We start from the raw sequence: 109,717 nt of genomic DNA, 5'->3' as shown, positions 1-109,717 counted from the left end.
CCAAGCATGTAAGTCAGGACGTATTCAGCCATGACCTGGCCGAAAATCCCCACCGCCCGGGTCAGGCGATAGTGGCGTGGCAAGCCGTCGGCCAGCAGCGGCGTGATGCCGGCCCAGGTCGATTGCAGCCATTGTGGCTGGTGGCCCTGACGCAGCAGGGTCGCCAGCAAGTCCGGCTGGCCAAGCCAGATCGGACAATCGGCCGCTTGACGTGCCAGTTCGGCGGAGTCGCCGCTGGTCAGCACTTCCAGCTCAGGCACAGCCTGACGCAACAGTTGGGCGTACACAGGGTGATCGTGTTCAGCAATCAGAACGCGCATGGTTCAAACCTTTCAAAAACAGGGCAGACAGCCGCGGACGGAGTATCGCTCCATCGGTCGCGGCCATCGTCAAAATTATTCCAGTTTTTCACACAGGCTCTGAACAGAGCCTGTCTGCCAATCACATCGGGTCGTTGCGGCGCAGCAATTCTTCGGGCAAGTGTTCGATGTACTCGTCCTCGGCCGGTGGCATTTGCAGGTGGTAGCCCTGCTTTTCGAGGTTTTCCAGGACCACGGTGATGTCCTCGCGCGACAGTTTGCGCTCGGGGGTCAGCACCAGGTCGAAGGCGTGATGTGGCTTGCCGAACGCCGCCATCAGCGATTCCGGGACGCGCTCCAGTGCATCGCTTTTGAGCACGTAGAGGTACATCTCGTTTTTCTTCAGGCTTCGATAGATGGAGCAAATACGTTTCAAGGCTGTTCTCCGGCGGTGGCCAGGCTGTCGAGCAGCGCCTGGCCCATCAATTCGCGGCGCCAGCCACGCAGCGAATCAGGCAATTGGTAAGGACCGTTGGGGTAGCCGCTCTTGAGCAAGGCTTCCAGGGTTTTCTTGCGTAGCATCAACTCTGGTGCAATGTTCAAGCGCTCGGCTTCGGCCTGGCCGATGGCGCGCAGTTGCTTGACCAGCACGGCGGCGTCTACCGGCAATGGCTCCGGCACGGCGGGCGGCCATTGATCTGGCGACACACTGCCAGAGCGCTTGATCAGATCAAGCAGAAATTCGCCGTCCTGACGCACGGTACGCGGGTGCATGTCTTCGATTTTCGCCAACGCGCCGAGGTTGTCCGGTTGAGTCCGCGCCAGCGGCCACAAAGAGTGCTCACGGACGATGCGGTTACGCGGCAGATCGCGAGCGCGGGCTTCGTGCTCACGCCAGGCGCAGAGTTCACGCAACACCACGAGTTGGGCGCGGGACAGCTTCCAGGCCAGCTTGGCTTCGCGGTAAACCTCGTACGGATCGACCTCACGGCGCAGGTTAGCCACCAGTTCGGCGCCATCCTCCAAGACCCAGTTGTATTTGTCTTCAGACAACTTCGGTTGCAGGCGTACGAAAACTTCCGCCAGGTGCAGGGCATCTTCGGCGGCGTAGCTGATCTGGGTGTCGGACAGCGGACGTTGCAGCCAGTCGGAACGGGTCTCGCCCTTCGGCAGGTCGATGCCGAGCACTTCCTGTACCAGCCGCGAGTAACCCATGGAGAAACCCAGGTTCAGATAGGCGGCGGCCAATTGAGTGTCGAACAGCGGCGCCGGCAGGCTGCCGGTCAGGCGCAACAGAACTTCGAGGTCTTCGCTGCACGCGTGAACGACTTTCACCACGGCCGGGTTTTCCAGCAACGCGGCCAAGGGTTGCCAGTTGTCGATGGTCAGCGGGTCAATCAGGTAAGCGCGTACGCCATCGCCGATCTGCAGCAGGCCGGCAATCGGATAAAAGGTGTCGACCCGCATGAATTCGGTGTCGAGGGCAACGAATGGCAACTGCTGCCACTCGGCGCAAAACTGACCGAGGCTATCGTTGTCGCGAATCCAGTGAATATCGATGGCCACACGGCTCTCCCTTGAAGAATGGCGCGCAGTATATATCGCCCCTGACGATTTCCGCGCATGCACTGAACAAGAGCTTTAGCGAAAATGCCTGCCCAAGAGAAAGAATAGTCTGACAGAGGAAACAGACACCCCTTCCCCCGGCAGCTCCTACAGGGGGAGTGGCTCAGTCTTTGGCCAGGACGCCGTCGATCACCGCGCCGCGGCAGCCGGCGAACATGTCCAGACTCGGGTCGTAGACCTTGCTGTCGACTTCCAGCAGACCGAGCATCGAATGGAACAGGTTGTCCTGGCTCAAGGGTTTGTCGCGACTTTGTTGCAGGCAATGGGCGTCTACCGAGAACGACTTTTGATAACTGTCGGAAAACCACGCCAGCATTGCCACATGCTTTTGTTGTTCCGGCGCCATCATGTAAGGCGTGCCATGGAGGAACAGGTTGTACTCGCCCAGGGACTCTCCGTGGTCGGACAGGTAGAGCATCGCGGTATCCACTTTGTCCTGGTTGCTGCGCAACAGATCGATCAGGGTCGACAGCACGTGGTCGGTATACACCAGGGTGTTGTCGTAACCATTGACGATACTGTCGCGGCTGCAATTGTTCAGCGCATTGCTTTCACACACGGGTGTGAAGTGTTCGTATTCTTTGGGATAACGCTTGAAGTATTCCGGGCCGTGGCTGCCCATCTGGTGCAGGACCAGCACGGTGTCTTTGTCGAGGGTGTCGATGAAGTGCTGCAAACCTTGCAGGAGAATTTCATCGCGGCACTCGCTGCTGGAGCACAACACCGGGTCTTTCAGATTGCTGACATCCTCGATGGTGACCCGATCGCACGTGCCTTTGCAGCCCGATTGATTGTCGCGCCAGATCACGTCCAGACCGGCCCGCTTGAGCACGTCCAGCAAACCTTCTTCGTTCTTTGCCTTGCTGGCGTTGTAATCCTTGCGGCCCATGTTGGAGAACATGCAAGGCACCGATACCGCAGTTTCCGTGCCGCAGGAATGCACGTCGGTGAAAGCGATCAGCCCGGTTTCTTTACTCAGTTTGGGTGTGGTGTCGCGGTTGTAGCCGAGGATGCCGAAGTTCTCGGCCCGGGCACTTTCGCCGACCACCAGCACCGTCAGGGATTTGCGCTCATGGGACTGCCAGGCCTGGTCTTTACGGGCGTCTTCGCCAATTTTGACAAAGGGTTGTTGCGAGGACACCACCTGCTCACGCAGATAACCGACCGAGGCGCCGATGTAGTTGCTCGGCACCACCATCAAATGCAATTCATGGTGATTGCGAAACAGGGACGACAGGCCTTGATAATTCATCAGCGCCACGCCACCGATCACCGCGACAGAGACGACACTCACCAGGGCTTTACTTAATAGCTCACGGTGCCAGGCGCGATAATTGACCGGGGTTTTCCACAATAACCACGAAGGCAAAACACCGAGCAGGACAATATAGACAAACAACTTTATCGACAGTAAGTCGCGAACTTCCGTGGCATTGGTTTCGGCAAAGTTACGAAACATGCCGGCATCGATTAGCACGCCATATTGACTCATAAAGTAAGCCACGCCGGCACTGACCATGAAGACCAACGTCAGCAGCGGTTTTAATACGGGGCGGAACGCCAGCACGGTCAGGACGATGTTGAACGCCGCTAGGATCATGCTCCCGAACGCCACGCGCATGGCGATGCCCTTGGCATCCGATGCAGTGATATCGAACAGGTGCTGCCAGAGCACAAAGTTGCAGGCGATCAAAAGAAAGGCGCTGGCGATCAACGTCACCCATTCCGGGCGCACGGCTCTTAACTTCAACATAAAGGTGGGCTATTCCTGAAAAGACCAACCTTGGTTAATTGTGAAAATTCCATTAACCAGGGCGTGACAAACTTTAAGCAGGCAACCATCAATTTTTTGTGAAAAAGACGCCAACGAATAGTTGGGCTGCACGCAAAGTCTGGAACTGGCGGAGTATTTGAGAATGGTTCAGCTGTTATTCAGTGTTTTGCTTCTGCACTGCTCCTTGTAGGAGCCGGGCTGGCCCGCGAAGAGGCCGTGTCAGGCAAAGCATCTTTGACTGACACATCGCTTTCGCGAGCAAGCTCGGCTCCTACAAGGGATTTGGGGGCAATTGGATTTTTAGATCTCCCGCTGGGTTTTCTGATTTGCCGGACCGGCCCGCTCCGTGCCTAATCGTCAGCCTCTGATTCAAGGGTCTGAAGATGGAAAATGTCCGCGCTAAAACCCGCCCCGCTGTCTGGTTGATGCTCGCCATCATGCTGGTAGCCCTCAACCTGCGGCCGTCGATGGCGGCTGTCGGGCCATTGCTGTCGGCCATTCGAGGCGAGATTTCGCTGAGCTTCAGCCTCGCCTCGCTACTGACCATGCTGCCGGTGATGGCGATGGGGCTGGCGATGTTTTTCGGTATCGGCATCAGTCAGCGACTCGGCGAGCGGCGCACGGTGTTGTTGTCGCTGCTGATCATTGGCCTGGCGACGCTGTCGCGGCTGTTTGTCGACTCTGCCGTCGAACTGATTATCAGCGCCGTGCTGGCGGGGATTGGCATTGCGCTGATTCAGGCGTTGATGCCGGCGCTGATCAAATCGCGCTTCGCCGACAACGTGTCGATGTGCATGGGCTTATATGTCACGTCGATCATGGGCGGCGCGGCGATTGCGGCCTCGTTCGCTCCGCAGGTGATGGTGCAGACCGCTAGCTGGCGCCTGGGCCTGGCCATTTGGGCCGTGTTGGCGCTTATGGCGTTGCTGTTCTGGTGGACGCAACGCGCTAGCCTGCCGCACGCAATGACGACGGTAGTGAAGAAAGAATCCTTCTTCGCCAATTCCCGCGCCTGGTTACTCGCGCTCTTCTTCGGCCTGGGGACGGCGTCTTACACCTGCGTTCTCGCCTGGCTGGCGCCGTACTACGTGGAAAAAGGCTGGAGCGAACAAAACGCCGGTCTGTTGTTGGGTTTTCTGACGGCCATGGAGGTGATCTCCGGCCTGGTGGTTCCGGCAATCGCCAATCGCAGCCGTGATCGTCGCGTGGTGCTGATGGCGTTGCTCGGGCTGATTATCGCCGGTTTCTGTGGGCTGATCCTCAGTCCACAACACTTCAGCCTGCTGTGGCCGTGTCTGTTGGGTCTGGGCATTGGCGGCTTATTCCCGATGAGTCTGATCGTCTCGCTCGATCACCTCGACAACCCGCAACGCGCCGGTGGCCTGACGGCGTTCGTGCAAGGTATCGGCTATCTGATTGCCGGTCTTTCGCCGCTGCTGGCCGGGATGATCCGCGATCAACTGGGCAGCTTCGATTGGGCGTGGTGGTCGCTGACCGCGGTGATGGTGGTTATGTTGCTGATGGTACTGCGCTTCGATCCCCGGCATTACACGCGACACTTTCCCTGATCGGCTAAAGGCTTCTGGCCATCTTTCAGCGCTTTGATCAGCGACGTCGTGTTGCTAAAACTTTCTGTCCCACAATTGTCCGTGAAACGTCCTACGAGGCATTCTCTTGGCACCATCGTTCCGTTAGGATCGTTCGCACACGTTTGCGCACAGTCAGCGCAAGGAGCACAGCGAGACAGTACGGATGCTGAACAGTAACTTGCTTAGAAAGCTCGATATGCAGGACCTCATGGTGTTTATCGCCGTGTATGAGCAAAGCAGCGTCACCGGTGTGTCGGAGGCACTCTTCGTCAGTCAGTCCACCGTGAGTTACTGCCTGAAAAAACTGCGCACCAGTTTCGAGGACGAGTTGTTCATCAATACTCGCACCGGAATGCGCCCCACCCACAAGGCCAGCATCATGTATACCCATGTGCTGAAGATCCTTGAATGCATCAACCTGTGTCATGCCAGCGCCCAGGCGTTCGACCCGACCGCACAGCCAGTCACCTTCAACATCTGCGCACCGGAATACTTCGAGCAATTGATCTTGCCGCGCCTGTTGAAGCGCTTCGACTTCGACGATTTGCCGGTGATGGTCAACATGCACAAGTTTGAAACCGACGTGCCCGCGGACGAACTGCGCGACGGCAGTCTCGACCTGGTGATCAGTTTCGGCCCCAACTTCCACCGCCATCACACCGATCTGAAGTCTCGGATGCTGCTCGAAGACGATCTGGTCTGCGTCTTCGACAAACGCGCCACACCACTGGAACCGCGTTTAAGTTTGCAAGCCTTCACCGCACGCTGGCATGTGTTCCCGACACCGTGGTCCTCCACCACCGACATCGTCGATGGCTGGCTGGAGCGTCAGGCGCAAAAGCGCCAAATCGTCACGCGATCCAATAGCTACAGCGCAGCACTGAAAATGATCACCGGCACTGATTTCATCCTGACCGTGCCCCGGCGCATCCAGCGTTTGCTGGCCAGCGGGGCGGTGTTCAATCATTGCGAAGCCCCCAACGGTTTGCCGGGGTTCAGCCTCGATATGCAATGGAGCCAAAACGTCGATCAGGACAGCGCCAACACGTGGCTGCGTGAGCAAGTGGTCAAGGCCTGCGCCGAGCAGCAGGCCGCCTGATACTTAATGGCTGATGGCTGTCTTGGTGTAGGACTCGCGATCAATGTCGAGGATTTCCACGCACAACTGGACTTCGACATCCTTCGGCCATTCACACAACTCCTGCACCACGGCCAACAAGCTCTCGGACAGTTGCTTCTTGATCTGCGGCGAGCGTCCGCTCAGCAACGCCAGCTTCACATGCACGAACGCACGAACGCCCAGGCTGGTGCCGACTTTAAAGGTCTCGACCTTGATGGCGCGGCTCTTGATATCGAACTCCGCCGCAAACTGACCGGAAGCCACCAACGTATTGTTGAGCCGTATGAGCGCCACGTCGGCGTTCAGCTCGGGCAGGTTGGCGGTGTATTCCATGTGCAGATGAGGCATCGGGAGGCTCCAGTCAGTCAGCGTAAAGACCGTACTTATAGCCAGCACATGTAGGCGCTGTCGAGTGAAACGAGGCTGCGATCTTTTGATTGTGCTTTTTAAATCTCAAGATCAAAAAATCGCAGCGTACCGCAGCGCCTACAGGGGAATGTCGGTAACCGGCCGTTCGCTCATGAACGCCTCAAGCCGCGAACGCAACCAGCGTTCGGCCGGGTCGCTGTCGACGTGGCTGAGCCAGACCATCGACAGGTCGAGTGTCGGCGTCTTGAACGGAAATGGCTCCTTGAACAGCAATCCCGAGGTGGCCATGGCGGCCGCGGTGTAATCCGGCAAGCTGGCGATCAGATCAGTACCGGCCAACAGGGCCGGCAAGGCACTGTATTGCGGCACGGACAGAACCACTTGGCGGGTGCGCCCGAGTTCCGCCAGCCACTCATCGGCGAAACCGGCCACGTTGGCGGTGTGCGACACCAACACGTGCGGCCGTGAGCAATATTCATCGAGGGTCAATGGCGTGTCGGACGCATCGGCGCGCAAGACACTGGGCTGGATGTGCCGCAGCAATTTGCGCTTGGCGTTGGCCGGCAGCCCACGCGTCTGGCTGATGCCGACGGTGATATCGCCGGAGGCCAACAGGTCGGGAATCCGCCAGTAATCGACATGCTGAACCACGAACACCACTTTCGGCGCTTCCTGGCGCAAGGCGCGCAGCAGCGGCGGTAACAAGCCGAACTCGACATCGTCCGACAGCCCGATACGAAAGGTCATGGTGCTGCTGGCAGGGTCGAAATTGTGGGTCAGGCTCAAGGCCACCGACAGCGAATCCAACGCCGGCGACAAGTGCTGAATGATTTCCTCAGCCCGGGCCGTCGGCTCCATGCGGTGACCGACGCGAATGAACAGTGGATCGTTGTGCATCGTGCGCAGACGATTGAGCGCCGAACTGATGGTCGGCTGGCCGAGAAACAGCTTCTCCGCCACCCGCGTCACGTTGCGTTCGAGCATCAATGTCTCGAACACCACCATCAGGTTGATGTCGGCCTTGCGTAGTTCGTTGCGATTCATCCACTGCCCCCGGTCCCCAAGACTTGGGCCAGTTTAGAAAGGCCCGGGGGTGGCGTCTATCGTCACGATGCGTCAGTTCACCAGCAGCCGCTGCAAACCCAGGCCCATAACCCGCGCATCATCGTTGAGGCCCAACTGCTGGGGACTGATTGCATCGGGCAGTTGCAGCTCGATCGTCACTTGATCATCGACGGCCAGGCGCTGACGAATTGCCGCGCTGATCGGGATCTGCAGATGATTGCCCTGCGCCTGCGTCAGGCGTGCGGACAGCACCTGCTCGCCGTTCAAGCTCACGACCACCCGCTGAGCAGGGTGCTGCGGCAGGATGAACGCCATGGCATCGATCACCACCGAACGCGCCTCTGGCGTTATGCGCAGGACGATCTGCGCCTGTCGGCCCTCAGACCATGTTCCCCAGCTTTCCGGGGTCGACCAGCCGTGGGTCATTTGTCGAGAGGAATGATTGAACGTCTGTACCTGGCCTGGATGAGTCAGGGGAGTCAGCGCCATCTGCCGTCCCTCATCGTGCATCGGCAAGCACTGCGCGCAACGTTTCCAGCCCGGCGCCAGCACCACCAGACCATCCACCCGCGTCAGCAGATCGGTGTCACTGTTGATGGTTTTTGCCGCGGCCGCCAACACGTCATCGTCGAGGATGTACAACGAGTCTGCATCATAGTGACCGGATTCAAGCATGCGCCGGGTTTTCTCCTGGGCGAGTTCAAGCGGCCCGGAACTCATGCGCCCGAGATAGACCGCATCCGTTTTCATGCCGTGGGTGGCGGCGAAATCAGCCAGCACCTGCCAACGCTCGGGCTGATTCTGCGGCATCAGGCTGCGAAGGTTCGCGTATTGCGTCGCCGCACTCGCCCAGAATGGATCCTGCATCGGGCTGGCCCAGGTCGACGACGGTGGAAGCATCTTCCCTTGCCGCATCCCCATCCAGCCATTGCGCATGTCAATGACCTGCACCGATAACGCCAGCGCCAGCAGGGCAATGACCGTACGCGGCCGGTATCCGCGCACCAGCAGAAAAATTACCATCAGGATCAGCGCATAGGCGACTGGCCAGAACATCCTTCCGGAAGCACGGAAGATGTTCGCAAGATTGAGAATGAATTTCGGCAATGGATAGCTGAATGTGTGCGCGCCGATGCCGATCTGGTTGGATAAGGCGAACACCCATAGACCGAGCAACGCCAACAGCAACCATGGCCGGCTACTCAATGCGTGCTTCAGCGGCTGGCTGTTTCTCAGCCAGGCGATCAGCGCCATGGGTATCAGCAGCAGTACGCCCAGCCCCAGATAATTGAAACCTTCATAATCACCGCTGGCTTGCGGCAGATTTGGCAGGATCAAAGACCAACCTGCCGGATCGACAGGAGACAGCAGATTCATTCGGTACAAACCGAAACCGCCGGACTTCGCACCATCGACAATCGCGAAGTAACCGGCCTGCCAACAACACAGGCTTACGACCACGAAGAGCAGCACGCCTTCGATCAGACTCTGCCGCCGCGTCAGTTGCTGGCTCGACCACTTGCCGAGCAGATCAGCGACCCATATCAGCGCAACCATCGCCAACAGGTAGGCATGTACCATCGCCGTCACCGCCAACAGCGCCCCCCACGCCAACCGGCGCCGATGCAGGCCGGGCACCAGAGCCAGATACAACGCCGCCAGAATCAGAAAATGCCCTGCCAGAGAAAGGTGTGCCCCCATGCGCAAAAACATCGCAGGCGAGAACATCAGCAACCCCGCTCCCAGTAATCGAATCGCCGGATGGTCAGTCATCAATCCGAGCAGCTTCCAGCCAAACCAGGCCTGTAGAACAAAACAAGCCAGCAGCCACATCCCGAAATACTGGAAAGTGTCGGGCAGCCACGCATTGAACGGCTTGAATAGCAGCGCCAGTAACGGATTGGAGTCGGAGAAGATGACCGAATTGCCCAGCTCAAGCCCGTAAAACGGATTGAGTCCCAGCGGAAACGTCCATGGCGAATGGCGAAAGAAATCCCATCCCAGATAATGCGTCGCGGTGTCGCCGAGCTCCAGCCAGGCAATGTTTTCAGGATCCAGAACTTGCGGCCCGATCAAGCAAAAGAAAGCCAAGACCCCGAGCAGCAACGGCAATAAGGACAGTGCGGCATGCTTTTGCCTGGCGCTCATCGATACGTCCAGAAGTTATGCAATACAAAGGTGAAGGCCGGAAGGGTCAACGCCACCGCGCCGATCCCCAGCAAATAATTGAGCCCGGCCATTTGCGCCGCCCAAGCCACGAACATCGCCAGTAGAAAGCCTGCGCCGGAGACCATCATGAAGCGCAGTAATGTGCGGCCATGCAGCCGTGCGGAAAAGCTCCAGGTGGTGTTGATCACGTAAGACACCACGGTGGCCACGGCAAATGCCACGCCATTGGCCAGGGGCGGCATCGGCATCACGAAGTTGATGAACAGCACCGCGACGACTGCGTGAAGCGCGGTGACAAATAATCCGGTCACGGCAAACCTCAGCGCCCTTTTGATCACCGCTGATTTTTCGGCTGACGTCACGGCTTCTGCGCCAGTACAAACACCGTCAGACCGGCCAGACGATTCAAGCCCATGAGCGGTAATTCGATGCTGCACAAGGTCTTCAGGATTGAGTTCACCACGCGATGATGCTGTTTGAGTTGCGAACGCGGCGGCGACGGTTGCGCGCCTTTGGGCAATAGCCGCAACGTCGCCGCAATCGGGAACACCGCACCAAAATAGTAGGCGCCCTGCTTCACCGTCAAACCAGCGTCCCGGGCTACTTTTTCAAATTGCGCCAGGGTGTAGCGACGTTTGTGTTCGAGGAAGTCATCGTGCCCGCTCCAGAGGAACTGGAACGCCGGCACCGTCATCAAGAAACGGCTGCCGGACGGCACTTTATCGACATAAGCCTTGAGCAGCCCGACGTCGTCGTCGACATGCTCCAGCACATCCATCAGCAGCACCAGATCGGCATCCACGGCCTCAATGCCGCGACGGTAATGCACCGGTTTCCCGCAGGTGCTGGCGTCGGAATCCGCGTCGTAACTGATGTCCACGCACCAGGCTTCGTTCGCGGCGGTGTGGGTCAGCAGGTGATGGGTAAAAAACCCGGAGCCGGCGCCCACATCGAGAATCTTTTTGATCGGTGTATCGCCCAGTAGACGCTTGGTGGCCGCTGCTTTTGAGGCGTAATACCAATGCTGGTCAATGCTTGAACCGAGGATGTCGGTTTCCTTGAGATCCATGGTTCAGTCCTTGGGGTTATAGACACGACGCACCAGATAAACCGGCCGGCGCTTTGATTCGATGTAGGTGCGGCCCAGGTATTCGCCGAGCACCCCGATGCCGATCAGTTGCAGGCCACCGAGAAAGGTCACCGCCACCATCAGCGAGGCGTAACCCGGCACGTCAATCCCGGTAAACAACGTGCGCACCACAATGAAAATGGCGAAGGCAAAAGACACCACCGACACCAATGCTCCTACGTAGGTCCAGACCCGCAACGGTTCGGTGCTGAAACTGGTAATGCCTTCGAGGGCGAAATTCCACAACCGCCAGCCGTTGAACTTGCTCTGCCCAGCTACCCGTTCAGGGCGCTCATAATCAACGTGGGTCGTGCGAAAACCGACCCAGGCGAACAAGCCTTTCATGAATCGCCGGGACTCGGGCAACGTCAGCAAGGCATCCACCACGCAACGATCCATCAGGCGAAAATCACCGACGTTCTCGGGGAGTGGTTGTTCGGCAATCTTGTTGTGCAGACGATAGAACCAGTGCGCCGAGGTCTGCTTGGCCCAGGTATCGCTGCGGCGGCTGATGCGGTGACCGAGGACGACTTCAAAACCCTCACGCCAGCGCTCGATCATTTGCAGAATAATTTCGGGGGATCCTGCAGGTCCGCGTCGATCGGCACCACGATCTGCCCGGTGGCAATCTGCAAACCGGCGGACAACGCCGCCTCTTTGCCGAAGTTGCGACTGAGGTCGACGATACGCAGGCGGGCATCTTGCTGCTGACGATCCAGCAGCCGCTCAAGCGTGGCATCGGTACTGCCGTCGTTGACGAATACCATTTCGAGATCGATCAGCGTCTGGGCCTGAAAGACTTCATTGATGCGCAGCAGAAACGTGTCGAGGCTGTCCTCCTCGTTAAAAACGGGGACCACCAGCGATAACGTCACCTGCCCGGCCTGTTGCGTTCCGTGCTGAGTCAAAAGGAGTGCTCTTTCTTATAGTGTTTGTCGGTCATCGAACAAGGTTCGACGCCATGAGCCGACCCGTATTAAGCAGCAGCGTGGTTGCTGTTGCAAGGGTCAGACGGCGTCATATTGGCCAATCCAGAGGCCTATTCCAGCGCTCTGGCCCGCGCCCTTCAGAAACATCCGCCAACGATTGGAAACAAATGTCCGATAGCCAAAAAAACCGCCTGCGCTAGGCTTGCGTCGTTGCGACACACTGGCTGTCGCAGGAATAAATCGCATGGAGCGAACTGAATGTATTTCGAGATTTACAGGCAATCCAGAGGCACTTCGAGCACCGGCAAAGGGCAATGGCGCTGGAGGCTGCGCGCAGGCAATCACGAGACCGTCGCCAGCGGCGAGTCTTATGTGAACAAAGCGGATTGTTTGCATGTGATCGGGTTGATCAAAGCGGTACATGGCGAAACACCGGTCAAGGAAATTTAACCGCGTGAGCCAAAGCAGGGCTGAGTCCTACAGCCACTTCCTTTTTGACTGAAGCACTGGCGAGCCATTTCTGCCCCCTAGGCTGATTGAGGCACGGGGCCATCCGGCCCTCTCTCGCGACACAGTCGAACTCAACAGGAGCCGCAGAAATGGCCAGAGACAAAGCGAAAGACGACAAGTACTTCAACTGCTCGCAAGAACACGAAGCTGACTATGTCGCCGGCCTCTATCCGCATGCCAAGGACGAAGTGAAAACCTTCCTGACGACCGCGTGCATGGACAAGACGCTGCACAACTCGACGCATAAGGATGTGTATGACTTGATCAAACGGAAGTTGGGGCACTCGCAGCCGTGAATTGGCTGGGGCGCGGGGTGATGTAGCCTTGCGTAAATGAAAAAGCCCCACGGGTTCAGGCCTGTGGGGCTTTTGCACGTCAGAGGGGCACTCAACCTGAGTAGATAGCGCGCAGCTTTATTGAAAGCAGCCGAGTCGCTCTGAAAAAATGACCAATGACATTCATAGAATCCAAAAACGAAAAAGCCCCGTAGATTTTCATCTACGGGGCTTTTTCTATGTAATGGCGGAGAGATAGGGATTCGAACCCTAGGTACCGGTGAAGGTACAACGGATTTCGAATCCGTCCCATTCGGCCACTCTGGCATCTCTCCAACGGCGCGCATCATAACAACACTTTTGCCGGAAGCGAACCCCCTAAGCGAAATTTTTTCCGTGCTATCAGATGCTTGCGTCGATTAAAGCGGTACGCCCAGACGATTGGCGACTTCTTCGTAGGCTTCGATGACGTCACCGAGGCCCTGGCGGAAGCGGTCTTTGTCCATTTTCTTGCCAGTAGCCTTGTCCCACAGACGGCAGCCGTCCGGGCTGAATTCGTCGCCCAGGACGATGGAGCCGTCGGAGAACACGCCGAACTCGAGTTTGAAGTCGACCAGCAGCAGGCCGGCGTCGTCGAACAGTTTGCTCAGGACTTCGTTGACCTTGAGCGACAGTTCTTTCATGCGAACCAGTTGCTCGGCGGTACCCCAACCGAACGCCACGACGTGGGATTCGTTGATGAACGGGTCGCCCTTGGCGTCGTCCTTCAGGAACAGTTCGAAGGTGTAAGGGTTGAGCTTCAGGCCTTCTTCGACGCCCAGACGCTTGACCAGGCTGCCGGCGGCGTAGTTACGCACGACGCACTCGACCGGGATCATGTCGAGCTTCTTCACCAGGCACTCGTTGTCGCCCAGCAGTTTGTCGAATTGGGTCGGCACGCCGGCCGCTTCGAGTTTCTGCATGATGAAGGCGTTGAACTTGTTGTTCACCATGCCTTTGCGGTCGAGCTGCTCGATACGCTTGCCGTCGAACGCCGAGGTGTCGTTGCGAAACAGCAGGATCAAGCGGTCAGCGTCATCGGTCTTGAAAACCGATTTGGCTTTGCCGCGGTAGAGTTCTTCACGTTTTTCCATGATGGGCTCCGCTTGCTAAGTAGGTGGGCTAGGCGATGTGTCGCCAGTCGAGCCCTGAATCTTGATCGGCCAGTTGCAGCCAGTCCGGGTCGCACCCGAGGGTGTCGACAAAACATTGCCGGGCCAGCTGCGGCAGGTTGTTCTTGCTGCTCAGATGGGCCAGGACCAGGTGTTGCAGGCCTTGCCAGCCCAACTCGGACACCAGGAATGCCGCCTGGTGGTTGTTCAAATGTCCCAGTTCACCGCCCACCCGTTGCTTCAGGAAGTACGGGTAGTGACCGCGAGCCAGCATGTCACGGCAATGGTTGGACTCGATCATCAACGCATCGAGGTCTCGATAGCCGTCCAGCACCTTGCTGCAATACGAGCCCAGGTCGGTCAACAGGCCGAAGCGCCGCTCACCGTCATTGAAGACGTATTGCGTCGGTTCCTGTGCATCGTGGGCCACGGCAATGACTTCGATGTTCAGGGCGCCGATTTGCAATTGCTCGCCGCCGGCCAGGAAGCCCGCGGGTTCAATCGGTTTGCGCATCCCGCGCAGGGTGCCGCGACTGAGGTAGACAGGCAGATTGTAGCGCCGAGACAGCAAACCCACGCCATGCACGTGGTCGGCATGTTCGTGGGTCACGAGTATCGCGCTCAACTGCGCCGGGTTTACACCCAGGCGCAGCAGGCGTTTTTCGGTTTCCCGCAGGGAGAAACCACAATCCACCAGCACATACGTGTCAGCGCTGGCTATCAGCGTGCCGTTCCCTTGGCTACCGCTGCCGAGAACGGCAAAACGCATGTGATCAGCCCAGGTTGTCCTGAATCACGCTCAACACTTTGCGAGCCACTTCTGCCGGCGCCACGGTGTTGATGTTTTTCTCGACGGTGACCTGGACGTTCTCGCCCACCTTGCTCAGACGAACCTGATAACGGTCGGCACGGGCTTCAACTTCTTCCTTGGTCGGCGCACTGCCGAACAGGCTGCTGAAGAAACCAGGCTTCTCGTCTTTCTTCTCGGCTTTTTCCGACAAGTTGATGTAGTACAGGCCCAGGCTGCGGTTGATGTCTTCAACACGCCATTCGCCCTGTTCCAGCGCACGACCGACACTCGACCAGGCGCGGTCCAGGTCCGGACCGACGTTCAGGATCGGGTTGCCGCTGCCGTCTTCGCTCAGGCTGACGCGGTTTGGCTTGTCGGAGTCCTGGGAAGCCAGCATGGAGACCGAACCGCCCTTCTCGGAGATGCGGCTCATGCTCGCAAGCATGTCGTCCACCAGTGCCGCGTCCAGGCCAGTGTTGACCGAACGGTTGGTGAAATCGACGTCGGAGGTGCTGCCAGCAGGACGCTGGGCGCTGACCACGTAGATTTCACTGGTGTTGCGCTGCACGCCTGGCTCGATGCGGACCCGCACGCGGGTTTCGCTGTCGGCGGCGATGCCAGCCGCGCTCAGGCGCTTGGCCATGGCAGCGGAGAGCTCGTCGGAATGCTGCCAGGTGGTCGTGAACTCACCGGTTTGCGGGCGTTGTTCGTCCAGACGGAAACCGTTGTCCTGGAAGAACTGGACAGCCACTGGCCAGACTTCGGCCGGTGGGTGCTGACCCATGACCCAGCTCGAACCAGCGCTTTTTTGCAGCGTGTAGTCGCTGGCATCAGCAATCGCCGACAGCGGCTGCGGACGCGGCACGATGTATTCGCCCTTGGTGGTGTCATCGGCCACGTTACGCGGGATCGGCAACAGCGGATCCAGACGTTTGGAGGTGCTGACATTCGGGGGCAGTTGCATCGGTGCAGTCTGTTGCGCTTCCAGGTAATCGCTACCACGGTCACGGAAGTAACCTTCCGGGCCCCAGATCCATCCGCAGCCACTGGTGCTGGAGATAATCAAGGCAAGTGCGGAAAGTCCGGCCATTCGCTTCATGCGTTGTACTTCCTCAATTAAACCAGGACGCCGGACTGGCGCATGGCCTGCCGCAGCGGTTCGTGACAGGCAGCACTGAGCCAGGTGAGCGGCAGACGGATACCGTCCGGCATCAAGCCCATTTCATGCAGCGCCCATTTCACGGGGATAGGGTTGGATTCGATAAACAGGGTTTTATTGAGCGGCATCAGCTTTTCGTGGATGGCACGAGCAGTCACGGCGTCGCCCTTGAGCGCGGCGTTGCACAGGTCGGCCATGTCACGCGGGGCGACGTTGGCGGTCACCGAGATGTTGCCTTTGCCGCCCAGCAGGATCAGCTCGACAGCGGTGGCATCGTCACCGGAGATCACCAGGAAGTCTTTGCTGACACCGTCGATGATCGCCTTGGCACGGTCCAGGTCGCCAGTGGCTTCCTTGATACCGATGATATTTTTCACGGTCGACAGGCGGATCACAGTCTCGGCCTGCATGTCGCACGCGGTGCGGCCAGGCACGTTGTAAAGGATCTGCGGGATATCGACCGCTTCGGCGATGGCCTTGAAGTGCTGGTACAAGCCTTCCTGGGTCGGCTTGTTGTAGTAAGGCGTGACCAGCAGGCAGGCATCGGCGCCAGCGACCTTGGCATTAGTGGTCAGCTCGATGGCTTCGCGCGTCGAGTTGGCACCGGTACCGGCGATGACCGGGATGCGCCCTGCAACCTGCTTGACCACGTAACGAATCACTTCGATGTGTTCGTTCACGTCTAGCGTGGCCGATTCACCTGTAGTGCCGACCGCCACGATGGCGTGGGTGCCGTTTTGCAGGTGAAAGTCCACCAGTTTGCTCAGGCTGTCCCAGTCGAGACGACCTTGTGCATCCATGGGTGTGACCAGTGCCACCATACTGCCCGCAATCATGCAACCGCTCCTGCCGGAAAAAGAGAGCCGTAATGGTACTGGCGCCAAGATGCTTGTACAAGCGAAGTACTGCGCTGCTGCCATTCCCCTTGGCGCTGCTTTTCGCTACCCTTCAGACTTTGATCGGTACTGATAAGCTCGTACGCCGGGTTCCAGCCTCCATTTTCGGCATCACAAGCCCCGATCCAGCGTTGCCACCCCTCGCTCCGGTCACTCTGGAGCACGTTGCAACCTTCGGCCCGGGTTTTCTGAATTCGTCTGCGCAGGGTCGCCCCCGGCTAAAAAAGCCCGTAGAAGTATCGACCGCTCATCGCTTTAGGAATGCTGCATGTCCACCCCCACAGTTCGCGAACAATTCCTTGTCATCAGTGCCCTCGGCGCCAACCCCATGGAGCTGACTAACGTCCTGTGCCGCGCCAGCCATGAAAACCGCTGCGCCGTGGTCACCTCTCGCCTGACCCGTCATGGCGAGTGCAGTGCCCTGATCCTCGAGATCTCCGGCAGCTGGGACGCTCTGGCCCGCCTGGAAGGCAGCCTGCCAACCCTCGCCAAGAAGCACGCCTTCACGGTCAACGTGGTGCGCAGTGCGGCACTGGAGAACCGTCCTCAAGCCCTGCCTTACGTTGCCTATGTCAGTTCCGCTTACCGCTCGGACATCATCAACGAGTTGTGCCAGTTCTTCATGGACCACAACGTCGAGCTGGAAAACCTGACCTGCGACACGTATCAGGCGCCGCAAACCGGCGGCACCATGCTCAACGCCACGTTTACCGTGACGCTGCCGGCCGGCGTGCAAATCAGCTGGCTGCGCGATCAGTTCCTGGATTTCGCCGATGCGCTGAACCTGGACGCCCTGATCGAACCGTGGCGCCCACAAAACCCAATGTAAGGAAGCTTTCATGGCCGTTGCTATCGACCAACCGGTTACCGACTTCGAAGCACCCGCCACCAGCGGGCAGACCGTCAGCCTCGCGAGCCTCAAAGGCAAGCAAGTGGTGATTTACTTCTATCCGAAGGACAGCACCCCGGGCTGCACGACCCAAGGCCAGGGCTTTCGCGATCAGCTTGAGGCCTTTAAGGCTGCCAACACCGAAGTCTTCGGTGTGTCCCGTGACAGCCTGAAATCCCACGAAAATTTCAAAGCCAAGCAGGCATTCACCTTCGAGCTGATCAGCGACAAGGAAGAAGCGCTCTGCCAGCTGTTCGACGTGATCAAGCTGAAAAAGCTCTACGGCAAGGAATATATGGGCGTTGATCGCAGCACTTTCCTGATCGACAAGGACGGTGTGTTGCGTCAGGAATGGCGCGGCGTGAAGGTGCCGGGGCATGTGGATGCGGTATTGGCTGCGGCTCAGACCTTGAACAAGGCTTGATACCGAAAAAGATCGCAGCCTTCGGCAGCTACGCCGATCGCGGAGCTTCTGTAGGAGCTGCCGCAGGCTGCGATCTTTTTGATCACCATCGTTCTAGAGCAACGGAGCCACCACCGGCTCCTTGCGCGGCCAGGCATCCAGCACGGCCTTGAACAGTGTCGCCAGGGGAATCGCAAAGAATACCCCCCAGAAGCCCCACAACCCGCCAAACAACAGCACCGCGCAGATGATCGCCACCGGGTGCAGGTTGACCGCCTCCGAGAACAGCAGCGGTACCAGCACGTTGCCATCCAGCGTCTGAATGATTCCGTAGACCGCCATCAGGTAGATGAACTGATCACTCCAGCCCCACTGGAACAACGCGATCAGCAGCACCGGCACCGTCACCACCACCGCCCCGACGTAAGGCACCACCACCGAAACGCCCACCAGCAACGCCAGCAGCGCCGCGTAATTGAGCCCCAAAGCGACGAACGCGATGTAGGTCACGCCACCGCAAATGATGATTTCAATGACCTTGCCGCGAATGTAGTTGGCGATCTGCCGATTCATCTCTTGCGCAACCCGAGTGATCAGCGCCCGCTCACGCGGCAGGTAGCCGCGCACCCACTGCCCGATCATTTCCCGGTCTTTCAGGAAGAAAAACACCAGGATTGGCACCAACACCAAATAGATCATGATGTTGACCAGCAGCGGCAGGCTCGACAGCGAGAATGTCAGCGCCCACTGACCGAACTTGCCGATTTCGCCCCGGGCCACTTCAATGGCTTGCAGCACCTGCTCGTCGGACACCAGATGCGGATAGCGCTCGGGTAACAGCAACAATAGCGACTGCCACTTGGCGAGCATGCCGGGCAGTTCGTTGAACAAGGTGATCAACTGATGCCAGAGCAACGGCACCACCACTACGATGAACACCAGCAACAACCCCATGAACAACGCGAAGACCAGCCCCACGGCCACACCACCGGGAACGCGCAGGCGCTCAAGGGTGACGACCAGCCCCTGCATCAGATACGCCAGCACCATCCCGGCCAGCACTGGCGCGAGCATGCCGCCCAACGTGAGCACCGCGGTAAACCCCAGAATCAACAGCACCGCCAGCACCACGGCCTCTTCGTCGGAGAAGTAGCGCTGAATCCAGTCCCGTAACACTTTGAACATCAATAATCCTTAAGAACGAACGCAGCCGGTTTCAGGCTTTTTTCAACCAATAGCGGTAAACACCCGCCTCGTCTTCTTCGAGCAGCAGCGTATGACCGGCCAATCGGGCAAAGGTGCGGAAGTCGCGCTGAGAACCCGCGTCCGTGGCGATGACCTTGAGTACCGCACCGCTGGCCATGCGATTAAGCTCAAGTTTGGCCTTGAGCAACGGCAACGGACAATTCAGGCCACTGGCGTCCAGTTCCACGTCATGGGCTACAGCGTCGGTCATTGCATCACTCCGGATCAGGTGGTTGAGCGGCCTAGAATATCTGGTCCGAAGGCCAGTGTCCGGCTACAGTAAGGTCTTTGTCGACTAAGGCTTTGTGCATGACTTTTTTGCGCCCTACCCTGCTGACGCTCGCTTGCCTGCTTGCCTCACCAGGCTTCGCCGACGACCTGCCATCACTCGGTGACGCCAGTTCTGCCATTGTCTCGCCGCAACAGGAATACCAATTGGGCCGCGCGTGGCTGGCAATGTTGCGCAGCCAGGTATTGCAGCTCAATGATCCGCAGCTCAAGGATTATGTCGAATCCAGCGTCTACAAACTGGTGGAAACCAGTCAGGTCACTGACCGACGCCTGGAGTTCATCCTGATCAACAGCCCGCAGCTCAACGCCTTTGCCGCGCCGGGCGGGATCATCGGGGTCAACGGCGGCTTGTTCCTCAATGCCCAGACCGAAGGTGAATATGCTTCGGTGCTGGCTCACGAATTGGCTCACTTGTCGCAACGCCACTTCGCCCGAGGCGTCGAAGCCTCGCAACGCATGCAAGTGCCGATGATGGCCGCTCTGTTGGCCGGGATCGTGATTGCCGCCGCTGGCGCCGGTGATGCCGGGATCGCCACCATTGCCGGTACCCAGGCAGCAGCGATCCAGGAACAACGACGCTTCTCGCGCCAGAACGAACAGGAAGCCGACCGGATCGGCATCCTCAATCTGGAAAAGGCCGGTTACGATCCGCGCTCGATGCCGAACATGTTCGAGCGCTTGATGCGTCAGTACCGCTTCGATGCCAAGCCACCGGAATTCCTGCTGACTCACCCGGTGACCGAATCGCGGATCGCCGACACCCGTAACCGTGCCGAACAGTCCAAACCGGGCGGCATCGAAGACAGCATGCGTTACCAGCTGATTCGCGCACGGGTGCAACTGATCTACGAAGAAACTCCTGGCCTGGGGGCCAAACGCTTCCGCGCCCAATTGGATGAGAACCCGAAAAACGACGTCGCGCGCTACGGCTTGGCCATTGCCCAGATCAAGGGTGGCCAATTGAACGAGGCACGGGAGAATCTCAAGCTACTGCTGGCCACGGCGCCGAACGAGATTATCTACAACCTGGCTCAGGTCGATCTGGACATCACCAACAATCGCCTGCCGGAGGCCCAAACGCGGGTTGATCGACTGTTGACTCAGTATCCGGGCAACTACCCGCTGAACCAGGTCCGTGTCGACTTGCTACTCAAACAAAACCGTACTGCGGACGCGGAAAAAGCCCTGGAAAGTTTGCTCAAATCTCGTCCGGACGATCCGGATGTCTGGTACATGGTGGCGGAGACTCGCGGCCTGTCGGGCAACATCATTGGCTTACACCAGGCTCGCGCCGAATACTTCGCTCTGGTCGGCGATTACCGCCAGGCCATTCAGCAACTGGACTTTGCCAAGCGCAAGGCCGGAAGCAACTTCCCATTGTCGTCACGGATCGATGCACGGCAACGAGAGCTGATGGAGCAAGAGCGCATGGTCAAGGACATGATGGGCTGATCTGCTCCTGGAACAAAAACTTCAGACACAAAAAAACCGCCTCTTTCGAGGCGGTTTTTTATTCAGCCAACAACCGGTTTATTCAGCCAGTTTGAAGGTGATGAAGCTGGCACGACCTTGACGCAGAACCCGCATCGACACCGAGCGGTTCTTCGGCAGTGCCTTGGCGATCTCGGTGAACTCCTTGGTGGAGCCGATCGCCTGGTTGTTCAGGTGAGTAATCACATCACCTGGCTGCAAGCCGATCAGCGAAGCAGGACCGTCCTGGATGTCCTTGATCACCACGCCGCCCTTGAGGTCGTTGGCTTTCTTCTGCTCATCGGTCAGCTCGGCAACGGAAACACCCAAGCGGTTGCTGCTGCCCTCAACCCCGGATTTCGCCTGCGCACCCAGCTCTTTTCCTTCCTCCGGGATTGCGCCGACGGTCAGCTCGACGTTCTTGCGCTTACCCTCGCGGATCACTTCAAGATTAGCCTTGGCGCCTGCCTTGAGCGCGCCAACCAGGTGTGGCAGATCAGCAGACATGACGATCGGTTGACCGTTCATGCTCAAGATCACGTCGCCCACCTGCAGGCCACCCTTGGCCGCCGGGCCGTCATCCTGGATCTGAGCCACCAGCGCACCGGCCGGCTTCTCCAGACCGAACGACTCAGCCAGGTCCTTGTTCACCTCCTGAATCACGACACCCAACCAGCCTCGGCTGACTTTGCCGCCGCTTTTCAGTTGATTGGATACGTCCATCGCGACATCGATCGGGATCGCGAACGACACACCCATGAAGCCGCCCGAACGGGTGTAGATTTGTGAGTTGATCCCGACCACTTCACCGTTCAGATTAAACAGCGGGCCACCGGAGTTACCCGGGTTGATCGGCACGTCGGTCTGGATGAACGGGACATAGTTTTCGTTCGGCAGGCTGCGACCGATGGCGCTGACAATGCCTTGGGTCACGGTGTGGTCAAAGCCGAACGGCGAACCGATGGCGACAACCCATTGGCCAGCCTTCAGGTCCTGGGATTTGCCGAGTTTGAGAACCGGCAGGTCCTTGCCCTCGATTTTCAGCAACGCCACGTCGGAACGCGGGTCGGTGCCGATCAGTTTGGCTTTCAACTCACTGCGGTCGGCCAGGCGGACAAGAATTTCGTCGGCATCGGCGATCACGTGGTTGTTGGTCAGGATGTAGCCATCAGGCGAGATGATAAAACCCGACCCCAGGGACTGCGCTTCGCGCTGACGATCGCCGCGAGGCGAACGTTGTTGCGGCATGCCGCGCTCAAAGAACTCGCGCAGCGCTGGCGGCAGGCCTTCAAGATCCGGCATCTGGCTGGACACTTTGCGATCAGGCAGTTTCTGCGTGGTACTGATGTTCACCACCGCAGGCGAGGCCTGTTCAACCAGTTGCGTGAAGTCAGGCAATTCGGCCGCTTGAGCAGAGACCGCCTGACCGAGCACCAGCACGGTGGCAAAAATGGAGAGGTAAGACTTCAAGCGTGGTATCGACATACGGCTCCCGTTACGACGAGCATGGTTAAGCGATATGGAGCAAGGAACACCGGGAACGATACGCCGGTATTTTTGTTCCGGGAACAACAAACAAGGCCAGAGCCGTGAGGCTCTGACCTATAGAAAAATTCAGGGAGATTTGCAAATTGAAATGTTCACCAAACATTTCGACATCTCAATGGTGGAATGGGCATCGCTGGCCTCTCGCACAATCAAATTGCCGATCCATGAGCATCACAATTCAGCTCACTGTTTGGCCGCAGTAGCATCGGAGCGCATGGACAGCGCAATGCGTTCGGCGGTACCGATAGGGATCTCACCGACCACGGTCACCATGATCTCGCCCTGAGGCGTAGTCAAGCGTCGGGAAACCGCTACGGTTGGACCCAACTGGGTACGCGTATCGGTGACAGTAGCGCCGTTCAACGGCTCAAGAAACACCGAGAAGCGGGCCAAGCCATCGTCATACATCAAGCTACTGACCTGAGTTTTGGTCTCAGGGTCTTTGCGCGAAGAACTGCTACTGAGTTCGAAACCAGGCGGTAACCAGTCCGAATGCCAGACCTCGGCGGTTTTAAGCGCCTCTGCCTTGTCAGGTTCCAGGGAGACTGTCTTGCAATCAGGACCTGCCTGCAAATCTTTGTCTGATGGGACATCGGCGGTATCCAGTTGCGTGAACTGGAATCGCTCGAGCAACTGACCCTTGTCATTTAGCAGCAATGACTTGAGGGGCAAGCCGGTCTCCTTGTCCAGATGTAACTCGAAACCGTAACGATGCTGGTCACGCGGCGTCAGTGAAACGATCACCGCCGCACGCCCAGCCACACGCGACTTACCGATGACGGCAAGGTCGTACCAATTCTTGAGCTTTTGTGGATCGAGTGCACGAGCAGCAGATTTGGGAGACTCCCCCAGCCCCGCTATCAGGGTGCCGCTGACGCATTGAGTATGCCCATCAATGCGCACGACTTCCTGTGCCGAGCCGTCGAGCTGGAGTAAACGCTCGCGGACCTTGCCATCCTGGACGCGGTGCCAGATGTTATGGGTAGAAAAACTACCGTTACGCTCGTAAACAAAAGTACCGTGGAAGCTTTGCGTTTGCTCGGCCTGGCCCAGACGGGTCAACCAGTCTTGGGCTTCATCAGCGTGGGCTGGAACAACAAACCAGCCACCAAGCAGAAGCGTAAGTAGAGGTATGGCGCGCATGATCCTCCTTAACGGTTTTCCAGGCTTGCTGCACGAGCATAAGGCAGAGCACTTTCAGTGCCTTTCAAGGCAGCCTGTTGAGCATGTTGGCGCAAGTAACTTGGCAGACGCTGATCGTGCCAGCCCGGCTGACCTTGCAATACGCCGTTGGCCATAGGGCCAGTGGCTTCCGAGCTCTCACTGTAGCCTGCCAATACAGCTGGGCCCTTGACCTGAGGAACGGCCAGAGCAGGCTGATTGGATTGCTGAGCCAGTTCGACGCCAGCAATTTCGTCCTGGTTGTACAGACGAACACCTGCCAGTACGGCGATGGTCACCGAAGCAGCAACGGCCAGACGACCCAGGCTGCGCCATGGACCGCGAGATGCCTTGGCCGGGACGGCTTCGTCTTCCAGCGTAGCAGAAACTGCCGCAGCGATGTCCAGACGTGGAAGCAGCAGATCCTTATGCATGACTGCCCGAGCGATCTGGTAACGAGCCCAGGTATCGCGGGTTTCAACATCGTCAAAGGCATTCAGTACCCGACGCAACTCCAGCTCATCCGCTTCGTTATCCATCACTGCGGACAGCGATTCCTGCAGGGCTTCACGACTCATGGCGTTCCTCTCTTGGCTGTCGCCGCTGTCTCAGTTTTCCTGCAACAACGGCTGCAGGGCTTTATCAATGGCTTCCCGAGCCCGGAAAATCCGGGAACGCACGGTACCCACCGGACACTGCATAACCGCCGCAATGTCCTCGTAACTCAGACCATCGAATTCACGTAAAGTTAAAGCCGTACGCAAATCTTCTGGCAGTTGCTGGATGGTTCGATGGACGGTGCCTTCGATCTCATCCCGCAGCAATGCGCGTTCTGGCGACTCGAGATCCTTGAGGCCATGATCGCCATCGTAGAACTCTGCGTCTTCAGAACTGACATCGCTATCCGGCGGCCGGCGGCCGCGTGAAACCAAATAGTTTTTCGCCGTGTTGATGGCGATGCGGTAAAGCCACGTATAAAACGCGCTGTCTCCGCGGAAATTACCAAGTGCACGGTACGCCTTGATAAAGGCTTCCTGTGCGACATCCTGGGCTTCATGGGTGTCGTGCACGAAACGCACGATCAACCCGAGAATTTTGTGCTGGTATTTCAGCACTAGCAGATCGAAAGCTCGCTTGTCGCCGCGTTGGACGCGCTCGACCAGCTGCTGATCCTCTTCCTGGGTTAGCATGAACACTCCTCGATAAGCTCGAAGGAGGCTTGCATAACTAAACGACCAGACTTGCAAACATAGACTCGGGCTTTTCGCAAAAGTTCTCCCCCTTCAAGCAAGTTTCCTGCGGGCTCTGATTTGGCACGCACGAAAAGCGCAGCTCGGGATAACCCGGCTGCGCGAATAATCTTGTCATCGGATTCGCCGGCAAGGACCAAACAGCAGGTCCCGCTCTGAAGCCGACACTGTCCCTTGATTCAGGCAACCAGCTATTGATCTTGGGCCTTTGGCAAAAGTTCCAAATATTTATAGCTGCGTGCAACCGACATTGTGCGACTGCGAAGCGAAAAAGACTGTTAAATCCTCGATACAGTCGCCTTGTCGCCGAACCGGTGAAAAAAACTTCCGACGAAGCGTCCGGTCTTTTCCGTCACAGTAGTTTCACAATGCCATGTAGGCCCGGCTATTGTGCCGCTCCCCCCCTCTATATACTAGTGGGCTGTGTGGCTGCCTGACTCGCCGATCCAGGTGTCTTGCGCCAACCCCGACCCGGGTCGCTTTGAGCGGAATCCTGAAATGAGCCAACAGTTTCAACACGATGTTCTGGTCATTGGCAGCGGCGCTGCCGGTTTGAGCCTTGCGCTGACCTTGCCCGGTCATCTGCGCATCGCCGTACTGAGCAAAGGCGACCTCGCCAATGGCTCGACTTTCTGGGCCCAGGGCGGTGTCGCTGCCGTGCTGGATGATACCGACACCGTCGAGTCCCACGTCGATGACACGCTCAATGCCGGCGGCGGCCTGTGCCATGAAGACGCCGTGCGGTTTACCGTCGAGCACAGTAAAGAAGCCATCCAGTGGCTGATCGACCAGGGCGTTCCGTTTACCCGCGATGAAGAGTCTGGCACGGAGGACGGCGGTTTCGAGTTTCACCTGACCCGCGAAGGCGGCCACAGCCATCGGCGCATCATCCACGCAGCCGATGCCACCGGTGCGGCGATCTTCAGAACCTTACTGTTCCAGGCCCGACAACGGCCGAACATCGAACTGCTGGAACAACGGGTCGCAGTCGATCTGATCACCGAAAAACGCCTGGGCCTGGAAGGCGACCGTTGCCTCGGTGCCTACGTACTCAACCGCACCACCGGTGAAGTCGACACCTACGCCGCCCGCTTCGTGATCCTCGCTTCCGGTGGCGCCGCAAAGGTCTATCTCTATACCAGCAATCCCGACGGCGCTTGCGGGGATGGCATTGCCATGGCCTGGCGTTCGGGCTGCCGGGTGGCGAACCTGGAGTTCAACCAGTTCCACCCCACGTGCCTGTATCACCCACAGGCCAAGAGTTTCCTGATCACCGAAGCCCTGCGCGGCGAAGGTGCGCACCTGAAGCTGCCCAACGGCGAACGCTTCATGCAGCGCTTCGACCCGCGCGCCGAACTGGCGCCACGTGACATCGTCGCCAGGGCCATCGACCACGAGATGAAGCGCCTGGGCATCGATTGCGTCTATCTGGACATCAGCCACAAGCCCGAAGCGTTCATCAAGACCCACTTCCCGACGATGTACGAACGCTGCCTCGAGTTTTCCATCGACATCACCAAGCAACCGATCCCGGTGGTTCCGGCGGCGCACTACACCTGCGGCGGCGTGATGGTCGATCAACAAGGCCGCACCGATGTGCCCGGCCTGTATGCCATTGGCGAGACCAGCTTCACCGGGCTGCACGGTGCCAACCGCATGGCCAGCAACTCGTTGCTGGAGTGTTTCGTCTACGCGCGCTCGGCGGCGGCGGACATTCTCGAGCAGTTGCCTCAGGTGTCGATTCCGACCGCCCTTCCCGTCTGGGATGCGAGCCAGGTGACCGACTCCGACGAAGACGTGATCATTGCGCACAACTGGGACGAATTGCGGCGTTTCATGTGGGACTACGTGGGCATCGTGCGCACCAACAAGCGCTTGCAACGGGCACAGCACCGTGTGCGGCTGCTATTGGACGAAATCGACGAGTTCTACAGCAACTATAAAGTCAGCCGGGATTTGATCGAGTTGCGCAACTTGGCCCAAGTTGCGGAACTGATGATCCAGTCAGCGATGGAGCGCAAGGAAAGTCGCGGTCTGCATTACACCCTCGACTACCCGAACATGTTGCCTGAGGCACTGGACACTATTCTGGTGCCGCCCACCTACGCCGACTGAACCTGAGCCGAACCCGCAGGCGTCGGTGCAGATCCGCCGCCTGCGAATCATGAGGCACACAAATTGTCCTGACCCGACGCTTGCCGCGCAGACGAAACCGCAGTATTACGACCAACGGTAGCGCCAGACTGTCCGGCCTTAGCTGGACCGATTGCCAACCCTGAGCCTGATTCCACAACTGCCAACCATCAGCGTCCCGGCGCAAGCCACAATATGCCTGCGGGTGCGTCAGCAAAATCTGCCGTGGCAATACCCAAAAGCCGTGTGCCAGGCACAGCAAAACACCGAGCGAACTGGCCCAGAGCGGTATAGAGAGAAGAAACAACGCACCCAGCGCGAACAGCTGGGCCAGAAGATACGCCGCCAGCAACTGCCGTGAGGCATGCCAGCGGCATTCGAACGCATTACTTGGGCTGGACACGATCCAGGATCATGCGAACCATGCGCTGAAGCTCCGGATCTTCCGATTCGGCGCGCTCCATGAACCAACCGAACATGTCCTGATCTTCGCATTCGAGCAGCTTGCGGTAGCAATCGCGGTCGACATCATTGAGATGCGGATAGACCTCTTTCACGAACGGCACCAGCAATACGTCAAGCTCAAGCATGCCGCGGCGGCTGTGCCAGTAGAGGCGATTCAGTTCAACATCTTCGACCATGGAGCGCTCCTCAAATAGGCGGCAAGTATACAGCCCCGCGCCCGGTCGAACAGTCGGCTTTGGTCGGTCCCTCTCGAGCTTTTGTGAACTACCCATTTCATGGGCGTCCCCTTATGATGTCTCCCAGACTCTTTACCCTGCGATGACCCATGGCCGATTCTGCTTTTTTCTGCACCCTGTCACACGAAGGCGTTCTCGCGGTCCGCGGCGCGGATGCCGGCAAATTCCTGCAGGGCCAATTGACCTGCAACCTCAACTACCTGAGCGACACCCAGGCCAGCCTCGGCGCCCGTTGCACCCAGAAAGGCCGGATGCAGTCGAGTTTCCGCATTCTGCTGGAAGGCGACGGCGTTCTCCTGGCCATGGCCACCGAGCTGCTGGAGCCGCAACTGGCGGACCTGAAAAAGTACGCAGTGTTCTCAAAATCCAAACTGACCGATGAAAGCGCTGCCTGGGTGCGTTTCGGCCTCGATCATGGCGATGCGGCACTGAGCAGCCTGGGTCTTGAGCTGCCGGCCGACACCGACAGCGTTGCGCGCAACGACGGCCTGATCGCGATTCGTGTTTCACCTGGACGCGCCGAACTCTGGACCGCCGCCGATCAAGCCGATGCCATCAAGGGCAAGCTGTCCGCCCTGCTGGCCGAAGGCGATCTGAATCAATGGCTGCTGGGCCAGGTCCGCGCAGGGATCGGCCAGGTCATGCCGAGTACTCGCGAGCTGTTCATCCCACAGATGCTCAACCTGCAAGCCGTTGGCGGCGTGAGTTTCAAGAAAGGCTGCTACACCGGCCAGGAAATCGTCGCGCGTATGCAGTACCTGGGCAAACTCAAGCGCCGGCTGTACCGCTTGCAACTGGATGGCATTGAATTGCCGGAACCCGGCACACAACTATTTTCCCCGACCCACGGCAGCTCTATTGGTGAAGTGGTGATTGCCGCGCGCGGCGAACAAAATATTGAACTCCTGGCCGTGCTGCAAGCCGAAGCAGCAGAGGGCGGCGACATTCACTTGGCAGCGCTAGAAGGCCCTGCCCTGCACTTGCTCGACCTGCCCTACGCGCTGGATCGCGATAAAGAAATCCAGCGTTAACAGCAGTATTTTTTTGCAAGACCCTAGAGAACAGAAATGAGCGAGCTGGCGGATAAGGTCCAACAGGATTTGGTTGAGGCCATCGATAACGATGACCTGGTTCTGCCAACATTACCGGAAGTGGCCCTGCAAATTCGCAAGGCCGCTGAAGATCCGGAAATCAGCGTAAGCACCCTGAGTAAAGTAATCGGCCGCGATACCGCGCTGTCGGCGCGCCTGATCAAAGTGGTCAACAGCCCGTTGCTGCGTGCAACCCAGGAAGTCACCGACCTGCACACGGCCATCACCCGGCTGGGCGTGAACTACAGCAGCAACCTGGCCATCGGTCTGGTGATGGAACAGATTTTCCACGCCCGATCTGAAGTGGTGGAACAGAAGATGCGCGATGTCTGGCGCAAAAGCCTGGAAATCGCCGGGGTCAGTTATGCACTGTGCCGCAGTTACACCCAGCTCAAACCGGATCAGGCTGCGCTGGGCGGGTTGGTGCATCAAATTGGTGTACTGCCGATCCTGACGTACGCCGAAGACCACTATGAGCTGCTCTCGGACCCGGTCAGTCTCAACCATGTGATCGACCGCATTCATCCGTTGCTCGGCGACAAGCTGCTCAGCGTCTGGGAATTTCCGGAGATGTTGGTGAAGTTGCCGGGGCAGTACCTGGATTTCAAACGCGATTCCGGGCGGGTCGATTATGTCGACCTGGTACAGATCGCCAGCCTGTATTGCCACAAGGACAGCGACCACCCGCTGGCCCGCATCGACGTGCTCAGTGTTCCGTCGTTCAAGAAGCTGGGGATTGATCCCGAGAATGAGGCGATGTGCAGGGATCTGGAAGAATCGCGGTCGATGTTCTACTGATCCAAGACCGAGGCGCGCCCTTCGCGAGCAGGCTCGCTCCCACAGGAAAATGCATTCCAGAGTGGGAGCGAGCCTGCTCGCGAAGAGGCCTGCAAGAGCACCGCAGAATCATCCGGCAATAAAACTCACCCGAACCTTCAACCCCGCGGCCTCCCCGTCATGCAGGCTGATCTGCGCCAAGTGCGCGCGGCAGATCTCACCGACAATCGCCAAGCCCAACCCTGATCCCGCGACCTGCTGGTTTCGCCGATAAAAGCGCTCAAATACCCGATCGCGCTCTTCAAGGGGAATCCCGGGGCCATCGTCCTCGACCTCCAGCACCGCCGGCGCCGTCACGCGAAGGATCACATTGCCACCGGGCGGTGTGTGGGCCAATGCGTTATCCACCAGGTTGCTCAGCAATTCGTTCAACAACGTCGGCTCACCGCGCAGCCACACCGGCTCGTCCGCCTCCAGCGCCAGCGCCACGCCGCGTGCGTGGGCCAGCGGGGCCATCGCCATGCCCAGTTCCCGGGCCAATTGGCTCAGGTCCAGCAACTGGGCGCCGCCCTCGGCAATCGCCCGTGCGCCGTTTTCGACCCGAGCCAGGGAAAGCAACTGATTGGCCAAATGCGTCAGGCGATCCGTTCCTTGGGCCGCGGTTTCCAGGGTGCTGCGCCAGGTTTCCGGTTCGCTGGCGCGCAAGCCCAATTCCAGTCGTGCCTTGAGCGCCGCCAGCGGTGTACGCAGTTCATGGGCCGCATCGGCAATGAACTGCGCCTGACGCTCGAACTGCCCGCGCAAGCGTTCGGTAAAGTGATTGAGTGCGCGCACCAGCGGCCACAACTCACGCTGCACTTCCACCAGCGGCAACGGCCGCAGATCATCGGACTGGCGCTCTTCCACTGCGGTGCGCAAACGCTCTAATGGGCGCAACGCCGCGCTGACCGCAAACCAGACGATCATCAGTGCGCCAATCGCCAACATGCCGAGCCGCAGCAAGGTATCCGCCGCGAGGCTGCGGGCCATGCGCACCCGCGCTTCATCGGTCTCCGCCACGCGGATTTCCGCCATGCCGTTCATGTTCGGTTCGATCACCGCTTTAAGCAGGCTCACCACCCGCACGTTCTGCCCTTGGTAAGTGGCGTTGTAGAAACGCGCCAGCGCCGGGTAGTCGTCGGTGCGCGGCGTTCCCGGCGGCGGTCCGGGGAGGTTTTCGTAGCCGGAGATCAGCTTTTGATGGATGTCGTTGACCTGGTAATAAATTCGCCCGGCACTGTCGTAAGCGAAAGTATCGAGGGCGACGTAAGGCACGTTCGCGCTGAGGCTGCCATCACGCTGGGACAAGCCGGCGGCAATGGTCCGCGCCGAAGCCAGCAAGGTGCGGTCATAAGCGGTGTCGGCGGCTTCGCGACCGTTCCAATACGCGCTCAAACCACTGGCCAACATCAACACCACCAGCAACAGCGCCAGGTTCCACAGCAACCGCCAGCGCAGGCTGCTGGGCTTATGCATCGCGGCTTTCCAACAAGTAGCCGAGGCCGCGGAAGGTCACGATTGCCACCGGTTGGCCATCGAGTTTCTTGCGCAAACGGTGGACGTAGATTTCGATGGCGTCGGGGCTGGCCTCTTCGTCCAGGCCAAATACCTGGGAAGCCAGTTGTTCCTTGCTCATCACCCGGCCAGGACGGGCGATCAGCGCTTCGAGCACGGCTTGTTCGCGAGAAGTCAGGGTCAGCAATTCTTCGCCGAGGGTGAAGCGCCGGGTGTCCAGATCATAGGCCAGCACGCCGCAGCGCTGCTGCCGCTCACCGCCTAAAACGCTGCGCCGCAGCAAGGCTTTGACCCGAGCTTCGAGTTCGGTCAGTTCGAACGGTTTGGCGAGGTAATCGTCTGCACCAAGGTTCAGGCCATGGACCCGATCCTTGACGTCGCTGCGGGCGGTCAGCATCAGCACCGGCAGATTTTTACCCCGGGCCCGCAGACGCGCCAGCACTTCAAAACCATCCATGCGCGGCAGGCCGACATCGAGGATCGCCATGGCGTATTCCTCGCTGCTCAAGGCCAGGTCGGCCGCCACGCCATCGTGCAAAACATCCACGGTCAACCCGGTGCTCTTGAGCGCCTGGGCGACACTTTCGGCGAGCTGCAGATGGTCTTCGACGAGCAGGACACGCATGGATTTTTACCTCGTTCAGGGATGGTCGACGCCATTCTTTGGCGCGGAGTTTACAGCCGCAACCGCTGCTGTGAAGCCCGAAATCCGTGAAAGTCAGCTGAAAGGTTAGCGAAAGGTTGGCCCGTTAGAGTCCAGCCACGGACCGTTTCGACTGTCCGTCGCTGCTGCCACACAGCGATACGAAAAACGCCTCGAAGCGTTTTCGCCAATAAGAACAATAACGGAGTACTTCACGATGCTGTCCATGCAGCTTCAGGCTCGCCCGCCTGTTCGTTTTTCCCGCCTCAGCCAGACCGCCCTTGCCAGTGCCGCCGCCTTCGCCGGCTTTTCGCCGTTGAGTTTTGCCGACTTCATTGAAGACAGCAGCGCCACCTTCGAAACCCGCAACATGTACTTCAATCGCGACTTTCGCGATGGCACCAGCGCCCAGCAATCCAAGCGTGACGAATGGGCCCAGGGCTTCATGCTCAATTTGCAGTCGGGTTACACCGACGGCACCGTGGGGTTTGGTGTCGATGCGCTGGGCATGCTGGGGGTCAAGCTCGATTCGAGTCCCGACCGCACCGGCACCGGCCTGTTGCCGACCCACGATGACGGTCGCGCGGCCAATGAGTACTCCAAACTTGGCCTGACCGGCAAAGTGAAGATCTCCGCCACCGAACTGAAAATCGGCAGCCTGATCCCGGAGCTGCCGATCCTCAAGCCCAACGACGGGCGCATCCTGCCGCAGACCTTTGAAGGCGGAATGCTGACCTCCAAAGAGGTCAAGAACCTGACCTTCACCGGTGGTCGACTGGATAAAGCCAAAGACCGCGACAGCACCGATTTCGAGGACATTGCCCTCAACAACAAGAACAGCCGTTTTGCCGGCACAGCCGCTGGCAAGCACTTCGACTTTGGCGGCGTGGATTACAAGTTCACCGACAAAATCACCGGCAGCTACCACTTCGCGCAACTCGATGAAGTCTATAACCAGCACTTCCTCGGCGTGGTCGCCTCGCAACCGTTCGGCCCCGGCACGTTCGGCACCGACCTGCGACTGGCCATCAGTAACGACCAGGGCGCGGCCCGTGGCGGCAAGATCGACAACAAATCCCTCAACGGCCTGGTGAGCTATGCCTTGAGCGGGCATAAATTCAGCGCCGGTTATCAGCACATGTCCGGCGACAGTGCCTTCCCGTATGTCGATGGCAGCGACCCGTACCTGGTCAACTTCGTGCAGATCAACGACTTCGCCGGCGCCGAAGAGCATTCCTGGCAAGCGCGCTACGACTTTGACTTCGCCAAACTGGGCGTTCCCGGCCTGAGTTTCATGAGCCGTTACCTGAGCGGTGACAACATCAAGCTCAAGAACGGTGAAGAAGGCAAAGAGTGGGAGCGCAACACCGAGATCAAATATGTAGTACAAAGCGGCGCGCTAAAGGACGTCGCCGTGCGCCTGCGTAATGCCACCTACCGTTCCAACTACTCCGCTCGCGATGCCGATGAAGTGCGTCTGCTGGTGAGCTATAGCGTTGCACTTTGGTAATTGATTGAACCGCCGAAGGCTAAAAGATCGGAGCCTTCGGCAACTCCTACACACATCCATACAACAAAAAATCTGTGGAGAACCCAATGAATTTGTCACTGCGTAAAGTTGCTCTCACCGCCAGCGCCCTGCTGTTCGCCGGCCAACTGATGGCCGAGCCGAAGCGCCCGGAATGTATCGCCCCAGCCTCCCCCGGCGGTGGTTTCGACCTGACCTGCAAACTGGCGCAAAGCGCGCTGATCAACGAAAAAATCCTGACCAAACCGATGCGCGTGACCTACATGCCCGGCGGCGTCGGCGCGGTGGCCTACAACGCGGTGGTCGCTCAGCGTCCGGGCGATGCCGGCACGCTGGTGGCGTGGTCCAGCGGTTCGTTACTGAACCTGGCCCAAGGCAAGTTCGGGCGTTTCGATGAGACCAACGTTCGCTGGTTGGCCGCTGTCGGCACCAGCTACGGCGCCATCGCGGTGAAAAGCGACTCGCCTTACAAGAATCTGGACGATCTCGTTCAGGCGCTGAAGAAAGATCCGAGCAAAGTGGTGATCGGCTCCGGCGGCACCGTCGGCAGCCAGGACTGGATGCAAACCGCGCTGATCGCCAAGGCCGCCGGGATCAACCCACGTGACCTACGTTATGTGGCCCTCGAAGGCGGCGGTGAAATCGCCACTGCCCTGCTCGGCGGCCACATCCAAGTCGGCAGCACCGACATCTCCGACTCCATGCCGCACATCCAGAGCGGTGACATGCGTCTGCTAGCGGTATTCGCCGACAAACGTCTGGACGAGCCGGAAATGAAGGACATCCCGACCGCCAAAGAGCAAGGCTACGACATCGTCTGGCCGGTGGTTCGCGGTTTCTACCTCGGGCCAAAGGTCAGCGACGAAGACTACGCCTGGTGGAAAAACGCCTTCGACAAACTGCTGGCGTCCGAAGACTTCGCCAAGCTGCGAGATCAGCGTGAACTGTTCCCGTTCGCCATGACCGGCCCGGAGCTGGACACCTACGTGAAGAAACAGGTGGCTGACTACAAAGTGCTGGCCAAAGAGTTCGGCCTGATCCAGTGATCGCCTCTGTCTAGCGGCTGCGGCCCCGTTTGCGCGGGACTGCGGCACAGGAGTTTCCCATGCTCTTACAACGCATTTTTGCTTCGGTGCTGTTGCTGGCCTGTATTGGCCTGGCGCTGATGGCGTGGCCGTATCAAGCGGCTTTTTCCTACGAACCGGTGGGGCCTCGGGCCTTCCCGCTGTTGATGCTCGGGCTGATGGGCCTGGCGCTGTTGTATATGGTGTTTCGCCCCGCACCGATCAAGCACAACCCTGACGAACCGCCGATGGACCGCGAGACCCTGACCAAAATCGGTATCTGCGTGGTGCTGTTGCTGGTGTTCGCGGGCACCTTCGAACCGCTTGGTTTCATTGTCGCGAGCATCCTGATTGGGATCCCGATGGCGCGCTTATATGGCGGCCGCTGGTTGCCCAGCACGGTGATCATCAGCCTGATGGCGATCGGTCTTTATCTGCTGTTCGACAAGTTGATGGACGTGCCACTGCCCTTGGGCGTGCTCGACGTTCTGGAGAACTGATATGGATACTCTTGGCTATTTGGGTCAGGGATTTGGCGTTGCGCTGACCCCGTACAACCTGGTGACCGCGCTGTGCGGCACACTCATCGGCACCGTGGTTGGCCTGTTGCCGGGCCTGGGCCCGATCAACGGGGTGGCGCTGTTGATCCCGATCGCATTCGCCCTCGGTCTGCCACCGGAATCAGCACTGATCTTGCTGGCGGCGGTGTACCTGGGTTGCGAATACGGCGGCCGGATCAGCTCGATTTTGCTGAACATTCCTGGCGAAGCCTCCACCGTCATGACCACCCTCGACGGTTACCCGATGGCCCGCAAAGGCCTGGCCGGTGTAGCGCTGTCGCTGTCGGCGTGGAGTTCGTTCATCGGCGCATTTATCGCCACCTGCGGCATGGTGCTGTTCGCCCCGCTGCTGGCGAAATGGGCGATTGCCTTCGGACCCGCCGAATACTTTGTACTGATGGTATTCGCGATTGTCTGCCTGGGCGGCATGGCCGGTGATCGGCCGCTGAAAACTTTTATCGCAGCGTTGATCGGTCTGTTCCTGTCGAGCGTCGGGATCGATGCCAACAGCGGCGTGTACCGTTTCACCGGGGACAACATCCACCTGACCGACGGCATTCAATTCGTCGTGTTGGTGCTGGGCCTGTTCTCCATCAGTGAAATCCTCCTGCTGCTGGAAAAAACCCACCACGGTCAGGAAGCGGTGAAAGCCACCGGCCGCATGATGTTCAACTTCAAAGAAGCGTCAGCTGTATTCGTGGTGAACATTCGTTGCGGCGTGTTGGGTTTCATCATGGGCGTGTTGCCGGGTGCCGGTGCGACGCTCGCCAGCGCCGTGGCCTACATGACCGAGAAACGCATCGCCGGCGCCAAAGGCACCTTCGGCCAAGGCGACATGCGTGGCCTCGCGGCACCTGAAACGGCCATCGGCGGCGCAGCCTGCGGCGCACTGGTGCCGATGCTGACCCTCGGCGTTCCGGGTTCGGGCACCACGGCGGTGATGATTGGCGCGCTGTCGCTGTACAACATCACGCCGGGGCCGCTGCTGTTCCAGCAACAACCGGACATCGTCTGGGGCCTGATCGCTTCGTTGTTCGTCGCCAACATCATGCTGGTGATCCTCAACATCCCGATGATCCGCATCTTCACCCGCATCCTCGCCGTGCCGAACTGGGCGCTGGTGCCGGTGATCGCGATCATTACCGGGATCGGCGTCTACGCGGTGCACGCCACCACGTTCGACCTGTTCCTGATGATCGGCATCGGTATCTTCGGTTACATCCTGCGCAAGATGGACTTTCCGCTGTCGCCGGTCCTGCTGGGGTTCATCCTCGGCGGCTTGATGGAGCAGAACCTGCGTCGTGCGCTGTCGATTTCCAACGGCGCGCTGGAGATTCTCTGGTCCAGCCCGATCACCTTCGGCTGCTGGGTGCTGACCGCAATCATGTTGCTGATGCCGGTCATCCGGATCTGGCGCAAACGTTCGGTCGCCCGGCGCACCATTGCCGATGTCTGATCGTCCCTTCAAAACCTGGTGGGGAACACCGCTGGTCGGTCTGCTTGGCGGTTACCTCGCCAGCCAGATCGGCTGGCCGCTGCCGTGGATGGTCGGCTCGTTGCTGGCGATCATCCTGGTGCGCTGCCTGACACCCTGGCAATTGGCGGAAATCCCTGGCGGGCGCAAGTGCGGTCAGTGGATCGTCGGCATCGGTATCGGCCTGCACTTCACCCCGGTGGTGATGGAGCAGGTCCTGAGTCATTTCGGTTTGATCTTCTTTGGGGCGCTGGTCACCAGCCTGTCCGCCGTGGTCGGGGTCTGGTTGATGCGGCGCACCGGTGAGGATCGCGCCACCGCGTTCTTTTCCAGCATGCCGGGAGGCTCCGGCGAGATGGTCAACCTCGGCGCGCGCAATGGCGCGGTGCTCAGCCGGGTCGCGGCGGGGCAGAGTTTACGGGTACTGGTGGTGGTGCTGTGTGTGCCGGCGGCGTTCAAGTATTTGCTCGGGGACGGAGCGCCGATCGCCCATGCCACGGCCGTCGATTGGCGTTGGCTGGCGGTGTTGTTTCCGGCGGGCGCCCTGCTCGCTTGGGTCTGGCAGCGTTTACGACAACCCAATCCGTGGCTGTTCGGGCCGTTGCTGGTGAGTGCGGCGGTGAGTATCAGTTGGGATCTGCACATCGGTTTGCCTAACGGCGGTAGCCAGATCGGCCAATGGTTGATTGGCAGCGGCTTGGGATGTCACTTCAATCGGCAATTCTTCCGGCGCGCTCCGTCATTTATGGGACGGACGTTGATCGGCACGGTGTTGACCATGTTGATCGCCACGGCGGCGGCGCTGGGGTTGAGTGCGTTGACCCACCTGGATCTGCGTTCGCTGACGTTGGGCATGATGCCCGGCGGGATTGCAGAAATGAGTTTGACCGCGGAGACCCTGCAATTGTCGGTGCCCTTGGTAACCGCGATGCAGGTGATGCGGTTGTTGTTTGTGTTGTTTCTGGCGGAACCGTTGTTCAAGTATTGGAATCGGCAACCGGAGCAGCCCTGACACCGCCCCAGTGACAGGTGATGACTGTGGCGAGGGGGCTTGCCCCCGTTCGGCTGCGAAGCAGTCGTAAAACCTGTAAATGCGGTGTTTGGCAAAAAGCAGGGCCGCTGCTCGACCCAACGGGGGAAAGCCCCCTCGCCACAGCAAGCTCCCTCGCCACAAAAGCCCTCACGGTCATCCCATCAAACCGGCGGCAACCGCCACTCGATCGGCGTTTCGCCATTCTGCTCCAGAAACTTGTTGGTCCGGCTGAAGTGTCCGCAACCGAGGAAGCCGCGATAAGCGGACAGCGGCGAAGGATGCACCGACGTCAGCACCAGATGCTTCGTAGCATCAATCAGCTTCTGCTTGCCCTGGGCATGCGCGCCCCACAGCATGAACACCAGATGCGGCTGATGTTCGCTGACCACTTCAATGATCCGATCGGTGAAAAACTGCCAGCCCTTGTCCTTGTGCGCATTGGCGTTGGCGCGCTCGACGGTCATGGTGGTGTTGATCATCAACACGCCCTGATCGGCCCAGCTTTGCAGGCAGCCGTGGCTCGGGATGTCGATGTTCAGATCGCGTTTCAACTCTTTATAGATGTTCACCAGCGACGGCGGCGCCGGCACGCCCGGTTGCACCGAGAAGCACAAGCCATGGGCCTGGCCGGGGCCGTGATAGGGGTCCTGCCCGAGGATCACGACCTTGACCTTGTCCAGCGGCGTGGAGTTGAGCGCATTGAAGATCATCGGACCAGGCGGATAAATTTCCTTGCCGGCCGCGCGCTCCTGTTGCAGGAATGAGCGCAACTCTGCCATGTAGGGCTGGTCGAATTCAGCACGCAGTGCCTCCTTCCAGCTCGGTTCGAGTTTGATACGGTCGTCAGCAGTCATGGTCATACCCGGCAAAAACAATGGGGCGAACCCTAGGAAACCCCAACCTCCTTGTCAATTGATCTGACGCAGATCCGGCACTTTCCTACTTTGCGATCATACTGAACGCTCAAATTCCCGATCGAGGTCACGATGAATTTGCACTTCGAAGAACTTACCGGCACCGACGGCGCGCGCATCGGCATCGCCAGCCTGGACGCCGAAAAGTCGCTGAATGCCTTGTCCCTGCCGATGATCAATGCCCTGCGCGATCAACTGGACGCTTGGGCCAAGGAGCCACAAATCGTCTGCGTGCTGTTGCGGGGCAACGGCGCCAAAGCCTTCTGTGCCGGTGGCGAAGTACGCAGCCTGGTCGAAGCCTGCCGCAACCATCCCGGCGAAGTACCACCGCTGGCCGCGCAATTCTTCGCCGCGGAATATCGCCTGGACTTCATGCTGCACACCTATCCAAAACCGCTGATCTGCTGGGGTCACGGTTACGTGCTCGGCGGCGGCATGGGACTGCTGCAAGGGGCGAGCATCCGGATTGTCACGCCAACCAGCCGCCTGGCGATGCCGGAGATCAGCATCGGCTTGTACCCGGATGTCGGCGCCAGTTGGTTTCTGTCACGACTGCCCGGCAAGCTCGGGTTGTTCCTCGGCCTGACCGGCGCGCACATGAATGCCCGTGATGCGATCGATCTGGATCTGGCGGACCGGTTCCTGCTTGAAGAACAGCAGGAAGAACTGGTCGAAGGCTTGCTGCAATTGAACTGGCAGGAACAGACCTCGATGCAACTCAACAGCCTGCTCAAGGCATTGCAACAGGAAGCCGTCGCGCAGTCGCCTGAAGCGCAATGGCTGCCGCGTCGCCAGCAGATCGACGAACTGCTGGATGTCAGCGATGTGCGCTGTGCCTGGAAGGCAATCAGCCATTTGCGGGGTCACACCGATCCGCTGCTCAGCCGCGCGGCGAAGACCATGACTGAGGGCTCGCCCCTGACCGCTCATCTGGTCTGGGAACAAATCGCCCGGGCCCGGCATCTGTCATTGGCTGAAGTCTTTCAGATGGAATACACCCTGAGCCTCAACTGCTGCCGTCACCCGGAATTCAGTGAAGGGGTGCGGGCGCGGCTGATCGACAAGGATCAGAAGCCGCACTGGCACTGGCCGGATATCAACAATGTGCCGGATGCGGTGGTGGAGGCGCATTTTCATAAGGTTTGGGAAGGACGGCATCCGTTGGCGGATTTGTCGGAGTACTGACTTTCCAGGGTGAAATTCAGGCACAAAAAAGCGGCGCTCAATGCGCCGCTTTCTATTGCGGGTGATTACCAGCGGTTGCCCCGCCCATTGTGGTCGCCACGTCCGCTGTGTCGGTCGTAGTTGCCGCGACCCCGGTGATCGTTGTCCCAACCGCCGCGACGGTGGCCGTCCCAGTTGCCACGATCATTGCCGTGCCAGCGGCGGCTCTCGTAGTAGCGTGGAGCGGGCTGATAGTAGCGCGGCGCCGGTTGGTAATAGCGCGGTTGCTGGTAATAACGCGGTGCTGGCTGGTAGTAGCGCGGCGCCGAGTAGTACGTGCTGCCACCGCTGTAATAATTGCCGCCCGCGTTGTAGTAAGCCGGTGCGGGTGAGGTGTAGACCTCGGAGCTGTAATACGAGTCCGCGTAAGAGTAAGGGGCGCAACCGGCAACGGAAAACATCAACGCAGCAAGCAGTAGGATTCGTCTATACATGGCGGCCTCCTTGGACCGCGGGTGGGCCACACCAGCGACGCTGGCGGGCGTCAGTCGATTATTCGGTGACTGACGAAAAATCAGACAGCGTTTTCGGCATCTGGTGCGTTTCTGCAACAAGTTGAAACAAGTGATTTATGAAACCTTGTTCATCCGCAAAACGTCGTCATTCAGCAACTGATTAATGGTGGCCACCATGATATCCGCCGCCGTGATAACCCCGTCCGTAACCACCTCGATAACCGTAGCCGCCGTAGTAATAGCGGGCGCCGCCGTAGTAACGCGGACCGTAATAACCACCGTAGTAATAAGGCGAGTAATAGCCGGGATAGTAGTAAGTGGCAGGATAGGCGTCGTAGGGGCCGGCGTAGTAGTAACAACCGGACAAACCAAAAACCAGAACTGCACCGAGCAACATCTTCTGTACACGCATGGCGGCCTCCTGAAAGACCCACGGCCGCAACAGGACAGAGCAGCCGACACAGTTTTGACTGATACGGATCAATCAAGTGCCCAACAAGGACTGACATCAGATCAGCGGTGGCCATACCCAACGCAGCCCCCTGTGGTAGCGAGCCTGCTCGCGATAGCAGTGTGTCAGTCATCCAGTTATTTGCAGACACTGCCCTTAGAATGCACACCATCGGCCGCTGCTACGTTCGATGAAACCTTGCACACGCTGCTGTCCCGGGCCGATCATGCGATGTACCGGGCCAAACAAGCCGGCCGCAACCGCACCTGCGTGGAAATGCCTCACTCCGCTTATGAATAAGAAGCTGAATATGAAGCTGAATAAGAAACCTGACCTCTGCCCGGCCTGCGGCGCCCCCAACGACTGCAGCCTGGCCAACCCGCGAACCGCCGACCGCGCCTGCTGGTGCTACGGCGTGAGCATCGACCCGGCGGTACTCGAAGCGCTGCCGGCCGAGTTGCGCGATATTTCCTGCCTGTGCCCACGCTGCGCGCAGGTCGAGGTGCAGTTGCAAGCAGCGGCCCGGCCGATCACGTAAGATGCGCGGCCCTTTTCCCTCCGACGTCTAGCCATGCGTGTCGACCGTTTCCTCAGCAACCTGCCGCGCTTCAACCGTAAGCAGGTTCGTCTGTTGCTGGTGGAAAAACGCGTGCGGATCGACGCAAAAGTCGTCAGCGACCCGCATGCCGAGGTGCTGGAGTTCAGTCGCGTGGAAGTCGACGATGAAGTGCTGCAAGTCGGTAAACCGGCGCGCTACTTCATGCTGAACAAGCCGCCCGGCTGCGTCAGCGCCACCCGCGATCCGCAACACCCGACTGTGCTCGACCTGATCCATGAGCCGGACAAGGACGACCTGCACATCGCCGGTCGCCTGGACTTCAACACCACCGGCCTGATGATCATCACCAACGACGGCAGCTGGTCGCGCCGCCTGACCCAACCCCAGACCAAACTACCGAAGGTCTATTACGTCGAGACCGAACAGGACATTGGCCCGGAGTATGCGATCAAGTTCACCGAGGGTCTGTATTTCGCCTTCGAGGATCTCACCACCCAACCCGCTGAACTGGTCCTGCTGGGGCCAAAGTCCGCGCGGCTGGGCATCGTCGAAGGCCGGTATCACCAGGTGAAGCGCATGTTCGGCCACTTTGACAACAAGGTGCTGCACCTGCACCGCGAAAGCATGGGCCCGCTGCTGCTCGATAACGCGCTAAAACCGGGCGAGTACCGTGCGTTGCGCACCGAAGAGATCCAATTGATCTAAGCAGGCGACCGCTCAGCAGAAGTTGTCGAACAATTTACCAATGACACTTGCGCGATAGCGTGACCCCTGCTTGAATCAGGACGTCGGCCGAAATGTGACCGACGAGTCACAACATACCTCTAAGAAATCTTTTGCCGGCCAAGAACCCTCAGGTTCTGCATTCCACCGGCAGATTGCCCGCCAATAATAAAACCCGTCGACCGGCCTTCAATGGATCGACATGGGCTCCAAATTCCAGGCGTATGCCTACTGTCACAAATCTCGTGCAATCTCATTTGCGCGCATACCCGCTTGCCCAGGAGTCTTATGACATGAGGCCAGAAATCGCTGTGCTGGATATACAGGGTCAGTATCGGGTTTACACGGAGTTCTATCGCGCAGACGCCGCAGAGAAGACCATTATTCTCGTCAACGGCTCGATGGCCACGACTGCGTCGTTTGCTCAGACCGTGAAAAACCTACACCCGCAGTTCAACGTGGTTTGCTACGACCAGCCCTACGCGGGCAAGTCAAAAGCCCACAACCTGCATGAGAAATTGCTGACCAAGGAAGTCGAAGGGCAGATCTTGCTGGAGCTGATCGACCACTTCGCCGCTGAACACGTGCTGTCGTTTTCCTGGGGTGGCGCCGCGACCCTGGTCGCCCTCGCCCACCAGCCACGGCGCATTGAAAAAGCCGTGATCAGCTCGTTCTCCCCGGAGATCAACGAGCACATGCGCGACTACCTGGAACGCGGCGTCGATTACCTCGGCAGCCGGGACGGCGACCGGGTCGGCAACCTGGTGAACAGCACCATCGGCAAACACTTGCCGTCGCTGTTCAAGCGCTTCAACTATCGCCACGTGAGCAGCCTGGCTGAACACGAATACGGGCAGATGCACTTCCACATCAGCGACCTGCTGCACAGCGACCGCCAGTGCTTCCTCAAGGCTGCCGAAAAAATCAACGTGCCGGTGCTGTTCATGAACGGCGAATGGGACGAATACACCGCCGCCGAAGGCGCCCGGCTATTCGCCAACCACGTGCAACACGCCACCTTCAGCACCTTGCAAGCCACCGGGCACTTTCTCGACATGGAACACAAAGCCGCCTGCCGAGACAGCCAAAACGCACTGCTGGGCTTCCTGAAACCGGCGCAACACACCAGCCGACCGCGTTACCACTACGTCCAGGACCAACATGCACTGGCAATCTGAAACAACGTCATCGCGAGCTAGTCTGCGGGGTTGAGATTTTGCTTTACGCACCGCAGCGCTCGCCCGCGACTGACCGTTTTCAGTGATTTAAAGCGTTCATGAGTAAAAGAAAAACTTCAAATCCGCGCGCACATCTGGTACAAAGTCAGCCGCTCTGAGCGGGTGTCGTATAATGGCATTACTCCAGCTTCCCAAGCTGATAACGAGGGTTCGATTCCCTTCACCCGCTCCACTCAAATATCGGTCTAACGTTGCGCTTTTCGACGGGAGATCAGGAACAGAAAAAACCGGCCTAACAGGGCCGGTTTTTTTGTGGCCGGGATTTGATGTTTGCCATCTGGGCAGTACGGAACCTTTCAGAAACACTCCGTTGATTGCAGATTCGCCAGTCCCCTCTACGCTTCGGGTTCTCTAATGACAACAAGTGGAGTCTGTTCAAGGGAATGATCTGGCGCTCGGTACAGAAAATCCGGAGCACACGGCAAATCACTGCTCACTCTAAGAGGTTGCGCGCTCAGTGCAGGAAGATAAAAGGCAGGGAATGACGGAAGCGGAGCAGGCCATCTGGGATGGTGCAATCAAGTTTGCTCGATCAAACAAGAAAGCTATCGGTATGCGGCTAACCGATCAGGCCACCTATCCTCCCGAAAAAGAGCCTGTTTCGGTATTCATGGCAGGTTCGCCGGGCGCTGGTAAAACAGAGGCATCATTAGCCCTGCTGAACCTCTTCTCCGATACCCCCATCCTGCGAATCGATCCAGACGAGCTCAGAAACGAATTTGAAGCCTATCAAGGTGGCAATGCCTGGCTTTTCCAAGGAGCCGTTTCAATTCTCGTCGGAAAGCTGATTGACCTTGCCCTGGAGCGAAAACAGTCTTTCCTGCTGGACGGGACGCTTTCCAATATGGAGATCGCAAGGAAAAATGTGCAGCGCTGCCTAGACAAAGGGAGATTTGTGCAAATTCTCTACGTCTATCAAGATCCTAGACTTGCCTGGTCCTTTGTCAGAGCCCGTGAGGAAGCCGAAGGACGAAGGATTCGACCGGAGCATTTCGTCGACCAATACTTTGCAGCGCGTGACGTGGTAAACACCCTTAAGCTAGAGTTTGGCAAGGACATTCATGTCGATCTGCTCGTGAAGCACATTGATAATTCTGGACGCCTCTACAAGGCTGGCGTCGACAAGATCGACTACCATATCCCCGAGAAGCATACGAGACACGATCTGATGGCCATGCTTGGGATCAATGACGGAGTAACCCCATGAAATTCGGATCCACAAAAGAGTCCACGAGTCCATTCGCAGACTTCATTCGGAATGCGAAATCGGAAGAGAAGAAACGCGTTTACAGTGAAGTGCTCACCGAAGCTACCAAAAAACAGAATGAAGTGATGTCGGCGGCGCGTGAAAAGCAGGCGTGATTACTTTACTGAATTTTAAAAAAGCCCGGCAAAGTGCCGGGCTTTTTCTTTCTGGTATTTACCGTACCGCAATGTCTATTCCAGTTTTTAACCTTTGCCCCGTTGCAGAATGATTCAGAAACACACCGTTGATTGCAGAAACGCCATCCCCCTTTACGCTTTGATCTCTCTAACAAAAAGCGCTGCGTGCTCAAGGGGATGATCTAGATGCTCTATCCAATCGCAATGTCTGCCAGTGACGGTGAATGTGCCTGGGGGTTGAGGTGCCGGATCTGCCGGGGTGTTTTTCTGCCGGAGAGGATCAAGAGGATGCCATTGAGATGGCAAAAGCGGCCATAGAGGCCCACATCGAAATTCTGGCGGAAAGTGGTGCAGCCATTCCGGTCGCTGGGAAACTTGGAACTCACTTCTCCAATCAGAAATACGCGGGCTGCGTTTGGGCGTTGGTGGATGCGGATGTCGGTCGGTGCCTCGGGAGTCCGCAGGAACTGAGTATTACGCTACCGGGCTACCTGCTGGAGCGGATTGATCTTCACGTTCACCATCATCCGGAGGAGAAGAATCGTTCGGCGTTTTTGACTTCGGCGGCCTTGCGGATGTTGGCGCCTTGAATCGTGAATGTTCGTAGGCGCAACTATAAAAAACCGGCCCTTAAAGCCGGTTTTTTTGTGTCTGCTACAAATCGACGATTTTTTGATTACTCAGCCGGCACAACCTTATCCAGGGCCTGATTCACCGCCAATTCGCCCAACATCACAACCTGCGCGATACCGAGTGCGGTCTTGCGGTGTGAGGTGTCCAGCAGCGCGGCGAAGTTGCTGAGCATGGTGGTGGCCGAGCCGAGTGTTTCGCTGGCGTTGGCCAGCAGAGATTCGGTGTCGTAGGCAGGGTTGGCGAGGTACATCGGTTCGGTTTCGTGGGTGGAACCCATGATTCTGGCCGTAGGGCTGAGATAGTGGTCGAGGGCGTGTTCGGCGGCTTCGTGGAATTTCTTTGAGTTGGGTGATTCGTAGGGGGATGCCGGATCGGTTTCCGGTGGATTTGGCGTAATTTTGAACATAAGGGGGTACACCTCTAAGTAGAGCTGCAACCTGTCTCGCTACTAAACGGAAGGGTGGCAGCTGTGCGCAAGTTAGTAGACCGGATACCCACCTCAAATCCGGCGCATCCGAGGATGCCATGCGCACAGCTACCATCAAGTGCAGGCGAGAGCCTGACTGAACGACGCTTGTGCAACCGTATGAGAGGGATCGAGCCGGGCTACTAAACCCGATCACTGGAAATCAGTGATGCGAACAAAGTTACCGGCGACCCCCAAGGCGCACAAGCCGGCGGATTCTGGCTTACGTGTAGGCAACGACGCAAGGCGCTGTAGCCTTCGGGACGTAACACTGCACGACTTGAAACACGCCACTCGGAATACGTTTATACGGCGATAACACATAGCGATTTTTCCGATATTACAGATCCACAACACTCCATCGGTTTTCACCTCCCGCCCAACCAACTAGCATTTCCCCATCGACCACGCCCCTCCCCCTGCGCGGCCATCGACGAATACGCGCCTTCACTTTCGAGGGATTCCAATCGCGGCCACTGCGCCGCTGACGACCGAAATCAAAAGAGCATTTCACCATGACGCAAAACATCTACGACGATCCCGAATTTTTCCAGGGCTACAGCCAGATGAACCGCTCTATCGGCGGCCTTGATGCCGCGCCGGAATGGCCGGCGCTCAAGGCGCTGCTGCCGTCACTGCACGGTTTGCAAGTGGTCGATCTGGGCTGCGGTTATGGCTGGTTCAGCCGCTGGGCCAGCGAGAACGGCGCCGCCGACGTGCTGGGCCTGGATGTCTCGCAGAAGATGCTGGAACGGGCACGCAATACCACTTCCGCAGCGAACATCCGCTACGAGCGTGCCGACCTTGAACAACTCGATCTGCCCGCTTGCCATTTCGACCTGGCCTACAGCTCCCTGGCGCTGCACTACATAAAGGATCTGCCAGGGCTGTTTGCACATCTGTACGCGGCGTTGAAACCGGGCGCGCACTTTGTCTTTTCCATCGAACACCCGATCTTCATGGCGCCGCGCAACCCCGGTTGGCTGATCGACAGCGAAGGCCATAAACGCTGGCCGCTCGACAGCTATCAGAGGGAAGGCGAGCGGGTAACCAACTGGTTGGCCGAGGGCGTGATCAAACAGCACCGCACGCTCGGCACACTGCTGAACACGTTGATTGGCGCAGGTTTCACGATTCGTCACGTCAACGAATGGGGGCCGAGCGATGCCGACGTGGCGGCGCAACCGGCGCTGGCCGAGGAACGTGAACGGCCGATGATGTTGCTGGTTTCAGTGCAGCGCTGAGGGCAAACCTTTCAACCGATTTGTACAGATTTAGAGTGATAATGCGCGCGCGGCTCGGCGCCTGTTCTTTGGGCGCCGAGGCAACTGATCATCCATCAAGGAAGCACGATGCAGATTACTCAGGGACAACGACTGCCACTGTCAAACATTCTCCAGGGACAATCGCTCACACTCGCGATGCAAATTCAGTCCAGCGATGTCATCGACTTCGTCTGCTTCGGCGTCGACGCCCAAGGCAAGCTGTCTGACGACCGCTACATGGTGTTCTTCAATCAACCGACCACGCCGTGTGCCAGCGTCAGGATCGAAGACCAAGGCCGCTTTCAGATCAACCTCGCGCAATTGCCGGCTACCATTGATCGCCTGGTGTTCACCGCCTCGATTGATGGCGCCGGGGCGATGAGCGCCATTGGCGCCAGTCACTTCAGCGTGTCCAACCCGGCCGGCCAGACGGTTGCCCAGTGTGCGTTTTCCGGGGCAACCTTCAGCGCCGAGAAAGCCATCATGGTCGCCGAGTTGTATCGCAAAAACGGCGAGTGGCGCCTGCTCTCGAACCTGCAAGGTTACGCCCAAGGCCTCGATGCGCTGGTGAATCACTTCGGTGGTGAAGTGGCTGAAAGCCCTGCACCAGCACCCGCGTCAACTCCTGCAAAAGTCTCTCTCGAGAAAAAGATCGCAGCGGCCGCGCCGCACCTGGTCAGCCTGGCCAAGAAAGCGCAGATCAGCCTGGAAAAAGCCAATCTCACCCAAACCAAGGCCCGCGTGGTGCTGGTGCTCGACGCTTCCGGCTCGATGAACCATCAGTACGCCAAAGGCCGGGTTCAGGAAGTCGTCGACCGGTTGCTGCCGCTCGCGGTGTCGTTCGATGAGGATGGTGAACTTGATTGCTGGGCCTTCGGCGCCAAGCCATTGCAGCTCTCGCCAGTGACCCTGAGCAACCACAAGGGATTCATCGACAGCGACAGCCGTGGCTGGCGCAACTGGGAACTCGGCAGCCGGATCAACGATGAGCCCAAGGTCATCGAAAAGGTGCTTGAGCAGTTTCAACTGACCGCTGACGGTACGCCCATGTACGTCCTGTTCATCAGTGACGGCGGCGTCTCGGAAAGCCGCAAGATTACCCGGTTGATGGTCGAAGCCGCTCACCTGCCGATCTTCTGGCAATTCGTCGGGCTCGGCGGCAAGGGCTACGGGATTCTGGAGAAGCTCGACACCCTGCCCGGACGCGTGGTCGACAACTGCGGCTTCTTCGCGCTGGACGACTTGCACGACATCTCGGAAGAACAACTCTACGATCTGTTGATGGCCGAGTTCCCGATCTGGCTGAAGGACGCCAAGGCCAAGGGCATTATTCGCTGAAGCCCGGCCCGCGCAGCCCTTGAAGCCTGCGCGGGATCACCCTCAGTCCAGATCGGACATCTGCAGCGGCGTGATCTCGGCAAACCGCGCCGAACGATCCAGTTTGACCCGCGCCCCGCACGCGTTGAGTGCCGCGATCGGCGCGCCGGCCTATCGGACAGGTGTTCGCTCAAGCCCTGCGCCGAATCAAGCGCTTGGCATCGCGATAAACGTTGAGCCATTCCATTTGTACTGTTCGACGCTTTCGACGCTCGGGCAGCAGTTGGCGTCGTCAGGGCCGACAGACAGCACTTTCAGCGCCAGTCTTTTCGCATCGAGCACCTGAACGTTCTGCACCCCTGATCCCACGACGAGCGTGCTGCGATAGTTCCAGCCATTGGCATCGGCATAGAACGTGGCAAGGGACTGGAAGTAACCGTTACCGCCCCCTGCCCTTCGATGGTGTAAAGAACCACGGCGTCGTTGACGCCATCGTCATTGAGGTCGGCAAAAACCACCTGCCGGCCTTCCTTGTATTCGTCGCCACCGTCCTTGGCCAATTCAGCGGCGATCATGCGGTCAACCGCGCTATCGAGCGTTGCGGGCATCGCCGCTGTTGCCGTAACAACCGGCTCCGCGGTGGCGGGAGCGGCGGGAGCGACCTCTTTGCCGAGCAGAATGGCTGCTGTGGGCGACAGGGGTTCCTGTGCTTCAGCGCGCATCTCGCCGCGCACTTTTTCCAGCACAACGGACGTAAGTTGCTGCATGTCGGAGGCGAGGAAAAGTTGATTTCGCGTGTTGCCGAGCGGCTGGGCTTCACCCAGGAACCAACGCGCGAAGAAACCTGGACGTTTGCTTTCTTGCTGTTTGATCAAGCCTGTAATCAATTCATTGGCGGTCGGGACGAAGCGTTCATACACGTCCTGACCCAGCGCTTTTATGAGTGTGTCTTTCTCACGATCAATATTGCTGCGAGCCAACTCGAGCATGATGATGTTGGTATCAACCAGCTTGCTTTCGCATTCATTGGTGTAATTACCAAAACACGACTCACGGTATTCCTGCACGGCATTGTTGGCCTGGAAATCGTCGTAGGCACCACAGCCCGCCAACGTTGCCAGAACCCCGACCGCGCACATTCCACGAAACATTTGCATTTCCTTATCCCTTATCCCTTGTCCTTTCTGTACTGCCCGAATGACAGGCAAGAAAAAGCCCCCTTTGGAGGGGGCCTTCTCAACCCTTGCGGGTTAGCCGATGCTTACACCGTGGGCTTCAGCCAGAGGCTTGAGGCCGCCGGCGAAACCTTGGCCGATCGCCTTGAACTTGAACTCTTCACCGTTGCGGTAGAGCTCACCGAAGATCATCGCGGTTTCGGTGGAAGCATCTTCGCTCAGGTCGTAGCGAGCCAGTTCCTTGCCGTCAGCCTTGTTGACCACACGGATGTAGGCGTTCGATACCTGACCGAAGCTCTGCTTGCGTGCTTCGGCGTCGTGGATGGTTACCGAGAACACCAGTTTCTTCACAGCGGCCGCCAGGCCATTGAGCTTGACGGTGGCTTGCTCGTCATCACCTTCGCCAGCGCCCGAGCGGTTGTCGCCCATGTGCTCGACGGAACCGTCGGCGGAAGTTTTGTTGTTGTAGAAAATGAAGCCATTGTCGTCGAGCACTTTGCCGTTTTCACCAACGATGAAAATCGATGCGTCGAGGTCGAACTCGGTGCCGTCAGTGACACGAGGATCCCAACCCAGGCCGACGATCACTTCGGTCAGGCCAGGAGCTTCTTTGGACAGCGAGACGTTGCCACCTTTGGACAGACTTACAGCCATGTTCAGATTCCTTTTGCTGGGGTTGTTTAGAAGTTCATGCCGTAGTTGTTAGCCAGGGCGCGCAGGCCACCGGTGTAACCCTGACCAACGGCGCGGAATTTCCACTCGCCGTTGTTGCGATACAGCTCAGCGAAGACCATCGCCGTTTCAGTCGAAGCGTCTTCCGCCAGGTCGTAGCGAACCACTTCAGTGCTGGTCACGTCGTTGACGACACGGATGAACGAACCACCGACCTGACCGAAGCTCTGCTTGCGCGACTCGGCGTCGTGGATGGTCACGATGAACACAACCTTGTCCACGTCAGCCGGAATGCGGCTCAGGTCGACCTTGATCACTTCGTCGTCGCCGTCGCCAGCGCCTGTGCGGTTGTCGCCAGTGTGCTCGACCGAACCGTCCAGACTTTTCAGCTGGTTGTAGAAAATGAAGTCGGCTTCGCTGCGGACCTTGCCGTTCGCACCCAGCAGAAGAGCGCTCGCGTCCAGGTCAAACTCGGCGCCGTCAGTTGCTCGCGGATCCCAGCCCAGACCCACCAGAATCTTGCTCAGGCTCGGGTCGGTTTTGGTCAGGGACAGGTTTGCACCCTTTTGAAGAGTCAGTGCCATGGGTATTACTCCTTGTGGTGAAGACGATTACTCATTGGTTTTCGACCGGTGCTTCTTCTTCCTTTCCGGGGAAGATCAAGCTGGCGACAACACCGATCGCCAATACAACCATTACGATCAGCAAACTGGTGTTCGCATCGATGGTGTAGCCGTGGTGGAACATGTGATCCGTTGCGTTCAAGCCGAGCTTGACCGCAATGAAGAACAGCAGCGCGATGACCGATTTTTCCAGGTGCACCAGGTAGCGTTTCAGAGCTTCAAGCACGAAGTACATGGTACGCAGACCCAGAATGGCGAAGAGCATGGCCGAGTACACGATCAGCGGCTCACGGCTCACGGCGATAACTGCCGGCACGGAGTCGAAGGCGAACAGTACGTCGGAGACTTCCGCCACCACCAGGCACAGGAACAGCGGCGTGGCAAAAATGGTGCCCTTCGCTGCCAGCGACATGCCCTGGTTCTCAGGTTTCTTCAGCTCTACTTCGAGTTGCTTGCGCGACACAAAGAAGTTGTGGCCGTACAGCTTTGGCCATACCGGGAAGAGTTTTTGCGCGAAGCGGTAAGCCATGTGCTTGGAATAGTCTTCCTCTTCCTCGTCATCACCGCCACTGCGCAACATCATGATGGCCGTCCAGGCGACGATCACCGCGAAGACGATTTCGACCCACGGGCCGAACGCCAGCAGACCGGTACCGATCGCAACGAAGATCCCGCGGAAGACGATCGCGCCGATGATGCCCCAGTACAGAACACGGTGGCGCATGCCATCCGGCACTTTGAACCAGGCGAAAATCGCCATGAACACAAACAGGTTGTCGACGCTGAGGACTTTTTCCAGCGCATAACCGGTGACGAACAGACTGGCGACTTCCGGCCCGTGCTCGTAATACAGGAAACCTGCAAACGCCAGCGAGATTGCAATCCAGAAAATCGACCAGATCGAGGCTTTAGCCAGCGAAATGGGTTTGTCACCACGGTGGGTGACCATGTCGAGCAGCAGCGCGCCCACCGCGATCCCGACGAACACCGCCATCGTCAGCGGGGAAATCCAATGTGACTGTCCAAGGTCCAGCTCCTTAAAGTTCGAAATCAGCCGGGTTCAAACCCAGCTCAAGGCAAATCTGACGGCAAGCCGCTTTTTCTTTGTCATCGAAGTTGCCATCCGACGCGCCGATGGCGCAGGCGACACGTACCAGCAAACGACCTGCACCGGCATCACCCTTGATCTTGCCGATCGTTTTCAGCGCTTCGGCCTGACCGATCTGATAATCGAACTCGAACTTTTCGCAGTGACCATTGAAGGACTTGATGACCTCGGTCATGTTGAAAACCTTCAATTCCGGCGAGTTGCTGATGAACCCGGCCATCTTGGTTTTCTCGGCAGAGGAAATCTCACCGTCTGCCGACGCAACGACGGCGCAGGCCGCTGTCATGGCATCCATGAACTTCTGGTTTTTGAACTTGCTGACCTCAGTGGTCAGTTTGTCCCGTGCCATTGCAGCGTTTTCTTTAAGCCATGCAAACATTTTGAGGTCCTCTGAAAGGCGGGGCCCCAAGCCCCGCCTGGGTAACTATTTCGAGCCGGCACGCCAGCTCATGCCCCAACCGTAGGCTTTGTCCACCGCCGAATGCCCGCGGTGGAAATCCACCCGCCGGGAAACCTTGACGGCGCCGTTGACGTTTTCGAGCATGGCAATGGCACACATGCCATCGCGTCCGCCCTCTTCATTGAGGCGCACCTCGATTTCCGGCTGGTTCGGGATGTAGATGGTCACTACACCATCGGTCTCGCGCCAGTTCGGAGCCCCTTCGTAGATGAAGGCGAAGATCAGGATCCGTCGCACTTCAGCCCACTTGGTGCCGTTGATGTGCAGCCATTCGCCACCGGCCACGGAGCCGGTACGGTCGTCGCCCATCAGCTGGATGTAAGGGGCTTGGTTCAAGCTGCCGAAGCAGTTGCCAAGGGCTTGAACCACGCCCTTTTCACCGTCCTGCAACTCGTACAGGCAACCCACGTCCAGGTCGATCGAGGAGCTGCTTTTGAAGAAACCGCCGGAACTGCGCTTGTTCCAGTTCAGGTTGACCTTGATCTCGCCGAAACCGGCGGCGGTCTTCTCCAGGCTGATCGAGCTGCGCGTTTTGTCGAGAGTGACCTTGCTCAGGCTGATCGTCGACTTCGGCGCCGCCGGTGCAGGTGGCGGCACTGGCGCAGGGGTCGGAGCCGCTGCTGGAGCAGGAGCAGGAGCCGCCACGTCCACACCGAAATGCTTGGCCAGTGGCTCGAGCCCGCCGTTGAAACCCTGACCGACGCAGCGGAATTTCCACTCGCCCTGACGACGATAGAACTCGCCGAGGATCAACGCGGTTTCTTTCATGCCGCTGGTTGGGATCTGCGCTTCAACGCCACCCGAAACCACCATCGACAACTGCGAGACACGCTCAAAGCTGGCTTTGTTCTCGTAGATCGTGGCGGTCAGCGCGACCTTTTCCACGACCGGTTCGAGTCGGCTCAGATCAACGTTGAACACCGCGCGACCGGCCGAAGTATCCGACAACGTCACCGCACCGCCGAGCACACTCGGCTGACCGTAAAAGCACATGTCGCCATCGCCGCGAACCTTTGCCGTGGTTCCCAGAACGAAGGCCGAGACATCAATGTCGGCGCCGGCAATCGGCGAGTAATTGATGTCGACGCGAAGCGGGCCGCTGGCAACTGGCGCGTTGCCGCCCGGAGCGAGGGTCGCCATTAGCGCAGCGCCTGAGTGGCCAGGTTGATCAGGTCATCCGCGGTGCGGCCATGGGTGGTCTCGCCGATAGCGGTGAACTTCCAGCCATCGCTGTCACGCGACAGGCTGGCCATGACGATGCCGGTGTGAGCGCCACGTTCGGACAGATTGAAACGGGCCAGTTCGCTCTTGTTACTGGCGTTGACGATGCGGCAGTAGGCGTTTTCAACTTTTTCGAAATTCTGCCCGGTGAAGCTGTTCACAGTGAACACCAGGTGCTGAACCACCGCAGGCAGGCGCTGCAGGTCAACATGGATGGTTTCGTCGTCGCCATCACCTTCGCCCGTGCGGTTGTCGCCGGAGTGCTGGATCGAGCCGTCCTGGGATTTGAGCTGACGGAACCAGACCAGGTCCACAGGCTTCAGGCTGCCGTCGAGCAGGATGCACGAAGCATCAAGGTCGATCTCACCGCCATTGCCCATCAGTTTGCCGAGAAAACCGGCCTTTACCGGATCCCAACCCAGGCCGAGGCTGACGCTGGACAACGCAGTGCCGGCCGTTTTTTCCAGGGAAATGGACTGTTTTTTGCTCAGGGTAAGTGCCATCGTTACGCTCCTTGTTGGTCATCGGTGTTCATGGAGCGATCAGGTTTGCCCGCCCCATGCAGGTCGGTGTGCGCATCGCGCACGCCCGGATTACTTCCTTTGGTTGCCCGCAGACGTCCACGACGCCATGCCGGGTGAAAGTGCCGCCAGTGCGCATCTTCAGCAGCAGCCAGCAACTCGTGATCACCGCGGGTATCGCCCCAGGCCCGAATGCGGAATTGCTGCAAATCGCCGTAAACCGCTTCCAGCCTGAGCACCTTGTTTTCGCACCGGCAGTTGTTGCCGGTAATGTGCCCGGTCAATACACCGTCAATCACTTCCAGCTCGGTGCCGATCAGCTTCACACCAAGACGGTCGGCGAAAGGCTGCAACACCAATGCAGGCGAAGCGGAACAGAGAGTCACCACGGCACCGGACTTGATCTCGGCAGCAATCGCCAGCAAGCCTGACGGGCGCATCAAGCGTGGCCAGGCCCGAACGCAATAACTCGCGGCTTGCTGCTGCAGCCACTCAAGCTTCACACCCACCAGAAACGTACGGATCAACTGTGCCTTGAGTTCGTCACGGCTCATTCGCCGCGCCACGAATCGCAGGCTGGGCAACGCCAGCTTCAGCAGGCGCCGATTGAACTCGCGCGCGCCGAAGGCAAACTTCAGAAACGGCACAAAGCTGTCGTTACGGGTCAGCGTGCCGTCGAAATCGAACACCGAAAGGACGGGCCGCGGCGGTGCGCCGGGCTTATCGGTCTGCTCTATCATCCCGCTACCTCCGCCAGACGAATCGAACTCTCGCCGACACCGACTTCCGCATGACGGATGCCGTGCCACTGCGCGCGTTCAAGAATTTTTACGGCCCACTTGTAATGGGTCGCCGGCTCGCACATCGCGTCGTTGTGCCGGAACACCGCCGGCGCCACATCGCTGACAATCAGCTTGGCGCTGTTGAAGTCCTCAAGGCTGACACGCAGCGTGTCCTGAATGATCTCGATCTGGCTTGGGTGAATCGCGGTCTTGCCGACCAGGCCATGAGCGATATCAGATTCCAGTTCCTCCCTGAGCAGGTGCGGCGACGCCAACTGCTCGAACACCGGCGCAGTCAATGCGAAACCTTGCGAGCCCATGACCCCCGCCAGCATCGGAATCACGTAACCCATCGGCGTGCTGTAGAGCGTGGTGGTCGGATTGCGCCGAAGACCGAGGCTGCCCATCAAGTCATTGCCGCCAATGCGCAAGGCGATGATGCGCTGATTCAGACTCGCCTTGAGCGCCTGCCCCAATTCGACCATGGCAGTTGGGTTGAAGACGTCCGCGGTCTCCAGCGTCGGCATTAGGAACAACGCAGGATTGGTCACGGCCTGTTCCCAGGCGCCGAGGTTGGCCGAGGTCAGTTTCGGGATGACGAAGCCATCGACGTGCGCCATCAGCGGCCAATCGTTGAGTACCGCCGCCATCTCCGAGTCGCGGGGCCGAACGAACAGCAACGGGCCGTCCTCTGGACGACCGCCGCGCTGATCGATGACTGTCAGCAAGCCATGCAGGTTGGCCAGTGCGGTCGCGATATCGATGTCGGCGACCGCGTCTTCCAGGCACACCACCAGCGAGCGCAATTCCGGCAGTTTGTTGCGAAACACCACATCCAGCAGGTCCGCACGCGTGGCGGGCATGTACAGCGTGGCGCCGAGGGCATAGGGAGAAAGGGTTTTCATCAGCCCAGACTCCGAATGATGGTCACCGCACGATAAGGCCCCAACTGCGCGCCCACCTCTTCCACCGGTACGCCGGCGGCTTCGGTCAGGTGCATCAGCAACTGCACATCGCTGTCGTTGCGGTTGCGGATCAACACGTGGTGCGGAACCCGGCGCAATACCGCGCGCGTCGCTTCGGCGATGCCCGGCTTGACCCGGTTCAGGTTGGTGATCTCAAAACGTGTGGCCAACGACTCAACCACGTGGCTGGCCGCCCCCTGAAGTTCCACACGCTGAGCGTCGCTCCACGGCACGGCTTTGGCCACGACGCCCAAGGCTTTGCGCTGCACTTCGATCTGCTCGATGAACGCTTGCGTCACATCGTGCTCGCGCAGGTGGTCGTACACCACGCAGCCATGCAGTCCGCCGTTTTCCGGCCAGATCGAGCGCGAAACCAGACCGGAGACCGTGGCCCCCAGAATGCCGGACGGGATCACCCAGTCTTCGGCAGACGCTGCCATCCAGGCGCGACCGCACGGGTCTGCCAGCACGACCAGTCGCGGCAGCGCGGGGAAACGCGGGTCATCGCCCAGGCTGCGCTGGATTTCGCCACAGATTGCGCCCTTGCCGGTCCAGCCATCGACAAAGATGATGTTCTCGGCGCCATGGCACTGGATGATGGCTTCCAGGGCAACGGTATCGATGCCCCGATCGCGGACGATGCTGATGCCGTAATGGTAGGTTTCGCGGCCCATCTCGATCAGTGCGCGACGCAACAGCACACCCAGCGGCAGGCCGGCGCGCACGAACGACACCAGCACAATTGCAGGGCCCGCACAGGCTTCATGCAACCCCAGCGCCAGCGCTTGCACATCGGCGGCCATACGCTCGCCGTTCTGCGCCAGAACACGCTCGTAGAGTGCCTTGTGAATATCGCTGGGCGCGCTTTCCAGGCTGATCATTTCGGAATAGTGCTTCTGCTTCGTCTGAATCAGGCGCTCTTTTTCCTCGACGTCGGTCACGTCCATCTGCACGGCTTGCAGCAGAAAGTGGACGTCATCCGGCGCATAGCTCGCGCTGCCCACCGTCAGCAGTTGGGAGATGGCATTACTCATGAATCGACGCCTCTACTCGCTTGGCCAATTGGCTGCGCGTTGGCGTCACCCACCAATGGCACTCCTGCATGAAGGCCAGATCGGTGATGCTGTCGCCGAAGCCCAGCAGTGGGCGTTCGCCGTTGATTTCGCGGTCACGACGCAACCACTCCTGCACCGCCGCCTGTTTGGACAGGCCCTGAGGCAGGAAGGCCAGGTTGTTGCTGTTGCCATGAATGTGCATGCCTTCCAGCAACCCTTGCGCCTGAACTTCAGCCAGCACGGCGTTGAGTACCTCGTCGCTGGACTCGTTGTGTTTGGTCACTACGTAGTGACGCAGCCCTTCCTCTTCGACAACCCAGCCACGCAAGGAAATGCCCAGTTGCTTGCCAATGGCGAGCGTCGCTTCGCTCAATTCCGGCAGACGCTTTTGGTAGTCGGCAAGCAGGTCGCTCATGCGCGCCTGCCAGGCCTGATCAAGCTTGCCGTCGGCGCCAAGAATCACGCCGCCGTGGGAACAGATGGCGCCCTGGCGGAATGGCAGGCGGACGCGGCTGAAAGCTTCAACACTGCGCGCGGTCACCGGCACTACGTCCGTGGTGGCGAGCAACCATTCGGTCATCGACTTCTGCACCGGGCTCATGTAACCGTTGGGCTGACCGTCGACGTCGAGGGTCGCCGTGTGGCGTGGCGTATCCGGCGACATCTTGCGTGCGGTCTGAAACAACGTGTCGTCGAGATCGACCAGCGCCAGCGGGCGATTACTTGGCATCGACGATCACCTGTGCGTTCAAGGTCTTCAGCAAGTCGGCTGAAACCGCCTGCGCCGGTGTTTCCGAGCAGATCAACACGCGGTCGAACTGGCCCGGGCGCACGTTGTAGAGAAAGTTGGCGATGCCCAGACCGTAGTTGTCGGCAAACGACAAGGCATGCCCGATCGCATGCCCCAGAGCGATGGGCGAGCGGCTGGTCGAGCTGAAATGCACATCGGCGCCAGCACGCTCCAGACGTTCGGCCAGCAGAAACGGACGCCAGACAAACTCGCTGGTGCCGACGACCAGAACCTTTTCACCCGGTTCTACGTGAAGCTCGGGCGCCAGGCTATCGGCGACACTGCGCACGCCCAGACGGCCCCAGTCGTTGTCGGCATTCACCGGCCAGTCACCGGCGGCGATGGTGCCCACCGCGGGCATGTCGGGCAACGGCGCATCGGGGTCTTCGAAGAATTGGTACGAGCCCTGCAGCAGCGACACTTGATGCACGCGATCGCCCAGCGCGTCACGCACCGCGCCGCCCGACCAATCGGTCAGCACGCAGGTCACGACCTGTTCGACTTTATCCAGACCGGCATCGACCAGAGCGCGATGCAGATTGATGAACGTCTTGCCCGTCGAGGCCTCGTCATCGACCAGCACCAGCGAGCGCGCATTGAGCATCTGCTCACGCACCTGCGCGTCAACCGGCAAGTGAATCAAGTGAGCGCTGGCGTGGCTGTGCTCTTCTTCGAAGCGGGTGAACAGTTCGGTCCCCGTCGGGTGACGCGTGCTGACCATATAGACCGTGTCAGGCCGCGTGGCGCTATACGCCCGGTGTACACCGGCACCGAGGCCGACAGCGGTTTCGGCCATGCCGATGACCAGGACCGGGCCTGGCAAGTCAGCCGGAATTTCTGCCGCCAGGCTTTCAAAACTGGCCGCCATCACCGACGGACGGACCGGAATATGCCGTCCGAGCACTTTGGACACGAACAGGAATGCCCGCTTCGGATTACGACGTTCGGCGAAGCCAAACAGTGACTCAGGGGCAATGACAGCATCATCAACGTTGACGTCGAGACGCCCGCGCATCAGTTGTGCGCTCAGCGCTTGCGTTGCTGCATTTGATTCCATTAACAGTTCCTGCCTTGGCACTGGACCAAACATCCAGTGCCTCTTCCGTAAGTTTCAATTCAAAGATGAATCAGAGATTTGTGGCTTCCACCCGCCACATAGATGCCTGTGCTTCGCGCGCGAGTTGCGCTGCGGTAAACGTCTGGCCCGACGCATTCTTTTTGCCGTCAACACGACAGGCGTCGAGGAAAGAAATCAGCAGCGATGCTTTCACCGCAAAATTCATGTTCTGTGCATCAGGTATGGATGAAGTGACGAGACCGATCACGGCCCCGGAAAAATCAAACAGCGGACTGCCGCTGGAGCCCGGCTGGATGGCTGCGGTGAACTGCAACAGGCTGGCGTCGTTGTGCAAACCGAACAGCGCTGAAACGCCACCCTGAGTGACATGGACGCCGCCACCGGCAAAACCGGCCAGTGGAAACCCCAGCGCGACAATGTCTTCGCCGAGATCGCAACCGAACCCGGACTTGAAGGCCACCGGCTTCAGCGCCGGAGAGTCGATCACCCGTAACAGGGCGATGTCGTTACGCCGATCAACCACCACCGGATCGGCACGGTAGCGCCCGTCAAACGAGGCAATGTGGATCTCGCGCATGCCTTCAATGACGTGGGCGCAAGTCATTACATGGGTGGGGGACACGGCGAAAGCCGTACCGGTGGCGCTGCTCGCCGGACGACCGGATCCCGATGCATTGGGCCGGCCATTGGGGTGGGCTTCGTCGATCTCCAGACCGATACGACGGCCAAGCGCAGCGAGGCCGTAGGCAGAGCCTTCAGCCAGCGCGCGAAATTTCCATTGTTCATTTCGGCGGTAGAACTCGCCGATGATGATCGCGGATTCGCCATTTTCGCGAAGATCCAGCGCGTAATCGATCTGGCCATCGACCTGCAGGCGCAGGTTTTTCAGCTCGCTGACCGGGCCGGCAGCAGAAAAGGTGTAAACCACCAGAAGCACGCGATCGCTGCCCGCCGGAATGTCATCCAGGTTCAGCTTGCAGCCGACTTTCTGCTGATCCTCGACCCATTCCATCCAGGCGCGGGGCGTCTGGAACAGGGCTGCATCACCTTTCGGGCGGCGTTTTTCATCAACCGGCAATATGGCAACCGCGGCATACTCCCCGAAAGCTGAAGAGTTTCCACATTCCAGAGTCCATTCACTCCGGGCGCTTGATACTGCGGTGTTTGCGCCAGGCGCTAGCACCATCATTCCTTGAAAACTCCTTTCATTGCTTCCTGCATTGGTTTGGGCCGGTCGACGCAAACGCGCAAATGGTAGCAGACTTCATATGTCGAATTAATATCAGGGTGAAGCGACCGCCGCGACGGTAATGCCTTTGACCCGCACGTTTGGCCGCCAGACGCCCTGCGGCTCAGGCAAGCCCAGGCGACGAGTGGCAAAAATCCCCGGCAGGTTCAAACCGGTCGCCCGGGTGTAGCCGATACCGCCGGAATAGCGCGCGTTGATTTCCAGCAAATGCGGTTTACCGTCCGCATCGTCACGGGTCTGCACGTTGACAATGCCGTCGCACCTGAAGTGCTCGGCGGCCTTCAGAGCCAGTTCGATAGCAGCGCCTTCACGCTCACAGAGCTGATGCAGGCCCTTTTTACGACGACCAACGAACGCGATCGGGCGCCCGGCTTCACACACCATGTCCACCGAACACTCGCTGCCGGCCATGTAGGGCATTACCAACATCGGTGGCGGCGGCGTTACCGCCGAACGATAGCCGTGCATATAGATGTCGAAATTCACTTCACGTACATCAGGGTTGGCGAAGCAGCGGAAAGGATCGGCACTTTCCTTGAACCGCCAGAAACCCTGGCCGTAAATGCCCACGGCAGGTTTCACGCAGACTTCACCCGAGGCACTGAGCGTACGGTAGGCCGCCAGCAACTCTTCGGCATTCGATGCGGTGATGGCCGGCACGCAAGCCAGGCCGACGCGTTCTGCTTCAGCCGTGAAGCGGCTCTTGTCATCGACCAGGTCAAACGTGTCCAGTGAAAGTGCACCGGTGACCAACACCAGGCCCGCGCGCTCGAAACGCTCACGAGCATGCTCGAATTCCCGACCCACGCGGCCCGCCAGGACCACTTTGATTTGCTCAGCCTGAGCAGTGGCAATGACCCAATCGATGCGTTCCTGATTGTCCGCAGGCTCGACAAGGCCGACATCCGCGACCGAAGTGATTTCGGGACGATCCTGTCGATGCGAGGCAAAAATTTTCACGTCGGCAGGCAACGCCTCGCGCGCACCGAGAATGATGTCCCGCTGACTGGACTGCCCTTCGAGAAACCAGATCACTATTGTTACCCTTCCTTATAGATGCGCCGAAAGCCGCGGAACACATGAACAATTCGCCGACTTCCACTGATGGAGCGGACAGTACCTACTTGCGGTGCAAACTCAAAGGGAACGTTGCAAATGGTTCTGGATTGCCAGATGACCCGCTCTCCTGCCGAGGAAACTATCGAGTCGCAACAATGAACAACCGCGGAAACGGCAACAACACGGTCCCATCCTCCAACGCTGGATAAGCCTGTTCAATCGCCGCCAGATATTGCTTCAGATACTGCGCCCGCTCGCCCTCATCCAGCGGATCGAGAAACGGCCGCAACCCACTGCCCTTGAACCACTCCACCACGCCCGAAGCACCGCCCGCCAGCGGATGGTGGTAGGTCGTGCGCCACACATCGACGCGCTTGCAGTGCGGCCGCAGCATCGAGTAGTAAGCGCTGGCACTGGCCATTTCCGTGCGTTGCCCGGCGGCGTCCGCCAGTTTGCTGGCCCACGGGCCATTGGCGGCGACTTCGCGCATCAGGCGATGGGACGGTTCGTTGAGGTTGTCGGGCATCTGGATGGCCAGGCTGCCGCCCTTGGTCAATCGAGAGGCCAACGACGGCAGTAACGTTGCGTGATCGGGCAGCCACTGCAACACCGCGTTGGCGAAGATCACGTCGAACGGGCCGCTATCGTTCCAGGTTCCGATGTCTACGGTATCGAACTGCACTTCAGGCAGGCGCTTGCGGGCGGCTTCGATCATGTCGGCCGAACTGTCGAGCCCGCTGACGTTGGCCTGGGCAAAACGCTGCACCAGTAGCTCCGTGGAATTACCGGGCCCGCAACCGATATCCACGACTGATCGCACCTCCGCCGATGGAATGGCGGCCAGCAGATCGCGCGCGGGACGCGTGCGTTCATCTTCAAATGCAACGTATTGCCGGGCGGACCAACTCATTGCGCTCTCCTGTCAGGGAACCTTGCAGCGGTTGATCACAATACAGGCTGGATCACGATCTGCTCCAGAGCGACTCATTTCAAAGCATGTCTGCGTACGCTGTTTTTTATCGCCAATTGGCAGGATTGACGCCTTTTCTCGACCGTTCGTCGAGCGATTGGTAAAGCAATTTTGACAGCCTACATATCGCATCTATAGTCCTACTCGCGGCCAGTCGGAAGGAACCCGACCTGTCAATTTACACGCAGGGAGCAAGGCCAGTTCATGCCCCGAGATCGGTGGGTTCCGCCCGTAGTGTTTCAACAACGGCCGCAAGGCAAGCAAGCGTTGTCGCGCCTGGAAAGATGCCAGGCACTCACTATGAACAAGGAGCTTTACTATGTCTCGATTCACGGATGTGCTGGTCACTATCGACACTGAAACCATTCTGAAAAACTATCCGAACATCAGCAAAAACCCCGCTTCGCCAACGATGATCGACGTTAATCATGTGTACATGGTGACAAACCGGGACAACGTGATAAATGGCCAGGCCGGTGGCGAGCTCAACGTGAAAGCCAGCGTGGGCGATATGATTCGCTGGCGTGAAACCAGCCTGTCACAAAGCTTCGAGAAGGCTGTGATTTTCTACAAGTTCATTGGCAACGTCGGCAACGAGTTGATCACCCCGCCTTCGCCACGCAAGGCTACGGCCTGCGTCGCCGTCCCTAACACCAGCAACCCATCGGTGCCGAGCTGCCAGAAAGTCGATAACCATTACTGGTCTTCGGAAACACTTTCGTGCGGTAGCGTGACCTATCACTTCCATTTCCTGATCGTTGATCGCGACTGCAAAATCGTCGGCTGCTGCTCGTGGGATCCGTTCATCACCATCAGCAACTGACGAAGGCTGGCCCCTTGGCAACAAGGGGCCTTCCCAAATCGTTGCCGTTTCGTCGGGAACAGGATGTCTTGCATGAACCGAAGCGGCTGCCGTCTTGTGCCAACATCATGAAAGGAATCCATGATGACTTCCGAACCGATCAAATCGCCTTCATCCAGTGTCGCGACGGCCAACAATGTTCTGCTGGTCGTCGATGCCGAATCAGTGCTCTTGCGCTACCCACAGCCAAGCCAGGACGCGGCAGCACCCACCAGCATTAGCGATGGCCTGATCTTTTTCACCCTGGGAAATATCTCGAAAGAAATTGTTATAAATGACAGCAAACTGACATTACCTGTCGAGGTCGGTCGCAACATTCATTTACGTGGCAGGTCGATCAGCCTGATCGCCGAACACAGCGTCGTGATCTATCGCCTGACCGTGACGCAGAGTGGCGCCCTCTCAGACCCCCACCTGGAAGTCCACCCCGACCTCACCGTGCCCGCCCCCAACCCCGAAAACCCGACAGTGCCGGCCAGTCGCAAGGCTGATGACCACTTCTGGGTTTGCACGGTGAAGGCTGCCGGGGTCACACAGTGCGAGTTGAGTTTTATGTTGGTGAATCAACAGTGTGAGGCTGTGGGGTATTTCAGCTGGCAGACTAAAGTCGAGATCAAGCCCTAGGATACTCAGGATCGAACCGGTCAACAGGCCGGTTTTTCATGGACAAACACGATGCCAGTCGAATTTTCACAACGCCGTCAGTGTCTGAATTTCAGACGCCCCCAATAAGGAATACGGCTATGAAATTCGCGAAGATTTCCCAGAAGCTCGCTTTATGGGCCGGTAGCCCGAAGACGTTCATGGGGGCGTTGATCCTGATCGGGTTGTGGGGGTTGAGCGGGCCGATTTTTCATTTCAATGACACTTGGCAACTGATCATCAATACCTCAACGACCATCATCACTTTTCTGATGGTGTTCCTGATCCAGAACACGCAGAACCGCGACACCGACATCCTGCATCTGAAGATCGATGAACTGCTGCTGGTGACCAAAGAGGCACAGAACGCGATGCTGGGGCTGGAGGCGCTGGATCTCAAGCAACTAGAGGCGCTACGCAGGCATTACCGCTCGTTGGGCGAGGGAGAGGTTTTCAACCTTGAGGGGCTGGGTGAGAAGAGCAAGCCGAAACAGGATTTGAATGAGTGCTAGTCATAGGGTCATTGGTGGCGAGGGAGCTTGCTTGCGCTGGTGGGCGAAGCGGCCCTGTATTTAGGGGCTGCTTCGCAGCCGACGGGGATAAATCCCCTCGCCACAAAATCCCCTCGCCACAGGAGACATCAGGGCTACTGGAGTTTAGCGGCTGGCTTGCAACGCCTTGGCCATCTGCAGGTGGTTTTGCAGTTTTGGCAGGGTTTCTTCGGCAAACGCTTTGATTTCCGGCACGTCGGTGGTCTGCGCTTCTTGCTGGATCTGCGCGATGGCTTCTTGGGTGGTTTTCACCTGACTGGCGACATAAGCCTGATCGAAGGCCGCGTCTTCCTTAACTTGCGGAATCAGCGCTTTGGACTTGTCGATCACGTCCTCGCGAGGCGCCACCGGCAGGTCGAGCTTCTTGGCGATTTTCGCCAGGTGCTGGTTGGCGGTGGTCAGGTCGTTGATGACCACGATGGTGTAGTCCTTAACCTCTTTGGATTCAGTTTTCTGATGCGCCAGACGGCTGGCTTCGATGTCGGCCATGCCTTTGGCGGACGCATCGTTGATGAAGTCGGCAGGCGACTGCGCAAAGGCGCTGGTGGCACACAGGCCCAGTAGCGTGGCAAAACTGGCGTTGCGTAAATGGGTGGCCATCCGGCTCATGGTCGCGCCCTCCTTCTGAAAAATTCAAACGGGGGCTTTCGCCCCCGCCGCTCAATCAAAACATCCTTCACCACTACCGAGACTTCTGACCACCTTTGCGGCCCATATCGGTTTTCGCAGGGTCTTTCTCGACAGTCGTGGTGGTGGTTTTCCCACCTTTGCGACCGGCTTCAGATGCCTTCGTTCGATCGTTGGCGAAGTTTCCCGAGTTCGAGTTTCTTGAAGTAGGCATGATTCTCTTCCTCTTGGTGATGATTTCGGCGAGCAAACACTCGCAAAGAATCTGAATTCAGATCCGCCCAAAGGTTTAGAAAAGCTGGGGATGCTGCGACGAACGGCAGCGAACGTTCAGACCTCAAGCGGCGGGTGACGCAGGCGTTTGACTGCGTACATGGCCTCATCGGCGTAGCGGAACAACTGCTTTTCTTCTGTGCCGTGCTCGGGATAGAGCGCTGCACCGATGCTGGGTTCGATGTTCAGGCTGTGGCCGTCCAGGCGCAAAGGCTGCACCAGCACCTGACGGATTTTTGCGGCGACGCTGGCGGCGTCTTCGGCCGCATGAATGCTGTGCAGCAGCACCACGAACTCATCCCCGCCGATGCGTGCCACCGTGTCGCTATCGCGCACGCAACCCTTGAGCCGATTGGCCACCGCTTGCAGCAGCATGTCGCCGACCGCATGGCCGTGGGTGTCGTTGACCTGTTTGAAACGGTCGAGATCAACGTACAGCAACGCCATCCGTCCGCCCTCCAAACGGGCCCGCGCCAGCGACGCCTTGAGCCGGTCGCGGAGTAATTCGCGGTTCGGCAACTGGGTCAGTTGATCGTACTGGGCCATGCGCTGCAGCCGCGCGTGCAATTGCTTGCGTTCGATGGCAGTCGCCACTTGGGCGCAGACGTATTGCAGCAGTTCTTTGTCTTGCTCGGTGTAGCGCTCGCCACCGGCCACGCTTTTGACGATCAGCGCGCCGATGGTGCCGTTTTGCGAGTTCAGTGGCACGCCGAGCCAGCACGGTGAGTCCTGCCCCGCCACCAACACTTCGAAGCCCTCGGGTGGGTCATCCTGGTCCGGCGTCAACAGGATCGGCTGACCGCTGCGAATCACCTCGGCGCACAAGCGTCCGGTGACGGTGCCCGGCAGTTCGGGCTGATGTTCGCGGTCGTCGACGTGATAGGGAAAGTTCAGCTGCGCACAGTGTTCGTCGTACAGCGCGACGGAGAAATTCAGCGCCGGCAACCATTCGCCGATGATCGAGTGGATGCGTTTGAACAGCGCCAGCAAATCTTCCGCTGCATGGGCTGCTTCGGAAATCGCATACAACGCCGCTTGTCGTGACTCGGCCTGTTTGCGTTCGGTGATGTCCCGGGCCACGGCGATGCGCAGTTGATCGACTTCCGACCAACGTGCCGACCAGAGGATATGCGCCACGCGGCCGTCCTTGCGCAGGTAACGGTTTTCGAAGTTGAGCTTGGGCTCGCCGCCCATGATTTCCCGCGCGGCATCGAGGGTGCGCTGACGGTCGGCGGGGTGCACCAGGTCGATCATCGGCTGGCCGATCAGTTCGTCAGGGGTGTAACCGAAAATACGCTCGCAGGCTGCACTGACAAATACAAAGCGACCTTGTTTATCCACCGCACAAACGGCGTCCAGCAACAGGTCAATGTAACTCGCCAAAGGCGCGGAATTTCTGGTGGCCATGGTGCAGGGAGCGTGTCCGGAGAATGCAGCGATAAAAAAACCGTCCTTGACCGTTATGACTGTGTCACTGACGCCTCCCTGCAATCAGCCTCAAGCCTTGTTCGTCACCAACCCCGGCAATGCATGCGCGAGGGCATTGATGGCGAAACCGATAAACATCACCCCGCACAACCGGGTGATCAACAGTTCATGGCGTTGATACAAGGTGCGCACCCGCCGCGCACCGACAATGCCAATGAGGATAGCGTACGCCAGCAATCCGCCCACAAAGCTCAGGGCAATCAGCCACGGCAGCATCGACCAATGGAGCAATTCGGCGCGGCTGGACAACAGCGCGGTGAAGGTCGCCACCGCCACCGGATAGGCTTTCGGATTGGTCAGGCCAAACAAAATACCGTGCCAGAACGGCTGCCGCGCCGGCCCTTGCGGTGCTTCGGCGCTGCTGCGACGAGCGCGAACCGCGCGCAGGCCGAGCCAGAACAAATACAGGCCGCTGAGCACGCCCAACACATCGAACGCGGTACTGCCGATTTCCCGGGCGCCGACAATCGCGATCAACGCGGTGCTGCACCAAACCACATCCCCGAGCAAATGCCCGCACAAGAACCCCGCCCCCGCGCGCCGACCACGGGCCGCGCCAATCCCGAACACCGCCAGCACGCCCGGCCCGGGTGTGATGCCGTAGATAAAACCGGAAGCGAGCACGGCCATTAGCAGCGATGGAGTCATGGAAAACCTGCAAGCGCCGGAACACGTGGTGGCCAGTCTATATCAGCCGATTGCGCCTGATCACTGCTCGTCGTAAAAACGCATGCCGGCATACGGTTTTTGCCGACAGGCTGCCAGGCGTGAGGCCAGGTCACCGACATGGACTTCAAGCTTGTGGCCGTCCGGGTCGAGGAAGTAGAACGACGCACCTTCGCTGCGGTTGTCGCGCCATTCCTGAACGTTCGACGCTTTTAACTTCTGCACGAAATTCGGGAAGTCCTTGGCATTCAAGCTGAACGCATAATGGGTGTAGTCGGCGTTCGGCCCGGCCTTGCGCTGGGGATCAAGCGACAGACACAGCCACAAACCCGGCAGCGACAGATAGGCGCCGGCGTCCCACGTCGCTTCGACGCGCAGCTGCAGCACATCGCGATAAAACGCCAGGCTGCGCTGCAGATCACTGACCGCCAGGGTCAGGTGGTTGAGGCCTGTAAGCATCGTGTCAGTAACCTCTGAAGTCCTCGGGAACGATGTATTGCTGGCCATCGTAGGTCAGGGTGACCTGGGTTTTCTTCAGGTCGGTGGTTTTCGAAACGCACTGACTTCCCGACTTGGTGTTTTTCATTTTGCTGCCGCTGGTGGTGATGAGCAAATCGGCAAAACCGTGGTGACTCGACGTGCCGATGTCGACAGTCCTGCGCAGCGTCTTCGTGTATCCGTCGCAGTCGCTCATGAATTCACCGTGGTTTTTGAACACCACCAGGCCTTCCAGCACCGGCCGCAGCGCATCGCCCTCGCGGACATACAGCGTCAGATCGGTTTTCTCATAGGGAATGGCGCTGGAACTGTGGCCGAACATTGAACGCACGCCGAAAGCCCGTACGTTCGGCGCCAATCGATAGCGCGCGGTGTCGATGCGCAGGTCATCCAGGCGAATGGCGTCGGAGTTGAACGCGCCCGGCTTATGGTATGTGGCAATAGGTTTTGCGTTGCTGGCATTGACCACCGACAAGTCCAGATCGAACACCCCGGCATCGTCACCGCCGACATCGGCGAGGTAAGTCGATTTGACCGCGATCGCCTGATTCTGGAACGCCGGCCAGACTTTGCAGCGTGACAGGGATTTGCCGTCGAAGTCTTTGGTCTGGCAGGCGGCCTGGGCTTGAGGGATGAGCGCCAGGAAACTGAGGGTAATAAGGAGCCTGGTGGGCGTGAGCATTGTTCTTCCTTGATAAAAGTAGTGTTGAGCAGGCTGTCAGTCGCCTTTGAAACCCTTGGGCAGGACGTAAGACTTTCCGTCATAGCGCAGTGTCGTCAGCACCGGGTCGTAGACGGTGATTTTATCTTCACAGTCAGCGCCCTTAACAACATTCGACGTGCCTGTTTCCTGAGTTTTGACAATCAAGTCCGCATAACCATGAGAGCTGGTTTTGCCGATTTCCAGTGTTCTCGAAGTTTCATAGCGCTCGCCGGTACACTCACCGTCCCATTCACCGCCATAGCGATAAACCACCAACTGGCTGAGGACTGGTCGTAACTTTGCACCCTCCCTGACGTAGAGTGAAAGTTGATTTTCCCTCAGGGGGTTCAGGCGAGAACCGTTATTGAGAGTTGCCCGTACACCGAATGCTCTAAGCTCTGGGGTGAGTTTGTAGCGAGCGGTATCGAGTGTCAGTTCTTGCAAACTGACGCCATCCAAGGTGATGGCAGCCGCTTGGTGATACGTCGCAACAGGATCAGGTTGAACACCCTGCAAAACAGTCACGTCGACATCGTAGGTATCGAGCGCTTGCGCACCACCGTGCTTTAACCGAGCCTCGGCACTGAGGATCAGCCCCGGATAGGCCGGCCAATCCTTGCACACCGATAAATCCTGCTGCCCGGCTAAGGTGGCCGGCGTGCAATCGGCAAACGCCTGCCCCGCCATCAACCCGCCACACAGCACCACACACCTGATCCAGCCAGACTTCACTGTCACTCCCCACTCCTTGAAAACATTTCAGCCGCGCACTATCCCCTCCTCTATCTTCCGGTTCAACCAGTTCAACGCCTGATCCCCACCCCGCCGCTTATGCCACGCCAACACAAACGTAAACGATGGAATATGAAATGGCGGCGGAACAACAATCAGCGACTGCTCATCAACGCTGCGCAACCCACGCGACGCCACCGTCAGAATCAAATCCGTACCGCTAATAAACTCCGGCGCAACGCTCCAGTGCGGCAGGCTGATGGCCACGCGACGGCGTTCGCGCAGGGACGTCAGCGCCCGTTCGATTTCCGGGGTGCCGCTGCCGCGCATTTCCAGCAGGACATGGGGGCGGGCCAGGTAGGTTGGCAGGTCGAGTACGCCGTCGGCGGGCAGGCTGTTGCGGTCGAGCAGGCAGGCGTAGTGCTCGTCGAACAGCGGCGTGCTGCGCAGCTCGTTCGGCAGTTCCGGAAACACCCCTGCCGCGACGTCGATATCGCCGTTGAGCACGCCATCGAGCATGCCTTCGCGGCTGGCGTGGCTGATTTGCAGGTCGATGCCCGGCGCTTCCCGGCGCAAGGTGCGAATCAGCCCCGGCAGAACGATGGCGGCGCCGTAGTCGGACATCGCCAGGCGAAACGTGCGCTTGGCGGTCGCCGGATCGAAGGTGTTCGGAGCCAACAGTGATTGCACCTGGGCCAGGGCTTCGGTCAGTGGCGCGATCAATTCCATCGCACGCGGGGTCGGTACAAGGCTGGCGCCAGCGCGCACCAGCAATGGATCACTGAGCAAGTCGCGTAATCGCGCCAACGCATGACTGACCGCCGGCTGACTCAGGTGCAGGCGCTCGGCGGCGCGGGTCACGTGTTGCTCGCTGAGCAAGGCGTCGAGGATCACCAGCAGGTTGAGGTCGATGCGCCGAAGTTCATTCATCTGATGCATATCCAACATAGCTATTTGGAATTTAAATTTGCGCGGCGAATACCCTAGAGTCCAGCAAAACCTGTTGGAGAGAAGATCATGAGTACGTTGCATTGGGCCGGCCTGTTAGTGCTGGCGGTGATTGCCGGGGCGGTCGTGCCGTTTCAGAGCGCGATCAACGCCAACCTCGGGCGCGGGCTGGGGCATCCGTTGTGGGCGACGCTGGCGTCGTTGCTGGTGAGTGTGCTGGTTTTGTTGCCGGTGATTCTGGCGTTGCGATTGCCGTTGCCGTCAGGGGCTTTTATCAGCAAGGCGCCGTTGTGGATGTGGGCCGGTGGTGCGTTTGGCGTGTGTTTTGTGGCGCTGGCGGTGGTGTTGCTGCCCAAACTCGGAGCTTCTGGGTTTATCGCCTTGGCACTGGCCGGGCAGGTGCTGGCTTCTATGATGCTGGATCACTTCGGTTTGTTCGGGTTGGTAGAGAAACAGCTGACCTTGCCACGGGTGTTTGGGGCGCTGTTGTTGATTGCGGGGGTGGGGTTGATTCAGTTTGGCGATTCACCGGGAAGAGTTTTGGCACCGCAATAAGATCAAAAGATCGCAGCCTTCGGCAGCTTCTACCGGAGGCTGCGATCTTTTCAGCGGCTCAATACTTGTCGAGCGTGCGCAATTTCTGCGGCAAGCCCCACAGCAGCAGCGCTGCTGCAATCAGCGCCGCCACGCCGATCACATACAGCGCCGGAGTGGTGCTGCCGGTCAGGTCCTTGATCGAGCCGACCATCACCGGGCTGACAATCCCGCCGAATTGCCCAAGGGTGTTGATCACTGCAATCCCGCCCGCTGCCCCTGCGCCAGCACCGGCCAGCAACTTCGGTGGCAAGGTCCAGAAGCTCGGGATCGCGGCAATGATGCCGGCACCGAGCAGGCCGAGCGCGACGATCAGGAACGTGGTGTGATCGGCGAAAATCCCCGCGCTGAAGAAGCCGATCGCGCCAACGATCACCAACCCGGCGACAAACTTGCGGCGCTCGCCGGTCGCGTCCGACAACCGCCCGATCACCACCATGGTGATTGCACCGCAGATGTACGGAATGGCCGTCAGCAGACCAATCATCACCGGACTTTCGGTGCCGGCGCTGCGGATCAACTGCGGTGCCCAGAAGTTGAGGCCATAGGAGGCGATCTGAATCAGGAAGTAGATCAGCCCCAACGTCAGGAATCCCGGAATTTTCAGCGCCGCCAGCAACGAGCCGCCGCTTTTGTGCGGCTCATGATGAGCGATGCGGCTCGACAGCAGTTTCTTCTCCTGTGGGGTCAACCAGTGCGCGTCCTCGATACGGTCCTTGAGCAGCATCAGCACCAGAAACCCCAAGCCAACGCACGGCACACCACCGAGCAGGAACAACCAATGCCACCCGCGCATTTGCAGCACGCCATCGAGGTGTTCCAGCACCAGCCCGGAAAACGGCGCCCCAACCAGACCGGCAAACGCCGAGGCCAGAAACAGCATCGACGTAATGCGCCCACGGAAGTGCTGCGGGAACCACAGTGTCAGGTAATACAGCACGCCCGGCGCGAAACCCGCTTCCATCGCGCCAATCAAAAAGCGCAACGCGTAGAACTGCCACTCGCTGGTGACGAAGACCATCAGCGCGGTCGCCACGCCCCAGGACATCATGATTCGGGCGATCCAGCGTCGCGCGCCGACCTTGTACAGCATCATGTTGCTCGGCACTTCGAAGAGCACATAACCGACCACGAACAGCCCGGCACCGAGACCATAAGCGGTGTTGCTCAGGTTCAGGTCGGCTTGCAGCTGGAATTTCGCAAAGCTGATGTTGATGCGGTCGAAAAAGGCGAACAGGTAGCAAACCATGATCAACGGCATCAGCCGCCAGGCGACTTTGCTGACCAGGGCTTTCTCGGCATCTTGATCGACGGACGAGCTCGCGCCCGCCTCCATAACGTTGAGGCTCATAGCTTTTCTCCAGGCGGACTGCCAGTGGGCGTCCGATTGTTTTTGTTGTCTGGTTATGACGCTGTTCCTGCCGGAGCCGAGCTTGCTCGCGAAGGCGTCAGTGCAGGCGATATCGCTGCTGAATGACACAGCGCTTTCGCGAGCAAGCCTTGCTCCTGCAAAGAGGGATTTCGCTGGTCAGGTGGGGATTGGGTGCAGGTCGCAGTTACGTCCGGCCTTGGCCAATTGACCGGGAACTTCGTGGCCCAGAAGATCAGGCAGACCGCGCGACAGTTGCAGTAACAGCGGCAGGTCGATACCCGTGTGGATGCCGATTTCATCGCACAGGTTGACCAGATCTTCAGTGCAGATATTGCCCGAGGCACCCGGCGCAAACGGGCAACCGCCAAGCCCGCCAAGCGCCGCGTCGAAACGCCGGGCACCGGCTTCGTACGCTGCCAGCACATTGCACAGACCGAGACCACGTGTGTTGTGGAAGTGCAGGGTCAGATCGCTCGCTGAAACGCGCTGCAAGACTCGCCGCACCAGCCGATCCACCTGACGCGGATTGGCCATGCCGGTGGTGTCGGCAAGCGTGATGCCCTGAATGCCAAGCGCCTGATAAGCGTCGACGATTTGCAGCACACGGTCCTCGTCTATCCGGCCTTCGAACGGACAACCAAACGTGGTCGCGATACTGCCGTTCAGGCGCACACCCGAGCCGCTGGCAAACGCGACAATGTCGGCAAACGCCGCCAATGAATCCTCGCAACGCATACGCATATTGGCCAGGTTGTGGGTCTGGCTGGCGGACATCACCAGGTTCAGCTCATCGGCGCCCGCCTCCAACGCGCGCTGCGCGCCCTTGAGGTTGGGGATCAGTGCAACGTAGATCACGCCGGACTGCCGTTGTATGCCGTGGAAAACCTGTTCACCGTCACGCAGTGCCGGGATGGCTTTCGGCGAGACGAACGAACCGGCCTCGATGCGACTGAAACCGGCCTGCGACAGTTGATCGATCAGCGCGATCTTGTCGGCGGTTTCGACCCAGGTCGGCTCGATCTGCAAGCCGTCGCGCGGCGACACTTCCTGCACGATCAGGGTTTGCGAATAGTCCGTGATCATTGCACCACCCCTTGGCTTTTCAGGCGTTCGATGTCGCGTTCAGTCAGGCCGAGACCGGCAAGAATGCCGTCGGTGTGCTGACCGAGACTAGGCCCCGACCAGTTCACGCCGCCGGGGGTTTCCGAGAGTTTTGGCACGATGCCTGGCATCTTCACCGTGGTACCACCGGGCAGCTCGGCATTGAGCAACATGTCCCGCGCCTGATAGTGCGGATCGGCGACGATATCAGCCACCGAATAGATACGCCCGGCCGGGACTTCGGCGGCGTCGAGGGCGACGAGCACTTCGTTGATCGGCAGGCTGCTGGTCCAGTGGGTAATCGCGGCATCGAGGATGCCACTCTTGGCCGCGCGCCCGTCGTTGTGGGCAAGTTCCGCCGCTTCGGCGAGATCGCTGCGGCCGATGGTCTGCATCAGACGCTTGTAGATCGGATCGCTGTTGCCGGCGATCACCACGTAGGCACCATCGGCCGTCAGATAGGTATTGGACGGGGCAATGCCCGGCAACGCGCCGCCGCTGCGTTCGCGGACATGGCCCAGCAGGTCGTATTCCGGCACCAGACTTTCCATGACGTTGAACACGCTTTCCGCCAGCGACACATCGACCACCTGGCCGCCGCCCTGCCCGGTCTTGACCCGCAGCAGCGACATCAGCGCGCCGATCACCGCGTGCAACGAGGCCAGCGAATCGCCGAGGCTGACGCCGACCCGCGCCGGTGGCGAACCGGGGGTGCCGGTGGTGTAGCGGATACCGCCCATGGCCTCGCCGATCGCACCGAAACCCGGGCGGTCGCGGTACGGGCCGGTCTGGCCGTAACCGGAGATGCGCACGAGTGTCAGATTGGGGTTAAGGGCATGCAATACATCCCAGCCCAGACCGAGTTTTTCCAGCGCGCCGGGGCGCAGGTTTTCGATGATCACGTCGGCATCGCTGGCCAGTTGTTTGACCAGTTCGATGCCTTCGGCGGATTTCAGGTTGAGTGCCAGCGACTTCTTGTTACGCGATTGCAGGTACCACCAGAGTGACGTGCCTTCGTGCAGCTTGCGCCATTTGCGCAGCGGGTCGCCCTGACCCATGGCTTCGATCTTGATGACTTCGGCGCCAAACTCGGCAAGCATGCGCGCCGCAAAGGGCGCTGCGATCAGGGTGCCTATCTCGATCACTTTGATCGCACTCAAGGGGGCAGTCATCGTCGGGTACCTCTTGGTCTTGGAATATGCGGGCAAGACTAGAGGCGCGGTGGTGGAGGAATCCAACCTTCGTTCGGCAATGGGCGTTCGCGAACTGCGAACGCTGGCGAGATGGGATGAACCTGGGGCCGCCTCCGCGAGCAAGCTTTGCTCCTACGCGGGTTATGTTGGCCCCGGCACTCGGCTGCACGGCAAAACCTGTAGGAGCAAGGCTTGCCCGCGAAGAGGCCGCCAGCCGCAATCGAGATTTATCCCCGGCGCAAATGCTCGAACAACAAGCGACTGACCGGCGACAGCCCCTTCTTCTCATCCCGCACCACCACAATCAGCGCCCGATCCGACCATTCATCTGTCAGCGGCACCGCGTGCAACCCCAGCGCCTGACCGAACAACTCGAACGCCCGCTGCGGCAAAATCCCGATGCCCATGTTCGCCTGCACCATGCGGCATACCGCATCAAACCCCGGCACATGAATACGAATGCGCAGAACCTTGCCAGCCTGACGCGCAGCCGCGTGGGTACGCATGTTGATCGAACTGGCGGCGTGCAGACCGACGTAATCGCTGTCGAGGGTTTCGCTGAACGCCACGGATGGGCGTGCGGCCAGAGCATGCTCGGGCAACATCACCACGACCAGTTTGTCCTCGCGGTACAACACGCTGTGCAAGCCTTTGGTGTCGCTGTCGTTGGAGCAAATGCCAAGGTCTGCCACGCCGTCGAGCACGCCCTGAATCACTCCGGCGCTGGGCCGTTCTTCGAGATCGGTCTTGACCTGCGGATGCTGCGCCGAGAAGTCGCGCAGGTCTTCCGGGAGGAATTGAATGATCGCCGACAGATTCGCCAGCATGCGCACGTAACCGCGCACACCGTGGCTGTGCTCGCCCAGCTCCAGGCCCATTTTTTCGACGTTGAACAACATCTGTCGCGCGTGGTGCAGCAGCGTTTCGCCGGCCGGCGTCAGGGTCATGCCTTTGGCCTGCCGCACGAACAGGCTGATGCCCAGCGCCTCCTCCAACTCCATCAGACGCTTGCTTGCCGCCGACACCGCAATCGCTTCGCGCGAGGCGGCGCGGGTCAGCGTGCCCTCTTCGTGCACGGCGACAAACAGTTGCAGGGTGATCAGGTCGAGGCGGCGAATCAGGCTTTTTGCAGCATGGAAGGCTCGCTGGCGGAGTTCGTTCGAGTCGGCAGGATAGCCCGGTTTTTGTTGAAGTCGGACATGTGATTAATCCGCGGATTTTCGAGGCTCCGCCCTACAAACAAAACTCCGTTGCCTCTCAGGATTAGCGGAAACGGCCGATTTTTACCCGACTTTGCGCTCTGTAAAGTCTGGCAACACACACAAATTGCAACACCCAATGGATCGCTACGCTCAAGGAATGTCGCCTGTGAATCTGCCGTTGCCCAGCCTCAACCTGTATTCCAACTACCGCAAAGTCATTGCCCTGGCCGATTACGATTGGGACATCGCCGAACTCGGCAAAGTCGCCGGGCTCAATGTCGAAGTGCAAGGTGCCAACCACCTGTTGGATCAGTACGGTCGTGAATTGCATCACTTCTGCACCACCTCTTATCTGGGTCTGGATCACCATCCCGACCTGCTCAAAGGTGCCATGACCACGTTGTGGGAAACCGGCAGCCTGCGGATCGCCAACTCAAAAAACCGCTGCAAACTGGCGATTCTGGAACAGTACGAAAACGAACTGTCCGACTTGTTCGGCGCAAGTTGCCTGAGCACCTTGTCGTGCAGTGCGGCAAGCGCTGGAATCCTTCCGCTGCTGGCCAGCGGCGTATTCACCGAAAACCGTCCGCCGGTGATGGTGTTTGACCGCATGGCGCATTACTCGATGAATCACCTCAAAGCCGCGTGCTCGGACGAAACCCGGGTGATCACCGCGCCACACAACGACATGGATTTTCTTGAACGGACCTGCCAGCAGCACGCCCGTGTCGCCTATGTCGCCGACGGTACCTACAGCATGGGCGGCGTCGCCAACATGGAAGGTCTGCTGTACCTGAAGGAGCGCTATGGGCTGTTTCTGTACATGGATGATTCCCACGCCTTGTCTGCCGTGGGTCAGCAAGGCGCCGGCCTGGTTCGTCCGCGGATGGCGGCGCTGGAAGACGACTGCCTGATTGTCGCGTCACTGGCCAAGTCGTTTGGCGCCAGCGGTGGATTGATCATGCTTGGCAACGAGCGGCAGAAAAAACTCATCCAGCGTTACGGCGGGCCGAGCAACTGGTCGCAGAGTCTCAATTGCGCGGCGATCGGCGCCGGGCGGGCCTCGATCCGCCTGCATCACAGCGCAGAACTCACCACGTTGCAGGCGAGCCTTCAGGCTAATATCCGCCTGTTTGACAGCCTGATCAGTACCGAGCAATGCCACAGCAACATGGCCATCCGCCTGATCAAGTGCGGTGAGGCCGCGCTGGCCAACCGCATCGCGATTGAATTGTCCGACCTCGGTTTTTTCACCTCGGCAGTCTTTTTCCCGGTGGTCGCTCAAGGTCAGGCTGCCATCAGAATCACCTTGCGTGCCGACATGGAGCCGACGGTCATTCGTCAGTTTTGTGAGCTCATCATCGAGCTGTTGCGCACCCACGGCGGGGACGTCGGCCACTGAAACCACGGATGATTCCATGAAGAGCAGCACCACCCTCCTCGTAACCTGCAGCACTGTTTTTCTCGCGCAATTGGGCATGAGCATTTACCTGCCGGCGCTGCCGGAAATGGCCTGGCATTTGTCCGCCGAGGCATCGCAGGTTTCGTGGGGGTTAGCGGTGTATTTGATCGGCATGGCGTTGCCGATGTTGTTCTGGGGCAGCCTGGGCCAGCGCATCGGGCGCAAGCCTGTGCTGCTGGCGGCGCTCGGTATTTATGGCGTGGGCAACCTGGTATTGCCCTTGGGCCAGACGCTGGAATCATTCCTGTTTTTTCGATTGCTTCAGGGCATTGGGGCCAGCGGGATCTCGGTGATGGCCCGGGTGCTGATTCGCGACAGTTTTCGCGGTGATCTGCTGGCCAAGGCGTTGTCGTGGATTTCGATTTCCTTCGTGGTGGCGCTGGGGATTGGCCAGTACCTGGGGTCGATTATCCAGGTCGCGTTTGGCTGGCCTGCGATCTTTTATGTGCTGGGGGCCGTGAGTCTGGTCATGGCCGGGATCGTGGCGCGGGTCGCGTTCCCGGTGCTCAACGATGAAAGCAGTCCGGTCTCCAGTTGGTCGAGCTACGGGCGCATCCTGCGCCATCGCGCCTTCTTGCTGCCGGCCCTCGCCGGCGGCCTCGGTTACGGGGTGATCATCGCGTTCAACACCGCTGCGCCACTGATTCTGCAAGGACCGTTTGACTGGTCCGCTGTGGAATACGGGCTGCTGGGTTGGCCGATCAGCGCGGCGTATTTTCTCGGAGCATTGGGGGTGAATCGCTATGTGTTGCGCACTGGTCAGCATTGGCTGATGACGCTCGGCGTTGGGCTGGTGTTAGCTGGCAGTGCGGTGATGTTGCTGGGGAGTGTGGCGGGGACGTCGGTGGCGTTGCTGTTCTGGCTGCCCTACTGCGTTGCAGTGTTTGGCCAGTCGCTGAATTACCCGATCAGCCTGTCACTGGCCAACAACGGTTCGCCGGTCGGCGGTGCTTATGCGATGGCGTTGAGCGGTTTCATCCATCAGTTAATGGCCGCCGTGATTGGCGGCATCGCCAGCCTGATCGCCAGTCAGCAGGCCTGGCCATTATCGTTGTTGTGCACCTTGCTGGCCCTCGGCGCGATGCTCTGTGTGAGGCTCGCGCCGGGCCGCAAAATCGCCTAAAACGCGCTGCGGAAAATCTCCTCGATCTGGCGTTGATCCGCCGCTCGCGGGTTGGTCAAGCCACAGGCGTCTTTCAAGGCATTGGAGGCGAGCACCGGGATGTCGTTGAGCTTGGCGCCGAGGTCACGCAAACCGCCGGGGATTTCCACGTCTTTGGCCAGGCTCCGAATCGCCGCGATGGCCGCTTGCGCTCCCTCTTCCGGGCTGAAACCGCGAATGTCGGCGCCCATGGCGTGGGCCACATCGGTCAGGCGATCGGCGCAGACCAACGCGTTGAAGCTCTGCACGTGAGGCAGCAGCACGGCGTTGCACACACCATGTGGCAGGTCGTAGAAACCACCCAACTGGTGGGCCATCGCGTGGACAAAACCCAGCGACGCATTGTTGAACGCCATGCCGGCGAGAAACTGCGCATACGCCATGTTTTCCCGGGCGGCCATGTCGCTGCCATCGCGCACGGCCAGGCGCAGGTTGTTGCTGACCAGAGTGATGGCCTTCAACGCACAGGCGTCGGTGATCGGATTCGCAGCGGTGGAGACGTAGGCTTCGATGGCGTGGGTCAGCGCGTCCATGCCGGTGGCGGCGGTCAGACCCTTGGGCATGGCGACCATCAGCGCCGGGTCGTTGACCGATAGCAGCGGCGTGACGTTGCGGTCGACGATGGCCATTTTCACGTGGCGCGACTCGTCGGTGATGATGCAGAAGCGGGTCATCTCGCTGGCGGTGCCGGCGGTGGTATTGATGGCGATCAGCGGCAGTTGCGGCTTCTCCGATTGATCGACGCCTTCATAGTCACGAATCTGCCCGCCGTTGGTCGCGCATAGGGCAATGCCTTTGGCGCAGTCGTGGGGCGAGCCGCCGCCCAGGGATACCACGAAATCACAGCGACTTTCCTTGAGCAGGCCCAGGCCGCGCTCGACGTTAGCGATGCTCGGGTTCGGCTTGGCGCCGTCGAAGATCACCGAGTCGATGTCCTGCATCGCCAGTTTCTCGGCAATCATCGCCGCCACGCCGGCCCTGGCCAACCCGACATCGGTGACGATCAGCGCCTTGCGAAAACCGTACTTGCGAATCGCGTCCATCGCTTCGTCGAGGCAACCGTTGCCCATGATGTTGACGGCGGGGATGAAAAACGTGCTGCTCATGAGCGAATCTCCTGCAAGGGGGCCGAATCGACAGCTCCGATTCAGCGGATGCCCACAGGATCGACCGAACAGTCACGGCGCATGTTGATCTGGCTCAACCCCCGGTCGTGATAAAGTCGCCGCCCATCAGACCTTTTGCTTTTTGAGACGACCAACGCAATGACCGATTTCCTGGATGTCGACGCCCAACTTGAAGACTGGAACGCCTTGCGTACCAGCGCTTCGTTCAGCGGCCTGCTGCTGGGCAACGGCGCCAGCCGCGCGGTGTGGGACGACTTCGGTTACGACTCGCTGTTCGACAACGCGCGCACCGTCGAAGAAAAGCCCCTGAGCCAGTCCGAACTAAGCGTGTTCGAGGCCCTGCAAACCCGCAGCTTCGAACAGGTCCTCAGCGCGTTGAAAATCACCAGCCGCGTCAACAAGGCCCTGGCCGTCAGCTCCGCTGCGCCGCGCAATCGCTACTACGCGATCAAGGAAGCGCTGATCAATACCGTGCACGCGGTGCACATCCCGTGGCGGCTGGTGGTGCCTGCGACCCTGGCGACGATCAATCAGGAACTGGGCAACTATCGGACGGTGTTCACCACCAACTACGACTTGCTGAGCAACTGGGCGATCCAGCACACGCCTGATGTCGTCACTGACCTGTTCCACGGCTCTGAGCCGAGCTTCGATCTGAGCGCCAGCGCGACCGACAAGCCGTGTTTGCTGTACCTGCATGGTGGTCTGCATCTGGTGCGCAATCAGGACGGTACGGCTCGCAAACTGATGTCAACCGAAGGCACGTTGCTCGGCAGTTTTGCCATCAACAACACGATCAAGACGCTGGATGATGTGCCGCTGTTCGTCAACGAAGGCCCGGCCCAGGACAAGCTCAAGACCATTCGCAGCTCGGACTATTTGTCGTTTTGCTATGACCAGTTACTGGGGCATGGCGACGGGTTGTGCATTTTTGGTCATGCGCTGGGCGAGCAGGACAGCCACATCATCCACGCGTTGCGCCAGGCGAAACCGAAGGTGGTCGCGGTGTCGGTTTATCCGCGTAGCAAGGCGTTCATTCAGCATCAGAAGCGGCACTACGCGAAGGTGTTTGAGGGGACGGGGGTTGAGTTGCGGTTTTTTGATTCCAAGACGCATGCGTTAGGTAGCACGAAGCTTCGGGTTCCCGTCGAGGTTTAGCGGCGACTGGGCGGACGCCTTCGCGAGCAAGCCCGCTCCCACAGGGGATTTGTGAACGCTACAGGTCCAATGTGGGAGCGGGCTTGCTCGCGAAGCTTTTGCTGTTGATTCATTCTTCGGTGCTATGCACCACCACCAGCAACTGCGCCTGAACCTCCCCCACTGACCGTATCCGATGCGGCTTCTGCGCATTGAAATGCAGCGCATCCCCACGATTGAGCAGCACCCGCTCGTTCATGAAGTCGACCTCCACCTGCCCTTCGTGAACGAACAGAAACTCTTCCCCCAAATGCTCCTTGAAGGTCTTGTCGGTGAATTCGCTCGGCGGGTAAATGATGAACGGCAACAGGCTGCGTTCACTGACCTGATGGGCCAGCACCGCGTAGCCGGGGCTGTGGTCGTTAGCGGCCAGTGACTGGCGTTCGTCGCTGCGCACCAGGCTGTAGCTGTCGAGGCTGATGCTGTCTTCGGAGAACAACTCCTCGACCTTTACGTTCAGCGCCTTGGCCAGTTTCAGTGCAGCAGCAATCGACGGGGTGTTCAGCCCGCGCTCGACTTTCGACAGATAACTCTTGGTCATGCCGGACTTTTCGGCCAGGGCTTCCAGCGTCACGCCGAGTTTTTTTCTGAGTAGTTTCAAACGGATAGACATGTAGAGCGATTAATCCATCAAGGAGCCGACGATTTGTCCTTGCCAATGACACAATGTGTCATATAGCCTCTTTAGTGTCATTTGCATTCACCCATGACCTTGCAAGCAACGAGTGAACGGCAAACCCGACGTCCATTGAACCACCCAAAGGACACCGATATGGCCAAGACCTTAGCACTACCCAAAGACCAACTGGTCAAGCAAGCGCTGATCCAGATGCAAAACACCCTGGCGGATAATACGTGGACCGACCGGCAAAAGCTGGCCCTGACCTGCCGCATTCTGTTCGAGAACGGCCACGATTCCGGCCTGGCCGGGCAAATCACCGCTCGCGGCCCGCAGCCTGGCACCTATTACACCCAGCAACTGGGCCTGGGTTTCGATGAAATCACCGCCGGCAATCTGCTGCTGGTCAACGAAGACCTGGAAGTGCTCGAAGGCCACGGCATGCCGAACCCGGCCAACCGGTTCCACAGTTGGGTGTATCGCGCCCGGCCTGATGTGAACTGCATCATTCATACGCATCCGACCCATGTGGCCGCGCTGTCGATGCTCGAAGTCCCGCTGCAGGTATCGCACATGGACCTGTGCCCGCTCTACGAAGATTGTGCGTTTCTCGAAGCCTGGCCGGGGGTGCCGGTGGGCAATGAAGAAGGCGAAATCATTGCCGGCGCACTCGGCGACAAACGCGCGATCCTGCTTTCCCACCACGGCCAACTGTCCACTGGCACGAGCATCGAAGAAGCCTGCGTCATTGCGCAACTGATCGAACGCGCGGCGAAGTTGCAGTTGCTGGCTATGAGCGCCGGGACGATCAAACCGATCTTGCCGGAGCTGGGCCGCGAAGCCCATGACTGGATTTCCAAACCGAAACGCCACGCCGCCGCCTTCAACTACTACGCTCGGCAGAACCTGCGCCAACACGCCGATTGCCTGAACTGAAACCTGTTACGGAGAGACAACCATGTCCACTATTCACGGCATCATCGGCTACACCATCACCCCGTTTACCGCCAACGGCGAAGGTGTCGATCTGGACGCGCTCGGGCGTTCCATCGATCGGCTGATCGACAGCGGCGTCCACGCTATCGCGCCACTGGGCAGTACCGGCGAAGGCGCTTATTTGAGCGACGCGGAGTGGGATCAGGTCAGCGAATTCAGCATCAAGCACGTGGCCAAACGAGTCCCGACCATCGTCAGCGTGTCCGACCTGACCACCGCCAAAGCCGTACGCCGCGCGCGTTTCGCCGAAGCCCACGGTGCCGATGTGGTGATGGTGCTGCCGGCGTCCTACTGGAAACTCAGCGAAGCGGAAATCCTCGCCCACTACCGCGCCATCGGCGAGAGCATCGGCGTGCCGGTCATGCTCTACAACAATCCGGCCACCAGCGGCACGGACATGTCGGTGGAACTGATCCTGCGGATTTTCAACGCTGTCGAAAACGTCACGATGGTCAAGGAAAGCACTGGCGACATCCAGCGCATGCACAAACTGCAACTGCTCGGCGAGGGTCAAGTGCCGTTCTACAACGGCTGCAATCCGTTGGCGCTGGAAGCGTTCGCCGCCGGGGCAAAAGGTTGGTGTACGGCGGCGCCGAACCTGATCCCGCAGCTCAATCTTGATTTGTATGAAGCGGTGCTGGCCAACGACCTGGGCAAGGCGCGTGAGTTGTTCTATCGCCAGTTGCCGTTGCTGGACTTCATCCTCAAGGGCGGCTTGCCGGCGACGATCAAGGCCGGGTTGCGGGCGACCGGGCTGGAAGTCGGTGATCCACGGTTGCCGGTATTCCCGCTGAACGAGGCCGGACGCGCTGTTCTACAAAATCTGCTGAACACCCTGCGCTAACCGCCTGCCATGTCGCGCACCCGTCGATCGATCAGAGGCTGGCGGCGCGTTGCATGGCTTCACGGTTGAACGGCTGATCCTTGAGCACCTGCGCGATAAACCCATCACTGATCAGACGCACATGCTCCATCTGGCCTCCAGACGGATTGACCAGCCCGCGCCAAGAACTGGAGTGGTTACTCACCGTGTAGACACCCAGGACTTTCTTGCCGTGGCTGAGGCTGAACACCACCGTGCTGTCCCAGCTAACCGGCACCGGCACGATGAACATCGTCAAGGCACTGAGGAACATCTGCGGCTGCAATCCGCCGATGTCACTGTTGGCGATCACCAGCACGTTGTAGCCATCTTCGCTGCGACCGGTCCTGACCTCATCGAAAGTGCCGCGATGACGCAATTCGTCGCGCAGCATCCAGCCTGGTAATCCGAGGACATTGACGCTGATCGCCGGCAGGCGTTCGCTGTAATCGACTTCAGGTGTTTTCAGGCTATGGGTGGTCTGGCAGCCGCCCAGCAGCAAGAGCATTCCCAGAAACAGAACTTTGAGGCGCATTAGAGTTTTCCTGACAGCATGGCTTTATAGACAGAGGCACTGGGGCCGTTTTCTTCGCGAATGAACGGCGTTGCCGTGTACAGATTCGGCATGTCCAGACGTTGCAGACCTGGCACTTGCGGGTACTTGGCGCGAACCAGCGCGGCGTCGCGCTCAAGGTGATCGCTGTGCAGGAACAGGCATGATGTACCGCGACCAATCAGGCAGCCGGCACGGAAATCGCCGAGGTAATACGCCTTGCCGGCCTCCAGTTCCAGGCCGATGGTGAAGTCTTCGCGGCTCCACGACACCGACTGGCCCTGGTCGAAACGCACGTTGTAGATCTCGTAACGCCCAGGTTTGAGCGGCATGACAAACAACGTGCCGATACCGTGCCCGGTCTCGCGCAGGTCGCGCTCGGTGCGCGCATAAAATTCGTTGTGCAACCGCGCCGTGGCGAAGTCGTCGCTGCCGCGCTTGCGGATCAACAGCATCTGTTCCTGCGCGCCGAATTTGGCCTTGGGCCAGATACCGACCACACCCACCACGTAGGCCACACCGGAATCGGCGGTCGGGCTGAGTTCGTCGTCAATGTAAGTGGGGGACATGCTGTAGCAACCGCTCAAGCCGAGCAGCACTGTCAGGACAGCGAAAAAACGCATCATCGGGGGAAAAAATCTCGCGTGAGCAACTATCGGAAACGCACGAAAGAGTTATTCAGCTCGCCCCTTCCATGGATTGGCGGCGAAGGATACGCAAAATAGTGGCACATTGCCAGAATTCGGGCGCCATGCAATTGGCGACCGAATGTCCGGGATATCGATCAAAGCACCGGCAACGTCTTGTCCTTGATCACCTTGGTCGGCCCAATGGCCTTGACGCTGGCGATACCTTTCTCAAGCGCAGCCTCGGAGGAATAAGCTTCGCTGCTGCCAATGATCTCGTGGTTAGCGGCCGTGAGGTTGAAGTAAGGATGGCCATCCTTGGTGGTCTTTTTCTCGTAGCGTTCGTCCAGCGGGCTGTTGGTCTGCACCGAGGCAATGCCGTTATCGGCGGCGCTGCGGGTGGTGTAGTGCTCGCTGACCAGAATGGTTTCGGCATTGGCCGCTTTCAGCACAAACCGAAACTGGCCGCTGCTGGTTTTGCTCAATTCGTACCATCCGGACATGCTCGTTCTCCTTGGCAATTGAGAGGGTTCGCGCCAAAGAGTAAAGACCACCCGGCTGTTTCTGTCGCCTGGGCCGGCCCCTTCGCGGGCAAGCCTCGCTCCTACGAGGGTATGCGTTCCCCTGTAGGAACGAGGCTTGCCCGCGAAAGCGGTCGACGCGGCCTGCGCTATTTCACCGCCGTGCGCACCACCGACAATTCCGGTGCCGCCACCCGCCGCTGACTCAAATACCGCATGCAACTCACCCGCAAGAACGACGCGAAATTCACCACTTCCCCGCGGTAGTCCATCACCTCTTCATACAGCTTGGCGATCAACTGATTGGTGGTCATGCCGTCGACCTCGGCGATTTCGCTGAGGATGTCCCAGAACTGGTTCTCCAGCCGCAGGGTGGTGACCACCCCGCAGATGCGCAGCGAGCGGGAGCGCGATTCGTAGAGGATCGGGTCGGCTTTGACGTAGAGCTCGCACATGGGAAACGCCCCTTGTTACAGCGTGATTTTGGTGCCCAGCAACCCGAGGAAACCGGCGAGCCAGCTCGGGTGCGCCGGCCAGGCAGGTGCTGTGGCCAGATTGCCTTGAACGTGGCCAGCAGTCACCGCAATGTCGATGTACGTACCGCCCGCCAGACGGACTTCCGGGGCGCAGGCCGGATAAGCGCTGCACTCGCGACCTTCGAGAATCCCCGCCGCCGCGAGCAACTGCGCGCCATGACACACAGCGGCGATCGGCTTACCGGCCTTGTCGAAGGCACGCACCAGTTCCAGGACTTTTTCGTTCAGGCGCAGGTACTCCGGCGCACGACCGCCCGGGATCAGCAGCGCATCGTAGTCAGCTTCAGCAACCTTGGCGAAGTCGAAGTTCAGCGCAAACAGGTGACCGGGTTTTTCGCTGTAGGTCTGGTCACCTTCGAAGTCATGGATCGCGGTGCGCACGGTCTGGCCGGCGGTTTTGTCCGGGCACACGGCGTGCACGGTGTGACCGACCATCAACAGCGCCTGGAACGGCACCATCACTTCGTAGTCTTCGACGTAATCACCGACCAGCATCAGAATTTTTTTCGCAGCCATGGGGAGGACTCCTCTGGGAAAACGTGGGCGTGCAGGAGTATTCAAGGTAGTCCTTAATCGGCGGGGCAGGTAATAACCAGCTACTACGGACAATGAGCATTTGTGGCGAGGGCGCTTGCTCCCGCTGGGCTGCGAAGCGGCCCCTTGCATTATGTCCATCCAAACTGTGCAAACAGGTTTTGCGACTGCTGCGCAGCCGAACGGGAGCAAGCTCCCTCGCCACAGGGACCGCGCGCAACTGTACGGATATTTCTGTGCCTAGCTGTAAGCGCCAAAATCAAAGGTTTATGGCTAGATAAAGCCACGTCCAATCACCCTGAATTCTGGTCCCCATCATGTCCTCGCGCGAAAACACCGGCATGGCCCTCGGCCTGCTCGGCGTCGTCATCTTCAGCCTCACCCTGCCCTTCACACGGATCGTCGTGCAGGAACTCCATCCGCTGCTCAACGGCCTGGGCCGTGCGCTGTTTGCGGCGGTGCCGGCGGCGTTGCTGTTGCTGTGGCGGCGGGAAAAGTGGCCGACCTGGAAACAGGTCAAAGGCCTGACCCTGGTGATCGCCGGGGTGATCCTCGGTTTCCCGGTGCTCTCGGCCTGGGCCATGCAAACCTTGCCGGCGTCCCACGGTGCGCTGGTCAACGGCTTGCAACCGCTGTGTGTGGCGCTGTATGCCGCGTGGCTGTCCCACGAACGCCCGTCGAAAGCCTTCTGGGCCTGCGCGGCGTTGGGTAGTGCGCTGGTGCTCGGTTATGCGCTGATCAGCGGCGCCGGCAGTATTCAGGCGGGTGATTTGCTGATGCTCGGGGCGATTGCCGTGGGTGGTCTGGGTTACGCCGAGGGCGGTCGGTTGGCCAAGGAGATGGGCGGTTGGCAGGTGATCTGCTGGGCGCTGGTGCTGTCGACGCCACTGCTGATCGGACCGGTGGTGTACCTGGCGTTGCAGCATCAGGGCGAGATTTCGGCCAAGACCTGGTGGGCGTTTGGCTACGTCTCGCTGTTTTCGCAGTTCATCGGTTTCTTCGCCTGGTACGCCGGGTTGGCGATGGGCGGGATCGCGCGGGTCAGTCAGATCCAGTTGTTGCAGATCTTCTTCACGATTGCGTTTTCAGCGTTGTTCTTTGGGGAACACATCGAGCCGATTACCTGGCTGTTTGCCGCCGGGGTGATTGTGACGGTGATGTTGGGGCGCAAGACCGCCATCAAACCCAATGTGGGAGCGGGCTTGCTCGCGAAAGCGGACTAACAGCCAACGAAAACGTTGGATGTGACGGCCCCTTCGCGAGCAAGCCCGCTCCCACAGGGGATCAGAGCAGGCCGTCAGCCCGCAGCAAGGTTTCCAGACAATGTTCCGTGATCTGGTAGAAATCCTTCAGTTCCTGAATCTTCACCAACAGCTGGGCCGGGTCTACCGGCTCGGCGCGTTTGACCGCCAGGATCATCTTGTTCTTGTTTGTGTGGTCCAGTGAGATGAACTCGAACACCTTGGTCTCGTAGCCGCAGGCCTCAAGGAACAACGCGCGCAAACTGTCGGTAACCATTTCCGCCTGCTGGCCCAGGTGCAAACCGTATTGCAGCATCGGCTTGAGCAGCGCCGGGCTCTGGATTTGCAGGCGGATCTGTTTGTGGCAGCACGGCGAGCACATGATGATCGAGGCGCCGGAACGAATGCCGGTGTGAATCGCGTAGTCGGTGGCGATATCGCAGGCATGCAGGGCGATCATCACGTCCAGTTCGCTCGGCGCCACGCTGCGCACATCACCGCACTTGAACACCAGCCCCGGATGATCCAGTTTCGCCGCGGCAGCGTTGCACAGGTTGACCATTTCTTCACGCAGCTCGACGCCGGTGACTTCGCCTTCAGCCTTCAAGGTGTTGCGCAGATAGTCGTGGATCGCGAACGTCAGGTAACCCTTGCCCGAACCGAAATCCGCCACCCGCACCGGTTTGTCCAGCGCCAGCGGCGAGGTGGTCAGGGCATGGCTGAAGACTTCGATGAACTTGTTGATCTGCTTCCACTTGCGCGACATCGCCGGGATCAGTTCCTGCTGCGCATTGGTCACGCCCAGGTCCTTGAGGAACGGCCGGCTCAGGTCGAGGAAGCGGTTTTTCTCACGGTTGTGTTCGGCGGACGGTACTTCGCGCAATTGCTGAGGTTTGCTCTTGAACAGCGAAGATTTGCCCTTTTTGCTGTATTCGAGCTGGGCTTCGTCGGTCAGGGACAGCAAATGCGCATTTTTAAACGACGCCGGCAACAACGCGGCAATCGTTGCCACACCTTCGACCAGCGGCAGGTTCTTGGTGATGTCGCGGGTCTTGTAGCGATAGACGAAGGACAGGTTCGGCTGCGCCTTGACCGTCACCGCTTTGATGATGACCCGTTGCAGCTCCGCCTCTTCACCGACGTACTTGGCTAGCACCAGTTTGATGAAGCCGTTCTGGTCGAGGCTGGTTTGCAGCAGCTCGATGAACTGGGCGTGGTGATCGGGCGCGGATTGCGCGGTTGCGGCGGTAACGGACATGAACAAGCGGCCTCGGGCGGGCGAAATCGGGAATGGCGGGTATTTTAGGGGGATGGGGATTGGGGACACGCTCTTATTTACCGAACGGCACAATCCATTGTGGCGAGGGGATTTATCCCCGTTCGGCTGCGCAGCAGTCGCAAAACCTGAATGTCTGTTTTGACTGATGCACCGCATGGGGCCGCTTCGCAGCCCAACGGTGATAAATCCGGGAGTGTCATAAATTTTGTGTTCGGGCATAACATGCTGCAGAGGTGCATGTATGCCAACCAAAGAAACCGGCCCGTGAGGCCAAGCGTGACCTTCCGTCCATTCCAAAAGAGCTGATCGACCAGTTCCTCAGCGAGACGATGAGTGCCGAAGCGATTCAGGATGCCGCGATGGCGTTCAAAAAGGCGCTTATCGAAAGAGCCCTTGGTGCCGAGTTGGGACTTCACCTTGGCTATCCTCAGGGCGCGGAGCGCCCTGAGGATTCGAGTAACCAGCGTAACGGCAAGAGCGGCAAAACCGTGCTGACCGATGACGGCCCGTTGCGTCTGGATATTCCCAGAGACCGTGACGGCAGCTTTTCTCCGATTTTGATCCCCAAACACGAGCGGCGTTTTACAGGCTTTGATGACAAGATCATTGCCATGTATGCCCGCGGCATGAGCGTTCGTGAGATTCGTGCATTTCTCTCGGAACAGTACGCAACAGATGTCTCCCATGACTTCATCAGCACCGTTACCGACGCTGTTCTGGAGGAAGTCAGTACGTGGCAACAACGGCCCCTCGAGCCCATGTACCCGGTCATTTTCTTTGATGCGCTGCGGGTTAAAATCCGTGATGAAGGCGTGGTTCGCAACAAAGCGATTTACCTGGCTCTGGGCGTACTTCCGGACGGCACCCGCGACATTCTGGGCATCTGGATTGAGAACACAGAGGGCGCCAAGTTCTGGATGAAAGTCTTCAACGACCTTAAAACCCGAGGTGTCGAAGATGTCCTGATTGCGGTAACGGATGGTCTCAAAGGCATGCCTGAAGCCTTGAGTGCAGTGTTTCCTCAGACAGCGTTGCAGACATGCATCGTTCACCTGATCCGCAACAGCCTTGATTACGCGGCATGGGACAAGCGTCGCGAACTGGCCAAGGCCCTGAAACCGATTTATCAAGCACTCAACGCCGAAGTCGCCGAGCAAGCTCTGGATGCCTTCGAATCGGGGCCTTGGGGCAAGCAATATCCAACGGTGGTTGCAGCCTGGCGACGCGCTTGGGATCGAGTTATCCCGTTCTTTGTGTTCCCGCCAGCCATACGAAAGGTGATCTACACCACCAATGCCATCGAGAGTATCAACTCGCAGCTGCGCAAGATCATCAAGACAAGAGGTCACTTTCCAACCGACGAAGCCGCGACGAAACTGATCTGGCTGGCACTGCAAAACATCACCGCCAACTGGGGAAGCGCCGCCCATGACTGGAAAAACGCTATGAATCAATTTGCGGTTTTGTACGGGGACCGATTCATCAGGTCTAACTGGTGAAATGAAGGCCTGCCTGACGGCAGGCCATTAACGGCCCGCACACAAAAAATCTGACACTCTCATAAATCCCCTCGCCACAGGGAACTGATGATCAGCCCAACACCACCAGCCGATTCGGCAACTCATTCCTCACCTGCGTCACCGGCACATGCACCTTGAGCAATTCGCCGCACGCCTCGATACACGTCACAAACCCTTGCAGCGTCTGACCCTGTTTCACCTGCTGGGTAAACGCCGCGACAATCGCGTCCCAGCTCTTGTCATCCAGCCGCTTGGAAATCCCTTCATCCACCAGAATCTCCACATAGCGCTCGGCCTCGCAGACAAAGATCAACATTCCGGTGCCGCCGATGGTGTGGTGCAGGTTCTGCTCGAGGAACTGCCGTCGCGCCAGGTTCGACGCGCGCCAGTGGCGCACACGGCGCGGGACCAGATGGGGGGTGATCTGCGGTAGGCGAAACAGCAGGCACAACACAATGAACGTGCCCCATTGCACCAGCAGCAGGTTGTGCAGGGTCAACCAACCGGTCAGGTAGTGCACGATCCCCGGCACCATCAGCGCCAGCAGGCTGGCCCACAACAGCGGGATGTACGCGTAGTCGTCGGCGCGCGCGGCCAGCACCGTCACCAGTTCGGCGTCGGTGTCGCGCTCGACCCGGGCAATCGCCTCGGCGACTTTGCGTTGTTCGTGCTCACTCAGTAATGCCATGTCGAAAGTGCCTGTTGATTATTCTTTTAATATCACCAGCCGCCGGACGAACCGCCGCCGCCAAAACTGCCGCCACCGCCGCTGAAGCCCCCTCCGCCGCCACCGCCACCGAAACCTCCACCGCCGAAACCGCCACCACCGGAGCCGCCCCGGCCGGCGGGAAGGATACCGAGCATCTGGAAGACAAACACGGCCAGGATGAACAACATCAGTAAAAGCACGAACAAACCCGGATGCCGCGAGATGAAATCATCGGCAGGATCACCGTTCGATTCATACACCGTCGACGGCTCGTCCAGCGGATTGCCGCCCAGCACCACCAGCATCGCCGCGACCCCGTCGCTGATACCTTTGCTGAAGTTACCGGTCTTGAACGCCGGGGTGATCACCTGGTTGATGATCACCGAACTCTGGGCATCGGTCAGCCTGTCTTCCAGACCATAACCGACTTCGATCCGCAGCTTGCGCTCATCGCGGGCGACGATCAGCAGCGCGCCGTTGTTCTTGTCTTTCTGGCCGATGCCCCAGGCGCGACCGAGTTGATAGCCGAAGTCGGCGATGTCGGTGCCCTGCAAGTCCGGCAACGTCACCACCACCAATTGCTCGCCGGTGGCGGCTTCGTGGGCCTGGAGTTGCTGGGTCAGTTGCTCGCGCACCGCTGGCTCAATCAGTTGGGCGTCATCCACCACCCGACCGGTCAGTGGCGGGAACTTCAACTCGGCCTGAGCCGTGACTGCAAACACCCAGAGCAACAGCACCAGCCCCACTTTCAACACACGCATGCACACCCCCACCAATCCCTGTAGGAGCTGCCGCAGGCTGCGATCTTTTGACGTTGGGTTTTTAAAACAAGATCAAAATATCGCAGCCTGCGGCGGCTCCTACCTGGGTTTTTCAAAATTTAACTTGCGGCGCTTTTTCGGCGTCCGGGCTGGTGGCTTCGAAGGTTTCGCGGATCGGCAAATCGCTGTACATCACGCTGTGCCAAAGGCGACCGGGAAAGGTGCGAATTTCGGTGTTGTATTTCTGCACCGCGAGGATGAAGTCGCGGCGGGCCACGGCGATGCGGTTCTCGGTGCCTTCAAGTTGCGATTGCAGCGCCAGGAAATTCTGGTTGGCCTTAAGGTCCGGGTAGCGCTCGGACACCACCATCAAACGACTCAAGGCACCGGTCAACTGATCCTGGGCCTGCTGGAACTGTTTGAGTTTTTCCGGGTTATCCAGCGTCTTGGCATCAACCTGGATCGACGTCGCCTTGGCCCGGGCTTCGATCACCGCGGTCAGGGTTTCTTCTTCGTGCTTGGCGTAGCCCTTGACGGTCTCCACCAGGTTGGGAATCAGGTCGGCGCGGCGCTGATACTGGTTCTGCACCTGGCCCCAAGCGGCTTTGGCCTGTTCGTCGAGGGTCGGGATGTTGTTGATGCCGCAGCCGGCCAGCAGCGTGGTCAGCAGCAACAACGTGGCGACCTGCAAACGCGAGCGGTGGGTTGGACTGACATTCATCGCAGTGATGCTCCCTGACACATTTCATTATAAAAATCGAGCGCGAAACATTCGCAGCCGTCTCTTGGGGCATAATCGGCCCCGCCACTGGATTGCGACGGGCCAATGGGCTAAAAAGTGCCCTGCGCGTTCACGCTGCCGAGTGTCGGCTGTCGTTTTTGGCTCGGTGTTTTTGAGCCTGCACCCGAACAACAATAGTCGCTCCCTAAATTTTGGCTGACCGGCGCGTATTCACTGCCGTTTAGGCCTTTGAGAAAACTATTCATGAAGAAGCTGTGTTTGCTGGGCCTGTTCGTCAGCCTGGCCAGTCATAACGTATTGGCCGCCACGACCCCCGCACCTCTAGAGAACAAGGACGCTTTCATCAGCAATTTGATGAAGCAGATGACCCTCGATGAAAAAATCGGCCAGTTGCGCCTGATCAGCATCGGCCCGGAAATGCCGCGCGAGCTGATCCGCAAGGAAATCGCAGCCGGCAACATCGGCGGTACGTTCAACTCCATTACCCGCCCGGAAAACCGTCCGATGCAGGACGCGGCCATGCGCAGTCGGTTGAAGATCCCGATGTTCTTCGCCTATGACGTGATCCACGGCCACCGGACCATTTTCCCGATCAGCCTCGCCCTGGCCTCAAGCTGGGACATGGACGCCATCGCCCGCTCCGGGCGCATTGCCGCCCAGGAAGCCTCCGCCGACAGCCTCGACATCACCTTCGCGCCGATGGTCGACATTTCCCGCGACCCGCGCTGGGGCCGCACGTCCGAAGGTTTCGGTGAAGACACTTATCTGGTGTCGCGGATTGCCGGCGTAATGGTCAAGGCCTTTCAGGGCCAGGGCGCCAACGCCGCCGACAGCATCATGGCTAGCGTCAAACACTTTGCCTTGTACGGCGCGGTCGAGGGCGGTCGCGACTACAACGTCGTCGACATGAGCCCGGTCAAAATGTACCAGGACTACCTGCCGCCGTACCGCGCCGCCATCGACGCTGGTGCTGGCGGGGTTATGGTTGCGCTGAACTCGATCAACGGCGTGCCGGCCACCGCCAACACCTGGCTGATGAACGACCTGCTGCGCAAGGAATGGGGCTTCAAGGGCCTGGCAGTCAGCGACCACGGGGCGATTTTCGAGCTGATCAAGCACGGCGTCGCGGCGGACGGTCGTGAAGCAGCGAAGCTGGCAATCAAGGCCGGCATCGACATGAGCATGAACGACACCCTGTACGGCAAAGAGCTGCCCGGGCTGTTGAAGGCTGGCGAAATCGAACAGAAAGACATCGACAACGCCGTGCGCGAAGTGCTCGGCGCCAAGTACGACATGGGCCTGTTCAAGGACCCGTACCTGCGCATCGGCAAGGCTGAAGATGACCCGGCCGACACTTACGCTGAAAGTCGTCTGCACCGCCCGCAAGCCCGTGACGTTGCACGCCGCAGCCAGGTGTTGCTGAAAAACCAGAACGAAACCCTGCCGCTGAAGAAAACCGCGAAAATTGCCTTGGTCGGTCCACTGGCCAAAGCGCCAATCGACATGATGGGCAGTTGGGCCGCTGCTGGTAAACCGGCGCAATCAGTCACGCTGTTCGACGGCATGAACGCCGCCATGGCCGACAAAGCGACGCTGATCTATGCGCGCGGTGCCAACATCACCAGCGACAAGAAAGTCCTCGATTACCTCAACTTCCTGAACTTCGATGCCCCGGAAGTGGTGGATGATCCACGCCCGGCCCAAGTGCTGATCGACGAAGCGGTGAAAGCCGCCAGGGATGCTGACGTGATTGTGGCAGCCGTCGGCGAATCCCGTGGCATGTCCCACGAGTCGTCGAGCCGTACCGACCTGAACATCCCGGCCAATCAGCGTGAGCTGATCAAGGCGTTGAAAGCCACCGGCAAGCCACTGGTGCTGGTATTGATGAACGGCCGTCCGCTGTCGATTGTCGAAGAGAAAGACCAGGCTGACGCAATCCTGGAAACCTGGTTCAGCGGCACCGAAGGCGGCAACGCCATCGCTGATGTGCTGTTCGGCGACTACAACCCGTCGGGCAAACTGCCGATCACCTTCCCGCGTTCGGTGGGTCAGATTCCTACCTACTACAACCACCTGAGCATTGGCCGGCCGTTCACGCCGGGCAAACCGGGCAACTACACCTCGCAGTATTTCGATGACACCACCGGGCCGCTGTTCCCGTTTGGTTTCGGCTTGAGCTACACCAGTTTCAGCGTGGACGACATGGCCCTGTCGTCGACCACCCTGAACAAGACCGGCAAACTCGACGCCAGTGTCACGGTGAAAAACACCGGCAAGCGTGACGGCGAAACCGTGGTGCAGTTGTACATCCAGGACGTGACCGGCTCGATGATCCGCCCGGTCAAGGAACTGAAGAACTTCCAGAAAATAATGCTCAAGGCCGGCGAACAGAAAGTCGTGCACTTCACCATTACCGAGGACGACCTGAAGTTCTACAACGCCCAGCTCAAATACGCTGCGGAACCGGGCAAGTTCAACGTGCAGATCGGCCTGGACTCCCAGGACGTGACGCAGCAGAGCTTTGAATTGCTGTAATTATCCAGACGCCACAAAACCTGTGGGAGCGAGCTTGCTCGCGATGAGGTCATAACATCCAACATCTACGTTGACTGTTAAACCGCCATCGCGAGCAAGCTCGCTCCCACATTGGTTCAGGGTGTATTCAAAATCGATCTTTAGCCGCGGCGGTCGAGGATATTGACCACCACCCGATCCACCCAGCCCCAGATCCGCTGCTTCACCCGCCGCCACAACGGCCGGCGCTGCCACGCCTCCAGACTCACCAACTGGCTCAGCCCGAAGTCCTTCTCGAAACTCGCCGTCACCGCCGCCGTCAATCCGGGGTCCAGCGCTTCGAGGTTGGCTTCCAGGTTGAAGCGCAAGTTCCAGTGGTCGAAGTTGCACGAACCGATGCTCACCCAGTCGTCCACCAGCACCATTTTCAGGTGCAGGAAACACGGCTGGTACTCGAAGATTTTCACCCCGGCCTTGAGCAGTCGCGGGTAGTAGCGATGCCCGGCGTAGCGTACCGACGGGTGATCGGTGCGCGGCCCGGTCAGCAGCAGGCGCACGTCGATGCCGCGCGCGGCAGCCTTGCGCAACGAGCGACGAACTTTCCAGGTCGGCAGGAAATACGGCGTGGCCAGCCAGATTCGCCGCTGCCCACTGTTCAATGCGCGGAACAGCGACTGCAAAATGTCCCGGTGTTGACGGGCATCGGCATAGGCAACCCGGCCCATACCCTCGCCCACGGACGGTACGCGCGGCAAACGCGGCAGGCCGAAGTGCGAGGCCGGTCGCCAGGCGCGGCGGTGACGGTTGGCGATCCATTGGCGGTCGAACAGCAATTGCCAGTCGAGCACCAGCGGGCCAGTGATTTCCACCATCACTTCATGCCATTCGCTGGTGTCTTCGCCCGGCGTCCAGAATTCGTCGGTGACCCCGGTGCCGCCGACCACTGCCATGTTCTGATCCACCAGCAACAGCTTGCGGTGATCGCGATAGAAGTTGCCGACCCAACGCCGCCAGCTCAGGCGATTGTAAAAACGCAACTCCACCCCGGCAGCCGTCAATCGTCGGCGCAGGTTTAACGTGAACGCCAGGCTGCCGTAGTCATCGAACAGGCAACGCACTCGCACACCACGTTCGGCGGCTTGAACCAATGCCTGGACCATGGCCTCGGCGCAGGCGCCCGCCTCCACCAGATACAACTCCAGTTCGACCTGCTCTTCGGCGCGGGCAATCGCCACCAACATGCGCGGAAAGAACTGCGGACCGTCGATCAGCAATTCAAAGCTGTTGCCTTCACGCCACGGAAATACGGCACCGGCCATGTCAGCGCGCCGTGAAAATCAGTACCGCACCCACCGGCACCGACAGACTGATGGCCGACAAACCGGCAACCTTGCGCAAACTTTCCAGGCCGGGGGCCAGGTCGAAATCTTCAGCGTTGATCACCAGCGGCTCCAGAGTCACCACTTGAAAGCGCCGGTCATCGAGCCGGGTCGCCAGCAGTTCGGCGTTGTATTGATGTTGTTTACCATGAAGGCTGACAGTCAGCGGCAAACGCAATTCCAGCTGTGCGCCGGGGGCGAGGTCGTTGATCGGACGCAGATCAATCTGCGCGGTGATCAACGCTTCGGGGAAGGTCTGGATCTCGAACAGATCCTTGCGCATCCGCTCGTCACGCAGCGGGATACCGCTGTTCACCGAGTCCATCTCGACTTCGACCTGCGCCAGCCCGGTAGGGTCGACCTTACCGTGCAAGACCAAAAAGCGCTGCACCTCGGAGACGTTGGCGTTTTTGGTGCTGATGAACGACAGCCGCGACGACTCACCGTCCAGGTACCAATCGGCATGGGCCGACAGCGTGGCACCGGCCAGCAGCAGGAGGGCGAAGGTTTTGGAGAGGAAGCGGTTGAACATAAACACTCGTGGGGCAGATAAACCTGCACGAACCTTAACTGGCCTCACGGTTATTGCAAACCGAAGATCGAACTCTGTAGGAGTGAGCCTGCTCGCGATAGCGTATTGTCAGTCACCGAAGATATTGCCTGTGCCGGCCCAATCGCGGGCAAGCCTTGCTCCTACAAGGGATTGGGTGTGATCAGGGATTGAGGCGGCAGCCCTGGCGTTCGCTTTGCCACTGGGCGCGGTGGCTGCGCCCCATGCCGCTGACGGTGATGGTTTTACTGGCGGGGTCATCGGTGAATGCGCTGGTTGGCAGCCATTGCTTCACGTAGCCACGGCAGTACTCGACGTCGTTGTTCATCACATACCGGCACGAGCAATATTCCTTGGCGGTGTAGGCGCTGATGATGTCCGGAAATGCCCACAAATTTTCACGTTCGTAGACAATCCAGCCCAGCAGAAGAACTAGCAGCAACAGCAAAAAGCGCTTCATGGCCGCACCGCCTTCAGCACACGTTTGAGCAACTCGTTATGTCGGTAGCTGCCATCGCGATCATCGGCATAGCGGACGATCACCAGTTTTTCGCCAGGAATCACATATAGCGCCTGCCCCCAGTGCCCCAACGCCGCAAAGGTGTCGGCCGGTGCGTCGGGCCATGGTTGCGTCGCGCCATCCACCGCGCGATTGAGCCACCACTGGCCGCCGGGCACGGCGTCGTCCTGATGGGCGCGATAACCGGCGAAAGGCTCGCGGTTGAAGGCGACCCAGTCCTTGGGCAGCAATTGTCGATCCTGCCAACGACCATCGCGGGCCATCAACAGCCCGACCCGCGCCAGATCCCGGGCGGTGAGGTAGGCATAGGACGAGGCGACGAACGTCCCGCTGGCGTCGGTTTCCCAGACGGCTTGGCGAATTCCCAGCGGTTCGAACAACGCGGTCCATGGATAGTCCGGATAACGACTCGGGCCGACGATGTTTTTCAATGCGGCCGAAAGCAGATTGCTGTCGCCGCTGGAATAACGGAACGCCTGGCCTGGCACGGCGTATTCATCGTGCCCGGCAGTGAACGCGGCCATGTTCGCGTGGCCACGGGTGTAGAGCATCGCCACCACCGAGGATTTCAGCGGCGCGTATTCGTAGTCTTCCTGCCAGTCCAGGCCGGAAGCCCAGTGCAGCAGGTCGGCCAGGGTGATCGCCGGGTGATTCTCCAGCGCCGGATAGAACTTCACCGCCGGGTCCTGCAACGTGAACAAGCCTTCGCCATAGGCCACACCGAGGACCGTGGCCATCAGGCTTTTGCTGATGGACCAGGTCAGGTGCGGGGTGTCGGCGGTGGTTGGGCCGGCGTAGCGTTCGTAGATCAGTTGACCGTCGCGGATGACCAGCAAGGCGTCGGTGCGGATGCCTTTTCGGGTGCTGTCATCGCGGCTTGGGAAGGCGTAGGTTTCCAGGGCTTCGAGTGCCGGACCAGTGACTTTCGAGCCTTGTGACCACTGCTCGCCGGGCCAGTTTTCGGCGTGGGCCGTGGCGCTGAGCAGCAGCATGAAAAGCAGGGACAAGCCTTTGAACATGGTGAGGGCTCGGGGGGATGAATCTGCTGAGCCTAGACGAGGTTGATGACAGTTTTGGAGTTTGTGTCGGCCATGGCTACGTCTTCGCGGGCAAGCCTCGCTCCTACAGGGGTTTTATGGAGGCACATTATTGGTGACCTACACAAATCCCCTGTAGGAGCGAGGCTTGCCCGCGAAGAGGCCGGTCAATCCAGCGAAGATCCAGCAAGTGCCTTGGCCAATCGCTTCCCCCGCGCCCCCGCCGCCAACTCCATCACCGCTTGATCGCGCAGCCACATCGTCGCCCACAGCGGCAACCCGTCGGCCATCGCCTGATCCACCTCAGCCTTAAGCCCCTCAAACTGCGCAAACAACCCGCCCAACAGCACATGCCCAGCCGGATTGTTCGGCGCCTGACGACTGGCTTCCGCACACCCGGCCAATAGCGCCAGCAACCGCAGTTGCAAGGTTTGCGGCCAGTTGCTGTCCTGTCCGACGCCGTACAGCCACGCGGTCATGGCGCTCAACACATAGATGTCTTCCAGGGTGCGGAACGGTTTGACGTAAGCGTCCCAGCCATCGCCTGCCAGCAATTCGCAAAAGGCGTTGTCGAGAAACACCCGGCCGTGGCTGATGTCCGGCATCAGCGCGATGGCCGGGAGTTTTTCCAGGCGCACGCCCGGCTCACCGGGATACACCACCGCCAGACTCAGTCGCGGGTCTTCGCCGAGTGCTTCGCTGCGGGCGGCGATCAGCAGCCAGTCGGCGGCGTCGCCGGCGGTGACGAAATCCTTGCGCCCATTGAGGCGCAAGTCCTGGAGCCGGGTCTGCATGTCTGCCGGGCGCAGGCTGCGCTGTTCGGTCGCGCACAAGGCGCCGAGGCTCAACGGCGCGCTCGGCCACAGCACACGCAACGCTGCCTGATAACCCACCAAAAACGCCAGACCCGGCGTCGCCATCAGGCGTGCGCCAGCCACCGCCAGTTCGAACGGCGTGACCGTGCCCAACTGATGCAACAAGGTTGCAAAGCCTTCGGCCAAGTCAGGATTGGCGGGCAGACGTTCGCGGCGATTCAACAGGGTTTGCCAGGGCATAAGAGGCTCCTTGTGGGCTGTCATATAAGCATCACCAAAGCTTAACGGCGATGACACCGGGGCTACATAGCCTGACTTTGCACAACACGGCTGCATAAAGAAAGTCGATCGGCTGCAACCCACGACGGGTGAACGGCCCGTACGGAGATTCGCAATGACTCAGATCGCCCGCATCAGCGACACCGGCAATGAACGCCGCCTGCAAGCCGAACGCCTGATCGGCACCGAGGCCTTGCAAGAAGCGCAGGCCTTGCGCTTCAACGTTTTCAGCGGCGAATTCAACGCCAAGCTGAAAGGCGCGGAGCTGGGCCTGGACATGGATGACTATGATGTTCACTGCGCCCACATCGGCGTGCGTGACTTGAACACCGGGCGTCTGGTCGCGACCACCCGTTTGCTCGACCACACCGCCGCCAGCAGCCTGGGCAAGTTTTACAGCGAAGAAGAATTCAGCTTGCACGGCCTGGTTGCGCTCAAAGGCCCGATCCTGGAAATCGGCCGCACCTGCGTCGACCCGGCCTACCGCAACGGCGGCACCATCGCCGTGCTGTGGGGCGAGTTGGCCGAAGTCCTCAACCAGGGCGGCTACAGCTATTTGATGGGCTGCGCGAGCATTCCGATGCAGGACGGCGGGATTCAGGCCCACGCAATCATGCAGCGCCTGCGCGAACGTTACCTGTGCACCGAACACCTGCGGGCCGAGCCGAAAAAGCCGCTGCCGACACTGGATATCCCCTCGAACGTGATCGCCGAAATGCCGCCGCTGCTCAAGGCCTACATGCGCCTGGGCGCGAAGATCTGCGGCGAGCCGTGCTGGGACGAAGACTTTCAGGTCGCCGACGTGTTCATCCTGCTCAAGCGCGACGAACTCTGCCCGCGTTACGCCAAACACTTTAAGGCGGCTATGTAATGAGTCGCCTCCGGGTGTACGCGCGAATTGCGCGAGTGCTGGTGGTGGTAGCGCTGGGGTTGACCATGGCCAGTGTGTTCGGGTTGTTCGAGCGCGCAGGGATTGCCCATTCGATGGTCCGTCGCCAGCGCTGGTCGCGGTTTTTCATGGCGCGATTGAGCAACGCCCTGCCCTTTCGCGTGACCGTTCACGGTGAACTGCCCAAACAACCGATGCTCTGGGTCAGCAACCACGTGTCCTGGACCGACATCCCGCTGCTGGGCATGCTCACGCCGCTGTCGTTTCTGTCCAAAGCCGAAGTGCGCACCTGGCCGGTGGCCGGCTGGTTGGCGGCCAAGGCCGGCAGCTTGTTTATCCGCCGCGGTTCGGGCGACAGCCAGTTGATCCGCAAACAGATGACCCGTCACCTGGAGCAAGCGCATCCGCTGCTGATGTTCCCGGAAGGCACCACCACCGATGGCCGTTCGTTGCGCACCTTTCACGGTCGCCTGCTGTCAGCGGCGATTGACGCGCAAGTGGCGATGCAACCGGTGGCGATTCGTTATTTGCGCGACGGGGAAATCGATACGCTGGCGCCGTTTATTGGTGACGATGATTTGCTCTCGCACCTGATGCGTTTGTTTGCCAATGATCGGGGGGAGGTGGAAATTCACGTGCTCAAGCCGATCGAGTGCCAGGGCCGCGAACGTGCAGCGCTGGCGTTCGAAGCGCAGCAGGCGGTGCAAAAGGCGTTGTTTGGCGAAGTGGCGAAACCGGCCGAACCACGTCGCGCAGGCGCACTGATCGCCTCCTGAAGGAACACATATCCCCTGTGGGAGCGGGCTTGCTCGCGAATGCGGTGGTTCAGTCGACATCATCACTGACTGACCCATCGCATTCGCGAGCAAGCCCGCTCCCACATTGGTTTTTCAGTGATTCGTGGTTTTGTGCGAAGTCCTGAAGCTGCGGATAGAACAACCGAAAATCCTCGCTCAACGGCTCATACAACACCCGCAACTCCTGCATCGCCCCGGCCAATTCCTCAGGTTTGCTCAGCCGCCGGGAAATCCCCCGCAGCACCTGCGACAGCACCTCGAAATCCTCATAAGAACCCAACCAGTCATTGGCCACCATGTGCGGCGCGATCTGCGCCAGCCGTTCCGGCAGCTGCGGCTCGCGAGAGAGCACGCGATAGACATCCGAGGTGAACTGCGCCAACGGCTGGTCGGAGTAGAGCGTCCAGTCCCGGGCCAGGCAATGGTCGAAAAACACGTCGACCACGATCCCGGCATAACGCCGGCGGGTGATGGAAAACCGCGACAACGCGATGTCCACCAACGGATGGCGGTCGGTAAACACGTCGATACTGCGATGCAACTGAATGGCCGCTTCGATCTCCGGGTCAAACTGCCCTTGCAGCCGTCCTTTGACGAAATCGCCATACAGGCTGCCGAGCCATTGACCGGGGCGCTGGCCACCGAGGTGCAGATGTGCGAGATAATTCATGGGCGCAGCTTAGCACCGCGCATTGGTATCGTTACAACCAACATATCGTTATAACCCGATATACCGATTTATGCGCTCGTCAGACCGAAATCATATTGGTATATCGCGATTCAACGATTTAAAGTTCGCCTCATCGCGATATAGCGTTTTACTCATCACGAGCCCCCACCATGACCCTCGACCTCGACGAAATAATAAAAGCCCTGGCACACCCAGTACGCCGAGACATCCTCATCTGGCTGAAAGACCCCAAGGTTCAGTTCCCGGAACAGATCCACAACCACGAGTACGGCATTTGCGCCGGGCAGATCGACCAACGCTGCGGCCTGTCGCAGTCGACCGTGTCCGCACATTTGGCGACGTTGCAACGTGCGGGTCTGATCAGCAGCCAGAAAGCCGGTCAATGGCACTTCTTCAAACGCAACGAGGACGTGATTCAAGCGGCCCTCGACGCCATCGTCAAAGAGCTCAGTGCTCCGACAAGGACTTAACAATGCCCCTCTCGCTACTCATTCTGGCCCTGAGCGCCTTCGCCATCGGCACCACCGAGTTCGTCATCATGGGCTTGCTGCCCGATGTGGCGGCGGACCTTGGTGTGTCGATTCCCGGCGCCGGCTGGCTGGTGACCGGTTACGCCCTGGGCGTGGCCATCGGTGCGCCGTTCATGGCACTGGCCACCGCCCGGCTCCCGCGCAAGGCCGCCCTGGTAGCGTTGATGGGGATTTTTATTGTCGGCAACCTGCTCTGCGCTCTGGCCAGTGACTACAACGTGCTGATGTTTGCCCGTGTCGTCACCGCCCTCTGCCACGGTGCATTCTTCGGCATTGGTTCGGTGGTGGCGGCAGGACTGGTCCCGGCCAACAAACGCGCGTCGGCGGTGGCGTTGATGTTCACCGGCCTGACCCTGGCCAACGTCCTCGGCGTGCCGCTGGGCACAGCCCTCGGTCAACAATACGGCTGGCGTTCGACGTTCTGGGCGGTGACCGTGATCGGTGTTATTGCACTGATCGGCCTGATCCGTTTCCTGCCGGCCAAGCGCGATGAAGAAAAACTCGATATGCGCGCCGAACTGCGCGCCCTTAAAGGCGCCGGGATTTGGTTGTCGCTGAGCATGACTGCGTTGTTCGCCGCCTCGATGTTCACTCTGTTCACCTACGTCGCCCCGCTGCTTGGCGATGTCACCGGTGTCTCGCCCAAAGGCGTGACCTGGACGCTGCTGCTAATCGGCCTCGGCCTGACGGTCGGCAACATCATCGGCGGCAAACTGGCGGACAAGCGCCTGGCCGCCACGCTGATCGGCGTGTTCGCTTCGATGGCCGTGGTCTCCACCATCCTGACCTGGACGAGCGTCGCGGTTATCCCGACTGAAATCACCCTGTTCCTCTGGGCCACCGCATCGTTTGCCGCCGTCCCTGCGCTGCAAATCAACGTGGTGACCTTCGGCAAAGCGGCACCGAACCTGGTGTCGACCCTGAACATCGGCGCATTCAACGTCGGCAACGCACTCGGTGCCTGGGTCGGCGGCAGCGTCATCGCCCACGGTTTCGGCCTGACCAGCGTGCCCCTCGCGGCAGCCGCACTGGCGGTACTCGCCCTGCTGGTAACCCTGATTACTTTCCGTCAGAGCGGCAATCCCGACCTGGCTCCTGCTACCAACTAACTAACCACTACCTCACGAGGGTTGTATTCATGACAACTATTTTCGATCCGATCAAACTGGGCGACGTCGAGCTGGCCAACCGCATCATCATGGCGCCACTGACCCGCTGCCGCGCCGACGAAGGCCGTGTGCCGAACGCGCTGATGGCCGAGTACTACGTACAACGTGCCTCCGCCGGCCTGATCCTCAGCGAAGCGACGTCGGTCACGCCAATGGGCGTCGGCTACCCGGACACCCCGGGCATCTGGTCCAACGACCAGGTTCGCGGCTGGTCCAACGTGACCAAAGCGATCCACGGCGCGGGCGGCAAGATCTTCCTGCAACTGTGGCACGTGGGCCGGGTTTCCCACCCGTCGTACCTGAACGGCGAAGCACCGGTTGCACCGAGCGCCATCCAGCCTAAGGGTCACGTCAGCCTGGTTCGTCCGTTGTCCGACTACCCAACGCCACGTGCTCTGGAAATCGCCGAAATCGCCGACGTCGTGGACGCTTACCGCGTCGGTGCCGAGAACGCCAAGGCTGCCGGTTTTGACGGCGTGGAAATCCACGGCGCTAACGGTTACCTGCTCGACCAGTTCCTGCAAAGCAGCACCAACCAGCGCACCGACAATTACGGCGGCTCCCTGGAAAACCGTGCGCGCCTATTGCTGGAAGTGACCGACGCAGCAATCGAAGTCTGGGGCGCTGGCCGCGTGGGTGTGCACCTGTCACCACGCGCCGACTCCCATGACATGGGCGACGACAACCTGGCCGAGACGTTCACTTACGTAGCACGTGAGCTGGGCAAACGCGGCATCGCCTTCATTTGCTCCCGCGAGAAAGAAGCTGGCGACAGCCTGGGCCCACAATTGAAAGAAGCCTTCGGCGGCCCGTACATCGCCAACGAGCGTTTCACCAAGGACAGCGCCAATGCCTGGCTCGCGGCTGGCAAGGCTGACGCCGTCGCGTTCGGTGTGCCATTCATTGCCAACCCGGATCTGCCGGCGCGCTTGAAGGCGGATGCGCCGCTGAATGAAGCACGTCCAGAGTTGTTCTATGGCAAGGGGCCAGTGGGCTATATCGACTACCCAACGCTGTAAAAATGTCCATGGGAGCAAGCGCTGCTCCTACAGAAACGCAAAAGCCCCGACTCGAAAGAGCCGGGGCTTTTTGCGTATTGCGTTCAACAGATTGCAGACTGGGGCCGCTTGAGCGGGATTATTCACACGGACGAAACAAAATCCCTACAAAATACATAGTTCACTACCTATCAACCTGCTACTAGTCCGTATATAAAAGCACTCGACGGAGTCAAGGCGAGCAAAACGGATTTTCTGCTACATGAAGCATTGACACGACTGGATCCAATTACGCATTTTGTTTCATTTGCGCAGGCTGGGGCTCAAACGCAGCATATCCAGCCCTATATCGACCCAGCGCTCGGCCTCGGTGTGCAACTCAAAACTGTCGGGCGCCAGCAACCACTGATACAGGATGCCGTCGATGTAGGCGTGCAGACTGATCGCAGCACGGGCCGTATCGAGATCGTTCGGCAACTGCCCCCGATTCACCGCATTACTCAGGGCCAGGGCAATTCGCACGTTGCAGTCGAGGCTGACCGTCCGGCGCTGCTGGCGCAGGTCACACATTTCATCGGTGAATTCGCACTTATGAAACAGAATCTCGTTGATACGTCGGGTTTTCGGGTCCAGGGCAACTTGATGAAACAAATGAGTCAGCAATTTGCGCATGCAGCCCAACGGATCGAGCTCGTCCTCGCTCTCACTGGCCTTGGCCATCTCATCCAGCGGCTCATGCAAGGTGTCGAGCATGGCCTGCACCAGATCCGCCTTGTTGCTGAAATGCCAGTAGATGGCCCCGCGAGTAACCCCGGCCAGTGTGGCGATATCCGCCAGCGTCGTGCGCGCCACGCCCCTTTCATAAAAGGCTTTCTCTGCCGCTTCGAGTATCTGGCTTCGGGTTTCTTGAGCTTCCTCTTTGGTACGACGGACCATGGCAGTACAACCTCAGATCAGGATGCTTCAGCGCTGTCTGAATACGCGCTGAGTAAATGTGCAGCGAACTCTCTTGGGGTCCGTCTACGGCCTACAATTCAAACCTTTGAGCGGCATTTGTAACGGTATGGGTACGCGACCTAGGTATTTACAAACAACCATGAACGTAAGTATATTCCTTAGCAAGCTACTTATCCACTCAGCGCCTAATTTTTACCCTTCCACCTTTCGAGTGCGCATTTTGCGCGCCTGACCCGAGGATTTTCATGCAATTCAAGCCAGCTGTTACCGCTCTGGTCACTGCCGTCGCCCTGGCATCACTGCTCAGCGGATGCAAAAAGGAAGAGGCACCTCCTGCCCCTCCCGCCCCTCAGGTCGGCGTCGTCACCCTGCAACCTCAAGCCTTTACCCTGACATCCGAGCTTCCGGGCCGTACGAGTGCGTACCGCATCGCGGAAGTCCGCCCACAGGTCAACGGCATCATTCTCAAGCGCCTGTTCAAAGAAGGCAGCGATGTCAAAGCCGGCCAGCAGCTTTATCAGATCGATCCGTCGGTCTATGAAGCGACGCTGAAAAGCGCCGAAGCCAGCCTGCAACAGACCAAATCGATTTCTGATCGCTACAAGCAACTGGTCAACGAGCAAGCCGTCAGCCGTCAGGAATACGACACCGCTGTAGCCAACCGTTTGCAGTCCGAAGCAACGCTTCAGACCGCCCAGATCAACGTGCGCTACACCAAGGTTTACGCGCCACTGACCGGCCGTATCGGTCGCTCCAACGTGACCGAAGGCGCACTGGTCAGCAATGGCCAGGCCGATGCCATGGCGGTGATTCAGCAACTGGACCCGATTTACGTCGACGTGACCCAGTCTTCGGTGGAGCTGCTTGAGCTGCGTCGCGAACTGGAAAGCGGCCGCCTGCAAAAGGCCGGTGAGAACTCCGCGGCAGTCAAACTGACCATGGAAGACGGCAGCGAGTACAAACAGGACGGTAAGCTGGAATTCTCCGAAGTATCGGTCGACCAGACCACCGGTTCCGTGACCCTGCGTGCGGTGTTCCCGAACCCTGATCACACCCTGCTGCCGGGCATGTTCGTTCACGCCAAATTACAGTCCGGGGTTAACGCTGCCGCCATCCTTGCGCCGCAACAAGGCGTGACCCGTGACCTCAAAGGCACGCCGACCGCACTGGTCGTCGGCCCGGACAACAAGGTCGAACTGCGTCAGCTCAAGGCCAGCCGCACCGTCGGCAGCCAATGGCTGATCGAAGACGGCCTGAAAGCCGGCGATCGCCTGATCACCGAAGGGCTGCAATTCGTCAAACCGGGTGTTGAAGTGAAACCGACTGAAGCGACCAACGTAACTGCGAAAAACCCGGCCGCCGCACAGACAGCTGACAAGGCTTATAGCGGCAAAGGGGAGTAAACCATGTCGAAATTTTTTATCGACCGTCCGATTTTCGCTTGGGTAATTGCCCTGGTGATCATGTTGGTCGGGGCTCTATCGATCCTCAAGCTACCGATTAACCAGTATCCAAGCATTGCACCACCGGCCATTGCCATTTCCGTGACCTACCCAGGCGCTTCTGCACAAACCGTGCAGGACACCGTGGTGCAGGTCATCGAACAACAGCTCAACGGTATCGATAACCTGCGTTATGTGTCGTCGGAAAGTAACTCCGACGGCAGCATGACCATTACCGCCACCTTCGAGCAGGGCACCAACTCCGATACCGCGCAGGTTCAGGTCCAGAACAAACTGAACCTGGCCACCCCGCTGCTGCCGCAAGAAGTGCAGCAACAGGGTATCCGCGTAACCAAGGCAGTGAAAAACTTCCTGCTGGTGATCGGCGTGGTGTCGCAAGACGGCAGCATGTCCAAGGACGACTTGTCCAACTACATCGTGTCGAACATGCAGGACCCGATCTCGCGGACCGCCGGTGTCGGTGACTTCCAGGTCTTCGGTGCCCAGTACGCGATGCGGATCTGGGTCGACCCGGCCAAGCTGAACAACTTCAACCTGACCCCGGCCGATGTCAGTGCCGCCATTTCGGCACAGAACGTTCAAGTGTCTTCCGGTCAACTCGGTGGCTTGCCAGCACTGCCTGGCCAGCAACTGAACGCCACGATCATCGGCAAGACCCGCCTGCAGACTGCCGAGCAGTTCAAGGCGATTTTGTTGAAGGTCAACAAAGATGGTTCGCAAGTGCGTATCGGTGATGTCGCCGATGTCGGTCTGGGTGGCGAAAACTCCAGCATCGCGGCACAGTTCAACGGCAAGCCGGCTTCCGGTCTGGCGGTGAAACTGGCCAACGGCGCCAACGCCCTCGACACGGCCAAGGCCCTGCGCAAAACCATCGACGACCTGAAGCCGTTCTTCCCGCAAGGGATGGAAGTGGTATTCCCGTACGACACCACGCCAGTAGTCACCGAGTCGATCAAGGGTGTGGTTGAAACCCTGGTCGAAGCGATCGTGCTGGTGTTCCTGGTGATGTTCCTGTTCCTGCAAAACTTCCGCGCCACCATCATCACCACGATGACCGTGCCGGTAGTACTGCTGGGTACCTTCGGGATCCTCGCGGCATTCGGTTTCAGCATCAACACCCTGACCATGTTCGGTATGGTGCTGGCCATCGGCTTGCTGGTGGACGATGCCATTGTCGTGGTGGAAAACGTCGAGCGGGTGATGAGCGAGGAAGGCCTGTCACCCAAGGAGGCCACCAAGAAATCCATGGGGCAGATCCAGGGTGCACTGGTCGGTATCGCTCTGGTGCTGTCGGCGGTACTGCTGCCGATGGCGTTCTTCAGCGGTTCTACCGGTGTGATCTACAAACAGTTCTCCATCACCATCGTCTCGGCCATGGCCTTGTCGGTATTGGTTGCCCTGATCTTCACCCCGGCGCTTTGCGCCACCATGCTCAAGGCGATTCCGAAAGGCGAGCACGGCACGCCGAAACGCGGCTTCTTTGGCTGGTTCAACCGCAACTTCGACCGTGGCGTCAAAAGCTACGAGCGCGGTGTCGGCAACATGCTCACGCACAAGGCACCGTATCTGCTGGCCTACTTGATCATCATCGTTGGCATGATCTGGCTGTTCACCCGCATTCCGACTGCGTTCCTTCCGGAAGAAGACCAGGGCGTACTGTTCGCCCAGGTGCAAACCCCGGCCGGTTCCAGCGCCGAACGCACGCAAGTGGTGATCGACGAGATGCGTTCCTACCTGCTGGAGAAAGAGTCCGGTTCGGTGGCTTCGGTGTTTACCGTGAACGGCTTCAACTTCGCCGGTCGCGGGCAGAGCTCCGGCCTGGCGTTCATCATGCTCAAACCGTGGGGCGAGCGTGACGCGAGCAACAGCGTGTTTGCCCTGGCAGGCCGCGCCCAGCAGCACTTCTTTACCTTCCGTGATGCGATGGTGTTCGCCTTCGCACCGCCAGCGGTACTGGAGTTGGGTAACGCCACCGGTTTCGACGTGTTCCTGCAAGACCGCGCCGGTATCGGTCACGACAAACTGATGGCTGCCCGTAACCAGTTCCTCGGTATGGCTGCGCAGAGCAAAGTGTTGTATCAGGTGCGTCCGAACGGCCTGAACGATGAGCCGCAATACCAACTGGAAATCGACGACGAGAAAGCCAGCGCCCTCGGCCTGACACTCGCTGACATCAACAGCACGCTCTCGATTTCCTTCGGTAGTAGCTACGTCAACGACTTTATCGACCGTGGTCGGGTGAAGAAGGTTTACGTGCAAGGTCAGGCAGGCGCTCGCATGAGCCCTGAAGACCTGAAGAAATGGTACGTGCGCAACAGCGCGGGCACCATGGTGCCGTTCTCCGCGTTCGCCAAAGGTGAGTGGGTGTACGGCTCGCCGAAACTGGCCCGTTACAACGGCGTGGAAGCGATGGAGATCCTCGGAGCCCCGGCGCCGGGCTACTCCACCGGTGAAGCCATGGCCGAAGTCGAAGCCATCGCCAAGAAACTACCGGCCGGTGTCGGCATTTCCTGGACCGGTTTGTCCTACGAGGAGCGGCTGTCCGGCTCGCAAGCGCCAGCGTTGTACGCGCTGTCGCTGCTGATGGTGTTCCTGTGTCTGGCGGCGTTGTATGAGAGCTGGTCGATTCCGATCGCGGTTATGCTCGTGGTGCCACTGGGGATCATCGGTGCATTGATGGCCACCAGCCTGCGCGGTCTGTCCAATGACGTGTACTTCCAGGTGGGCCTGTTGACAACCATCGGTCTGGCATCGAAAAACGCCATTCTGATCGTCGAATTCGCCAAGGACTTGCACGAGCAAGGACGCAGCCTGCGCGAGGCGGCTATTGAAGCCTGCCGGATGCGTCTGCGACCGATCATCATGACCTCGCTGGCCTTCGTTCTGGGTGTGGTTCCGTTGGCGATCTCCACTGGCGCCGGTTCGGGTAGCCAGCATGCGATCGGTACCGGGGTAATTGGCGGTATGATCACGGCCACGATCCTGGCGATCTTCTGGGTCCCACTGTTCTTCGTTACCGTGTCGTCCATTGGCCAGCGCAAGAAAACTGACCAGGATGACGCCATTGAAACTCCTAAAGAGGCTGGCCAATGAGCAAGTCGCTACTCTCCCTAGCCGTCGCCGCTTTCGTGCTTGGCGGCTGCTCGCTGATTCCTGACTATCAGCAGCCTGCAGCTCCGGTGGCAAACCAATACCCGCAAGGCCCGGCG

113 protein-coding genes, 2 tRNA genes and 4 pseudogenes (2 of these 119 cut by a window edge) are annotated in these 109,717 nt (G+C 59.2%); 45 read left to right on the top strand and 74 right to left on the bottom strand.

The genetic code is table 11. The features are described from left to right. The 4 genes from JFT87_RS12010 to JFT87_RS11995 all read right to left on the bottom strand — a co-directional run. Window positions 1-320 carry the 5' portion of a D-2-hydroxyacid dehydrogenase gene (locus JFT87_RS12010; RefSeq protein ID WP_201201529.1) on the bottom strand. Its footprint begins 613 nt before the window's first position, so the window shows 320 of its 933 coding nt (coding positions 1-320); it begins with the start codon at window positions 318-320; its stop codon lies off the left edge, out of view. Window positions 321-441: 121 nt separating this feature from the next. Continuing rightward, complete coding sequence (locus tag JFT87_RS12005) at window positions 442-735, bottom strand: YcgL domain-containing protein (protein WP_007898694.1); 294 nt, start codon at window positions 733-735, stop codon at window positions 442-444. Further along, on the bottom strand, window positions 732-1,865 hold the full coding sequence (rnd, locus tag JFT87_RS12000) for a ribonuclease D (RefSeq protein ID WP_201201528.1): 1,134 nt from the start codon (window positions 1,863-1,865) through the stop codon (window positions 732-734). Before rnd ends, JFT87_RS12005 begins: the two co-directional genes overlap by 4 nt. A gap of 163 nt (window positions 1,866-2,028) precedes the next feature. Continuing rightward, complete coding sequence (locus JFT87_RS11995) at window positions 2,029-3,678, bottom strand: phosphoethanolamine transferase (RefSeq protein WP_201201527.1); 1,650 nt, start codon at window positions 3,676-3,678, stop codon at window positions 2,029-2,031. A 404-nt stretch (window positions 3,679-4,082) separates the two neighbouring features. Here JFT87_RS11995 and JFT87_RS11990 point away from each other — a divergent pair, with 404 nt between their 5' ends. Together JFT87_RS11990 and JFT87_RS11985 are read left to right on the top strand one after the other, a co-directional pair. After that, window positions 4,083-5,267 carry a cyanate transporter gene (locus JFT87_RS11990; RefSeq protein ID WP_201201526.1) on the top strand — a complete coding sequence of 395 codons (1,185 nt, stop codon included), beginning with the start codon at window positions 4,083-4,085 and terminating at the stop codon, window positions 5,265-5,267. A gap of 184 nt (window positions 5,268-5,451) precedes the next feature. Continuing rightward, window positions 5,452-6,387 (top strand): LysR family transcriptional regulator, encoded by a 936-nt coding sequence (locus JFT87_RS11985; RefSeq protein WP_201201519.1) that lies wholly within the window; start codon window positions 5,452-5,454, stop codon window positions 6,385-6,387. Window positions 6,388-6,390: 3 nt separating this feature from the next. Here the strand turns inward: JFT87_RS11985 and JFT87_RS11980 are convergent, their stop codons facing one another. From JFT87_RS11980 to JFT87_RS11955, 6 genes and pseudogenes are all read right to left on the bottom strand, one after another. Beyond that, window positions 6,391-6,756: a 5-carboxymethyl-2-hydroxymuconate Delta-isomerase gene (locus JFT87_RS11980; protein WP_201201518.1), complete on the bottom strand. Its 366-nt coding sequence runs from the start codon at window positions 6,754-6,756 to the stop codon at window positions 6,391-6,393. 138 nt (window positions 6,757-6,894) lie between these two features. Next, window positions 6,895-7,821, bottom strand: coding sequence for a LysR substrate-binding domain-containing protein (locus JFT87_RS11975; RefSeq protein WP_201201516.1), 927 nt, complete (start codon window positions 7,819-7,821; stop codon window positions 6,895-6,897). Between the two features lie 72 nt (window positions 7,822-7,893). Continuing rightward, window positions 7,894-9,990, bottom strand: a complete 2,097-nt coding sequence (locus JFT87_RS11970; RefSeq protein ID WP_201201514.1) for a DUF6311 domain-containing protein — start codon at window positions 9,988-9,990, stop codon at window positions 7,894-7,896. Continuing rightward, window positions 9,987-10,373 (bottom strand): GtrA family protein, encoded by a 387-nt coding sequence (locus tag JFT87_RS11965; protein WP_201201512.1) that lies wholly within the window; start codon window positions 10,371-10,373, stop codon window positions 9,987-9,989. Before JFT87_RS11965 ends, JFT87_RS11970 begins: the two co-directional genes overlap by 4 nt. Continuing rightward, entirely contained in the window at window positions 10,370-11,080 is a 711-nt protein-coding gene (locus tag JFT87_RS11960; RefSeq protein ID WP_201201510.1) for a class I SAM-dependent methyltransferase, read from the bottom strand. The genes JFT87_RS11965 and JFT87_RS11960 overlap by 4 nt, the downstream gene beginning before the upstream one ends. Before the next feature lie 3 nt (window positions 11,081-11,083). Continuing rightward, window positions 11,084-12,048: pseudogene (locus JFT87_RS11955) on the bottom strand (glycosyltransferase family 2 protein). A gap of 279 nt (window positions 12,049-12,327) precedes the next feature. On the opposite strand from JFT87_RS11955, the gene JFT87_RS11950 reads away from it, so the two are divergent. Beyond that, the gene (locus JFT87_RS11950; protein WP_201201509.1) at window positions 12,328-12,519 is read left to right on the top strand and encodes a YegP family protein; all 192 of its coding nucleotides are present in this window, start codon (window positions 12,328-12,330) and stop codon (window positions 12,517-12,519) included. Between the two features lie 149 nt (window positions 12,520-12,668). Further along, window positions 12,669-12,875, top strand: a complete 207-nt coding sequence (locus JFT87_RS11945; protein ID WP_201201507.1) for a hypothetical protein — start codon at window positions 12,669-12,671, stop codon at window positions 12,873-12,875. Between the two features lie 224 nt (window positions 12,876-13,099). Here the strand turns inward: JFT87_RS11945 and JFT87_RS11940 are convergent. From JFT87_RS11940 to dapA, 5 genes are all read right to left on the bottom strand, one after another. Beyond that, window positions 13,100-13,189: transfer RNA gene (locus tag JFT87_RS11940), tRNA-Ser, on the bottom strand. Window positions 13,190-13,273: 84 nt separating this feature from the next. Then, window positions 13,274-13,987, bottom strand: coding sequence for a phosphoribosylaminoimidazolesuccinocarboxamide synthase (purC, locus tag JFT87_RS11935; RefSeq protein WP_123507616.1), 714 nt, complete (start codon window positions 13,985-13,987; stop codon window positions 13,274-13,276). Between the two features lie 28 nt (window positions 13,988-14,015). Beyond that, window positions 14,016-14,774: an MBL fold metallo-hydrolase gene (locus JFT87_RS11930; protein ID WP_201195251.1), complete on the bottom strand. Its 759-nt coding sequence runs from the start codon at window positions 14,772-14,774 to the stop codon at window positions 14,016-14,018. A gap of 4 nt (window positions 14,775-14,778) precedes the next feature. Further along, complete coding sequence (gene bamC, locus JFT87_RS11925; RefSeq protein WP_201201505.1) at window positions 14,779-15,894, bottom strand: outer membrane protein assembly factor BamC; 1,116 nt, start codon at window positions 15,892-15,894, stop codon at window positions 14,779-14,781. A gap of 17 nt (window positions 15,895-15,911) precedes the next feature. Beyond that, window positions 15,912-16,790: a 4-hydroxy-tetrahydrodipicolinate synthase gene (gene dapA / locus JFT87_RS11920; RefSeq protein ID WP_201201498.1), complete on the bottom strand. Its 879-nt coding sequence runs from the start codon at window positions 16,788-16,790 to the stop codon at window positions 15,912-15,914. A gap of 328 nt (window positions 16,791-17,118) precedes the next feature. Between dapA and JFT87_RS11915 the strand changes: the two genes are divergently transcribed. Together JFT87_RS11915 and JFT87_RS11910 are read left to right on the top strand one after the other, a co-directional pair. Next, a complete protein-coding gene (locus tag JFT87_RS11915; RefSeq protein ID WP_017336973.1) occupies window positions 17,119-17,679 on the top strand; it encodes a glycine cleavage system protein R in 561 nt (186 codons plus the stop codon). Between the two features lie 10 nt (window positions 17,680-17,689). Further along, window positions 17,690-18,163, top strand: coding sequence for a peroxiredoxin (locus JFT87_RS11910; RefSeq protein WP_201201496.1), 474 nt, complete (start codon window positions 17,690-17,692; stop codon window positions 18,161-18,163). Between the two features lie 93 nt (window positions 18,164-18,256). Here JFT87_RS11910 and JFT87_RS11905 read toward each other — a convergent pair whose 3' ends face one another. Next, window positions 18,257-19,327 carry an AI-2E family transporter gene (locus JFT87_RS11905; protein WP_201195256.1) on the bottom strand — a complete coding sequence of 357 codons (1,071 nt, stop codon included), beginning with the start codon at window positions 19,325-19,327 and terminating at the stop codon, window positions 18,257-18,259. Window positions 19,328-19,358: 31 nt separating this feature from the next. Beyond that, a complete protein-coding gene (locus JFT87_RS11900; protein ID WP_201201494.1) occupies window positions 19,359-19,598 on the bottom strand; it encodes a sulfurtransferase TusA family protein in 240 nt (79 codons plus the stop codon). A gap of 98 nt (window positions 19,599-19,696) precedes the next feature. On the opposite strand from JFT87_RS11900, the gene JFT87_RS11895 reads away from it, so the two are divergent. After that, window positions 19,697-21,130 (top strand): M48 family metalloprotease, encoded by a 1,434-nt coding sequence (locus JFT87_RS11895; RefSeq protein WP_201201492.1) that lies wholly within the window; start codon window positions 19,697-19,699, stop codon window positions 21,128-21,130. A 78-nt stretch (window positions 21,131-21,208) separates the two neighbouring features. Here the strand turns inward: JFT87_RS11895 and JFT87_RS11890 are convergent, their stop codons facing one another. From JFT87_RS11890 to rpoE, 4 genes are all read right to left on the bottom strand, one after another. Then, window positions 21,209-22,633: a DegQ family serine endoprotease gene (locus JFT87_RS11890; protein WP_201201490.1), complete on the bottom strand. Its 1,425-nt coding sequence runs from the start codon at window positions 22,631-22,633 to the stop codon at window positions 21,209-21,211. 246 nt (window positions 22,634-22,879) lie between these two features. Continuing rightward, entirely contained in the window at window positions 22,880-23,839 is a 960-nt protein-coding gene (locus tag JFT87_RS11885; RefSeq protein ID WP_201201489.1) for a MucB/RseB C-terminal domain-containing protein, read from the bottom strand. A gap of 8 nt (window positions 23,840-23,847) precedes the next feature. Continuing rightward, window positions 23,848-24,435 (bottom strand): sigma-E factor negative regulatory protein, encoded by a 588-nt coding sequence (locus tag JFT87_RS11880; protein WP_201201485.1) that lies wholly within the window; start codon window positions 24,433-24,435, stop codon window positions 23,848-23,850. Between the two features lie 30 nt (window positions 24,436-24,465). After that, window positions 24,466-25,047, bottom strand: coding sequence for an RNA polymerase sigma factor RpoE (rpoE, locus tag JFT87_RS11875; RefSeq protein ID WP_007944079.1), 582 nt, complete (start codon window positions 25,045-25,047; stop codon window positions 24,466-24,468). 558 nt (window positions 25,048-25,605) lie between these two features. On the opposite strand from rpoE, the gene nadB reads away from it, so the two are divergent. Next, window positions 25,606-27,222 carry an L-aspartate oxidase gene (gene nadB / locus JFT87_RS11870; RefSeq protein WP_201201483.1) on the top strand — a complete coding sequence of 539 codons (1,617 nt, stop codon included), beginning with the start codon at window positions 25,606-25,608 and terminating at the stop codon, window positions 27,220-27,222. On the opposite strand, the gene JFT87_RS11865 is transcribed toward nadB, so the two are convergent. Continuing rightward, window positions 27,191-27,643, bottom strand: a complete 453-nt coding sequence (locus JFT87_RS11865; RefSeq protein ID WP_201201482.1) for a protein YgfX — start codon at window positions 27,641-27,643, stop codon at window positions 27,191-27,193. The genes nadB and JFT87_RS11865 overlap by 32 nt on opposite strands. Then, window positions 27,627-27,881: an FAD assembly factor SdhE gene (locus JFT87_RS11860; RefSeq protein ID WP_007944081.1), complete on the bottom strand. Its 255-nt coding sequence runs from the start codon at window positions 27,879-27,881 to the stop codon at window positions 27,627-27,629. The genes JFT87_RS11865 and JFT87_RS11860 overlap by 17 nt, the downstream gene beginning before the upstream one ends. A 149-nt stretch (window positions 27,882-28,030) precedes the next feature. Between JFT87_RS11860 and ygfZ the strand changes: the two genes are divergently transcribed. Together ygfZ and JFT87_RS11850 are read left to right on the top strand one after the other, a co-directional pair. Further along, entirely contained in the window at window positions 28,031-28,972 is a 942-nt protein-coding gene (gene ygfZ / locus JFT87_RS11855; RefSeq protein ID WP_201201480.1) for a CAF17-like 4Fe-4S cluster assembly/insertion protein YgfZ, read from the top strand. Window positions 28,973-29,008: 36 nt separating this feature from the next. Further along, window positions 29,009-29,830: an HDOD domain-containing protein gene (locus JFT87_RS11850; RefSeq protein ID WP_201201478.1), complete on the top strand. Its 822-nt coding sequence runs from the start codon at window positions 29,009-29,011 to the stop codon at window positions 29,828-29,830. A 108-nt stretch (window positions 29,831-29,938) separates the two neighbouring features. On the opposite strand, the gene JFT87_RS11845 is transcribed toward JFT87_RS11850, so the two are convergent. Both JFT87_RS11845 and JFT87_RS11840 read right to left on the bottom strand, forming a co-directional pair. Beyond that, a complete protein-coding gene (locus tag JFT87_RS11845) occupies window positions 29,939-31,324 on the bottom strand; it encodes a sensor histidine kinase (protein ID WP_201201476.1) in 1,386 nt (461 codons plus the stop codon). Next, window positions 31,317-31,988, bottom strand: coding sequence for a response regulator (locus JFT87_RS11840; protein WP_054046730.1), 672 nt, complete (start codon window positions 31,986-31,988; stop codon window positions 31,317-31,319). Before JFT87_RS11840 ends, JFT87_RS11845 begins: the two co-directional genes overlap by 8 nt. A gap of 235 nt (window positions 31,989-32,223) precedes the next feature. Between JFT87_RS11840 and JFT87_RS11835 the strand changes: the two genes are divergently transcribed. The 5 genes from JFT87_RS11835 to JFT87_RS11815 all read left to right on the top strand — a co-directional run bounded on the left by JFT87_RS11835 (window position 32,224) and on the right by JFT87_RS11815 (window position 37,644). Then, a complete protein-coding gene (locus tag JFT87_RS11835; protein WP_201201474.1) occupies window positions 32,224-33,516 on the top strand; it encodes an OprD family porin in 1,293 nt (430 codons plus the stop codon). Between the two features lie 86 nt (window positions 33,517-33,602). Then, window positions 33,603-34,580, top strand: coding sequence for a Bug family tripartite tricarboxylate transporter substrate binding protein (locus JFT87_RS11830; RefSeq protein WP_201201472.1), 978 nt, complete (start codon window positions 33,603-33,605; stop codon window positions 34,578-34,580). Between the two features lie 59 nt (window positions 34,581-34,639). Then, window positions 34,640-35,098: a tripartite tricarboxylate transporter TctB family protein gene (locus JFT87_RS11825; RefSeq protein WP_201201465.1), complete on the top strand. Its 459-nt coding sequence runs from the start codon at window positions 34,640-34,642 to the stop codon at window positions 35,096-35,098. A gap of 1 nt (window position 35,099) precedes the next feature. Beyond that, window positions 35,100-36,614, top strand: a complete 1,515-nt coding sequence (locus JFT87_RS11820) for a tripartite tricarboxylate transporter permease (RefSeq protein ID WP_201201463.1) — start codon at window positions 35,100-35,102, stop codon at window positions 36,612-36,614. After that, window positions 36,607-37,644 (top strand): AbrB family transcriptional regulator, encoded by a 1,038-nt coding sequence (locus JFT87_RS11815; RefSeq protein ID WP_201201461.1) that lies wholly within the window; start codon window positions 36,607-36,609, stop codon window positions 37,642-37,644. Before JFT87_RS11820 ends, JFT87_RS11815 begins: the two co-directional genes overlap by 8 nt. A gap of 182 nt (window positions 37,645-37,826) precedes the next feature. On the opposite strand, the gene ung is transcribed toward JFT87_RS11815, so the two are convergent. Continuing rightward, window positions 37,827-38,519 (bottom strand): uracil-DNA glycosylase, encoded by a 693-nt coding sequence (gene ung / locus JFT87_RS11810; protein WP_201201459.1) that lies wholly within the window; start codon window positions 38,517-38,519, stop codon window positions 37,827-37,829. A 132-nt stretch (window positions 38,520-38,651) separates the two neighbouring features. Between ung and JFT87_RS11805 the strand changes: the two genes are divergently transcribed. After that, window positions 38,652-39,764, top strand: a complete 1,113-nt coding sequence (locus JFT87_RS11805; protein ID WP_201201457.1) for an enoyl-CoA hydratase/isomerase family protein — start codon at window positions 38,652-38,654, stop codon at window positions 39,762-39,764. 65 nt (window positions 39,765-39,829) lie between these two features. Here the strand turns inward: JFT87_RS11805 and JFT87_RS11800 are convergent, their stop codons facing one another. After that, window positions 39,830-40,237: a hypothetical protein gene (locus JFT87_RS11800; RefSeq protein WP_201201455.1), complete on the bottom strand. Its 408-nt coding sequence runs from the start codon at window positions 40,235-40,237 to the stop codon at window positions 39,830-39,832. A gap of 181 nt (window positions 40,238-40,418) precedes the next feature. Continuing rightward, window positions 40,419-40,670, bottom strand: coding sequence for a hypothetical protein (locus JFT87_RS11795; protein ID WP_201201453.1), 252 nt, complete (start codon window positions 40,668-40,670; stop codon window positions 40,419-40,421). A 349-nt stretch (window positions 40,671-41,019) separates the two neighbouring features. Between JFT87_RS11795 and JFT87_RS11790 the strand changes: the two genes are divergently transcribed. From JFT87_RS11790 to JFT87_RS11760, 7 genes and pseudogenes are all read left to right on the top strand, one after another. Beyond that, window positions 41,020-41,247 carry a cysteine-rich CWC family protein gene (locus JFT87_RS11790; RefSeq protein WP_201201452.1) on the top strand — a complete coding sequence of 76 codons (228 nt, stop codon included), beginning with the start codon at window positions 41,020-41,022 and terminating at the stop codon, window positions 41,245-41,247. Between the two features lie 33 nt (window positions 41,248-41,280). Next, window positions 41,281-41,973, top strand: a complete 693-nt coding sequence (locus tag JFT87_RS11785) for a pseudouridine synthase (protein ID WP_201201450.1) — start codon at window positions 41,281-41,283, stop codon at window positions 41,971-41,973. Between the two features lie 311 nt (window positions 41,974-42,284). Further along, window positions 42,285-43,169, top strand: coding sequence for an alpha/beta fold hydrolase (locus JFT87_RS11780; protein ID WP_201201449.1), 885 nt, complete (start codon window positions 42,285-42,287; stop codon window positions 43,167-43,169). A 158-nt stretch (window positions 43,170-43,327) separates the two neighbouring features. Next, a tRNA-Gly gene (locus JFT87_RS11775) sits at window positions 43,328-43,401 on the top strand. A 309-nt stretch (window positions 43,402-43,710) separates the two neighbouring features. Continuing rightward, window positions 43,711-44,436, top strand: coding sequence for a zeta toxin family protein (locus tag JFT87_RS11770; RefSeq protein WP_201205165.1), 726 nt, complete (start codon window positions 43,711-43,713; stop codon window positions 44,434-44,436). Further along, the gene (locus JFT87_RS11765; RefSeq protein ID WP_176091699.1) at window positions 44,433-44,591 is read left to right on the top strand and encodes a hypothetical protein; all 159 of its coding nucleotides are present in this window, start codon (window positions 44,433-44,435) and stop codon (window positions 44,589-44,591) included. Before JFT87_RS11770 ends, JFT87_RS11765 begins: the two co-directional genes overlap by 4 nt. Before the next feature lie 207 nt (window positions 44,592-44,798). Next, window positions 44,799-45,202 (top strand): annotated as a pseudogene (locus tag JFT87_RS11760) (type II toxin-antitoxin system HicB family antitoxin). Window positions 45,203-45,288: 86 nt separating this feature from the next. Here the strand turns inward: JFT87_RS11760 and JFT87_RS11755 are convergent. After that, window positions 45,289-45,651 (bottom strand): DUF6124 family protein, encoded by a 363-nt coding sequence (locus JFT87_RS11755; protein WP_201201448.1) that lies wholly within the window; start codon window positions 45,649-45,651, stop codon window positions 45,289-45,291. 575 nt (window positions 45,652-46,226) lie between these two features. Here JFT87_RS11755 and JFT87_RS11750 point away from each other — a divergent pair. Both JFT87_RS11750 and JFT87_RS11745 read left to right on the top strand, forming a co-directional pair. Next, the gene (locus JFT87_RS11750) at window positions 46,227-46,955 is read left to right on the top strand and encodes a class I SAM-dependent methyltransferase (protein WP_201201447.1); all 729 of its coding nucleotides are present in this window, start codon (window positions 46,227-46,229) and stop codon (window positions 46,953-46,955) included. Between the two features lie 108 nt (window positions 46,956-47,063). Continuing rightward, window positions 47,064-48,314, top strand: a complete 1,251-nt coding sequence (locus JFT87_RS11745) for a VWA domain-containing protein (RefSeq protein ID WP_201201446.1) — start codon at window positions 47,064-47,066, stop codon at window positions 48,312-48,314. A 293-nt stretch (window positions 48,315-48,607) separates the two neighbouring features. Here JFT87_RS11745 and JFT87_RS11740 read toward each other — a convergent pair whose 3' ends face one another. The 15 genes and pseudogenes from JFT87_RS11740 to tam form a co-directional block, all read right to left on the bottom strand. Beyond that, entirely contained in the window at window positions 48,608-49,450 is an 843-nt protein-coding gene (locus tag JFT87_RS11740; protein ID WP_201201444.1) for a hypothetical protein, read from the bottom strand. A gap of 93 nt (window positions 49,451-49,543) precedes the next feature. Further along, complete coding sequence (locus tag JFT87_RS11735; RefSeq protein WP_201201443.1) at window positions 49,544-50,122, bottom strand: TerD family protein; 579 nt, start codon at window positions 50,120-50,122, stop codon at window positions 49,544-49,546. A 26-nt stretch (window positions 50,123-50,148) separates the two neighbouring features. After that, on the bottom strand, window positions 50,149-50,724 hold the full coding sequence (locus JFT87_RS11730) for a TerD family protein (protein ID WP_201201442.1): 576 nt from the start codon (window positions 50,722-50,724) through the stop codon (window positions 50,149-50,151). Between the two features lie 31 nt (window positions 50,725-50,755). Then, window positions 50,756-51,789: pseudogene (locus tag JFT87_RS11725) on the bottom strand (TerC/Alx family metal homeostasis membrane protein). Window positions 51,790-51,800: 11 nt separating this feature from the next. Continuing rightward, window positions 51,801-52,250, bottom strand: a complete 450-nt coding sequence (locus JFT87_RS11720; RefSeq protein WP_201201438.1) for a tellurite resistance TerB family protein — start codon at window positions 52,248-52,250, stop codon at window positions 51,801-51,803. Window positions 52,251-52,295: 45 nt separating this feature from the next. Beyond that, window positions 52,296-53,471, bottom strand: coding sequence for a TerD family protein (locus JFT87_RS11715; RefSeq protein ID WP_201201437.1), 1,176 nt, complete (start codon window positions 53,469-53,471; stop codon window positions 52,296-52,298). Next, window positions 53,471-54,055, bottom strand: coding sequence for a TerD family protein (locus JFT87_RS11710; protein WP_201201433.1), 585 nt, complete (start codon window positions 54,053-54,055; stop codon window positions 53,471-53,473). The genes JFT87_RS11715 and JFT87_RS11710 overlap by 1 nt, the downstream gene beginning before the upstream one ends. A gap of 2 nt (window positions 54,056-54,057) precedes the next feature. Continuing rightward, on the bottom strand, window positions 54,058-54,813 hold the full coding sequence (locus tag JFT87_RS11705) for an HAD-IB family hydrolase (RefSeq protein ID WP_201201432.1): 756 nt from the start codon (window positions 54,811-54,813) through the stop codon (window positions 54,058-54,060). Further along, a complete protein-coding gene (locus JFT87_RS11700; protein WP_201201431.1) occupies window positions 54,810-55,760 on the bottom strand; it encodes an HpcH/HpaI aldolase/citrate lyase family protein in 951 nt (316 codons plus the stop codon). The genes JFT87_RS11705 and JFT87_RS11700 overlap by 4 nt, the downstream gene beginning before the upstream one ends. Continuing rightward, the gene (locus tag JFT87_RS11695) at window positions 55,760-56,854 is read right to left on the bottom strand and encodes a cysteine protease StiP domain-containing protein (RefSeq protein WP_201201430.1); all 1,095 of its coding nucleotides are present in this window, start codon (window positions 56,852-56,854) and stop codon (window positions 55,760-55,762) included. Before JFT87_RS11695 ends, JFT87_RS11700 begins: the two co-directional genes overlap by 1 nt. Further along, entirely contained in the window at window positions 56,847-57,605 is a 759-nt protein-coding gene (locus tag JFT87_RS11690) for a trehalose phosphatase (protein ID WP_201201429.1), read from the bottom strand. Before JFT87_RS11690 ends, JFT87_RS11695 begins: the two co-directional genes overlap by 8 nt. Continuing rightward, entirely contained in the window at window positions 57,595-58,722 is a 1,128-nt protein-coding gene (locus JFT87_RS11685) for a phosphoribosyltransferase domain-containing protein (protein WP_201201427.1), read from the bottom strand. The genes JFT87_RS11690 and JFT87_RS11685 overlap by 11 nt, the downstream gene beginning before the upstream one ends. Window positions 58,723-58,792: 70 nt before the next feature. After that, complete coding sequence (locus tag JFT87_RS11680) at window positions 58,793-59,932, bottom strand: trypsin-like peptidase domain-containing protein (protein ID WP_201205163.1); 1,140 nt, start codon at window positions 59,930-59,932, stop codon at window positions 58,793-58,795. 93 nt (window positions 59,933-60,025) lie between these two features. Further along, the gene (locus tag JFT87_RS11675) at window positions 60,026-61,027 is read right to left on the bottom strand and encodes an ATP-grasp domain-containing protein (protein WP_201201426.1); all 1,002 of its coding nucleotides are present in this window, start codon (window positions 61,025-61,027) and stop codon (window positions 60,026-60,028) included. 163 nt (window positions 61,028-61,190) lie between these two features. Then, a complete protein-coding gene (tam, locus tag JFT87_RS11670; RefSeq protein WP_201201425.1) occupies window positions 61,191-61,961 on the bottom strand; it encodes a trans-aconitate 2-methyltransferase in 771 nt (256 codons plus the stop codon). 379 nt (window positions 61,962-62,340) lie between these two features. On the opposite strand from tam, the gene JFT87_RS11665 reads away from it, so the two are divergent. From JFT87_RS11665 to JFT87_RS11655, 3 genes are all read left to right on the top strand, one after another. Further along, window positions 62,341-62,844, top strand: a complete 504-nt coding sequence (locus JFT87_RS11665; protein WP_201201424.1) for an inclusion body family protein — start codon at window positions 62,341-62,343, stop codon at window positions 62,842-62,844. Between the two features lie 123 nt (window positions 62,845-62,967). Further along, a complete protein-coding gene (locus tag JFT87_RS11660) occupies window positions 62,968-63,507 on the top strand; it encodes an AidA/PixA family protein (protein WP_201201423.1) in 540 nt (179 codons plus the stop codon). Window positions 63,508-63,626: 119 nt separating this feature from the next. Then, window positions 63,627-64,037 (top strand): low affinity iron permease family protein, encoded by a 411-nt coding sequence (locus JFT87_RS11655; protein ID WP_201201422.1) that lies wholly within the window; start codon window positions 63,627-63,629, stop codon window positions 64,035-64,037. Between the two features lie 144 nt (window positions 64,038-64,181). Here the strand turns inward: JFT87_RS11655 and JFT87_RS11650 are convergent, their stop codons facing one another. The 8 genes from JFT87_RS11650 to JFT87_RS11615 form a co-directional block, all read right to left on the bottom strand. After that, the gene (locus tag JFT87_RS11650) at window positions 64,182-64,685 is read right to left on the bottom strand and encodes a DUF4142 domain-containing protein (protein ID WP_201195290.1); all 504 of its coding nucleotides are present in this window, start codon (window positions 64,683-64,685) and stop codon (window positions 64,182-64,184) included. A gap of 73 nt (window positions 64,686-64,758) precedes the next feature. Next, window positions 64,759-64,917, bottom strand: coding sequence for a KGG domain-containing protein (locus JFT87_RS11645; protein WP_082356627.1), 159 nt, complete (start codon window positions 64,915-64,917; stop codon window positions 64,759-64,761). Between the two features lie 116 nt (window positions 64,918-65,033). Next, the gene (locus JFT87_RS11640; protein ID WP_201201421.1) at window positions 65,034-66,383 is read right to left on the bottom strand and encodes a sensor domain-containing protein; all 1,350 of its coding nucleotides are present in this window, start codon (window positions 66,381-66,383) and stop codon (window positions 65,034-65,036) included. 90 nt (window positions 66,384-66,473) lie between these two features. After that, complete coding sequence (locus JFT87_RS11635; RefSeq protein WP_201201413.1) at window positions 66,474-67,112, bottom strand: LysE family translocator; 639 nt, start codon at window positions 67,110-67,112, stop codon at window positions 66,474-66,476. 60 nt (window positions 67,113-67,172) lie between these two features. After that, entirely contained in the window at window positions 67,173-67,589 is a 417-nt protein-coding gene (gene fos, locus JFT87_RS11630) for a fosfomycin resistance glutathione transferase (protein WP_201201411.1), read from the bottom strand. 4 nt (window positions 67,590-67,593) lie between these two features. Next, window positions 67,594-68,310, bottom strand: a complete 717-nt coding sequence (locus JFT87_RS11625) for a hypothetical protein (RefSeq protein WP_201201409.1) — start codon at window positions 68,308-68,310, stop codon at window positions 67,594-67,596. A gap of 36 nt (window positions 68,311-68,346) precedes the next feature. Further along, window positions 68,347-69,069, bottom strand: coding sequence for a hypothetical protein (locus tag JFT87_RS11620; protein WP_201201407.1), 723 nt, complete (start codon window positions 69,067-69,069; stop codon window positions 68,347-68,349). 21 nt (window positions 69,070-69,090) lie between these two features. Continuing rightward, complete coding sequence (locus JFT87_RS11615) at window positions 69,091-70,002, bottom strand: LysR family transcriptional regulator (protein ID WP_201201405.1); 912 nt, start codon at window positions 70,000-70,002, stop codon at window positions 69,091-69,093. A gap of 78 nt (window positions 70,003-70,080) precedes the next feature. On the opposite strand from JFT87_RS11615, the gene JFT87_RS11610 reads away from it, so the two are divergent. Further along, entirely contained in the window at window positions 70,081-70,566 is a 486-nt protein-coding gene (locus tag JFT87_RS11610; RefSeq protein WP_201201403.1) for a DMT family transporter, read from the top strand. Window positions 70,567-70,624: 58 nt separating this feature from the next. Here JFT87_RS11610 and JFT87_RS11605 read toward each other — a convergent pair whose 3' ends face one another. The 4 genes from JFT87_RS11605 to JFT87_RS11590 all read right to left on the bottom strand — a co-directional run bounded on the left by JFT87_RS11605 (window position 70,625) and on the right by JFT87_RS11590 (window position 75,392). Then, the gene (locus JFT87_RS11605; RefSeq protein WP_201201401.1) at window positions 70,625-71,956 is read right to left on the bottom strand and encodes an MFS transporter; all 1,332 of its coding nucleotides are present in this window, start codon (window positions 71,954-71,956) and stop codon (window positions 70,625-70,627) included. Window positions 71,957-72,133: 177 nt separating this feature from the next. Continuing rightward, a complete protein-coding gene (locus JFT87_RS11600) occupies window positions 72,134-73,060 on the bottom strand; it encodes a hydroxymethylglutaryl-CoA lyase (RefSeq protein ID WP_201201399.1) in 927 nt (308 codons plus the stop codon). Then, the gene (locus tag JFT87_RS11595) at window positions 73,057-74,250 is read right to left on the bottom strand and encodes a CaiB/BaiF CoA transferase family protein (RefSeq protein ID WP_201201397.1); all 1,194 of its coding nucleotides are present in this window, start codon (window positions 74,248-74,250) and stop codon (window positions 73,057-73,059) included. The genes JFT87_RS11600 and JFT87_RS11595 overlap by 4 nt, the downstream gene beginning before the upstream one ends. A gap of 248 nt (window positions 74,251-74,498) precedes the next feature. Continuing rightward, on the bottom strand, window positions 74,499-75,392 hold the full coding sequence (locus JFT87_RS11590) for a LysR family transcriptional regulator (protein ID WP_201205161.1): 894 nt from the start codon (window positions 75,390-75,392) through the stop codon (window positions 74,499-74,501). Between the two features lie 247 nt (window positions 75,393-75,639). On the opposite strand from JFT87_RS11590, the gene JFT87_RS11585 reads away from it, so the two are divergent. Next, on the top strand, window positions 75,640-76,875 hold the full coding sequence (locus JFT87_RS11585; RefSeq protein ID WP_342367172.1) for an aminotransferase class I/II-fold pyridoxal phosphate-dependent enzyme: 1,236 nt from the start codon (window positions 75,640-75,642) through the stop codon (window positions 76,873-76,875). 16 nt (window positions 76,876-76,891) lie between these two features. Further along, a complete protein-coding gene (locus JFT87_RS11580) occupies window positions 76,892-78,058 on the top strand; it encodes an MFS transporter (RefSeq protein WP_201201387.1) in 1,167 nt (388 codons plus the stop codon). On the opposite strand, the gene yiaY is transcribed toward JFT87_RS11580, so the two are convergent. Then, entirely contained in the window at window positions 78,055-79,203 is a 1,149-nt protein-coding gene (gene yiaY / locus JFT87_RS11575; RefSeq protein ID WP_201201385.1) for an L-threonine dehydrogenase, read from the bottom strand. The two genes, JFT87_RS11580 and yiaY, sit on opposite strands and share 4 nt — an antisense overlap. Window positions 79,204-79,362: 159 nt before the next feature. On the opposite strand from yiaY, the gene JFT87_RS11570 reads away from it, so the two are divergent. Beyond that, on the top strand, window positions 79,363-80,382 hold the full coding sequence (locus tag JFT87_RS11570) for a DUF4917 family protein (protein ID WP_201201383.1): 1,020 nt from the start codon (window positions 79,363-79,365) through the stop codon (window positions 80,380-80,382). 109 nt (window positions 80,383-80,491) lie between these two features. Here the strand turns inward: JFT87_RS11570 and JFT87_RS11565 are convergent, their stop codons facing one another. Next, on the bottom strand, window positions 80,492-81,034 hold the full coding sequence (locus JFT87_RS11565; RefSeq protein WP_201201381.1) for a helix-turn-helix domain-containing protein: 543 nt from the start codon (window positions 81,032-81,034) through the stop codon (window positions 80,492-80,494). A 159-nt stretch (window positions 81,035-81,193) separates the two neighbouring features. Here JFT87_RS11565 and JFT87_RS11560 point away from each other — a divergent pair, with 159 nt between their 5' ends. Together JFT87_RS11560 and JFT87_RS11555 are read left to right on the top strand one after the other, a co-directional pair. Then, window positions 81,194-81,976: an aldolase gene (locus JFT87_RS11560; RefSeq protein ID WP_201201379.1), complete on the top strand. Its 783-nt coding sequence runs from the start codon at window positions 81,194-81,196 to the stop codon at window positions 81,974-81,976. A gap of 22 nt (window positions 81,977-81,998) precedes the next feature. Next, window positions 81,999-82,880, top strand: coding sequence for a dihydrodipicolinate synthase family protein (locus JFT87_RS11555; protein ID WP_201201378.1), 882 nt, complete (start codon window positions 81,999-82,001; stop codon window positions 82,878-82,880). A gap of 31 nt (window positions 82,881-82,911) precedes the next feature. Here the strand turns inward: JFT87_RS11555 and JFT87_RS11550 are convergent, their stop codons facing one another. From JFT87_RS11550 to JFT87_RS11530, 5 genes are all read right to left on the bottom strand, one after another. After that, window positions 82,912-83,433 (bottom strand): hypothetical protein, encoded by a 522-nt coding sequence (locus JFT87_RS11550; protein ID WP_201201377.1) that lies wholly within the window; start codon window positions 83,431-83,433, stop codon window positions 82,912-82,914. Then, a complete protein-coding gene (locus JFT87_RS11545) occupies window positions 83,433-84,077 on the bottom strand; it encodes a hypothetical protein (protein WP_201201376.1) in 645 nt (214 codons plus the stop codon). Before JFT87_RS11545 ends, JFT87_RS11550 begins: the two co-directional genes overlap by 1 nt. 158 nt (window positions 84,078-84,235) lie before the next feature. Next, window positions 84,236-84,580 carry a YegP family protein gene (locus JFT87_RS11540; RefSeq protein ID WP_201201375.1) on the bottom strand — a complete coding sequence of 115 codons (345 nt, stop codon included), beginning with the start codon at window positions 84,578-84,580 and terminating at the stop codon, window positions 84,236-84,238. A gap of 167 nt (window positions 84,581-84,747) precedes the next feature. Continuing rightward, the gene (locus tag JFT87_RS11535; RefSeq protein ID WP_201195320.1) at window positions 84,748-85,053 is read right to left on the bottom strand and encodes a ribbon-helix-helix domain-containing protein; all 306 of its coding nucleotides are present in this window, start codon (window positions 85,051-85,053) and stop codon (window positions 84,748-84,750) included. Window positions 85,054-85,068: 15 nt separating this feature from the next. Further along, complete coding sequence (locus JFT87_RS11530) at window positions 85,069-85,650, bottom strand: DJ-1/PfpI family protein (RefSeq protein WP_201201374.1); 582 nt, start codon at window positions 85,648-85,650, stop codon at window positions 85,069-85,071. Between the two features lie 335 nt (window positions 85,651-85,985). Here JFT87_RS11530 and JFT87_RS11525 point away from each other — a divergent pair, with 335 nt between their 5' ends. Beyond that, entirely contained in the window at window positions 85,986-86,891 is a 906-nt protein-coding gene (locus JFT87_RS11525) for a DMT family transporter (RefSeq protein ID WP_201201373.1), read from the top strand. A 61-nt stretch (window positions 86,892-86,952) separates the two neighbouring features. Here the strand turns inward: JFT87_RS11525 and JFT87_RS11520 are convergent, their stop codons facing one another. Continuing rightward, window positions 86,953-88,167 carry a class I SAM-dependent methyltransferase gene (locus tag JFT87_RS11520; RefSeq protein ID WP_201201372.1) on the bottom strand — a complete coding sequence of 405 codons (1,215 nt, stop codon included), beginning with the start codon at window positions 88,165-88,167 and terminating at the stop codon, window positions 86,953-86,955. 254 nt (window positions 88,168-88,421) lie between these two features. Here JFT87_RS11520 and JFT87_RS11515 point away from each other — a divergent pair, with 254 nt between their 5' ends. After that, window positions 88,422-89,687 (top strand): IS256 family transposase, encoded by a 1,266-nt coding sequence (locus tag JFT87_RS11515; RefSeq protein ID WP_201201370.1) that lies wholly within the window; start codon window positions 88,422-88,424, stop codon window positions 89,685-89,687. 91 nt (window positions 89,688-89,778) lie between these two features. Here the strand turns inward: JFT87_RS11515 and JFT87_RS11510 are convergent, their stop codons facing one another. The 3 genes from JFT87_RS11510 to JFT87_RS11500 all read right to left on the bottom strand — a co-directional run bounded on the left by JFT87_RS11510 (window position 89,779) and on the right by JFT87_RS11500 (window position 91,899). Then, window positions 89,779-90,396, bottom strand: coding sequence for a TPM domain-containing protein (locus JFT87_RS11510; protein WP_201201368.1), 618 nt, complete (start codon window positions 90,394-90,396; stop codon window positions 89,779-89,781). A gap of 32 nt (window positions 90,397-90,428) precedes the next feature. Then, window positions 90,429-91,178, bottom strand: a complete 750-nt coding sequence (locus JFT87_RS11505) for a TPM domain-containing protein (RefSeq protein ID WP_201201363.1) — start codon at window positions 91,176-91,178, stop codon at window positions 90,429-90,431. 112 nt (window positions 91,179-91,290) lie between these two features. Then, a complete protein-coding gene (locus JFT87_RS11500; protein WP_201201360.1) occupies window positions 91,291-91,899 on the bottom strand; it encodes a LemA family protein in 609 nt (202 codons plus the stop codon). Between the two features lie 264 nt (window positions 91,900-92,163). Here JFT87_RS11500 and bglX point away from each other — a divergent pair, with 264 nt between their 5' ends. Next, window positions 92,164-94,455, top strand: a complete 2,292-nt coding sequence (bglX, locus tag JFT87_RS11495; protein ID WP_201201359.1) for a beta-glucosidase BglX — start codon at window positions 92,164-92,166, stop codon at window positions 94,453-94,455. A gap of 140 nt (window positions 94,456-94,595) precedes the next feature. On the opposite strand, the gene JFT87_RS11490 is transcribed toward bglX, so the two are convergent. The 5 genes from JFT87_RS11490 to JFT87_RS11470 all read right to left on the bottom strand — a co-directional run bounded on the left by JFT87_RS11490 (window position 94,596) and on the right by JFT87_RS11470 (window position 98,975). Continuing rightward, window positions 94,596-95,753 (bottom strand): phospholipase D-like domain-containing protein, encoded by a 1,158-nt coding sequence (locus tag JFT87_RS11490; protein WP_201201357.1) that lies wholly within the window; start codon window positions 95,751-95,753, stop codon window positions 94,596-94,598. 1 nt (window position 95,754) lies between these two features. Further along, window positions 95,755-96,345 carry a YceI family protein gene (locus JFT87_RS11485; RefSeq protein ID WP_201201356.1) on the bottom strand — a complete coding sequence of 197 codons (591 nt, stop codon included), beginning with the start codon at window positions 96,343-96,345 and terminating at the stop codon, window positions 95,755-95,757. Between the two features lie 181 nt (window positions 96,346-96,526). Beyond that, window positions 96,527-96,823 (bottom strand): amidase, encoded by a 297-nt coding sequence (locus tag JFT87_RS11480; protein ID WP_201201355.1) that lies wholly within the window; start codon window positions 96,821-96,823, stop codon window positions 96,527-96,529. Beyond that, on the bottom strand, window positions 96,820-97,902 hold the full coding sequence (locus JFT87_RS11475) for a serine hydrolase domain-containing protein (RefSeq protein ID WP_201201354.1): 1,083 nt from the start codon (window positions 97,900-97,902) through the stop codon (window positions 96,820-96,822). The genes JFT87_RS11480 and JFT87_RS11475 overlap by 4 nt, the downstream gene beginning before the upstream one ends. 185 nt (window positions 97,903-98,087) lie before the next feature. Continuing rightward, window positions 98,088-98,975 (bottom strand): acyl-CoA dehydrogenase family protein, encoded by an 888-nt coding sequence (locus JFT87_RS11470; RefSeq protein ID WP_201201353.1) that lies wholly within the window; start codon window positions 98,973-98,975, stop codon window positions 98,088-98,090. 154 nt (window positions 98,976-99,129) lie between these two features. On the opposite strand from JFT87_RS11470, the gene olsB reads away from it, so the two are divergent. Together olsB and JFT87_RS11460 are read left to right on the top strand one after the other, a co-directional pair. Next, a complete protein-coding gene (gene olsB / locus JFT87_RS11465; RefSeq protein ID WP_201201352.1) occupies window positions 99,130-99,885 on the top strand; it encodes an L-ornithine N(alpha)-acyltransferase in 756 nt (251 codons plus the stop codon). Continuing rightward, a complete protein-coding gene (locus tag JFT87_RS11460; RefSeq protein ID WP_201201350.1) occupies window positions 99,885-100,679 on the top strand; it encodes a lysophospholipid acyltransferase family protein in 795 nt (264 codons plus the stop codon). The genes olsB and JFT87_RS11460 overlap by 1 nt, the downstream gene beginning before the upstream one ends. Window positions 100,680-100,806: 127 nt before the next feature. Here JFT87_RS11460 and JFT87_RS11455 read toward each other — a convergent pair. Then, a pseudogene (locus JFT87_RS11455) lies at window positions 100,807-101,370 on the bottom strand (acyl carrier protein phosphodiesterase); the annotation flags it as partial. 170 nt (window positions 101,371-101,540) lie between these two features. Between JFT87_RS11455 and JFT87_RS11450 the strand changes: the two are divergent. Genes JFT87_RS11450 through JFT87_RS11440 form a run of 3 tightly spaced genes read left to right on the top strand, consistent with a single transcriptional unit; the run spans window position 101,541 to window position 104,109 of the window. Beyond that, complete coding sequence (locus JFT87_RS11450; protein ID WP_201195345.1) at window positions 101,541-101,861, top strand: ArsR/SmtB family transcription factor; 321 nt, start codon at window positions 101,541-101,543, stop codon at window positions 101,859-101,861. Between the two features lie 2 nt (window positions 101,862-101,863). Then, entirely contained in the window at window positions 101,864-103,030 is a 1,167-nt protein-coding gene (locus JFT87_RS11445; RefSeq protein ID WP_201201344.1) for an MFS transporter, read from the top strand. A gap of 29 nt (window positions 103,031-103,059) precedes the next feature. Then, on the top strand, window positions 103,060-104,109 hold the full coding sequence (locus JFT87_RS11440) for an alkene reductase (RefSeq protein ID WP_201201342.1): 1,050 nt from the start codon (window positions 103,060-103,062) through the stop codon (window positions 104,107-104,109). A gap of 282 nt (window positions 104,110-104,391) precedes the next feature. Here JFT87_RS11440 and emhR read toward each other — a convergent pair whose 3' ends face one another. Continuing rightward, window positions 104,392-105,024, bottom strand: coding sequence for an efflux system transcriptional repressor EmhR (gene emhR, locus JFT87_RS11435; protein WP_201201340.1), 633 nt, complete (start codon window positions 105,022-105,024; stop codon window positions 104,392-104,394). A 266-nt stretch (window positions 105,025-105,290) separates the two neighbouring features. Here emhR and emhA point away from each other — a divergent pair, with 266 nt between their 5' ends. The 3 genes in view from emhA to emhC are tightly spaced (at most 3 nt apart) and all read left to right on the top strand, a layout consistent with a single transcriptional unit that may run on beyond the window. Then, window positions 105,291-106,448, top strand: coding sequence for an efflux RND transporter periplasmic adaptor subunit EmhA (gene emhA, locus JFT87_RS11430; RefSeq protein WP_201201337.1), 1,158 nt, complete (start codon window positions 105,291-105,293; stop codon window positions 106,446-106,448). 3 nt (window positions 106,449-106,451) lie between these two features. Then, entirely contained in the window at window positions 106,452-109,601 is a 3,150-nt protein-coding gene (emhB, locus tag JFT87_RS11425; protein ID WP_201201336.1) for an efflux RND transporter permease subunit EmhB, read from the top strand. Beyond that, window positions 109,598-109,717, top strand: partial view of an efflux RND transporter outer membrane subunit EmhC gene (gene emhC / locus JFT87_RS11420; RefSeq protein WP_201201328.1) — the beginning only. 1,341 nt of this gene lie beyond the right edge of the window; the window shows 120 of its 1,461 coding nt (coding positions 1-120); the start codon lies at window positions 109,598-109,600; its stop codon lies off the right edge, out of view. The genes emhB and emhC overlap by 4 nt, the downstream gene beginning before the upstream one ends.

The sequence above is a fragment of the Pseudomonas sp. TH15 genome (assembly GCF_016651105.1).
Taxonomy (GTDB): domain Bacteria; phylum Pseudomonadota; class Gammaproteobacteria; order Pseudomonadales; family Pseudomonadaceae; genus Aquipseudomonas.
The sequence above is the reverse complement of the archived record's forward strand: the minus strand, read 5'-3'. Positions and strand labels throughout refer to the sequence as shown.

What these genes read in the sequence shown, in the direction of transcription:
- JFT87_RS11995 (WP_201201527.1), bottom strand. Translation starts at nt 3,678, where the DNA reads ATGTTGAAGTTAAGAGCCGTGCGCCCGGAATGGGTGACGTTGATCGCC.
- JFT87_RS11990 (WP_201201526.1), top strand. Translation starts at nt 4,083, where the DNA reads ATGGAAAATGTCCGCGCTAAAACCCGCCCCGCTGTCTGGTTGATGCTC.
- JFT87_RS11985 (WP_201201519.1), top strand. Translation starts at nt 5,452, where the DNA reads ATGCTGAACAGTAACTTGCTTAGAAAGCTCGATATGCAGGACCTCATG.
- JFT87_RS11980 (WP_201201518.1), bottom strand. Translation starts at nt 6,756, where the DNA reads ATGCCTCATCTGCACATGGAATACACCGCCAACCTGCCCGAGCTGAAC.
- JFT87_RS11975 (WP_201201516.1), bottom strand. Translation starts at nt 7,821, where the DNA reads ATGAATCGCAACGAACTACGCAAGGCCGACATCAACCTGATGGTGGTG.
- JFT87_RS11970 (WP_201201514.1), bottom strand. Translation starts at nt 9,990, where the DNA reads ATGAGCGCCAGGCAAAAGCATGCCGCACTGTCCTTATTGCCGTTGCTG.
- JFT87_RS11960 (WP_201201510.1), bottom strand. Translation starts at nt 11,080, where the DNA reads ATGGATCTCAAGGAAACCGACATCCTCGGTTCAAGCATTGACCAGCAT.
- JFT87_RS11950 (WP_201201509.1), top strand. Translation starts at nt 12,328, where the DNA reads ATGTATTTCGAGATTTACAGGCAATCCAGAGGCACTTCGAGCACCGGC.
- JFT87_RS11945 (WP_201201507.1), top strand. Translation starts at nt 12,669, where the DNA reads ATGGCCAGAGACAAAGCGAAAGACGACAAGTACTTCAACTGCTCGCAA.
- purC (WP_123507616.1), bottom strand. Translation starts at nt 13,987, where the DNA reads ATGGAAAAACGTGAAGAACTCTACCGCGGCAAAGCCAAATCGGTTTTC.
- JFT87_RS11930 (WP_201195251.1), bottom strand. Translation starts at nt 14,774, where the DNA reads ATGCGTTTTGCCGTTCTCGGCAGCGGTAGCCAAGGGAACGGCACGCTG.
- bamC (WP_201201505.1), bottom strand. Translation starts at nt 15,894, where the DNA reads ATGAAGCGAATGGCCGGACTTTCCGCACTTGCCTTGATTATCTCCAGC.
- dapA (WP_201201498.1), bottom strand. Translation starts at nt 16,790, where the DNA reads ATGATTGCGGGCAGTATGGTGGCACTGGTCACACCCATGGATGCACAA.
- JFT87_RS11915 (WP_017336973.1), top strand. Translation starts at nt 17,119, where the DNA reads ATGTCCACCCCCACAGTTCGCGAACAATTCCTTGTCATCAGTGCCCTC.
- JFT87_RS11910 (WP_201201496.1), top strand. Translation starts at nt 17,690, where the DNA reads ATGGCCGTTGCTATCGACCAACCGGTTACCGACTTCGAAGCACCCGCC.
- JFT87_RS11905 (WP_201195256.1), bottom strand. Translation starts at nt 19,327, where the DNA reads ATGTTCAAAGTGTTACGGGACTGGATTCAGCGCTACTTCTCCGACGAA.
- JFT87_RS11900 (WP_201201494.1), bottom strand. Translation starts at nt 19,598, where the DNA reads ATGACCGACGCTGTAGCCCATGACGTGGAACTGGACGCCAGTGGCCTG.
- JFT87_RS11895 (WP_201201492.1), top strand. Translation starts at nt 19,697, where the DNA reads ATGACTTTTTTGCGCCCTACCCTGCTGACGCTCGCTTGCCTGCTTGCC.
- JFT87_RS11890 (WP_201201490.1), bottom strand. Translation starts at nt 22,633, where the DNA reads ATGTCGATACCACGCTTGAAGTCTTACCTCTCCATTTTTGCCACCGTG.
- JFT87_RS11885 (WP_201201489.1), bottom strand. Translation starts at nt 23,839, where the DNA reads ATGCGCGCCATACCTCTACTTACGCTTCTGCTTGGTGGCTGGTTTGTT.
- JFT87_RS11880 (WP_201201485.1), bottom strand. Translation starts at nt 24,435, where the DNA reads ATGAGTCGTGAAGCCCTGCAGGAATCGCTGTCCGCAGTGATGGATAAC.
- rpoE (WP_007944079.1), bottom strand. Translation starts at nt 25,047, where the DNA reads ATGCTAACCCAGGAAGAGGATCAGCAGCTGGTCGAGCGCGTCCAACGC.
- nadB (WP_201201483.1), top strand. Translation starts at nt 25,606, where the DNA reads ATGAGCCAACAGTTTCAACACGATGTTCTGGTCATTGGCAGCGGCGCT.
- JFT87_RS11860 (WP_007944081.1), bottom strand. Translation starts at nt 27,881, where the DNA reads ATGGTCGAAGATGTTGAACTGAATCGCCTCTACTGGCACAGCCGCCGC.
- ygfZ (WP_201201480.1), top strand. Translation starts at nt 28,031, where the DNA reads ATGGCCGATTCTGCTTTTTTCTGCACCCTGTCACACGAAGGCGTTCTC.
- JFT87_RS11850 (WP_201201478.1), top strand. Translation starts at nt 29,009, where the DNA reads ATGAGCGAGCTGGCGGATAAGGTCCAACAGGATTTGGTTGAGGCCATC.
- JFT87_RS11845 (WP_201201476.1), bottom strand. Translation starts at nt 31,324, where the DNA reads ATGCATAAGCCCAGCAGCCTGCGCTGGCGGTTGCTGTGGAACCTGGCG.
- JFT87_RS11840 (WP_054046730.1), bottom strand. Translation starts at nt 31,988, where the DNA reads ATGCGTGTCCTGCTCGTCGAAGACCATCTGCAGCTCGCCGAAAGTGTC.
- JFT87_RS11835 (WP_201201474.1), top strand. Translation starts at nt 32,224, where the DNA reads ATGCTGTCCATGCAGCTTCAGGCTCGCCCGCCTGTTCGTTTTTCCCGC.
- JFT87_RS11830 (WP_201201472.1), top strand. Translation starts at nt 33,603, where the DNA reads ATGAATTTGTCACTGCGTAAAGTTGCTCTCACCGCCAGCGCCCTGCTG.
- JFT87_RS11825 (WP_201201465.1), top strand. Translation starts at nt 34,640, where the DNA reads ATGCTCTTACAACGCATTTTTGCTTCGGTGCTGTTGCTGGCCTGTATT.
- JFT87_RS11820 (WP_201201463.1), top strand. Translation starts at nt 35,100, where the DNA reads ATGGATACTCTTGGCTATTTGGGTCAGGGATTTGGCGTTGCGCTGACC.
- JFT87_RS11815 (WP_201201461.1), top strand. Translation starts at nt 36,607, where the DNA reads ATGTCTGATCGTCCCTTCAAAACCTGGTGGGGAACACCGCTGGTCGGT.
- ung (WP_201201459.1), bottom strand. Translation starts at nt 38,519, where the DNA reads ATGACTGCTGACGACCGTATCAAACTCGAACCGAGCTGGAAGGAGGCA.
- JFT87_RS11805 (WP_201201457.1), top strand. Translation starts at nt 38,652, where the DNA reads ATGAATTTGCACTTCGAAGAACTTACCGGCACCGACGGCGCGCGCATC.
- JFT87_RS11800 (WP_201201455.1), bottom strand. Translation starts at nt 40,237, where the DNA reads ATGTATAGACGAATCCTACTGCTTGCTGCGTTGATGTTTTCCGTTGCC.
- JFT87_RS11795 (WP_201201453.1), bottom strand. Translation starts at nt 40,670, where the DNA reads ATGCGTGTACAGAAGATGTTGCTCGGTGCAGTTCTGGTTTTTGGTTTG.
- JFT87_RS11790 (WP_201201452.1), top strand. Translation starts at nt 41,020, where the DNA reads ATGAAGCTGAATAAGAAACCTGACCTCTGCCCGGCCTGCGGCGCCCCC.
- JFT87_RS11785 (WP_201201450.1), top strand. Translation starts at nt 41,281, where the DNA reads ATGCGTGTCGACCGTTTCCTCAGCAACCTGCCGCGCTTCAACCGTAAG.
- JFT87_RS11780 (WP_201201449.1), top strand. Translation starts at nt 42,285, where the DNA reads ATGAGGCCAGAAATCGCTGTGCTGGATATACAGGGTCAGTATCGGGTT.
- JFT87_RS11770 (WP_201205165.1), top strand. Translation starts at nt 43,711, where the DNA reads ATGACGGAAGCGGAGCAGGCCATCTGGGATGGTGCAATCAAGTTTGCT.
- JFT87_RS11765 (WP_176091699.1), top strand. Translation starts at nt 44,433, where the DNA reads ATGAAATTCGGATCCACAAAAGAGTCCACGAGTCCATTCGCAGACTTC.
- JFT87_RS11755 (WP_201201448.1), bottom strand. Translation starts at nt 45,651, where the DNA reads ATGTTCAAAATTACGCCAAATCCACCGGAAACCGATCCGGCATCCCCC.
- JFT87_RS11750 (WP_201201447.1), top strand. Translation starts at nt 46,227, where the DNA reads ATGACGCAAAACATCTACGACGATCCCGAATTTTTCCAGGGCTACAGC.
- JFT87_RS11745 (WP_201201446.1), top strand. Translation starts at nt 47,064, where the DNA reads ATGCAGATTACTCAGGGACAACGACTGCCACTGTCAAACATTCTCCAG.
- JFT87_RS11740 (WP_201201444.1), bottom strand. Translation starts at nt 49,450, where the DNA reads ATGCAAATGTTTCGTGGAATGTGCGCGGTCGGGGTTCTGGCAACGTTG.
- JFT87_RS11735 (WP_201201443.1), bottom strand. Translation starts at nt 50,122, where the DNA reads ATGGCTGTAAGTCTGTCCAAAGGTGGCAACGTCTCGCTGTCCAAAGAA.
- JFT87_RS11730 (WP_201201442.1), bottom strand. Translation starts at nt 50,724, where the DNA reads ATGGCACTGACTCTTCAAAAGGGTGCAAACCTGTCCCTGACCAAAACC.
- JFT87_RS11720 (WP_201201438.1), bottom strand. Translation starts at nt 52,250, where the DNA reads ATGTTTGCATGGCTTAAAGAAAACGCTGCAATGGCACGGGACAAACTG.
- JFT87_RS11715 (WP_201201437.1), bottom strand. Translation starts at nt 53,471, where the DNA reads ATGGCGACCCTCGCTCCGGGCGGCAACGCGCCAGTTGCCAGCGGCCCG.
- JFT87_RS11710 (WP_201201433.1), bottom strand. Translation starts at nt 54,055, where the DNA reads ATGGCACTTACCCTGAGCAAAAAACAGTCCATTTCCCTGGAAAAAACG.
- JFT87_RS11705 (WP_201201432.1), bottom strand. Translation starts at nt 54,813, where the DNA reads ATGATAGAGCAGACCGATAAGCCCGGCGCACCGCCGCGGCCCGTCCTT.
- JFT87_RS11700 (WP_201201431.1), bottom strand. Translation starts at nt 55,760, where the DNA reads ATGAAAACCCTTTCTCCCTATGCCCTCGGCGCCACGCTGTACATGCCC.
- JFT87_RS11695 (WP_201201430.1), bottom strand. Translation starts at nt 56,854, where the DNA reads ATGAGTAATGCCATCTCCCAACTGCTGACGGTGGGCAGCGCGAGCTAT.
- JFT87_RS11690 (WP_201201429.1), bottom strand. Translation starts at nt 57,605, where the DNA reads ATGCCAAGTAATCGCCCGCTGGCGCTGGTCGATCTCGACGACACGTTG.
- JFT87_RS11685 (WP_201201427.1), bottom strand. Translation starts at nt 58,722, where the DNA reads ATGGAATCAAATGCAGCAACGCAAGCGCTGAGCGCACAACTGATGCGC.
- JFT87_RS11680 (WP_201205163.1), bottom strand. Translation starts at nt 59,932, where the DNA reads ATGATGGTGCTAGCGCCTGGCGCAAACACCGCAGTATCAAGCGCCCGG.
- tam (WP_201201425.1), bottom strand. Translation starts at nt 61,961, where the DNA reads ATGAGTTGGTCCGCCCGGCAATACGTTGCATTTGAAGATGAACGCACG.
- JFT87_RS11665 (WP_201201424.1), top strand. Translation starts at nt 62,341, where the DNA reads ATGTCTCGATTCACGGATGTGCTGGTCACTATCGACACTGAAACCATT.
- JFT87_RS11660 (WP_201201423.1), top strand. Translation starts at nt 62,968, where the DNA reads ATGACTTCCGAACCGATCAAATCGCCTTCATCCAGTGTCGCGACGGCC.
- JFT87_RS11655 (WP_201201422.1), top strand. Translation starts at nt 63,627, where the DNA reads ATGAAATTCGCGAAGATTTCCCAGAAGCTCGCTTTATGGGCCGGTAGC.
- JFT87_RS11650 (WP_201195290.1), bottom strand. Translation starts at nt 64,685, where the DNA reads ATGAGCCGGATGGCCACCCATTTACGCAACGCCAGTTTTGCCACGCTA.
- JFT87_RS11645 (WP_082356627.1), bottom strand. Translation starts at nt 64,917, where the DNA reads ATGCCTACTTCAAGAAACTCGAACTCGGGAAACTTCGCCAACGATCGA.
- JFT87_RS11640 (WP_201201421.1), bottom strand. Translation starts at nt 66,383, where the DNA reads ATGGCCACCAGAAATTCCGCGCCTTTGGCGAGTTACATTGACCTGTTG.
- JFT87_RS11635 (WP_201201413.1), bottom strand. Translation starts at nt 67,112, where the DNA reads ATGACTCCATCGCTGCTAATGGCCGTGCTCGCTTCCGGTTTTATCTAC.
- fos (WP_201201411.1), bottom strand. Translation starts at nt 67,589, where the DNA reads ATGCTTACAGGCCTCAACCACCTGACCCTGGCGGTCAGTGATCTGCAG.
- JFT87_RS11625 (WP_201201409.1), bottom strand. Translation starts at nt 68,310, where the DNA reads ATGCTCACGCCCACCAGGCTCCTTATTACCCTCAGTTTCCTGGCGCTC.
- JFT87_RS11615 (WP_201201405.1), bottom strand. Translation starts at nt 70,002, where the DNA reads ATGCATCAGATGAATGAACTTCGGCGCATCGACCTCAACCTGCTGGTG.
- JFT87_RS11610 (WP_201201403.1), top strand. Translation starts at nt 70,081, where the DNA reads ATGAGTACGTTGCATTGGGCCGGCCTGTTAGTGCTGGCGGTGATTGCC.
- JFT87_RS11605 (WP_201201401.1), bottom strand. Translation starts at nt 71,956, where the DNA reads ATGAGCCTCAACGTTATGGAGGCGGGCGCGAGCTCGTCCGTCGATCAA.
- JFT87_RS11600 (WP_201201399.1), bottom strand. Translation starts at nt 73,060, where the DNA reads ATGATCACGGACTATTCGCAAACCCTGATCGTGCAGGAAGTGTCGCCG.
- JFT87_RS11595 (WP_201201397.1), bottom strand. Translation starts at nt 74,250, where the DNA reads ATGACTGCCCCCTTGAGTGCGATCAAAGTGATCGAGATAGGCACCCTG.
- JFT87_RS11580 (WP_201201387.1), top strand. Translation starts at nt 76,892, where the DNA reads ATGAAGAGCAGCACCACCCTCCTCGTAACCTGCAGCACTGTTTTTCTC.
- yiaY (WP_201201385.1), bottom strand. Translation starts at nt 79,203, where the DNA reads ATGAGCAGCACGTTTTTCATCCCCGCCGTCAACATCATGGGCAACGGT.
- JFT87_RS11570 (WP_201201383.1), top strand. Translation starts at nt 79,363, where the DNA reads ATGACCGATTTCCTGGATGTCGACGCCCAACTTGAAGACTGGAACGCC.
- JFT87_RS11565 (WP_201201381.1), bottom strand. Translation starts at nt 81,034, where the DNA reads ATGTCTATCCGTTTGAAACTACTCAGAAAAAAACTCGGCGTGACGCTG.
- JFT87_RS11560 (WP_201201379.1), top strand. Translation starts at nt 81,194, where the DNA reads ATGGCCAAGACCTTAGCACTACCCAAAGACCAACTGGTCAAGCAAGCG.
- JFT87_RS11555 (WP_201201378.1), top strand. Translation starts at nt 81,999, where the DNA reads ATGTCCACTATTCACGGCATCATCGGCTACACCATCACCCCGTTTACC.
- JFT87_RS11550 (WP_201201377.1), bottom strand. Translation starts at nt 83,433, where the DNA reads ATGCGCCTCAAAGTTCTGTTTCTGGGAATGCTCTTGCTGCTGGGCGGC.
- JFT87_RS11545 (WP_201201376.1), bottom strand. Translation starts at nt 84,077, where the DNA reads ATGATGCGTTTTTTCGCTGTCCTGACAGTGCTGCTCGGCTTGAGCGGT.
- JFT87_RS11540 (WP_201201375.1), bottom strand. Translation starts at nt 84,580, where the DNA reads ATGTCCGGATGGTACGAATTGAGCAAAACCAGCAGCGGCCAGTTTCGG.
- JFT87_RS11535 (WP_201195320.1), bottom strand. Translation starts at nt 85,053, where the DNA reads ATGTGCGAGCTCTACGTCAAAGCCGACCCGATCCTCTACGAATCGCGC.
- JFT87_RS11530 (WP_201201374.1), bottom strand. Translation starts at nt 85,650, where the DNA reads ATGGCTGCGAAAAAAATTCTGATGCTGGTCGGTGATTACGTCGAAGAC.
- JFT87_RS11525 (WP_201201373.1), top strand. Translation starts at nt 85,986, where the DNA reads ATGTCCTCGCGCGAAAACACCGGCATGGCCCTCGGCCTGCTCGGCGTC.
- JFT87_RS11520 (WP_201201372.1), bottom strand. Translation starts at nt 88,167, where the DNA reads ATGTCCGTTACCGCCGCAACCGCGCAATCCGCGCCCGATCACCACGCC.
- JFT87_RS11510 (WP_201201368.1), bottom strand. Translation starts at nt 90,396, where the DNA reads ATGGCATTACTGAGTGAGCACGAACAACGCAAAGTCGCCGAGGCGATT.
- JFT87_RS11505 (WP_201201363.1), bottom strand. Translation starts at nt 91,178, where the DNA reads ATGCGTGTGTTGAAAGTGGGGCTGGTGCTGTTGCTCTGGGTGTTTGCA.
- JFT87_RS11500 (WP_201201360.1), bottom strand. Translation starts at nt 91,899, where the DNA reads ATGAATGTCAGTCCAACCCACCGCTCGCGTTTGCAGGTCGCCACGTTG.
- bglX (WP_201201359.1), top strand. Translation starts at nt 92,164, where the DNA reads ATGAAGAAGCTGTGTTTGCTGGGCCTGTTCGTCAGCCTGGCCAGTCAT.
- JFT87_RS11490 (WP_201201357.1), bottom strand. Translation starts at nt 95,753, where the DNA reads ATGGCCGGTGCCGTATTTCCGTGGCGTGAAGGCAACAGCTTTGAATTG.
- JFT87_RS11485 (WP_201201356.1), bottom strand. Translation starts at nt 96,345, where the DNA reads ATGTTCAACCGCTTCCTCTCCAAAACCTTCGCCCTCCTGCTGCTGGCC.
- JFT87_RS11480 (WP_201201355.1), bottom strand. Translation starts at nt 96,823, where the DNA reads ATGAAGCGCTTTTTGCTGTTGCTGCTAGTTCTTCTGCTGGGCTGGATT.
- JFT87_RS11475 (WP_201201354.1), bottom strand. Translation starts at nt 97,902, where the DNA reads ATGTTCAAAGGCTTGTCCCTGCTTTTCATGCTGCTGCTCAGCGCCACG.
- JFT87_RS11470 (WP_201201353.1), bottom strand. Translation starts at nt 98,975, where the DNA reads ATGCCCTGGCAAACCCTGTTGAATCGCCGCGAACGTCTGCCCGCCAAT.
- olsB (WP_201201352.1), top strand. Translation starts at nt 99,130, where the DNA reads ATGACTCAGATCGCCCGCATCAGCGACACCGGCAATGAACGCCGCCTG.
- JFT87_RS11460 (WP_201201350.1), top strand. Translation starts at nt 99,885, where the DNA reads ATGAGTCGCCTCCGGGTGTACGCGCGAATTGCGCGAGTGCTGGTGGTG.
- JFT87_RS11450 (WP_201195345.1), top strand. Translation starts at nt 101,541, where the DNA reads ATGACCCTCGACCTCGACGAAATAATAAAAGCCCTGGCACACCCAGTA.
- JFT87_RS11445 (WP_201201344.1), top strand. Translation starts at nt 101,864, where the DNA reads ATGCCCCTCTCGCTACTCATTCTGGCCCTGAGCGCCTTCGCCATCGGC.
- JFT87_RS11440 (WP_201201342.1), top strand. Translation starts at nt 103,060, where the DNA reads ATGACAACTATTTTCGATCCGATCAAACTGGGCGACGTCGAGCTGGCC.
- emhR (WP_201201340.1), bottom strand. Translation starts at nt 105,024, where the DNA reads ATGGTCCGTCGTACCAAAGAGGAAGCTCAAGAAACCCGAAGCCAGATA.
- emhA (WP_201201337.1), top strand. Translation starts at nt 105,291, where the DNA reads ATGCAATTCAAGCCAGCTGTTACCGCTCTGGTCACTGCCGTCGCCCTG.
- emhB (WP_201201336.1), top strand. Translation starts at nt 106,452, where the DNA reads ATGTCGAAATTTTTTATCGACCGTCCGATTTTCGCTTGGGTAATTGCC.